The 115,343-nt window shown below is 71.2% G+C and carries 66 protein-coding genes and 1 pseudogene (2 of these 67 running past the window's edge); 52 read left to right on the top strand and 15 right to left on the bottom strand.

The window, feature by feature from the left end:
* From HNR67_RS32030 to HNR67_RS46860, 3 genes and pseudogenes are all read left to right on the top strand, one after another.
* Window positions 1-1,553: the 3' portion of a glycoside hydrolase family 2 TIM barrel-domain containing protein gene (locus tag HNR67_RS32030; RefSeq protein ID WP_185005890.1), read on the top strand. It extends 1,288 nt beyond the left edge of the window; only the last 1,553 of its 2,841 coding nucleotides appear in the window; the start codon falls outside the window, past its left edge; its stop codon occupies window positions 1,551-1,553.
* Between the two features lie 156 nt (window positions 1,554-1,709).
* Window positions 1,710-1,991 (top strand): WXG100-like domain-containing protein, encoded by a 282-nt coding sequence (locus HNR67_RS46865; protein ID WP_456064366.1) that lies wholly within the window; start codon window positions 1,710-1,712, stop codon window positions 1,989-1,991.
* A pseudogene (locus HNR67_RS46860) lies at window positions 1,900-2,091 on the top strand (DUF6188 family protein); the annotation flags it as partial. The gene HNR67_RS46865 and the pseudogene HNR67_RS46860, both read left to right, overlap by 92 nt.
* On the opposite strand, the gene HNR67_RS32020 reads toward HNR67_RS46860, so the two are convergent.
* Window positions 2,088-3,032 carry an extracellular catalytic domain type 1 short-chain-length polyhydroxyalkanoate depolymerase gene (locus tag HNR67_RS32020; RefSeq protein WP_221490131.1) on the bottom strand — a complete coding sequence of 315 codons (945 nt, stop codon included), beginning with the start codon at window positions 3,030-3,032 and terminating at the stop codon, window positions 2,088-2,090. The pseudogene HNR67_RS46860 and the gene HNR67_RS32020 sit on opposite strands and share 4 nt — an antisense overlap.
* A gap of 196 nt (window positions 3,033-3,228) precedes the next feature.
* Between HNR67_RS32020 and HNR67_RS32015 the strand changes: the two genes are divergently transcribed.
* The gene (locus HNR67_RS32015) at window positions 3,229-4,860 is read left to right on the top strand and encodes a tannase/feruloyl esterase family alpha/beta hydrolase (RefSeq protein ID WP_185005887.1); all 1,632 of its coding nucleotides are present in this window, start codon (window positions 3,229-3,231) and stop codon (window positions 4,858-4,860) included.
* Window positions 4,861-4,889: 29 nt separating this feature from the next.
* The gene (locus HNR67_RS32010) at window positions 4,890-5,858 is read left to right on the top strand and encodes a serine hydrolase domain-containing protein (protein WP_312988469.1); all 969 of its coding nucleotides are present in this window, start codon (window positions 4,890-4,892) and stop codon (window positions 5,856-5,858) included.
* Window positions 5,859-6,040: 182 nt separating this feature from the next.
* Here the strand turns inward: HNR67_RS32010 and HNR67_RS32005 are convergent, their stop codons facing one another.
* The 3 genes from HNR67_RS32005 to HNR67_RS31995 form a co-directional block, all read right to left on the bottom strand.
* Entirely contained in the window at window positions 6,041-6,637 is a 597-nt protein-coding gene (locus tag HNR67_RS32005) for a DUF305 domain-containing protein (protein WP_185005886.1), read from the bottom strand.
* 64 nt (window positions 6,638-6,701) lie between these two features.
* On the bottom strand, window positions 6,702-7,433 hold the full coding sequence (locus HNR67_RS32000) for a lytic polysaccharide monooxygenase (protein ID WP_185005885.1): 732 nt from the start codon (window positions 7,431-7,433) through the stop codon (window positions 6,702-6,704).
* A 310-nt stretch (window positions 7,434-7,743) separates the two neighbouring features.
* Window positions 7,744-8,505, bottom strand: a complete 762-nt coding sequence (locus HNR67_RS31995) for an SDR family NAD(P)-dependent oxidoreductase (RefSeq protein WP_185005884.1) — start codon at window positions 8,503-8,505, stop codon at window positions 7,744-7,746.
* A 70-nt stretch (window positions 8,506-8,575) separates the two neighbouring features.
* Here HNR67_RS31995 and HNR67_RS31990 point away from each other — a divergent pair, with 70 nt between their 5' ends.
* The 3 genes from HNR67_RS31990 to HNR67_RS31980 all read left to right on the top strand — a co-directional run bounded on the left by HNR67_RS31990 (window position 8,576) and on the right by HNR67_RS31980 (window position 11,892).
* The gene (locus HNR67_RS31990; protein ID WP_185005883.1) at window positions 8,576-9,457 is read left to right on the top strand and encodes a LysR family transcriptional regulator; all 882 of its coding nucleotides are present in this window, start codon (window positions 8,576-8,578) and stop codon (window positions 9,455-9,457) included.
* A gap of 214 nt (window positions 9,458-9,671) precedes the next feature.
* The gene (locus tag HNR67_RS31985) at window positions 9,672-11,012 is read left to right on the top strand and encodes an erythromycin esterase family protein (RefSeq protein WP_185005882.1); all 1,341 of its coding nucleotides are present in this window, start codon (window positions 9,672-9,674) and stop codon (window positions 11,010-11,012) included.
* Between the two features lie 7 nt (window positions 11,013-11,019).
* Window positions 11,020-11,892 (top strand): GNAT family N-acetyltransferase, encoded by an 873-nt coding sequence (locus HNR67_RS31980; protein WP_185011345.1) that lies wholly within the window; start codon window positions 11,020-11,022, stop codon window positions 11,890-11,892.
* A 4-nt stretch (window positions 11,893-11,896) separates the two neighbouring features.
* Here the strand turns inward: HNR67_RS31980 and HNR67_RS31975 are convergent, their stop codons facing one another.
* The gene (locus HNR67_RS31975) at window positions 11,897-13,759 is read right to left on the bottom strand and encodes an AfsR/SARP family transcriptional regulator (RefSeq protein WP_185005881.1); all 1,863 of its coding nucleotides are present in this window, start codon (window positions 13,757-13,759) and stop codon (window positions 11,897-11,899) included.
* A gap of 216 nt (window positions 13,760-13,975) precedes the next feature.
* Here HNR67_RS31975 and HNR67_RS46785 point away from each other — a divergent pair, with 216 nt between their 5' ends.
* From HNR67_RS46785 to HNR67_RS31935, 9 genes are all read left to right on the top strand, one after another.
* The gene (locus tag HNR67_RS46785) at window positions 13,976-14,155 is read left to right on the top strand and encodes an FDLD family class I lanthipeptide (protein ID WP_221490130.1); all 180 of its coding nucleotides are present in this window, start codon (window positions 13,976-13,978) and stop codon (window positions 14,153-14,155) included.
* Window positions 14,156-14,454: 299 nt separating this feature from the next.
* The gene (locus tag HNR67_RS31970; RefSeq protein WP_312988465.1) at window positions 14,455-15,681 is read left to right on the top strand and encodes a lanthionine synthetase C family protein; all 1,227 of its coding nucleotides are present in this window, start codon (window positions 14,455-14,457) and stop codon (window positions 15,679-15,681) included.
* A gap of 2 nt (window positions 15,682-15,683) precedes the next feature.
* Window positions 15,684-18,830 carry a lantibiotic dehydratase gene (locus tag HNR67_RS31965; RefSeq protein WP_185005879.1) on the top strand — a complete coding sequence of 1,049 codons (3,147 nt, stop codon included), beginning with the start codon at window positions 15,684-15,686 and terminating at the stop codon, window positions 18,828-18,830.
* Window positions 18,827-20,623 (top strand): ABC transporter ATP-binding protein, encoded by a 1,797-nt coding sequence (locus tag HNR67_RS31960; protein ID WP_185005878.1) that lies wholly within the window; start codon window positions 18,827-18,829, stop codon window positions 20,621-20,623. The genes HNR67_RS31965 and HNR67_RS31960 overlap by 4 nt, the downstream gene beginning before the upstream one ends.
* Window positions 20,620-21,615, top strand: coding sequence for an LLM class flavin-dependent oxidoreductase (locus tag HNR67_RS31955; RefSeq protein WP_221490129.1), 996 nt, complete (start codon window positions 20,620-20,622; stop codon window positions 21,613-21,615). Before HNR67_RS31960 ends, HNR67_RS31955 begins: the two co-directional genes overlap by 4 nt.
* A gap of 10 nt (window positions 21,616-21,625) precedes the next feature.
* Window positions 21,626-22,048 carry a nuclear transport factor 2 family protein gene (locus tag HNR67_RS31950; protein WP_185005877.1) on the top strand — a complete coding sequence of 141 codons (423 nt, stop codon included), beginning with the start codon at window positions 21,626-21,628 and terminating at the stop codon, window positions 22,046-22,048.
* A 170-nt stretch (window positions 22,049-22,218) separates the two neighbouring features.
* Window positions 22,219-22,701, top strand: a complete 483-nt coding sequence (locus HNR67_RS31945) for a hypothetical protein (protein ID WP_185005876.1) — start codon at window positions 22,219-22,221, stop codon at window positions 22,699-22,701.
* A gap of 157 nt (window positions 22,702-22,858) precedes the next feature.
* Window positions 22,859-23,323, top strand: coding sequence for a hypothetical protein (locus tag HNR67_RS31940; protein WP_185005875.1), 465 nt, complete (start codon window positions 22,859-22,861; stop codon window positions 23,321-23,323).
* Window positions 23,324-23,389: 66 nt separating this feature from the next.
* On the top strand, window positions 23,390-23,878 hold the full coding sequence (locus HNR67_RS31935; RefSeq protein ID WP_185005874.1) for a glutathione peroxidase: 489 nt from the start codon (window positions 23,390-23,392) through the stop codon (window positions 23,876-23,878).
* A gap of 177 nt (window positions 23,879-24,055) precedes the next feature.
* Here HNR67_RS31935 and HNR67_RS31930 read toward each other — a convergent pair whose 3' ends face one another.
* Window positions 24,056-26,269 carry a discoidin domain-containing protein gene (locus HNR67_RS31930; RefSeq protein WP_185005873.1) on the bottom strand — a complete coding sequence of 738 codons (2,214 nt, stop codon included), beginning with the start codon at window positions 26,267-26,269 and terminating at the stop codon, window positions 24,056-24,058.
* Between the two features lie 154 nt (window positions 26,270-26,423).
* On the opposite strand from HNR67_RS31930, the gene HNR67_RS31925 reads away from it, so the two are divergent.
* The 6 genes from HNR67_RS31925 (at window position 26,424) to HNR67_RS31900 (ending at window position 34,055) form a co-directional block, all read left to right on the top strand.
* Complete coding sequence (locus tag HNR67_RS31925) at window positions 26,424-27,020, top strand: TetR/AcrR family transcriptional regulator (RefSeq protein WP_185005872.1); 597 nt, start codon at window positions 26,424-26,426, stop codon at window positions 27,018-27,020.
* 1 nt (window position 27,021) lies between these two features.
* Window positions 27,022-27,417: a tautomerase family protein gene (locus HNR67_RS31920; protein WP_185005871.1), complete on the top strand. Its 396-nt coding sequence runs from the start codon at window positions 27,022-27,024 to the stop codon at window positions 27,415-27,417.
* Between the two features lie 219 nt (window positions 27,418-27,636).
* On the top strand, window positions 27,637-28,560 hold the full coding sequence (locus tag HNR67_RS31915) for a TauD/TfdA dioxygenase family protein (protein WP_185005870.1): 924 nt from the start codon (window positions 27,637-27,639) through the stop codon (window positions 28,558-28,560).
* A gap of 10 nt (window positions 28,561-28,570) precedes the next feature.
* The gene (locus HNR67_RS45940) at window positions 28,571-31,975 is read left to right on the top strand and encodes a WD40 repeat domain-containing serine/threonine protein kinase (RefSeq protein ID WP_185005869.1); all 3,405 of its coding nucleotides are present in this window, start codon (window positions 28,571-28,573) and stop codon (window positions 31,973-31,975) included.
* A 15-nt stretch (window positions 31,976-31,990) separates the two neighbouring features.
* The gene (locus tag HNR67_RS31905) at window positions 31,991-32,896 is read left to right on the top strand and encodes a tetratricopeptide repeat protein (RefSeq protein ID WP_185005868.1); all 906 of its coding nucleotides are present in this window, start codon (window positions 31,991-31,993) and stop codon (window positions 32,894-32,896) included.
* 1 nt (window position 32,897) lies between these two features.
* Window positions 32,898-34,055, top strand: a complete 1,158-nt coding sequence (locus tag HNR67_RS31900; RefSeq protein WP_185005867.1) for an FHA domain-containing serine/threonine-protein kinase — start codon at window positions 32,898-32,900, stop codon at window positions 34,053-34,055.
* Window positions 34,056-34,058: 3 nt separating this feature from the next.
* On the opposite strand, the gene HNR67_RS31895 is transcribed toward HNR67_RS31900, so the two are convergent.
* Window positions 34,059-35,612, bottom strand: a complete 1,554-nt coding sequence (locus HNR67_RS31895) for a hypothetical protein (protein WP_185005866.1) — start codon at window positions 35,610-35,612, stop codon at window positions 34,059-34,061.
* Window positions 35,588-36,364, bottom strand: coding sequence for an ABC transporter ATP-binding protein (locus HNR67_RS31890; protein ID WP_185005865.1), 777 nt, complete (start codon window positions 36,362-36,364; stop codon window positions 35,588-35,590). Before HNR67_RS31890 ends, HNR67_RS31895 begins: the two co-directional genes overlap by 25 nt.
* A 117-nt stretch (window positions 36,365-36,481) precedes the next feature.
* On the opposite strand from HNR67_RS31890, the gene HNR67_RS31885 reads away from it, so the two are divergent.
* A complete protein-coding gene (locus HNR67_RS31885) occupies window positions 36,482-36,832 on the top strand; it encodes a hypothetical protein (RefSeq protein WP_185005864.1) in 351 nt (116 codons plus the stop codon).
* Window positions 36,833-36,998: 166 nt separating this feature from the next.
* On the top strand, window positions 36,999-37,652 hold the full coding sequence (locus tag HNR67_RS31880; RefSeq protein WP_185005863.1) for a fasciclin domain-containing protein: 654 nt from the start codon (window positions 36,999-37,001) through the stop codon (window positions 37,650-37,652).
* A 10-nt stretch (window positions 37,653-37,662) separates the two neighbouring features.
* Here the strand turns inward: HNR67_RS31880 and HNR67_RS31875 are convergent, their stop codons facing one another.
* Window positions 37,663-38,466 carry an ion transporter gene (locus tag HNR67_RS31875; protein ID WP_185011341.1) on the bottom strand — a complete coding sequence of 268 codons (804 nt, stop codon included), beginning with the start codon at window positions 38,464-38,466 and terminating at the stop codon, window positions 37,663-37,665.
* 161 nt (window positions 38,467-38,627) lie between these two features.
* Here HNR67_RS31875 and HNR67_RS31870 point away from each other — a divergent pair, with 161 nt between their 5' ends.
* From HNR67_RS31870 to HNR67_RS31855, 4 genes are all read left to right on the top strand, one after another.
* Window positions 38,628-41,090, top strand: a complete 2,463-nt coding sequence (locus HNR67_RS31870) for an alpha-L-fucosidase (protein ID WP_185005862.1) — start codon at window positions 38,628-38,630, stop codon at window positions 41,088-41,090.
* 699 nt (window positions 41,091-41,789) lie between these two features.
* Window positions 41,790-42,476 carry a helix-turn-helix transcriptional regulator gene (locus HNR67_RS31865; protein WP_246492640.1) on the top strand — a complete coding sequence of 229 codons (687 nt, stop codon included), beginning with the start codon at window positions 41,790-41,792 and terminating at the stop codon, window positions 42,474-42,476.
* Between the two features lie 207 nt (window positions 42,477-42,683).
* Entirely contained in the window at window positions 42,684-43,376 is a 693-nt protein-coding gene (locus tag HNR67_RS31860) for a thioesterase II family protein (protein ID WP_312988457.1), read from the top strand.
* Between the two features lie 115 nt (window positions 43,377-43,491).
* The gene (locus HNR67_RS31855) at window positions 43,492-43,698 is read left to right on the top strand and encodes a DUF5988 family protein (protein ID WP_185005861.1); all 207 of its coding nucleotides are present in this window, start codon (window positions 43,492-43,494) and stop codon (window positions 43,696-43,698) included.
* A 157-nt stretch (window positions 43,699-43,855) separates the two neighbouring features.
* On the opposite strand, the gene HNR67_RS31850 is transcribed toward HNR67_RS31855, so the two are convergent.
* The gene (locus HNR67_RS31850) at window positions 43,856-44,887 is read right to left on the bottom strand and encodes a GDP-mannose 4,6-dehydratase (protein WP_185005860.1); all 1,032 of its coding nucleotides are present in this window, start codon (window positions 44,885-44,887) and stop codon (window positions 43,856-43,858) included.
* Window positions 44,888-45,465: 578 nt separating this feature from the next.
* Here HNR67_RS31850 and HNR67_RS31845 point away from each other — a divergent pair.
* From HNR67_RS31845 to HNR67_RS31785, 13 genes are all read left to right on the top strand, one after another.
* Complete coding sequence (locus HNR67_RS31845; protein WP_185005859.1) at window positions 45,466-48,009, top strand: AAA family ATPase; 2,544 nt, start codon at window positions 45,466-45,468, stop codon at window positions 48,007-48,009.
* Window positions 48,010-50,847, top strand: coding sequence for an AAA family ATPase (locus HNR67_RS31840; RefSeq protein WP_185005858.1), 2,838 nt, complete (start codon window positions 48,010-48,012; stop codon window positions 50,845-50,847).
* Between the two features lie 310 nt (window positions 50,848-51,157).
* The gene (asnB, locus tag HNR67_RS31835; RefSeq protein WP_185005857.1) at window positions 51,158-53,005 is read left to right on the top strand and encodes an asparagine synthase (glutamine-hydrolyzing); all 1,848 of its coding nucleotides are present in this window, start codon (window positions 51,158-51,160) and stop codon (window positions 53,003-53,005) included.
* 93 nt (window positions 53,006-53,098) lie between these two features.
* Window positions 53,099-54,538 (top strand): NDP-hexose 2,3-dehydratase family protein, encoded by a 1,440-nt coding sequence (locus tag HNR67_RS31830; RefSeq protein WP_185005856.1) that lies wholly within the window; start codon window positions 53,099-53,101, stop codon window positions 54,536-54,538.
* A gap of 777 nt (window positions 54,539-55,315) precedes the next feature.
* Window positions 55,316-56,728 (top strand): glycosyltransferase, encoded by a 1,413-nt coding sequence (locus HNR67_RS31825; protein WP_185005855.1) that lies wholly within the window; start codon window positions 55,316-55,318, stop codon window positions 56,726-56,728.
* 23 nt (window positions 56,729-56,751) lie between these two features.
* Window positions 56,752-57,738, top strand: a complete 987-nt coding sequence (locus HNR67_RS31820) for an aldo/keto reductase (RefSeq protein ID WP_185005854.1) — start codon at window positions 56,752-56,754, stop codon at window positions 57,736-57,738.
* Between the two features lie 24 nt (window positions 57,739-57,762).
* Entirely contained in the window at window positions 57,763-59,043 is a 1,281-nt protein-coding gene (locus HNR67_RS46455) for a nucleotide disphospho-sugar-binding domain-containing protein (RefSeq protein ID WP_185005853.1), read from the top strand.
* Between the two features lie 3 nt (window positions 59,044-59,046).
* Complete coding sequence (locus HNR67_RS31810) at window positions 59,047-59,772, top strand: class I SAM-dependent methyltransferase (RefSeq protein WP_185005852.1); 726 nt, start codon at window positions 59,047-59,049, stop codon at window positions 59,770-59,772.
* A gap of 176 nt (window positions 59,773-59,948) precedes the next feature.
* Entirely contained in the window at window positions 59,949-61,112 is a 1,164-nt protein-coding gene (locus HNR67_RS31805) for a DegT/DnrJ/EryC1/StrS aminotransferase family protein (protein WP_185005851.1), read from the top strand.
* Between the two features lie 198 nt (window positions 61,113-61,310).
* Window positions 61,311-62,489 carry a cytochrome P450 gene (locus HNR67_RS31800; protein ID WP_185005850.1) on the top strand — a complete coding sequence of 393 codons (1,179 nt, stop codon included), beginning with the start codon at window positions 61,311-61,313 and terminating at the stop codon, window positions 62,487-62,489.
* 31 nt (window positions 62,490-62,520) lie between these two features.
* The gene (locus HNR67_RS31795) at window positions 62,521-85,281 is read left to right on the top strand and encodes a type I polyketide synthase (protein ID WP_185005849.1); all 22,761 of its coding nucleotides are present in this window, start codon (window positions 62,521-62,523) and stop codon (window positions 85,279-85,281) included.
* Window positions 85,278-100,427, top strand: coding sequence for an SDR family NAD(P)-dependent oxidoreductase (locus HNR67_RS31790; RefSeq protein ID WP_407645150.1), 15,150 nt, complete (start codon window positions 85,278-85,280; stop codon window positions 100,425-100,427). Before HNR67_RS31795 ends, HNR67_RS31790 begins: the two co-directional genes overlap by 4 nt.
* A 118-nt stretch (window positions 100,428-100,545) precedes the next feature.
* On the top strand, window positions 100,546-100,854 hold the full coding sequence (locus HNR67_RS31785) for a hypothetical protein (RefSeq protein WP_185005848.1): 309 nt from the start codon (window positions 100,546-100,548) through the stop codon (window positions 100,852-100,854).
* Here HNR67_RS31785 and HNR67_RS31780 read toward each other — a convergent pair.
* Entirely contained in the window at window positions 100,847-101,326 is a 480-nt protein-coding gene (locus HNR67_RS31780; RefSeq protein ID WP_185005847.1) for an SRPBCC family protein, read from the bottom strand. The genes HNR67_RS31785 and HNR67_RS31780 overlap by 8 nt on opposite strands.
* Window positions 101,323-101,646: an ArsR/SmtB family transcription factor gene (locus HNR67_RS31775; protein WP_185005846.1), complete on the bottom strand. Its 324-nt coding sequence runs from the start codon at window positions 101,644-101,646 to the stop codon at window positions 101,323-101,325. The genes HNR67_RS31780 and HNR67_RS31775 overlap by 4 nt, the downstream gene beginning before the upstream one ends.
* A gap of 229 nt (window positions 101,647-101,875) precedes the next feature.
* Here HNR67_RS31775 and HNR67_RS31770 point away from each other — a divergent pair, with 229 nt between their 5' ends.
* The 7 genes from HNR67_RS31770 (at window position 101,876) to HNR67_RS31740 (ending at window position 108,809) form a co-directional block, all read left to right on the top strand.
* Window positions 101,876-102,238, top strand: a complete 363-nt coding sequence (locus tag HNR67_RS31770) for a BlaI/MecI/CopY family transcriptional regulator (protein ID WP_185005845.1) — start codon at window positions 101,876-101,878, stop codon at window positions 102,236-102,238.
* On the top strand, window positions 102,235-103,182 hold the full coding sequence (locus HNR67_RS31765) for a M56 family metallopeptidase (protein ID WP_185005844.1): 948 nt from the start codon (window positions 102,235-102,237) through the stop codon (window positions 103,180-103,182). The genes HNR67_RS31770 and HNR67_RS31765 overlap by 4 nt, the downstream gene beginning before the upstream one ends.
* Window positions 103,183-103,239: 57 nt before the next feature.
* On the top strand, window positions 103,240-103,956 hold the full coding sequence (locus tag HNR67_RS31760) for a DsbA family protein (protein ID WP_312988446.1): 717 nt from the start codon (window positions 103,240-103,242) through the stop codon (window positions 103,954-103,956).
* Between the two features lie 71 nt (window positions 103,957-104,027).
* Window positions 104,028-104,732, top strand: a complete 705-nt coding sequence (locus HNR67_RS31755) for a DsbA family protein (RefSeq protein ID WP_185005843.1) — start codon at window positions 104,028-104,030, stop codon at window positions 104,730-104,732.
* The gene (locus HNR67_RS31750; protein WP_185005842.1) at window positions 104,729-105,541 is read left to right on the top strand and encodes a cytochrome c biogenesis CcdA family protein; all 813 of its coding nucleotides are present in this window, start codon (window positions 104,729-104,731) and stop codon (window positions 105,539-105,541) included. Before HNR67_RS31755 ends, HNR67_RS31750 begins: the two co-directional genes overlap by 4 nt.
* 9 nt (window positions 105,542-105,550) lie before the next feature.
* The gene (locus HNR67_RS31745; protein ID WP_185005841.1) at window positions 105,551-107,749 is read left to right on the top strand and encodes an ATP-binding protein; all 2,199 of its coding nucleotides are present in this window, start codon (window positions 105,551-105,553) and stop codon (window positions 107,747-107,749) included.
* 88 nt (window positions 107,750-107,837) lie between these two features.
* Window positions 107,838-108,809: a BTAD domain-containing putative transcriptional regulator gene (locus tag HNR67_RS31740; RefSeq protein ID WP_185005840.1), complete on the top strand. Its 972-nt coding sequence runs from the start codon at window positions 107,838-107,840 to the stop codon at window positions 108,807-108,809.
* 31 nt (window positions 108,810-108,840) lie between these two features.
* On the opposite strand, the gene HNR67_RS31735 is transcribed toward HNR67_RS31740, so the two are convergent.
* Complete coding sequence (locus HNR67_RS31735; protein ID WP_185005839.1) at window positions 108,841-110,013, bottom strand: serine hydrolase domain-containing protein; 1,173 nt, start codon at window positions 110,011-110,013, stop codon at window positions 108,841-108,843.
* A 65-nt stretch (window positions 110,014-110,078) separates the two neighbouring features.
* On the opposite strand from HNR67_RS31735, the gene HNR67_RS31730 reads away from it, so the two are divergent.
* Complete coding sequence (locus tag HNR67_RS31730) at window positions 110,079-110,636, top strand: hypothetical protein (protein ID WP_185005838.1); 558 nt, start codon at window positions 110,079-110,081, stop codon at window positions 110,634-110,636.
* A 21-nt stretch (window positions 110,637-110,657) separates the two neighbouring features.
* Window positions 110,658-111,038 (top strand): tetratricopeptide repeat protein, encoded by a 381-nt coding sequence (locus tag HNR67_RS31725; RefSeq protein ID WP_185005837.1) that lies wholly within the window; start codon window positions 110,658-110,660, stop codon window positions 111,036-111,038.
* Between the two features lie 59 nt (window positions 111,039-111,097).
* On the opposite strand, the gene HNR67_RS31720 is transcribed toward HNR67_RS31725, so the two are convergent.
* A complete protein-coding gene (locus HNR67_RS31720; protein WP_185005836.1) occupies window positions 111,098-112,156 on the bottom strand; it encodes a DegT/DnrJ/EryC1/StrS family aminotransferase in 1,059 nt (352 codons plus the stop codon).
* Window positions 112,153-113,553 carry a glycosyltransferase gene (locus tag HNR67_RS31715; RefSeq protein WP_185005835.1) on the bottom strand — a complete coding sequence of 467 codons (1,401 nt, stop codon included), beginning with the start codon at window positions 113,551-113,553 and terminating at the stop codon, window positions 112,153-112,155. The genes HNR67_RS31720 and HNR67_RS31715 overlap by 4 nt, the downstream gene beginning before the upstream one ends.
* 133 nt (window positions 113,554-113,686) lie before the next feature.
* Here HNR67_RS31715 and HNR67_RS31710 point away from each other — a divergent pair, with 133 nt between their 5' ends.
* Window positions 113,687-115,343, top strand: partial view of a type I polyketide synthase gene (locus tag HNR67_RS31710; protein ID WP_281403263.1) — the 5' end (the start) only. Its footprint extends 4,334 nt past the window's final position; 1,657 of the gene's 5,991 nt are visible here — the first part of the coding sequence; its start codon is at window positions 113,687-113,689; its stop codon lies beyond the right edge, outside the window.

Below are 115,343 nucleotides of genomic sequence, written 5' to 3'. Positions count from 1 at the left end.
GCCCGATCCACTACGAGGGCGACCTCGACTGCGCCTACGTCGACGTGTACAGCCGGATGTACGCCCACACCCAGGAGGTCGACCGGATCGGCCGCGGCGAGGTGGACAACCCACGCCACCGCGAACTCCCGTTCCTGCTCTGCGAATACGCCCACGCCATGGGCAACGGCCCCGGCGGCCTGCTGGAATACCGCGAACTCTTCGAGCGGCACCCACGCTGCCAGGGCGGCTTCATCTGGGAATGGATCGACCACGGCATCCGCCGGCACACCCCCGACGGCCGCGAGTACTTCGCCTACGGCGGCGACTTCGGCGAGACCATCCACGACGGCAACTTCGTCATCGACGGCCTGCTCTTCCCTGACCGCACCCCCTCACCCGGCCTGACCGAACTGGCCAAGATCTACGAACCGGTCCGGATCACCGCCACCACCGACGGCCTCCGCATCGAGAACCACCACGACCACACCACCCTGTCCCACCTGACCTTCCACTGGACCCTGGAAACCGAAGGCACCCAGGTAGCCCAAGGCGAACTCCCCGTCCCCACCCTCCACTCCGGACAGTCCATCGACCTCCCCCTGCCCGAACTCCCCGCCACCCAAGGCGAAACCTGGCTCACCATCCACGCCACCCTCGCCACCGACACCCCCTGGGCCAAGGCAGGCCACCTGATCGCCTGGGGCCAACTCCCCATCACCCCAGCCACTCCGCCCGTCCGCACCGGCGCGGTCCGAATCCTGCACGCGCCAACCGAACTACGCCTCGGCCTGGGCGGCTTCGACCCGCACACCGGCACCCTGACCAGCCTCGGCGGCCACCGGGTCACCGGCCCGCGAGTCGACCTGTGGCGCGCCACCACCGACAACGACCGCGGCGAACACCACCCCGACGCCACCGCCTGGCGCGAGGCCGGACTGCACCGGGTCCAGCACCGCGTCGCCCAGATCCACCCCGGCGACACCGAACTCCTGGTCCGCACCAGGGTCGCCCCACCCGGCCTGGCCTTCGGCCTGCTCGCCGACTACCTCTGGACCGCCGACACCGACTCACTGCGCCTGCGCCTCGACCTGGCCCCCGACGGCGAATGGCCATGCACCCTGCCCCGCCTGGGCCTGCGCCTGGCCATCCCCGGCGCGTTCGACCGGGTGCGCTGGTTCGGCGGCGGCCCTGGCGAGGCATACGCCGACAGCCGCCAGGCCGCCCGCATCGGCCTGCACACCGCCACCGTCGACGAACTCCAGACCCCGTACGTCTTCCCACAGGAGAACGGCAACCGGATCGACGTCCGCTGGGCCGAACTGTCCACAGTAGACGGCCAGGTGCTGCGCATCGAGGGCCTGCCCACCTTCGACCTCACCGCCCGCCGCTGGACCACCGAGGCCCTGGAAGCCGCCCGCCACACCACCGACCTGACCCCCACCGACCAGATCCACCTCAACCTGGACCTGGCCCAGCACGGCCTCGGCACCAATTCCTGCGGCCCCGGCGTGCTCCCGCAGTACCGCCTGCACCCGCGCAAGGCCGCCCTGGAGCTGGTGTTCCGGATCTGACCTCGGCACGAGCAGCGCGGTGCTGCTCGTGGTCACCCTGCTACCGGCCTTCAACGCACCGGCCGATCGCCACCAGCCAGGGCTTCAGCATCCTGACCGCCCACCACGACCAACTGGAACTCCGCCTGCGCGGCACATCCTGCGGACCTTGCCTGCCTGGTTCGAGCACGACGGGGTGCACGGATCGGAGGGCTTACTGCCCTGGCACACCGACTTCCTGAACCCGCCGACGCGCGACCCTGGCCGCCGGTCCGGGCGCCCAGCGGCTGGCCGGAGACCAACGAGGACGCCATGCGCGAGCTGGCCACCGCCTGGCAGGGCGCGGGCGGCAAGTTCACCGACGCTCACCGGAACCGTGGTGCAGGCAGCCGCGGCCAACGAATCCGGCCTGCTGCTCATCGAGTTCGACGACGCCGTACTGCGGGTGGAACCGGATGAGAACTACGAGGCATGGTCCTTCGCCGGACCCGACGGGGACAAGGTGATCTGCCTGCCGGGCGGCGAATTGGCGGTGTGGGCCGCCCAGCCCGGGAGCTAGAGACCCCAGAATCGGGTCAGGTGGTGGGCGGCGCAGATGTTGACGTCCAGCAGGTACGCGCCCGCCGTGCCGCACTGGGCCGGGCCGCTGCCCGGGTCCGCGGGCTGGCCGTGGCCCATGCCGGTGATGGTGAACTGCTCCACGGCATCGCCGTAGACCCGGTGCGGGTAGCCCGCGACGGTGTCGGTGCGGTCCGGGATCTGGTCGGTGCCATTGACATTGGTCCACTGCTCCACCAGCTCGGTGGCGTTGCGCGCGGCCACGGTGAAGTCCGCACTGCCCTGCCAGATGGACACTTTCGGCCGGGGGCGGGTGTGCGGGCTGGCCGCGCGCACCCGGTCGCCCCACTGGGCCGGGGTGAGGTCGCGGCCGGGGTTCATGCAGCCGAAGGCGGTGAGCACCGAAGTGGCGCACTGGTAGGGGATCCCGGCGATGATGCCGCCACCGGCGAACACCTCGGGGTAGGTGGCGAGCAGCACCGCGGTCATCGCGCCACCCGCGGACAGGCCGGTGACGTAGGCGGTGCTGGAACCGTTGTCCTGCTTGGCCTTGTCGACCATCTGCTTGACCGACAGGGCTTCGCCCGCGTCGCGGCGGGTGTCGCCCGGCTCGAACCAGTTGAAGCACAGGTTGAGGTTGTTCGCCGAGCGTTGCTGCGGGAAGACCACGGTGAACCTGCCGCACTCGGCCAGTTGCGGCCAGCCGGTGTTCGCGTAGGCGGCGGCGGTCTGCGTGCAGCCGTGCAGTGCCACCACCACCGGACGTCCCGGCGGCAACCCGGCCGGCACGTAGCGGAACATCTGCAGGTTGCCGGGATTGCTGCCGAACCCGATGACCTCGGGCAGTGCCGCCGCGCTGGCCGGACGGGGCAGGGTGATCAGGAACAGTGCGACGGCGGCCAATGCCGTGAGCACCTGGGTGACGGGACGGCGATTCGGCATGGCACTCCTCCACATTGAGGCGTGCTGTGATGGTAGGGAGGGTGGGGCCGGGTTGTCGCTGGTGTGGCGCGACACTGTTCGCGGGTCGCGGATGTGGGCGCGGCACAGGGTGATCGCGCCGGAAGTGTGTGGTGGCCACATGGCGCGGTGGGCATCGGGTGCTTACCGTGGGTTCTCGCGTTGATGGAGGGTGGCCATGCGAAGGAACCTCGCCGTTGCGGTGCTGACGCTGGCACTGGCCGCGACCTCGCTCCCGATCGCGCAAGCGCGCACCGCCAGTTGCGCCGGACTGGTCGGCGTCACGATCCCGGCGCGGTTGATCGGCCTGCCCAGCTCGGGCGGCGAAGTCACCGCCGCGCAACTGATCCCGCCCGCCGGGCCGCTCGGCGAGTACTGCCGGGTCGAGGCCGCCATCCACCCGGTGGATCCCGCCGCCCCGGACATCCAGTTCCGGCTCGGCCTGCCAACCCGGTGGAACCACAAGGCGATGATGTTCGGCGGCGGCGGATACAACGGCACCATCCCCGACATCGCGGGCAACGTGCCGTTCGGACCCGCCGACCAGCCCGGCCCACTCGCTCGCGGCTACGCGACCTTCGCCGGCGACTCCGGCCACCAGGCCGCACCCGACTTCCAGCCGACCCGGTCCCTGGACGGTTCCTTCGGCCGCAACGACGAAGCCCTGCGCAACTTCGCCGGCGACGCACTCAAGAAGACCCGCGACGCGGCCGGATTCGTTATCGCCCAGCACTATTCCGGCGCGCGTCCGGTGCACAGCTACTTCGCCGGCGGCTCCACCGGCGGCCGCGAGGCCCTGGCCGTCGCCCAGCGCTGGCCCACCGACTTCGACGGCGTCATCTCCGCCTACCCGGCCTGGAACGCCGCCAGCCTGGACCTGTTCTTCGGTTACCAGGCCCAGGTGATGTCCCAACCGGGCGCGTTTCCCGGTCCGGCCAAGCAATCCCTGCTACACCGCGCGGTGCTCAACGCCTGCGACGGCGCGGACGGACTGCGTGACGGCGTGGTGTCGAACGAGGCGGGATGCGAGTTCGACCCACGTGTACTGCGCTGCCCCGACGGCGCTGATCACGGCGAATTCTGCTTGTCCGACAAGCAGATCCAGGCGGTGACCGCGATCTCCGAGCCATTGCGGTGGAACTACCGGATCGCCAGCGGCGAACGGGGTTATCCGGGATTCCCGTTCCTGTCCGGCGCGACCATGTCCACCGCGCTGCTCGGTCTGGGCAGGCAGGCCCCGGCCAACCCGATGCCCAAGACCAGCGGGTACGGCGTCCAGTTCTGGGACCAGTGGGTGCGGCACTTCATCACCAGGGACCCCGCGCACAACCCACTCGCCATCGATCCCCGCCGGCCCGGTCCGTGGCGGCAACGCATCAGCGAGCTGTCGGCCTTGCAGGACATCAACAATCCCGACCTGCGCCCGTTCGCCCGCGCCGGTGGCAAGCTGATCCTGGTGCACGGCACCGCGGACGAACTGGTCAGCCATCGGTCCACAGTGGACTATTTCACTCGCGTGCAGCGAACCATGGGCGAGCACAACGTACGCGGCTTCGCCCGGTTCTACCTGGTGCCGGGAGCCAACCACGCCAACGTCACCCTCGCCTTCGCCGCGGGCTGGGATTCGCTGACCGCCCTGGAGAACTGGGTGGAAGGCCACCGGCCGCCGCGGCATCCGGTGGTCAGCGACAAGAACCCCGCCGCCGCCGGTCGCACCCGCCCGCTGTGCGAATCCCCGTCCTGGCCCCGGTATCGCGGCGGCGACCCCAACGCCGCCCGCAGCTTCGAGTGCGCCCGGCCCGATCGCTAGACTGGGGGCACCTGGGGAGGTCGAGGCGTGTGATCAATGGTGACCGGGAACTGGCACAACGGGCACAGGAGCTGCTGGGCAGGCGGCACCCGGTCTTCGCCGTGGCCACCGTCCGGCCAGGCACGACCAGTGTGGCCTGCGTAGGCGCGGAGCTGACCGCCGACTTCGAGATCGGCTCGATCAGCAAGGGCGTCACCGGCCTGCTCTACGCCGACGCCCTGGACCGCGAGCAGATCGCCTCCGCCACCACCCTCGGTGACCTGCTGCCACTGGGCCAGGCCCCGGCCGCCGCGCTCACCCTGGCCGCGGTCAGCACGCACCACTCCGGCCTGCCCCGGCTGGCCGCCACCGGTTCCACGCTGCGCAAGTCGATCGCGCTGTGGCGACACGGCACCAACCCCTACGGCGAAACGCTCAACGAGCTGCTCGCCTGCCTCGACCGCGTCCAGCCCGGCAAACCCCGCTTCCGCTACTCCAACCTCGGCTACGAACTGCTCGGCCACGCCCTGGCCCGCGCGGCCAGGACCAGCTACCCCGACCTGCTCCGCCGCCGAGTCACCGAACCCCTTGGCCTGGAACGCTTCTACGTGCCCGCCACGCCGTATGAGATCCGCACCGGAGCCGTGGCGGGCCGCAGCAGGTCCGGACGGCCACGCGCGCCGTGGACCGGCGAGGCGGTCGGCCCCGCAGGCGGCATCCGGGCCTCGATCCAGGACATGGCGAAGCTGACCGCCGCACTGCTGGACGGTTCCGCGCCCGGGATGGCCGCGCTGGACCCGGTGACCGACCTGGCCGGTCCCCGGGTCCGCATCGGCGCCGCCTGGTTCACCCAGCTGCACCAGGACCGCGAGGTCACCTGGCACAACGGCGGCACCGGCGGCTTCCGCAGCTGGCTCGGCCTGGACCGAGCCGCGGCCACCGGCGTGGTGCTGCTGTCAGCGACCGCGGCCTCAGTAGACCGCGCCGGACTCTCCTTGCTGTCCAGGCTTTCCAGCTAGAAACCCCCCGGCGTGTTGGCCGTTGTCGTACACAGTGTTGGCCGAACTGGTACACCCATCCGGCCAACACACCGCCCGCAACGGCCAACACACCGTCCATAACGGCCAACACACCGTCCATAACGGCCAACACACCGTCCATAACGGCCAACACACCGTACGAGAACGGCCAACACGCTTGCTTAGGACTGGCCGAGCAGGGTCAGCAGCTGCTGGATCTGTGCGGTGCGGGACTGCACGATCCGGTCCGCCAGCTGCTTGGCCTGCGGGTTGCGCCCGTCCTTGAGTTCGGTGCGGGCCATCTCCACCGCGCCGTGCTGATGCCCGGTCAGCACGTTGACCGCGTCCCGGTCGAAGCTCGGACCGCCCTTGGCCAGTGCGTCGATCACGTCCTTGGAGGTCGCGGGCATGCCGCCGTGGTGGGCGTGCGCGTTCGGATCGCTGTCCGCCTCGGTCGGCTTGCCCCAGGCCCGCAGCCAGGCGGTCATGCTCTCCGCCTCGCTGACCTGGGTCGCCTCCACCGCCGCGGCCAGTTCCCGGATCTCCTTGCGGGTGGCCTTGGTCTTGGCCAGCCGCGCGATCTCCACCGCCTGCCCGTGGTGCGGGATCATCATCTGCAGGAACATCACGTCGGCGTCGTTGTGGTCCGCGCCCGCGGCAGTGGGTGCGGCGACCCGGTTCGACGACGACGGCGGTGCGGTCGGGCCGGGTCCGGGGCTCGCGCACCCGGCGAACACCAACGCGCCCAACAGGATCGGGACGAGCGTGGCACGGTTCACGATGACTGCCTCTCCTGGCGGGCCCGCGCCCCCGGCGGCTGGGGCGCGAGCCGGCGTGCCGTGATCAGACCTGTTGCCACAGGGCGGGGGTGTTGGGCGGTTCCCAGCCGGGCAGCGAGGTGTGCGCCAGCGTGCAGCGGTAGGTCGAGCCGTTGTAGGTGACCTGGCTGCCCACCTGGTAGGCGGTGTTGGCCGCCCAGGTCCCGCCGGGTGGCGGGGTCGTGGTCGTGGTGCGGGTGGTGGTGCTGGTGGTCGGACTGGTGGTGGGCGTGCCACCGCCGCCGATCTGCAGGTCGACACAGGCGTAGAAGGCCATGGGCGTGTCGCCGATGTTCCAGATCGCCAGCAGCTTCTGCCTGCCGGTCGCGCCACCCAGGTTCACCGTGTGCGAGACGGTCGGCGGTGGTTGCACGTTGCCGCCGTCGACCAGCGCGACCCGCTGGCCGTTGAGGTAGTACTCGTAGTCGCGGGTGCGGTGCCGGGCGGTGAAGGTCCAGGTGAAGGTCACCGAGTTGCCGACCGAGGTCGCCCGCCAGCCCTTGCCGTCATCGTCGAGGTCGGCGAAGGGCGCGTTGCCGCCACTGCAACTGCGCAGTCCCTTGGGGCCCTCCACGCTCTGCGGTTCGTACTTGATCGGCCCACAGGGCACGGTGCCCTGCGCGCACTGGGCCTGCCGACTGGGCGGGGAGGAGATGTAGCCGTGCGCGAAGGCCGAACTCGCGGGCAGGACCACGAGCAGGAACGGGGTGATGCCGATGGCGGCCGTGGCCATGGCGAGGAAACGTCTGAGCTTCATTGGATCAGCTCCCAGCGTCGCGGCCCGACCTACAGGGGTGATCAGGCCGCCGGTGCGCACAACGCCGTGTCCCGTCGCGCGCGGTCAACAGGTGCCTGCGCCGGTCGAACCGGCGCCGCGGAACGGGAACGCGGACACACACGCCACTCGCTCCGCTCTCGCGTCCGCGGCGACGGCCAGGGCCGATTACCGGGACACGGACGGCGGCGGCGGGTCCGTGCGTCACTCAGTGTGACGTGGTCTAGACCATAAATGACCTGCGGGTTCACGTCAAGGAACAGCCCGGTCAGCCCGCTGAACGCCGGCGCGCTCACCAGGGGATGGTCTGGTCCAGGGCATCCGGGCCGCGGAAAACACCGGTGGGACCGTCCGCGGGCAGGGTGGCGAGCCCGACCGGGACCACGGCGCCCTCGGCCGGACCGCGCTCGCCGCGGGGGAAGGTCGCGGCGGCGTTGCCGTCGGTCCGCACCAGGCCGGGGCTGGTCGCGTTGACCTTGATGCCGTCCGCGCGCAGGGCGTCGGCGTAGCCCAGGGTCAGCGCGTTGAGCGCGGCCTTGGAGGCGCTGTAGGCGAGCAGTTCCCTGGCGGAGAACGGACTCGCCGGGTCGCTGAGCAGGCCGAGCGAGCCGAGCCCGCTGGACATGTTCACGATCCGCGGATTCCCGGACCGCCGCAGCAGCGGCACACAGGCCGAGGTCAGCGCGACCACGCCGAACACGTTGACCTCGAACACCTCGCGAACCTGCGCCGCCGTGACCTCCTCGGCCCGGACACCCCACTCGACCACGATCCCCGCGTTGTTGACCAGCACATCCAGCCGCCCCACCCGGCTTTCGATTAGGCCAACGGCCGCCCGAACCGAGTCCCCGTCGGTCACATCGAGCCGCACGAACCGGATGTCCCCGCCGGATTCCCCCGGCGACGCCAGCAATTCCGCCACCGCCGCCTGCCCCCGTTCCACATCCCGGGCACCGAGGAAGACGGTGTACCCCTGGAGGGCGAGCTGCCGGACGATCTCCCGACCGATGCCCTTGTTGGCACCGGTCACCAGCGCTACGTCATTCGCCTGCATGCCGTCCACTCCACCGGCCCAGCCGCCACAAGCCCAAGACCAATCCGGTCGCACGCCATACCCTGGCGGTATGCCCGACCCGGAAATCCGCGAACTGCGCTACTTCCGCGCCGTCGCCGAGGACCTCAACATCACCCGTGCGGCGGAACGCCTCGGCATCGCCCAACCCCCGCTGTCCCGGGCCATGCGCCAACTCGAACACCGCCTCGGCCTGGCCCTGTTCGACCGCACCGGCCCCCGCCTGACCCTGACCGAGGCCGGCGAGGTCCTGCTCAAGGAAGCCGCCCTGGTGCTCGGTGCGCTGGAGGCAGCGGTCCGCCGAACCCGCCGCGCGGCCCAGTCCGGCCGAGGTCTCGTGGTCACCGCCTACCCGGGCGTCGCCACCGAGTTGTTGCACCGGCTCAAGACCCGGTTCGCCGCCGACCCGACCGCCCCGCAGATCGAAGTCCTGCTCAGCGAGTTCGGCGCCCAGGCCGACCTGGTCCGAGATGGCAGCGCGGACATCGCCATCGCCTCCTGCGTCAACACCCACAGCCTGGACACCGAACCCCTGCACACCGAACCCCGCGTCGCCGCCCTCCCCGCATCGCACCGCCTGGCCCACCGACCCACCCTGACCACCGCCGACCTGGCCACCGAACCCGCACCCCGCTGGCGCGACCCGGCCACCATCGACCGCGATTACTGGCTGGGCAACCCGGACCGCCCGGCTGATGGCCCGGTGGTGCGGGACAGCGCGCAGTTGCTGGAGGTGGTCGCGCTGGGGGAGGCGGTGGCGTTGGTGCCTGGTTCGCTGGCGGCGCGGAATGTGCGGCCGGATGTGGTTTATCGGCCGGTGTTGGATGCGGCGCCTTATCGGACGTTGGTGCTTTGGCCTGGGGGGAGTCGGTCGCCGTGGGTTGCTCGGTTTGTGCGGATGGCGCTGGAGTTGGCGGGGGAGTGGGAGGTCTGAGCATGGGGGCGGGTTGTTGGCAAGTGATGCTTTGGGGGCGTCTACCGAACGGTCGGTAGACAGGTAGAACCGCTCAAGCACCCGGCCCGGCTCGCGAACGCCGGTCGAGGGCGGGTGACCCGTGCGGTCAGCGGTTGGCTGGCGTTCCGGCTGCCCGGCGGCTGAATCGTCCACTACTGATCTTCGGTACCCTCCGATGTCATGAGGTCACCGAATGTCACCTGAGCCCCAGCCCGACCAGCTCACCACCACCCTGGCCAACCACACCATCCCCTTGCACAGCACCGACCCCGGCCAAGCCCTCGACGATCTGACCCCCCTCGTCACCGCCCTCGACGGCGTCCGGGTCGTCGGGCTCGGCGAGGCCACCCACGGCACCCGCGAGTTCTTCACCCTCAAACACCGCCTGGTCGAATTCCTGGTGACCCAGCTGGGATTCACCGTGTTCGCCATCGAGGCGGGCTGGTCCTCCTGCCGCGCCGTGGACGACTACGTGGTGCACGGCACCGGTTCCGCCGCCGAGGTCCTGGCCAAGCTCGGCTACTGGACCTGGGACACCGAGGAGGTCCTGGCGCTGATCGAATGGCTGCGGGCGCACAACGCGGACCTGCCCCTCGACCAGCGCGTGCGTTTCCGTGGCGTGGACCCGGTGCTGGAACGTGCGGGCACCGAGGCGATCGCCGGGTATCTGGACACAGTGGACAGTGACCGGGCCATCGCGTTCCGGCAGGCGGTCAAGGCGTTGCGGGTGGAGTTCACCAAGCTCAGCGTGGGGCGGATCATCAGCGAGACCTTCCGGCAGCTGTGGCGGAAGATCCCCGGGGTGCGGCCGGGGGCCGCCCAGTCCGAGGTGCTCGCGGCGCGGGCGGTGGTGGCGGAGACGGTGGCTTGGCTGGCCGCGCATCCTGCCGACGATGACGGGTGGCGGGAGGCGGAATGGCATGGCTGGGCGGTGGATCGGGCCGCGGAGATCCGGACCTTGCCGACGCTGGGACAGGCCGGGGGGCACCTGCGGGATCGGACCATGGCCGAGGCGTTGCGGCGGATTCTGGCCGAGCCCGATGCTCGGGCGATGGTGTGGGCGCACAACGGGCATCTGGCCGCGGCCACCCGGTCCAGCAAGGAGGCCGCGCTCGGTGCTGAGCTGCGGGATTGGCTGGGGGATGGTTACTACGCGCTCGCGTTGGTGACCAATGAGGGTGGGTTCCAGGCCATGAAGCTGGGGACCAGTGAGTTGGCCGAGTTCGAGCTGGATCCGGCCGAGGCCGGCACCCTGGAATGGCAGCTCGCGCAGGCTGGGGGTGATCATTTGGTGGATCTGCGGGGCGCGGGGGCCGATCCGGTGGTGCGGGAGTGGCTGGACGGGAAGCAGCGGATGCGGGCCTATGGGTCGGTGATCGGGTTCTGGCCCGCGTTGAAGAAGGAGACCGTGGCCGTGCGGCTGGGTGCGGAGTTCGACGGCATCGCCTACCTGGCCCGCACCACCCGCGCGCGGCCGCGTACCGGCCAGGCCGGCCGGAAATCGGGTGCGGACAGTCGGTCCGGTGGTGTCTGATCGGGGGATGGCGATCGTGCTGGGCAGGCCGGACCTCGACGGGCTGAGCGAGGCCGTGCACGCGTTGCGGGACTGGCAGTACGAGGGCGCGCCGATGCAACTGCACCCCGGCGACCTGGGCTGGTACTGGCGGCTCGGCGCCGAGGCCACGGCCGCGGCGGTGCGGACCTGGCGCCGGGACGGGCACCTGCTCGCCGTCGGACTGTTGGACGGGCCCGAGTTGCTGCGGCTGACCATCGCGCCGACGGCGCAACGGGACGCGGAGCTGGCGCGACAACTCGTCGCCGACCTGACCGACCCGGCGCGCGGTGTGCTGCCAGCGGGCAAGGTCTGCCTCGAAGCACCCACCGCCCCACTGGTCCACGACCTGCTCTCCGCCGGCGGCTGGCAGGCCGACGAGCCGTGGACGCCGTTGCACCGCGACCTCGCCGAGCCGGTGCCGGAGCCGCGGCCGGGCCTGCGGATCGAGGTGATCGGGCCGGAGCGGGCGCACATCCAGGCCGCCGTGCTCCGGTCCGCCTTCGACAGCGCCAGGTTCACCGAGGAGCGCTGGCACGGGATGGCGTCCGGACTGCCCTACGCCGACGCGCGGTGCCTGGTCGCCTGGGACGACCAGGACACCGCGGTGGCGGCGGTGACGGTGTGGGCGGCGGGGCCGGGCAGGCCGGGGGTGCTGGAGCCGATGGGGGTGCACCGGGACCATCGCGGTCGCGGTCACGGCACCGCTATCAGTCTCGCCGCGGCGAGCGCACTGCGTGGACTGGGCTCCAGCAGCGCGATCGTGTGCACCCCGACCGCCAACGCCGGCGCGGTCGCCACCTACACCTCGGCCGGTTTCCGGCCCCTGCCCGAACGTCTGGACCTGTGCCGGGACGCCTAGCGGCTCAGCCGGCGCGCTGGGTCAGGCCGGGACATCGGTGGAACTCGGCCTCCAGGGTCGGGTCCTCCAGCTCGGCCAGGGTGCGCGCGTACTCCTTGACCAGGTCGTGCAGCAGGTACCGGCCGGGCGCGGACTCGGTGAGCAAATGGTTGTCGTACAGCAGTTCCAGCCCGTGCCGGGTCTCCGCCGGGCTCAATCCGGCCAGCACCGAGGTGGTCGGCAGGTCCACCTCGACGCCCGCGGACAGGCCAAGGCAGCGGAACAACCGCCGCGCCTCGGCCGGCAGGCCGCGGTAGGACCGGTCGAAGGCGGCGGTGAGCGTGACGTTCTCCGCGTGCAGCTCGCTGAGCCGGGTCCGCGCCGAGGACAGCAGATCGGCCAGGTAGCGGTCGGTCCAGCGCGGGTGGTGGCGCACCCGCCCGGCCAGCAGGGTGATCGCCAGCGGCAGCCCGCCGCACAACGACACCAGCTGCCGGGTCGCGGCCGGATCGGCCGGTTGCTCGCGCGGACCTGTCAGCTGTTGGAACAGCCGGGCGGCCTGTTCCAGCGGCAGCGGGTTCAGCTCCAGCGACCGCACCCCTTCCAGCGCGCTCAGCCGCCGCCTGCTGGTGATCAGCACCCGGCAGCGGCCAGGGCCCGGCAACAGCGGCCGGACCTGCTCGTGCCCGGCCGCGTCATCCAGCACCAGCAGCATTCGCTTGTCCCGCAACGACTCCCGCCACAGCGCGGACCGCCCGTGCTCGGTGTCCGGCATGGCCGCGGCGGGCAACCCGGCCGCCTCCAGCAGGCCACCCAGCGCGGCGTGCGCGGACAGCGGTTCCTGACCGGCGGCGAAAGCGTTGAGCCGCAGGAAGATCGTGCCGTCCGGGTAGTCGGGCGCGAGCAGCCGGGCGGCGCGCACGGCCAGGGTGGTCTTGCCGATGCCGGGCATCCCGTCCAGCACGTGGATCTCCGCCTCGGCCGCGGAACCGGTGAGCCGCCGCAGTTCGGCGTCCCGGCCGGTGCAGGAGAGCGGATCGGCAGGCAGCTGCTCCACCGCCACCGCCGGGGTGATCACCACCGGCGGGCAGGCCCGGCGCGGTGGCGCGGACAGTTCCGGATCGCGGGTCAGGATGCGCTGGTGCAGGCCGCGCAACGCGGGGCCGGGATCGATGCCGAGCTGGTCGGCCAGTGCGGTGCGGGCCTCCTGGAACACGCCCAGCGCCTCGGCCTGCCTGCCCGAGCGGTACAGCGCGAGCATCAGCAACTCCCGCAACCGTTCCCGCAGCGGGTTGCGGGTCACCAGCGCGGTCAGCTCGGCCACCACCGAGCGGTGCTCACCGCGGTCCAGTGACAGCGCCGCGGACAGTTCCTGGGCGAGCAGGCGGGACTCCCGTAATCGCAGCCGGTGTGCGTGCAGGTATGGGCTGTCCAGGCCGCTGAACGGCTCACCGCGCCAGCGGCCCAGCGCCGAGCTGACCGACTCGGTGGCCGCGGCCAGCCGTCCGGCCCGCTGGTGTTCCTGGGCGGCGTCGAGTTCCTGCTCGAAGACCAGCGCGTCCAGCTGGTCTGGCGCGCCGCGCAGCAGGTAGCCAGCGTCGGTGCGCAGCACCACCGCGTCCCGGTCGTGCGTGGCGCCGGCGGGCCGCAGTGCGCGGCGCAACCGGCTGATGTTGGTCTGCACCGTGTTGCGCGCGCCCTGTGGCGGCGAATCCGCCCACACCGCCTCCACCAGTGCCTCAACGGGCACCGGCTGGTTCATCCGGGTGAGCAGGACCGCGAGCACCGCCTGTTGCCGGGACCAGCCCAGCTCGATGTCCACCGGACCGCGGCGTGCGGCCAGCGCACCGAGTACCTCGCAGTAAAGCCTGTTGTCGCGTTCGGGCACGTCAAACCCCCAATTAGCACAGGATGAGGACACCCTAGCGTGCGGGTACTGGGGAAGGCACTACTCACAGTAAGACGTGGTCAGCGGGTCACCGCAATCCTGTGACAGCGCTGTGTACGCGGCCCCGCCTAGGGTCCGAAGTGAGCGCGAGACATTCGCGCCAGGAATGTCATCCGGTCGACTGACCGGAGAACTGATGGAAAGGTGAAGTATCCAATGGATGCCTTTGATCTGGATGCCAGGGTCAGCACTCCGGCCGCGGCCAATGGCCAGGCCCAGCCGCTGTCGATTACCAGTGTGATCACCCGACTGGCCTGCACCCGGACCCCGCTCTGCTCGAGGTTCACCTGCCAGTGCACCCAGGGCGCCTGCACCGCCGGTTGTCCGAAGCGCTAAATAAGCGCAGCTCAACGGGCTGAAGGCGGGTGCTGCCGGGTGTCGACGACCCGGCAGCACCCGCCGCTCAACCTACCGCATCCTGCCCGTGCGCCGGGCGGTTGGAAAGCCGACGAACAGGGGTTGTTGTGCGCGCAGAATCGGAGCGGGGTTCCGCTCCCAACCTGGTATTGGTGGCCGATGATTCCGTCGCCGCCTGGCATGGAGTTGTTCCGGGCGCGCTTGCGGCCAAAGCCCGGGAAGTCGCCTGCGAGGTTGCGCGGAGAACAGCGGATTCCGCCACGGTCATCGATCATGTAATGCGATTCACCGAGCAGACGAAGCATCCGATGGAATGGTACTTCCCCAGCTTCGGGTATGGGCACGCCGGAATCGCATTACTCCATGTGCACGCTTCGGCGGCCGCCCCCAATGAGGTAGAGAGCGCGCGCTCGCTCAGCGCCGGTTTCGCCTTCATCCGGGAGGCGGTGGCCGGCACCCAGGCCCAGCCGCTGCTCGCGCCGGGGGTGTTCTCGGGCACTGGCGGCCTCGCGCTGTGCGTGGCGGGCTGTGTTGAGGCCGAGCCGCGGTTCGGGCCCAGCCTTGGCAGGCTGCACGACCAGTTCGCCGCCCAGATCGCCGACCTGGACCTGCCCATGGTCGAGCGCGCGGTCAGCGACTCCGACTACGACATGATCAGCGGCGCGGCCGGCACGCTGGCCTACCTGTGCTCGATCGCCGAACCCGACCAGGCCCTGCACGCCGCCGCGGACAAGCTGCTGGACTACCTGATCTGGCTCAGCGCCCCGCCCCGCGACCTCACCCTGACCCGCCGCTGGCTGATCGCCCCCGAACTCTGCGCGCCACTGGGCCGCGACCCGCGGGACTTCCCCGGCGGCTACCTCAACCTCGGCATGGCGCACGGTGTGCCCGGCGCGGTCGCCGCACTGGCCGTGGCCTGGCAGCGCGGACTGCGCAGGCCAGGTCAGGAGGAGGCCATCCGGCGGATGACCGACTGGCTGCTGGCGGTGCGCCGCGCCGATCCGCACGGACCGGTGTGGGCCACCGAGATCCCGGTCGCCGCCACCGGCGAGGAGGTCCGGCCGAGCAACCCGCACGACCAGATCGCCTGGTGCTACGGCACCGCCGGCGTGGCCGTGTCCCTGCTCGCGGTGGCCGACGCCCTGGGCGATGACCAGCTGCGCACCGCCGCGATGGAGGCATTCGAGGGCGTGCTGCGGCGCAGCGAGGCCGAACCGGTGCTCTCGCCGACCTTCTGCCACGGCGTGGCCGGGCTGCTGGCCATCTGCCAGGAGTTCGCCGCCGCGGGCAGCGCACTGGCCCGCGAGCACACGGCACGCCTGCTGACCGAACTGCTCGGGTTCGCCGATCCGGCCAACCCGCTGGTCTTCCGGGACGAGGAGGAGCCGGGTGTGTTCGTGGACAGCCCCGCGCTGCTCACCGGCTCGACCGGGGTGGCGCTGACCCTGCTGGCCGCGGTCAGCCCGGTCCGGCCGTCCTGGCTGACCGCCTTCCTGGTCCGGTGAGCATGGCCGGGCCACGCTACGAACCAGCCGACTTCTTCCTGCTGCGCGCCCCCGCGCTGCCCGCCGGGGTGTTCCAGGACCTGCTCGCCACCAGCACCGAGGACCCGGAACAGGCCCGAGCCGAAGTCCGGCAACGCCTGCACGCCCTGGCCGCCCAGCCCGCGGTGCGCCGGGCGCTGACGATCGCCAGCGGCGATCTGGTGGACGCGCTCGACCGGGCGGGGGAGTCCGCCCCGGCTGGCAAACGCGCCCGGCGGCTGCACTCCCGGCTGCTGCGCTACCTGATCCGGATGACCACCCGGCCCACCCCCTTCGGCGCGTTCTCCGGCGTGGCCGTCGGCGAGTTCGGCCCGGAAACCACCGCCTGCCTTGGCGAGTCGGCTTTGCGGGACAACCGGATCCGCGCCGACATGGCCTGGCTGCTCACCCTGATCAAACAACTGGAGTCCGACGAGCAGCTGCGCCCGCACCTGCGGGTGGTGCTCAACTCCAGCGTGCACCGCAGCGGCGACCGGCTCGTGCTGCCCTATGCCGACATCTACGGCCACAACGACAACCGCGCGGTCCGGGTCCGGGCCACCACCGCGGCGCTGGCGGTGACCAGACTGGCCGCCACCCCGATCCCGCTGGCCCAGCTGCTCGCCGGACTGGCCGAGGAGTTCCCCGGCGTCGACCCGGCCAGGGTGAGCGGCCTGGTCGAGGAGCTGCGCACGCTCAACTTCCTCACCAGCGACCTGCGCCCGCCGCTGACCGTGGCCCAGCCCGAAGCCCAGCTGGCCAAACAACTCGCCGGGATCGAGGCCGCCGGTGAGGCCGCCGAGGCGCTGCGCGAGGTGATCAACCTCGCCCACCGCGCCGCCACCGAACCCGACCCGGCCGCGCTGGCCGAACTGACCGCCGCCCAGCGCGCGCTCACCCCCGAGCACACCGGCCCGACCTACCAGCTCGACGCCACCCTGGACCTGCCGCGGACCCGCCTCTCCGGCGCGGTCGGCGAGGCGGTGGCCGAGGCGGTGGACTGCCTGATGCGGCTGTCCGCCGCGCTGCCGGGGCACAACCACCACCTGGCCCAGTACCGGGACGCCTTCACCGAGCGGTACGGGCTGCTCGCGCTGGTGCCGGTGCTGGAACTGCTCAGCCCCGAACACGGCCTGGACGCGCCGCCGACCTACACCGAGCCGCCGCGTGGATATCCGTTGCCGCACAACGTCCAGGAGCCCTGGCAACAGGACTTCGACAAGGTGCTCACCGAGTTCGCCGTGCAGGCCTGGTGCGCCGGTGACCACGAGATCGAGCTGACCGACGAGTGGCTCAACCGCTTCGCCCCACCGGAGGACGCCCCGCCGCTGGCGCTGTACCCGGCCCTGGACGTCTTCGCACAGATCTCTACCGACCGGTCGGTAGACAGCGGTGAGTGGCGGGCGGTGCTGCGGCAGGAGGGTCTGGCCTTCGGCGGCCGCACCTCCGGCCGGTTCTTCGACCTGCTCGGCGAGGACGCGGTGGACCGGCTGCGCGGCTACGCCCGGCGCGAGGAGGAACTCAGCCCCGAGGTCGTCTACGCCGAACTGTGCTACCTGCCCAACCACGGCCGCGCGGCCAACGTGGCCCTGCGTCCGCTGCTGCGCGGGTACGAGGTGCCGGTGAACACCACGCCCTCGGTGCCGCCGGAGCGGGTGATCGACCTGGCCGACCTGTGCGTCGGCGCCAACGAGGACCGGTTCTTCCTGTGGTCCAGGCGATTGGGCAAGCAGGTCGTGGTCTCCCAGAACCACATGCTCAGCCCGCACGTGGCGCCCAACGTGGCCCGGTTCGTGCTGGAGGTCTCCAACGACGGCTACGCCATGCCCTGCGGATTCCGCTGGGGCCCACTGGAAACCATGCCCTTCCTGCCCAGGGTCACTCGCGGCAAGGTCGTGCTCCGGCCCGCCCAGTGGAACCTGACCTCCCTGCCGGGCAAGGACTTCCCGGCCGAAGTACGGGCCTGGCGGGAGCGCTGGCGGGTGCCGCGGCACGTGTACCTGGTGGAGGCGGACAACCGGCTGCTGCTCGACCTGGACCACCCGATGTGCCTGGACGAGCTGGCCACCGAGCTGAACCGCGGTCCGGAACCGGTGACCGTGCACGAGATGCTGCCCGCCTTCGACCAGCAGTGGCTGCGCGATGCCGAGGGCGCGGCCTACCTGGAGGAGATCGTCGTCCCGTTGATCGCCAGGAACAGCGCGGACACCGCGCGCAGCGAGGTCACCCTGACCGCACCCACCGCGGCCGCCCCCGAGATCATCCGGCAGCACCTGCCCGGCGGGCAGTGGACCTTCCTCAAGCTGTACGCGGGCATCACCCAGCAGGACGAGGTCATCGCCACCCGGCTGCGCGAACTGGTCGCGATGCTGCGTGAGCAGGGGCTGATCGACCGCTGGTTCTACATCCGCTACATGGACCCGCGCCCGCACCTGCGACTGCGCTTCCGTGCGGCCGATCCCGAAGTGGCGCCGCAACTCCTCTGGTACCTGACTGTCTGGAGTGGACAGCTGGCCGAGGAGGGCCTGGCCTTCGACACCGCCATCGCCGGCTACACCCCGGAGATCGAACGCTACGGCGGCCCGCCCGTCTTCGACACCGTCGAACCGCTCTTCGCCGCCAACAGCGATGTCACCGCCGATCTGGTCACCTTGCTGCACAACGACAAGGACGGCATCCGGCCGGAGTTCGCCGCCATCGCCGCGGTGGACACCCTGTACCGGCAATGGGGTCTGACCCCGCGGGAACGGATGGAACTGCTGCCCAACAGCGGTGGCGCGGACGCCGAGGCGGCCCGCACCGAGTTCCAGCAACAGCGGGCCTACCTCACCGAACTGCTCGTGCCCTGGGACTACCGCCCGCACGAACAGGGCCGCGCGCACCACGAGATGATCAACGAGATCCTGGCCCCGCAACAGGAAGCGGTCGCCGCCGCCGCGCACGCGGTGCGCGAGGCCGCGGCCGTGGGCGTGCTGTGGGGCGCCGAGTCCAGCGTGCTGGGCAGCCTGGCGCACATGCAGATCAACCGGCTGCTGCCGATCGACCTGCGCCGGGAATCGCACCTCTACGCCGTGTGGCGGCAGGCTTTGCGCGCCATCGGCGGCCGACCCGCACCGGAGGCCAAGGCATGAACTCCAAGAACCACTGGCTGCGGATCGCCAAGATGCTGTGGGACCTCAGTCCCTTGCGGGTGCTGGCGCTGATCGTGGTCACCGTCGCGGTGTCGGTGGTGCCCGCGGTGCAGTTGCAACTCACCGCCAGCGCGGTGCAGACCGTGGCCGACGCGATCACCGCCGGCGGTGTGGGCGAGCACGGCTCGGCGGTGCTCGCGGTGGGCCTGCTGATCCTGGCCGTGTCCGTGTTCGCGCACCTGCTCGGGGTGTGGCACGGCTATCTGGACTCGGTGCTGCGCCTGCACCTGTCCACCGCGGTCGGCGAGGAGGTGATGCGCAAGGGCACCAGGATGGACCTGCAGGACTACGAGAGTGCTGATTCCTACGACAAGTTGCAGCGGGCCTTCCAGGAGAGCAGCGGATCACGCATCCACCAGCTCTTCACCGACACCCTCGGCTTCGCCCGCGAACTGATCACCATCCTGTCCGTGTCCGCGGTGCTGTTTTCCTGGAACTTCTGGGTCGCGGTGCTCATCCTGCTCTCGCCGATCCCGTCCGCGATCGCGCAGATGTGGTACGGCAAGAAGATGTACGAGATCGAGTACGGCCGGGCCGCCGACCGTCGCCGACTCTTCTACCTGCAGTACCTGACCACCACGGACCACTCCTTCAAGGAGGTCCGGCTCTTCCAGCTCGGCGAGCACCTCATCGGCGCCTACCGGGACCAGGTGCGCCGTTTCCTCAAGGTGGACCGCGACCTGACCCGCCGCCAGTCGGTGTCCCTCGGCGTGTTCGGACTGCTCAGCGTGCTGATCTCGGCCGGTGCCCTGGTGTTCGCGATGCTGTCCACAATGGAGACTGGTCGACTCGGCGAGCTGGCCGGGTACCTCCAGGCGATCGGGATCGTGCAGGCATCCGGGCACAGCCTGCTGGTGGGCGTGGCAAACCTGTTCGAGAACAAGCTGTTCGTGAGCAACCTGTTCGAGCTGTTCGACCTGCCCGAGCGGCAGATCCGCGGCGGCAACCGTGCCTTCCCGGCGAAACTGCGCCAGGGCATCGAGTTCCGGGACGTCAGCTTCACCTACCCCGGCACCGAGGACCAGGTCCTGGACCGGGTCAGCTTCACCCTGCCTGCCGGGAACTGCGTGGCCCTGGTCGGCCAGAACGGCGCGGGCAAGACCACCCTGGTCAAACTGCTCACCCGGCTCTACGAACCCACCGGCGGCCAGATCCTCCTGGAGGGCGTGCCGATCGAGGAATATGACCTGGAGGAGTTGCGCCGCAACCTGGGGGTCATCTTCCAGGACTACATCAAGTACGAACTCCCGGTGCGGGACAACATCGGCTTCGGCCAGATCGAACACCGCGCCGACACCGCACGCGTCCGCCGGGCCGCCGAGGCCAGTGGTGCGGACTCCATTGTGGACACGCTGCCGGACGGCTACGACGCCATGCTGGGCCGCCACTTCGAGAACGGCCACCAGCTCTCCGGCGGCCAGTGGCAGAAGGTCGCCCTGGCTCGGGCGTTCATGCGGGCCGCGCCGATCGTGGTGCTGGACGAACCCACCGCCTCCATCGACGCCGAAGCGGAAACCGAGATCTTCCAACGCTTCCGCAGCATCGCGGACAGCTCCACCAGCCTGCTGGTGGCGCACCGGTTCTCCACCGTCCGGATCGCCGACAAGATCATCGTCATCGAGGGCGGCAAACTGGTCGAACAGGGCACGCACGCCGAACTGATGCGCCTCGGCGGCCACTACGCCTACCTGTTCAACCTGCAGGCCGCCGGATACCAGCCGGAGCACACGTGAAAACCTCGATCTTCGTCCCGGTGATGCCAGCCAGTCCGGCCGACCTCACCCCGTTCGCCCAACTCGTCCACGACACCGCCGCGCACCGGCTGTGGCAGGGCCAGTCCCTCGGCCTGGAAACCCACCAGGGCTTCGCCTACCTGGCCGGCGCGGGCCTGGCCACACCGGTGGGCACCAGCGTCACCCTGACCGCCCTGCGCCACCCCTACGAGGCCGCCCTGCACGCCCGCTCCCTGGCCGCGCTCACCGGCCACAGCCCCGTACTGGGCATCGGCGCGGGCACCCCGGAACTCGTGGAGTCCTTACACGGCAAGCCTTATCCCAGCCCGCTCACCGCCATCGCCGACTACCTCACCATCCTGCGCGGCCTGCTCGCCGGTGAGGTGGTCAACCACCAGGGCGGCGAGTACCGCATGCACGGCGCCCTGCCCCCGCTCGAACACCCGCCGGTCGAACTCGGCCTCGGCGTGCTGCGGCCGGCCGCCGCCCGGCTGGCCGGGGAACTCGCCGACGCCGCGATCACCTGGATGACCCCGCCGGACTACATCCGCACCGTGCTGCGCCCGGAACTCGAGGCCGGCGCGGCCAAAGCCGGGCGCCCCACGCCGAGGATCGTCGCGGTGGTGCACGTCGCGGTCCGCCGCTACGGCCGCGATCCGCACCTGGTCGCCCTGAACGCGACCCGCGAACACCTCTCCGCCCCGCACTACATCGACATGCTCCGCCGGGCCGGGCTGCGCGTGCACCCCGCCCAGCCCGGCCTCAGCGCCCGCGCCCTGGTCGAGGCGGACGTGGTGCTCACCGGCTCGGCCCCGGAGATCGCCACCGGCCTGCGCCGCTATCGGGAGGCCGGGGTCGACGAGGTCGTGCTCAACACCGCCGGGGTCCGGATGACCGAGGACCGCGACGCCGCCCTGCGCGACCTCACCGACATCCTGGCCAGGGTGACCATGCCGGAATCTCGCCAGCCAACCCCCGCCGGACATCCCTAGCCTCGGCGGCATGAGCGCCGACATCATCCAGCAGGCATGGGCGACCTTCAGCACCCGCGACCCGGAGCGGATCGCCGCGGTCTTCACCCCCGACGCGGAATGGCTTGCCCCGGCCGGAAACGCCACCGCCCTCGCCCTGGACATCACCAACCACATGATCGGCCGCGACCAGATCGCGCACTTCCTGGCCGTGGACTTCCCGCGCCTGTTCACCAGCGACGTCCAGGTCACCTTCCGCGGCTTCCACACCGCGGGCGAGACGGTGATCGTCGAGGAGACCATGACCGCCACCCTGGCCGACGGAACCCACTACGCCAACGACTACTGCCTGGTCTTCGAGGTCCACAATGGACTCATCCACCGGGTGCGCGAGTACCTGGACACCGCCCGCGGCGCCCGCCAGCTCCGGCAGACGGTGGCGTTACCGGAGTGACGAGGGACACCGGCGGCGCACATCACGTCCGGCACCCCTTCGTTCCTGGCTGAATACCGTGCCTGGCCAGCACTGATTCCCAATAGGGTGCGCGGATCCGGAGCGGTGGGCGCCGTGATCGCACCGGGGGGATGTGACGCCGGCGCGCACCGACGTAGAACTGAGAGCCCATGATGTCCAACACCCGCCTCGCCCTGGCCGCCCTCACCCTGGGCGGCGCCCTGCTCGCCGCGGGCTGTACCGGCGGCGATGCCCCCGCGGGCCCGGCCCCGACCCTGGGCAACTGTGACCAGCAGCAGTCCGCCCTGACCGCGGCGGAGAAGGCAGTGGCCGCGGTCGACGGCCCGGTCAAGGCCGCCGAGGCCAAGCTCGCCGAGATGGAGAAGGCCAAGGCCGACCTCGACAAGGAGATCGCCAAGGCCGACGAGCACGCCAAGGCATTGCAGGAGAAGGCAAAGAAGGGCGGCGCGGCCCAGGCCGCCGACGCCGCGGAGGCCCTCGCCAAGGCCGCCGACCTGTCGGCCAAGTCGGTCAAGTCGCTGCCGGACTCCATCGACGCCCGGCTCAAGATCGTCCAGGAGAAGCGCAAGATCGAGGGTCCGCTCAAGGCCCTCGAGGAGGCCAAACAGAAGCTGGCCGACTGCCGCAAATGATGTGCACATCACCTCCACAACACCTGCACAACCGCGAAAAATGGTGCCTGGCCCGCGCCACCCCCGGTTAGGGTGCGCAGGTCAGGGGAGGTCGGCGCGCGATTGACCCTGGGGGAGTAGTTCCGGCGCGCACCACAGCAGAAACAGAGTGAACATGATGTCTTCCACCCGTCTTGCCCTGCTCGCGCTCACCCTGGGTGGCGCGTTGCTCGCCGCCGGTTGCACCGGCGGTGCGGCCGGGGGCGCGGCCAACTGCGATCAGCAGCAGACCGCCGTCACCGCCGCGGAGAAGGCGCAGACCGAGGCCGAGGCCCCGGCCAAGACCGCGGAGGGCAAGCTCGCCGAGGTCAACAAGGCCAAGGACACCGCCAACGCCGAGGCCGACAAGGCCAGCGCCAAGGCCAAGGAACTGCACGAGAAGGCGGCCAAGGGCGGTGCGGCGCAGGCCGCCGACTCCGCCGAGGCCGCGGCCAAGTCGGCCGACCTGATGGCCAAGGCCACCGGGCTGATCGTGGAGGCCATGGAGGCCCGCGAGAAGGCCGAGGCGGCCCGCACCAAGGCCAACGAGAGTGCCAAGGCGCTCACCGAGGCCAAGCAGAAGCTGACCGACTGCCGCAAGTGATCCACACCCGGTCCGCCACCACCCCCGAACCGGGTGGTGGCGGACCGGGCGGCTAGCGTGGACCGCGTGACCCTGTACGACATCCCGCTGCAGACCCTCACCGGCGAGCCCACCACCCTTGGCGAGCTGAGCGGCAAGGCCGTGCTGATCGTCAACGTCGCCTCCAAGTGCGGCCTGACTAACCAGTACCTGGGCCTGGAGGCCATCCACGAGCGCTACGCCGAACGCGGGTTCGCCGTGGTCGGCTTCCCGTGCAACCAGTTCGGCGGCCAGGAGCCGGGCAGCGCGGAGGAGATCCAGACCTTCTGCTCGACCAGCTACGGGGTCACCTTCCCGATGATGGCCAAGGTCGAGGTCAACGGGCCGGGCCGACACCCGCTCTACACCGAACTGGTCACCACCGCCGACGCCGCAGGCGAGGCCGGCGACATCCAGTGGAACTTCGAGAAGTTCCTGCTCGACCCCGCAGGCAAGGCGGTCGCACGCTTCCGCCCAACCACCACCCCGGAAGACGCCGCCGTGATCGCCGCCATCGAAGCCGCACTCCCCGCCTAACACCGTGTTGGCCGTTCTCGTACGGCGTGTTGGCCGTTCCGGACGGTGTGTTGGCCGAACTGGACGGTGTGTTGGCCGTTGTGGTCGGTGTGTTGGCCGGATGGCGTACCAGTTCAGCCAAGACTGTGTACGACAACGGCCAACACTGCGTACGAGAACGGCCAACACGCCGGGGGGTTATGGGTATTCGTTTAGGTAGCGGACTTGGGTGGTGGTGTTGGCTGGGCCGCCGACGTTGTTGATGATGTTGCTGATCGTGCCTACCCCGCCCAGGGACACCGCGGCCAGGTTGTGCATGCGCACGCCCGGTTTTCGCGGTACCTCGAAGGAGTTCGCGGTGACCACACTCGGGTTGACGTTGTTGAAGCAGTAGCTGCCCAGGCCCCAGCCCTCGTGCCGGTTCACCGAATCGGCCACCTTGTACGCCGCCCAGCCCTGGGTCCCGCCGTTCATCCAGGACGCCTGGTCCGGCGGATCGTAGGGCAGTTCGTTCTGGAACATGTAGGTGCGGCCGTTCTCGCCGTTCCACAGCACGTTGTACTGCTGGTAGTGCTCGGCGAAGAGGCCATAGGCGGTGACGTCGGCGCCGTTGACCACCACCCCGTTCGCGCCGGTGTTCACCGTCCAGCCCACGCCGTCGCCGTGATCACCGCGCCAGGCCCAGACGTGGTCGATGATCGTGTCGTGGCTGTTGACCCGCAGGCTCACCGTCGCCTTCCCCGGTCCCGCGCCACCCACCCGCAGGAACAGGTCGTGCACGGACACCGGATTGGCCGCGTGGTCCCGGCTGGACCCCGCCTCACCGAGTTCGACCAGCACCGGCGAGTTCACCGGGCCCGCGTCCACCAGCAGCCCCGCCAGCTTCACACCGTCCACATCGGACACCGCGATGGCCGCCTTGCCGGTGGTGGGGATGACGGTGGCCAGTCCCAGCCCGAGCAGCACGGTGTTGGGGCGGGTGACCCGGATGGTGTCGTCGATCCGGTGCACGCCGGGGGTGAACAGCAGGTGCCTGCCCTGGCTGAGCGCGGCGTTGATGGTGGCCGCCGGGGTGCCCGGCTTGACCAGGTAGAACTGGCTCAGCGAGATCGAGGATCCGGCGGTGGTGCCACTGGCCCAGCTGGTGCCGGAAGCGTTGTGCCGCAAGGAAGGCACGAACACGCCGTAGTTGCCCGCGGCGTCCACGTGCAGGAACGGCTTCTCCCGGATCACCGGGGTGGTGGGCAGCACGGTGTGCGAGGGGTTGGGGAAGTTCGGCGGTGGCGTGCCGGTGGAACCGACGAAGACCATGTTCCACACCGACCCGGCCCAGCCGTCCACGAGTTGGGTGTTGCGGGTCATGAACTGTTGCTGGGACCCGGAGACCACCACGCCGTCGATCTTGCTGTCCGAGATCCAGCCGCCGCTGGCCCAGCCGTCGTGCCCGTTCCACAGGTGCAGCTGTCCGCGCACGTGCATCCGCCGGTATGGCGCGGCCTGTGCCACCGCCCAGCGCTCGATGGTGTTTGGCGGCAACGTCACCGACATGTTCTCCGCGGACCGCCAGAAGTTCTGGGTGGCGTTGCCCAGGTTGTTCGGGTCCTCGCCCTGCTGCAACCAGTCCGCCTCCACCCGCACGTGCCCGTTGATGTTCACGTCGTCGGGGTGCAGGCCGAGTCCGGCCACCTGGGTGTAGAAGCGGAGATCCACATCGGCGTTGTAGTTGCCCGGCTTGAACAACACCGCGTGCCGCTGCGGCCCGAACTGGTTGGTCCGCTGTTCCCTGGCGATGGCGTTCAACCGGTTCTGGGTGTCCACAGTGGACGATCGTGGGTCGACGACGAGCACGTTCGGACCGAAGTCCGGGTTGCGCGGATCGGTCGGCGGCAGCACCGGGTCACTGCCGTCGGTGACCGCGTACGCGCCGACCTCCCACAGCGAATAGCCGTACCCGGTGGCCCGCTGGGTGCCGTGCACCCGCAGGTACCGCCCGGTCCCGGCCACGTCGAGCTGCTGCACGCCGCCCGCGCTGTCGGTGGCGGTGTGCAAGTCGCGCCAGTCGGCCGCGTCGTCGGAGACCTGGACCTGGAATGCCTTGGCATGCGCGGTTTCCCAGTTCAGCGTGACCCGGCAGAGCTGTTTCGGGCCGCCCAGGTCGATCCGCAGCCACTGCGGATCGCTGAACGCGCTGGACCAGCGGGTGCCGGGATCGCCGTCCACCGCCGCGGCCGGCAGGGTGCCGCCGTTCTCGGTGGAGGAGCTGCTCGCCGGGCGGTTGAGCGCGAGGTTCTCGGTGCCGCAGGCGGCCGCGCTGGCGGCCGGGGCGGCGATCGGACTGAGCAGGGGGGCCAGGCCGAGGGCCGCGGCGAGCACGGCGATTCGGCGCAGCCGGAGAGCTGACGCAGGGCTCATCGATCCACCTGAGGTCGGGGGACGCAGACGGTGAGAGAGCGCTCTCTTCGAGCGTAAAGCGCAAGTTTCCGGCAAGTCAACGCCAGTGACCCGGCTGCCCGAGAGCGCTCTCCAGCAACTTGTGCCTGTACCTACTAGTATGTATGGTCAGTGGGTGGACACCAGGGAGAAGCTCATCGAGAGCACGCGCGAGCTGCTGTGGGAGCGCGGGTACGTCGGCACCAGCCCGAAGGCCATCCAGGAGCGCTCCGGCGCCGGCCAGGGCAGCATGTACCACCACTTCTCCGGCAAACCCGAGCTGGCCCTGGCCGCGATCACCCGCAGCGCCGAGGATATGCGCGAGCGTGCCAACGCCGAGTTCACCGCGCGCGGCACCGTGCTCGCCCGCATCACCGCGTACCTGCGCCGCGAACGCGAGGTGCTCAAGGGCTGCCCGGTCGGCCGCCTCACCCAGGACCCGGAGGTGATGGCCGACCCGGCCCTGCGCCGCCCGGTGGAGGAGACGTTCGCCTGGGTCACCACCCGCCTGTCCAGCCTGCTCGCCGAGGGCGTGCGGACCGGCGAACTCACCATCCCGGACCCGGCCGCCACCGCCACCGCGCTGGTCGCCGTGGTGCAGGGCGGTTATGTGCTGGCCCGCGCCGAGGGCTCCGCGCAGGTGCACGCCCGCGCCATGGACGGCATCCTCGCCCTGCTCGCCGCCGCCAAGAACCCGGCGGCGGCCACCACCGACCCGGAAGGAAAGTCCTGACATGCCCTTCGTTCGCATCGACGCCCTGCACGCCGACCAGTCCCGCCTGGAAGCCCTCGGCAACGCCGTGCAGGACGCCCTGGTCGAGACCATCGGTGTCCCACCGGATGACCGGTTCCAGGTGCTGGTGAGCCACGACGGGGTCAGCAGCACGCTGCGGTACGACAATTTCCTTGGTATGCAGAAGGATGACGGGATCGTGTTCATCGCCATCACGTTGCGGGCGGGGCGGTCGGCGGAGTTGAAGCAGGCGCTGTACCGGCGGATCGCCGAGCTGGCCCAGGAGTACGCGGGCACGGAACCGCGGAACGTGCTGGTGAACCTGACCGAGAACGAGCTGCTGGACTGGTCCTTCGGCAACGGGGTGGCGCAGTACGCCGCCGGCATTGACAGGTAGCCCGGGGGCTCCCGGATGCTGGGAGCCCTTGCCCAATCCGTGACCAGGCCGGATCATCAGGGCATGGCAGTCGAGCGGAACGCGGGCGCGCCCTGTGCGTGGTCCCGCTGGTGTGGCGTCCGGACCGCCGCGCTGCTGGTTCGCCGTGGCCGGCTGGGATCGCCGCCCGCGTAACGCGTCAGTTCGCGTCCGCAGCCGCTCGATCCCAAGGACTCTGTCATGACCACGCATGTGCCGATGTTGCGCGCCGCCAGCACCCCCGCCGACGGCATCCTCGAAGGCCCCCGGCAACTCCGCCGTCTGCCCGACGGCGTCGAGGAACGACCCTACGAACTCTTCGCCCTGCGGCCGCTGGGCCGGGTGATCGGCGCCGAGATCCAGGGCGTTGACCTGGCTGTGCCGTTGACTCCGGCGTTGCGGGAGGAACTGAACCGGGCGTTGCTGGAGTGGAAGGTGCTGTTCTTCCGCGAGCAGCGGATCACCCCTGGGCAGCAGCGGGACTTCGCCGCGCACTGGGGTGAGCTGGAGACCAACCCGTTCATCCCGCAGGGCGACACCGCCGAGGTGACCCGGTTCGCGCGCGGCGCCGGCATGCCGGGGCTGGAGAACATCTGGCACACCGACGTCACCTTCCGGCCGAATCCGGCGCTGGGCTCGGTATTGCGGCTGATCACCGTGCCGCCGATCGGCGGGGACACGATGTGGGCGGACATGGCCGCCGCCTACGACAACCTGCCGGTGGCGGTCCAGGAACGGATCGAGGGACTGCGGGCCGAGCACGACTACCTGCCCGGCTTCGCCCGCTTCACCGACCCCGAACTCCTTGCCCGCCACCAGGAGCAGTTCCCGCCGGTGACGCACCCCGTGGTCCGCAGGCACCCGGAAACGGGCCGCCGCACGCTGTTCGTCAACCAGGCGTTCACCACCCACATCGTCGGTCTGCCCCGCCAGGAGAGCGACCGCCTGCTGCGTTACCTGTTCACCCAGGCGCACGTGCCCGAGTGCCAGGTCCGCTTCCGCTGGCAGCCGGATTCGGTGGCGTTCTGGGACAACCGGGCCACCCAGCACTACGCGGTCAACGACTACCACCCGCACGCCAGGGTGGCCGAGCGGGTGGCCATCGCGGGGGACCGCCCGGTGTAGCGTCCCCGGCATGGGGGATGAGCGGTGGCGGCCGGGGCAGGTTGTCCTTGACCTGTATGAGGTTCTGTCGGTGATCCGGACCGGCGGCATGGGCCTGGTGTACCGGGTTCGGCACCTCGGCTGGCAGATCGATCTGGCGGTGAAGGCGCCGCGGCGGGAGTTGCTGGCCGCGGCGTCGGGGGTGCGCGGGTTCGAGGCGGAGGCCGAGTCCTGGGTGGGGCTCGGCGCGCATCCGAACACCGTTGGCTGTGTGTACGTGCGGCGGCTGGGCGGGGTGCCCAGGGTGTTCGCGGAGTGGGTGGACGGCGGCGATCTGGCCACCGCGGTGCGGAATCGGGTGATCTACCGGGACGGGCTGGGGCGGTTGCTGGACGTCGCGATCCAGGCGGCCTGGGGGTTGGCGCACGCGCACGAGTCCGGGCTGGTGCATCAGGATGTCAAGCCCGCCAACGTGTTGCTGGGACTGGACGGCACGGTCAAGGTCACGGATTTCGGGTTGGCCAAGGCCAGGGCGGCGGCGGGGGAGGGGGCCGCGACCGGCGGGAGTGGGCTGGTGAGTTGCGGTGGGTTGACGCCCGCCTACTGCTCGCCGGAGCAGGCGCGGGCGGCGGCGGGTGCGGAGCTGCGCCTGACCGGGGCGACGGATGTGTGGTCCTGGGCGGTGACCGTGCTGGAACTGTTCACCGGTCGGCCGCCGACTCGCTTCGGGCAGGCGGCGGGGGAGGCGTTCGAGGCTTACCTGGCTGGTGGGGCTGGGGATTTGCCGGTCATGCCAACGGGTTTGGTGCGGTTGCTGCGGCGGTGCTTCCGGGTGGAGCCGGGCGGCCGGCCGGATCGGATGGCCGAGATCGCGGCGGAACTTGTTGGGGTGTATGGGGATGAGGTCGGGGTCTATCCGCGGGTGACGCCGAGCGCGGCGACCCTGCTGGCCGATGGGTTGTCCAATCAGGCACTGTCCATGGTGGACCTTGGGCGGGGTGAGCGGGCGGAAGGGTTGTGGGAGCAGGCTTTGCGGGCTGATCCGCGGCATCCGCACGCGGTGTACAACCGGGGGTTGTACCGGTGGCGGGCGGGGCGGGTGACCGATGACGGGGTGCTGGCTGAGGTGGCGGCCAGTGACCGGGCGGGGCGGGAGTACTTGCTGGGGCTGGTGCATCTGGAGCGGGGGGATGCCGGGCGGGCGCGGGAGCTGTTGGGGGAGGCGGTGCGGCGGGAGCCGGGGGCGGCTGAGGTGGTGGCCGCGCTGGGGCGGGCCGGGGAGTTGGCTGCGCCAGGAGAGCCGCTGATACTGGGTGGGCAGGACGATGACGTCAGTGCCGTCGCGTTGAGCGCCGACGGGCTGGTGCTGGCTTCCGGTGGGCGGGAATGGAATCAGGTATCGGTGGCCGACGGTGGTTCGGTGCGGGTGTGGGACGCGCGCACCGGTGCGGTGCGGCATCGGCTGGCCGGGCTCGCGCGGGGTGTCGCGTCGATCGGGTTGAGCGCGGACGGTGCGGTGCTGGCTGCCGGTGGTGTTGACGGGTCGGTGCTGGTCTGGGACCTGCGGGGGCAGTCCTGGCGGTGGGTGGCGCATTCCGGGCGGGTGAGTGGGATCGCGGTGAGTCCGGATGGCCTGCGGGTGGTCACCACGGGCATGGACGGTGCGGTGCTGCTGTGGTCCGCGGCGGGGGAACTGCTGCACGTGCTGGAGCAGGCCAGTCCGGGCGAGCACCACGGCGTGGCGGTGGTGATCAGCCTGGACGGGCTGGTGGTGCGGTGGCATCAGCGGACCCGGCGGATCCGGTTGTGGGAGTTGGACAGCGGGCTGTTGACCCGGTCGTTCGGGGTGGGCGGCGGGCAGGTGTCCTTCAGCGTGGACGGGCGGATCGCGCTGGTGGCCGGGGCCGGTGAGGTGTCGGTGTGGCGGACGGGCAATGGGGAGCGGGTGCGCACGCTGGTTCGGGGGGACGGGTGGGCCGGGACGGCCGCGGTCAGCGCGGACGGGGCGCGGGCGGTGGTGACGGACTCCGTCGGGTTGCGGGTGTTCGACCTGGTGGCTGGACGCTGTGTGCGGACCTGGGGCGATGCGGGGTGGACCTCGGCGCTGGCGCTGAGCGCGGACGGGCGGGTGGCCTACTCCGGGGGTAACGGGCGGCTGGTGCGGCGGTGGGAACTGCCGCCGGGTGGACCGTTGGCGCCGTGGAGTTATCCGCGGCCGTTGCCCGCGGTGGCGTTGACCGATGGGGCGGACGCGGTCGCCTCGGCGGTGGCGCTGGCGGATCGACTGGTGGCGGAACAGCGGTGGGCGGCGGCGGCCGTGGAGTTGCGGGCGGCGCTGGATGTGCCTGGCTACCAACGGAATCCGGAGTTGTTGACGCGGTGGGCGCGGCTGGGTCGGCAGGGGCGGGCCAGTGGGTTGCTGGGGGCGCGGCAGGTGCGGGAGTTCGCGGGGGAACGGAGTGTGTTGCGGGCCGATGGGGGGCTGGTGGTGTTCGTCGACTCGCTCGCGGTCGAGGTGTGGGAGCCGGCTGGTGGGGAGCGGGTGCACCGGCTGGCGGGGCATGGGGAGACGGTGACGGGGCTGGCGCTGGATCCGGCCGGACGGTTGGCGGTCACCGGGTCCGGGGACGGGAAGGTCCGGGTGTGGGATCTCGTTACCGGGGAACGGATCCGGGAGTTCAGCGGGCATCGGGGTGGGGTGCGCGCGGTGGCGGTTGACGCGGACGGGCGGGTGGTGTCGGCTGGGCAGGATCGGACCCTGCGGGTGTGGGAACCGGGGCGGTGGCGGCGCGGGCGGGTGCTGGGGCGGCCGTCCCAGCAGATCCTGCGGGTGAGCTTCGGTCCGGACGGTCGTCGGGTCTTCGCCCAGGACGATGCGGGGATGCTGTGGGTCTGGGACCCGGCAGCGCGGCGGCTGGTGAAGGTGGTCGGGGGTGCGATCGGGCGGAGCAGTGCGTTCGCGGTGAGCGGGGATGGGCGGATCGGGTTGGTGAGCGGGCCCACCCGGACCGCGTTCGTGTGGGAGCCGCCGACCGGGGAGTACCTGGGGATGCTGGCGGCGCACAACGCGCGGGTGAGCGCGTTGGCGATCAGTGCGGACGGGCTGACCGGGTACTCCGGGGCCGAGGACGGGTCGCTGTGGGTGTGGGAGGTGGGCGCACAGCGGGGGATCCGGTCCCTGGAGGGGCACACGGGGGCGATCACCGCATTGGCCGCGCACGGGCGATTCCTGTTCTCCGCCTCGGCCGATCACAGTGTGCGGGTGTGGGATCCGGCGACGGGGCGCTGCCTGTGGGTGCTGGCGGGGCATCCCGAACCGGTGGCATCGGTGCAGGTGAGCGCGGACGGGCGGACCGTGATCGTCTCGGGTGGGCGCAAAACGCTGCGGGTGTGGGAGCTGGACTGGGATTATGACTTCGCCGCCGCCGGGGGCTGAGCGAAGGGACTGCCTGTGCTGCTGGTCTGTTTCGGCTGGGGCTGCCAGCGGATGATCTCGGTGTCCAAGGCGCCCGGCGGCAACCCGGTGGCCCGCGCCGACCCCGAGCACTTCGCGATCAGCTTCCGGATCTGCCAGGACTGCCATCAGAACTACTGCGATCGCTGCCTGGCCGGGCGGGGCGGGCTGTTACGCGGACCGCGCTGTGCCGAGTGCGGGGGCAAGCTCGCCGACGGCGCGCGGCGGCCGGAGGTCTGGAGCAGGCCCAAGGCCGCCGTGGCCGAACTGCACGAACAGGGTCTGGCGCTGGTCGAGGCTGGGCAGTACGCCGAGGCGCTGGCCGTGTTCGACCAGGTGCTCGGACAGCATTCCGGTCACCCCGGCGCGCGACACCAGCGCGGGCTCATGTTGCGGGAGCTGGGGCGGTACGGCGACGCGGTGGCCGCGCTGGAGCAGGCGGTCCGGCTCGACCCGCACAACGCGCGGGCACTGCACGACCAGGGCGGGGTGTACCGGCTGTCCAACCAGCCCGAACGGGCCGTGCGTAGTTACGATCGCGCGCTGCGGGTCCAGCCGCGTTTCCTGGGCGCACTGATCGACAAGGCGGGCACGCTGATCGATCTGGACCAGGCCGAGACCGCGCTGGCCTGCGCCGAAGGGGCCATCCGGCTGGACGCGGCCGGGCAGGCCGCCGGCCGCACCGAGCACCTGCGCGCGCAGGCCCACGGCGTGCTCGGCGCGGCACTGATCCGGCTCGGGCGGCACGCCGAGGCGCTGGCCGCGATCGAGATCGCGCTCAGCGACGGGCCGGATGTGCCGGAGAACTACTACAACCGGGCGCACGCGCTCAAGGAACTGGGGCGCGCCGAGGAGGCCGCCTTGGCCTACCGGGTGTACGAGGACGTCCGGGACCGCGGCTGACATGCGCAGCACCGTCACCCTCTCCGCGGACGACCTGGTGCGGGACAAGGTCTTCCGCGAACCAGCCAGCTGCGTCATCGGCCGTTCGCTTGACTGCGACCTGCGCCTGGGCAACGGCGACAAGCGGGTCTCCCGCAGGCACTGCGTGCTGGAGATCGACCCGCCAGAGGCGCGACTGCGGGATCTGGGCAGCCGCAACGGAACCAGGGTCAACGGCGAGCCGGTCACCGGGGAGGTGCGGCTGCTGCACGGCGATGAGATCAGCGTCGGCGCCACCGTGCTGCGGTTCTCGGTCGGGCTCAGCGGCTACGAGCTGGTACGCAAGCTCGGTCAGGGCAGCCAGGGCGTGGTGCACCTGGCCAGGGACCTGGCCGACGGCGACCTGGTCGCGATCAAGACCCTGTGGGGCGAGGACGCGGTGGATCCCAAGGCGCGCAACGCCTTCCTGCGCGAGATCGAGAACACCCGGGCGCTGGACCACCCCAACGTGCTGGAGTTCCGCGGCGCCGGTGCGGGCGGTTCGGCCTTCGTGCTGGCCACCGGCTACTGCGCGGGCGGCAGTGTGGCCGACCTGGTGGCCCGGCGCGGCCCGCTCCCGGTCGCGGAGGCCGTCTCGATCACCCTGCAGGTGCTGGAGGCGCTGACCTATGCCCATCAGGCGCCCATCCCGTGGGTCGGGCTCGCCGACGGGGGCAGTGCGCCGGGGGTGGGGCTGGTGCACCGGGATGTCAAGCCGCACAACATCTTCCTCACCGGACCGGACGACGACCCGATCGCCAAACTCGCCGATTTCGGCCTGGCCAAAGCCTTTGACCGGGCCGGGCTGTCCGGTCACACCCGTACCGGCGCCCTCGGTGGCAGTGTCGCGTTCCTGCCCCGCCCGCAGATCGTCGACTACAAGTACGCCAAACCCGAGGTCGACGTGTGGGCCGCCGCGGCCTCCCTGTACTGGATGCTGACCGGCGCCTCCCCGCGCACCTTCCCACCGGGGGAGGACCCGGTGCTGGTGGTGCTGACCGATCCGGTGGTGCCCATCCGCGAGCGGGACGCCACCATCCCGGCGGCGCTGGCGGCGGTGATCGACGCGGCCCTGGTGGACACGCCGCGGATCGCGGTGACCAGGGCCGAGGACCTCGCCGCCGCGCTGTGGGCGCTCTGAGGCTCACCGGCCGGGGGTGACCGCCAGCAGGATCTCCGGGCCACACCGATCCACCCGCCGGGCACCCAGGAGCACCCCGGACTCGGCCGCCACCGCCGCCCACCCCAGTCCCAGCGGCAGTGCCAGCCAGGCGCCCGCGGGGACCAGGAGGGCCACGGCGAGCACCGGTGCGCCCAGGGCCAGGCCGCCCAGCAGTCCGCCGTAGGCGACCAGCGCGGGCTTGACCTGGCCGCCGGGCGGGGAGGCGAACGGCTTGTCCGGGGGCGCGGGCACGAAGGGGGTGGTGGCGGCCAGGAGCGCGCACAGCCCGGCGGCGCAACCGTAGGCGGCGACCCCGGCGCCCAGCGCGGGCAGGATGGCCGTGTTGTCCGCGCGGAACAGGCCGAGGGCCACCGCGGTCACCGCCACCAGCGGCACGCCGACCATGGCGTTGGCCGCCAGCCGGGCCCGCAGGTCGACCCTGGCGGGCACGGCGGCGAGCAGGTGCGTTGCGTAGGCGGGCCCGTCGTAACCGAAGGTGCTGACCAGGCTCAGTGCCGCCGCGCTGCCCGCGATCGCGGTGATCAGCTCGACCGGGGCGGACCGCCAGGCGAAGGCCAGGGCGAACGGCAGGACCAGGCTGCTGATCAGCGCGAAGCGGAACCTGTTGTCGCGCAACCACATCCGCAGCAGCCTGGCCAGTACGGCGCCGCCAGGGCCACTCGGGATCAGCCAGCGTGGGATCAGCTCACCCGGCACGGCCCGGAGCCTGGACGGATCCGAGGCGCGGGCCGCGGTCATGGTGGAGGTCAGCAGCCGCCCCCAGCACCAGGCCAGCAGCAGCACGGTGCCCAGGCCGACGCCCAGTTTCGCCAGTGCCGCGAGGACTTCGCCGTTGGCCGCCGCCTGCCAGGCGGAGTACGGGGCCGCGAGGGGGGTCCAGGCCAGCACCTGGGCGCCGGGCAGCCAGCCCGCCCAGGTACCGGTGAACAGCCTGCCGGACAGGGTGGTCCAGGCCAGCCAGGCGCCGACGCCGAGCAGGAACACCACCGCGGTGGCCAGGTCGCGGGCCCGGCGGTTGCCGAGCAGGCGGGCGAAGGCGGCGCTGAGCACCCGGCTGCCGATCAGGCAGACGGCCAGGCCGAGCAGCAAGCCGAGCACCGCCACCAGTGCCGGGAAGCTCCCGTGCGCGCCTGCCGCGACGATCGTGCCGCTGGTGGCCACCAGCGTGGCCAGCGCGGGCACGCTGACCAGCGCGGCGATCAGGAAGCCGGTGGTCAGCTGGCGGCGGGTCAGCGGCAGCAGGGCGAACCTGGCCGGTTGCAGGGTGTCGTCGGTGCCGTGGAGCAGCGGACCGAGCAGCCACAGCGCGGTGATCACGGTCCCGATCAGCGCGGTGCGCGACAGCGCGTCCTCGGCGGTCCCGTCACCCGCGTTGGCGAGCAGCACAAACCCTTGTCCGCCAAGGAAAAGGCCGAAGACCACGCCGAGGACCAGCGCGAGGACCCGTCCGCCGGAGCCCGCGGCGCAGGTGTTGCGCAGCACCCGCCACCTCAGCGCGAGGAATCGCCAAGCCACGACAGCGCCTCCGTTCCACCCCGGGGGCCGCCGACCAGGTTGACGAACACCTCGTGCAGCGGCCGTCCGCCGCGGACCTGGTCCAGGGTGCCGTTGGCCAGCACCCGGCCGCGGCCGATGATGGTGACCCGGTCGCAGAGCTGCTCGGCGACCTCCATCACGTGGGTGGAGAAGATCACCGTGCCGCCGCCGTCGAGGTAGCGGCGCAGCAGTTCGCGGATGGTCCCGGCGGAGACCGGGTCGACCGCCTCGAAGGGTTCGTCCAGCACGAGCAGGGTCGGGGTGTGCAGCAGCGCGCAGGCCAGGCCGATCTTCTTCTTCATGCCGGTGGAGTAGTCCACGACCAGCTTGCGCCCGGCCTCGCCAAGGCCGAGCACCTCGATCAACTGGGCGGAGCGGGCCCGGACCAGGTCCGGGGCCAGGCCGCGCAACACACCGTTGTAGGTCAACAGTTCCGGCCCGGTGAGCCGGTCGAACAGGTGGGTGGACTCGGGCAGCATGCCGATCCGCCGCTTCGCCGCCACCGGGTCCCGCCAGACGTCCACCCCGCCGACGGTGGCGGTGCCCGCGCTCGGCCGCAGCAGGCCGACGGCCATGGACAGGGTGGTGGTCTTGCCCGCGCCGTTGGGACCGACCAGGCCGTGGAAGGTGCCGGTGGCCACGGCCAGGTCGATCCCGGCCACCGCGACCGAGTCGCCGAACTGCTTGACCAGTCCGCGCAGGGCCAGGGCGGGTGGGTTGTCGTACCTCATGGTTTCCATGGGTAGCCGACGGCGGATCCGGCGGAGGGCTCGTGGCGGCCCGGCGAGGCGAAGTGGTGTGAAAAAACTCGGCGGCCGACCCCGTGGGGGGACAACTAGGGTGGCCGGGTGCCGCTTGTGGAAGTCACTTACGCGCCGGAGATCGGCGAACCGGTGTTGCGTGAACTCGGCTCGGTGCTGCCGCACCTGGTGTCGCTGGCCGTGGCCTGCCCGGAGGAGCCCTACGACGGGGATCTGCAGCCGGGGGATGTGGACATCCGGTTCCGGGCCTTCGGACCCCTCGACCGCGGTGGGCTGGACGTGGTGATCGAGGTGCGGTCCAAGTGGTTCGAGAGCCGGGCCGCCGATCGCCAGGACCGGGTGGACCGGCTGCACGCCGACCTCGCGGCGGCCACCGGACTTGAGGACTTCGGGGTGTACCTGTCGCTGCCGGTGGCGGCCTGGGCGCAGGGTGACTGAGCAGTACGGAATGTAACGAAGTGGTCACAGGCTCTCGGTTGGTCGATCCGAGGGCGAACCGCGGACGAACAAGAGGCGTTCGAGTCCGGAGAGTCCACTCTGGACACACCGCGTGGATGAAGCCCTTGCCGGGGCAGGCATCCGAGACCACAGGAGTCAGCCAGTCATGAACCGCGGCATCCGCCACACCGCCATCGCCCTGGGCGTCGCCTCCCTGGCCCTGTCCGCCGCTGCCTGTGGCTCCGGTGACCAGGCGGCCAGTTCCGGCACCACCTCGGCCGCGGCCACCTCCAGCGCCGCCCCCACCTCGGCCGCGATGGCCGATCCGGCCCGTGACCTGGTCGGCTCCGGCTGTGCCGGTTACGCCCAGCAGGTTCCGCAGGGTCCCGGCTCGGTGGCAGGCATGTCCGCCGACCCGGTCGCGGTGGCCGCCAGCAACAACCCGCTGCTCAAGACGCTGGTCGCGGCGGTCTCCGGCAAGCTGAACCCGAAGGTCAACCTGGTCTCGACGTTGAACGGCAGTGAGTTCACCGTGTTCGCGCCGGTCGACTCCGCCTTCGCCAAGATCGACGCGGCCACCATCGAGAAGCTCAAGACCGATGACGCGCTGCTGACCAAGATCCTGACCTACCACGTGGTGCCGGGCCAGATCGCGCCGGACAAGATCGCGGGCGACCAGAAGACCGTGCAGACCGGCATGGTCAAGGTCACCGGCTCCGGCAACGCGCTGAAGGTCAATGACGCCAACGTGATCTGCGGTGGCGTGCACACCGCCAACGCCACCGTCTACCTGATCGACTCGGTCCTGCTGCCCAAGTAAGGACCGGTTCTCACCGCGACCGGTCGCCGGAGTCCACTGTGGACACCGGCGGCCGGTTCGCGCTGTCCGGGTCGCGCAGGGCACGGACCTCGGCGCGGAGTTCGCGGAGTTCGGCGAGCACCGCGGCGGTGTCGGAGACCTTCTCCTGCTCCTCTTTCTCTGACGGCTGGGCCTCCATCGCGCTGACCGCGACCGCGATGAACAGGTTCAGCACGGTGAAGGAGGTGATCACGATGTAGCTGACGAAGAAGATCCAGGCCAGTGGACGTTCCCGCATCACCCCGCGGGCCACCTCCGACCATGCCTCGCCGGTCATCACCTGGAACAGGGTGAACAGCGAGTCGCCGAGGTCGGCGAAGTACTCGGGGGAGACCTCGCGGAAGAGCTTGGTGGCCATCACCGCCGAGACGTAGAGCACCAGTGCGATCAGCGCGCCGATGGAGGCCATCCCGGGCAGGGCGCTGAGCAGCGCGGAGACCACCCGGCGCATGCTGGGCACCACCGAGATCAGGCGCAGGGCACGCAGGATGCGCAGCGCCCGCAGCACCGAGAAGGCGCCGGAGGTGGGCAGCAGCGCGATCACGATGATGATGCTGTCGAACCAGTTCCACGGATCGCGGAAGAACGCCGGGCCGTGTGCCCAGAGCCGGGCGGACAGCTCCAGCACGAAGATGGCCAGCACCGCGCGGTCGATCAGGTGTAACCACTCGCCGTACTCGGCGACCAAGGTCGGCGAGGTCTCGCAGCCGAGCACGATGGCGTTCACCAGGATCACGGCGGTGATCACCTTCTGGAACCTCGCGGATTCGACCATCGACCGCACTCGCGCCCGCACCGGCACTGCCTGCCCCCTACTGCTTGCCAACACAACTTGATCAACCTATCGAGTGACGGCTGGGGTCTTTCCTGGTAGTCCCGACAGGTGATCACTTCGGCTTTGGCGACGTCGCGCCGGTGCTCAACGAGGAGAACCCGATGATGCGGAGATCGTGCTGCCTGCTGCTCGCCCTGTTACTGGGCCTGAGCCTGACCGGGGCGGCAGGTGCGGCGGAACAACAGAGGCCGGTGCGCGGCATCCCCGGCGTGGTGGAACTGAGCCCCGACCCGGAACTGGCGGCCTGGCAGCGGCTGCAGTTCGGGCTGTTCATCCACTGGGGGGTCTACTCCGAACTCGGCGGGGTCTGGCGCGGGCAGCCGGTGACCAGCGGCTACAGCGAGCAGATCCAGATGTGGGCGAACATCTCCGAGCCCGAGTACCGCGAGGTGGCCGCCCGCTTCCAGCCGGCCAGGTTCGACCCGGCGGGGATCTGCGCGCTGGCCAAGCAGGCGGGCATGAAGTACGTGGTGATCACCAGCAAGCACCACGACGGCTTCGCCATGTTCGGCACCGCCACCACCGGTTACAACGTGGTCGACGCGACCCCATATAAGAAGGACCCGCTCAAACTGCTCGGCGAGGCATGCCGGGCCCAGGGACTCGGCTTCGGCGTGTACTTCTCGCTGGTCGACTGGCACCAGGGGCACAGCTTCGACGGCGGCAACAACAACCCGATCCCGGCCGCGATGGAGCCGGTGATCGAGGCCCAGCTGCGCGAGCTGATGACCGACTACGGCGAGATCGCCGAGGTCTGGTTCGACATGTCCGCGCCGACCGTGGCGCAGAGCAGGCGATTCGCCGGGATCGTGCGTGAACTGCGGCCGCGGGCGGTGATCAACAGCCGGATCTGGAACAACACCGGCGACTTCCGCACGCTCGGGGACAACGAGATCCCGACTGTGCCACTGGACGGCACCTGGCAGACCCCGGCCTCGATCTACCACGAGACCTGGGGTTACCGGAGCTGGCAGCGGCGGGAGGACCTGCCCGGCAAGATCCGCGACCTGGTGGTCGGGCTGACCAGCGTGCGGGCCAGGGGCGGGAACTACCTGCTCAACATCGGTCCGCGCGGGGACGGTTCGGTGGTGGAGTTCGAGGCGGACGTGCTGCGTGGCATCGGGTCCTGGCTGGGCAGCCACCCCGGCGCGGTGCTGGGCGCCTCGGCGACCCGGTTCGGCGGGCAGCCCTGGGGCGAGGTCACGGCGAAGGGGAACGACCTGTTCCTGCACGTCACGCAGTGGCCGAGTACCGGTGAGCTGCGGCTGCCCGGCCTGGCCACCCGGGTGCGCCGGGTCAGCGAGGACGGCGCGGGCAGGCTGGACTGGCGGCAGGACGGCGAGGACCTGGTGGTGCGGTTGCCCGCCGCGCCCAAGGACAAGGTGCTGCCGGTGCTCAGGGTGGAGCTGGCCGGGGAGCTGCGGATCATCCCGGCGAACACGGTGCGGGCCGGCCGGGACGGCGCCTGGGTGCTGGGCGAGGACGATTTCGAGCGCGGCAACAGCTATGCCGACCAGGGCAGTTACCCCAGCACCCGGCAGACCGGCGTGCGGCAGACCGCGCACCTGAGCGGCGAGCGGTCCGGCTCTGTTTCCTTGACGTTGCGGGGGACCGCCGAACCGGACAGCCGGTACCGGGTCAGCGTGGGGGAGCAGAGCCGGGTGCTGACCGGGGCAGAGTTGCTCGGTGGCGCGATCGGGCCGTTCACCGTGCGGGGGCGGCAGGTCACGCCGGTGACCATCGCGCGGGCCGAACCCGCGCACCAGGGCCAGGAGCTGGGCGCACGACTGAGCGGGCTGGTGGCGCCTACCGACCGGGTGGTCGGCTGGGCCGAACCGCCCACGCAGGTGGAGACCGGCAGCCGGATCGAGGTCCCGGTGCGGGTGACCAACCTGCGGTCCAGGGCGGTCAGCGGCACGGTCGGATTACGCGCCCCTACCGAATGGTCGGTCGGCGCGGCCGTGCCCTTCACCGGGCTGGCGCCGGGGCAGACCCGCACCGTGCTGGTGCCGGTGACCGTGCCCGCCGAGGCCACACCTGCAATACAAGAGGTGACGGCGGTGGTGACCGGGGTGGCCAGGGAGCTGGAGCTGGCCGGTCAGGTGCGGGTGGTGCTGCCGAACCAGGCCAGGGGCAAGGCCGCCAGTCAGGTCAGCCTGGCCTGGGGCGGGGTGCCGGAGCGGGCGGTGGACGGCAACACCGCGGGTGACTACCTCCGGGACAACTCCACCTCGCACACCGCCGAACCCGCGAACCAGGCGTGGTGGCAGGTGGACCTCGGCAGGCCGGTGGCCATCGAGACCATCGAGATCTGGAACCGCACTGATTGCTGTGCGCGACGACTTTCCGACTACTGGGTGTTGGTCTCGGACACGCCGATCACCGCGGACGCACTGCGTGACGCCCTGGCCACTCCGGGGGTCACCGCGGTGCACCAGCCGGGAATGGCCGGGCGGCCGACCGCGATCGGCATGGCTGGCAAGGCCGGGCGGCACGTGCGGGTGCAGCTCGCCTCGGCCACCGATCCGTTGTCGCTGGCCGAAGTGGTGGTGCGGGGACGCTGAGCCGGCCCGGACCTCGGCCGCCGCGACAGGTTCCGGTCGCGGCGGCCGAGCTGTGTCCTGGCCCGGTCCCGGCCGCGGTGTAGTCCTCCCGGAGGACAGCCGTTGTGGCCCGGCGGAGGACACCTGCCTGGTGGGCGCGCTGGACGGCGCCCGGCGTGTGGTTCCGCGGGTCCATGGCCACTCCTCGGGCGCAGTCGGGAAATCGCCATCGAACCTACCCACGAAGTTCGGCAGGCAACCGTTGAATCGAGAGGCTCGATGTCATGGCACCAGTCAGGGATTTACCCGGATCGGAGTACGCCATGCTTCGTCTACACGTGTTGATGGCGTGACTCTCGGGCTGGATGACAAGAAATGTAGTTCTCCGTATAACAATGGCCGTCATCTGCCAAACTTGAGATTGATTTGAGGGTGACTCCCGGTAATCGCCAATTGCCTACGGTGACAGTTTCGCCTGAATGGGGCGGGTGCGGGTGTCTGGGTGCGGCCACCGCACCGCATTTCCGCCGGTCAGCGCGGGGGTCCGCACGGTCCGAACCTGTAGGTGCGGAGGACCACAGTCTTAAGACAGGCTGTTGGTCTCGCGTTGACAGGTCTTGGGCCATACCCAGACGATCAATTCCGTTGAGGAACCCAACTGGGTGAACGTGCCTTGGGGGGGCTCGATCACAATCTCTAAACGGGAGGACTGGTCATCCGATGAGTGTGGACGTGGCAGCGGCGGCAATGCATGATTCGGTTAGCGCGGTACGGAAGGTGGACGACGCACAGGAACTGGTTCGATCTCTCTTCGACCAGTCGGGCATCTGTGTGGCGACACTGGATTCGTCACTGCGAGTGACTGAGGCAAATTCGAGGCTTCTTAGGCTCTTCGGCAGGTCTGCTGCCGATGCCTGCGGGCGAACGTTCGCGGAACTGCTCCACCCCAGCGTGCGCGAGAGCGTCGTGCAGGGACTGGGTCGGCTCCTGGACGGACAGAAGGGGCGCTTTTCCAGCCAAATCGCTGGTCTGCGCAGTGGCGAGCCGGACTTCAGCGGTGAGCTGACCGGCGTGGCCGTGGTCGGTGAGGGCGGCAAGGTCCAGCGCATCATGGTCATCGTGCGGCCGGAGCAGACCGACCGCACCGGTCACATGCTGTCATCGGGACGCAAGCTCCTGACCGACATGGACGCCCGGATTCTGGAGGGTGTCGCGGCGGGTGTTTCCACCGTGCAGCTGGCTTCGATGCTGCACCTGAGCCGCGGCGGAGTTGAATACCACGTTACGACGCTGTTGCGCCGGTTGAAGGCGAAGAACCGTCCGGCGCTGGTTTCGAAAGCGTATTCAATGGGACTCTTCGGCGTCGGCTCGTGGCCGCCCCGGGTGCTCCCCGCCTATGTCAAGTAAAACTCAAGTCACTCCGAGTGTGCGTGACATTAACAGCTCTGCGTAGTTCAGCAATGAATGCGTGCGATGATGACACGGCGGGCAGCCGGGCCGTCATCGTCATGGTGGGGTCTGAGGAAGGGAACTACGCCCGTGGCGATAGCCGACACCGAGACAACGCAGTGGATTAGGCGCTTCCATCCCTCGGCGGCCAGCACCACCCGGCTGGTGTGCTTGCCGCACGCCGGCGGATCGGCCAGCTTCTACTACCCGGTTTCGCGAAACCTCGCGCCGGCGGTGGATGTGGTCGCGATTCAGTACCCCGGCAGGCAGGATCGGCTCCGTGATCCGGGAATCGCCGATATCGAGAAGCTCGCCGAACACATCGCGGCCGAACTGGCCGCGCTCACCCCGAAGCCGACCGTGCTGTTCGGGCACAGCATGGGCGCCACCATCGGCTTCGAACTCGCCTGGCGGCTTGAGCAGGACGGCGGGCGACCCCCGCTCGAACTGATCGCCTCCGGGCGCCGGGCGCCCTCCTCGGTTCGCGAGGAGAGCACCCACCGGCGCGGTGACGACGCGATCATCGCCGAGATGGCCACCCTGAACGGCACTGACGGAGCCGTGCTCGCCGATGAGGAGATCCTCCGGATGAGCCTGCCCGCGCTGCGCAACGACTACCGCGCCATCGAGACCTACCGGGCACAACCCGGGCGCAAGCTGAACTGCCCGATCACCGTCCTCACCGGGGACAACGATCCCAAGACCACGATTCCCGAGGCCGAGGCCTGGCGCGGGCACACCGACGGCGAATGCCGGATCAAGGTGTATCCGGGCGGGCACTTCTTCCTCACCGAGCACCAGGCCGCGGTGCAGGCGGAGATCAGCCGCGCACTCGGCGCCACCCGCAGCACGGTCTGACTCCGGCAGGTCGGACCGCGGCGGAATGTCGCCACGGAGCCTGGCTCTGGATCCTTCAACGGTTTTCCTGGTGATTTAGGTCGCATAGTTGAGCCAGCCCAGAGGAGGAAACGAGATGAGCACCCGAATCTTCTTGTCCGGTGGACCGGCCGAACTGTCCCTCATCGAACCGGTCCGCAATGTGGACCGGCTCGATCAGAAAATCAAGGTCGCCTTCGGCGCCGGCTACGAGCACTTCGCCTATCACGGGCAGAACCAGAGCGTTGGCGAGGAAAACCTCCCCGTCTACAACTGGTGCGGACGGACGAAGATCGCCGAGTGACCCTCGCGCTTCCCCAGGCCGGTACGACCTCCCGTCGTACCGGCCTTTTCGTGCGCCCAGCTGGTTGAGCGCCGAGCTGGTTGGGCCGGGCCGCTCCGGACATGGGAACGCGCCGGCCGCGGGATCGCGGACCGGCGCGTTGCCGTCTGGGTAGCGCCTACCAGCCGCCCGCGGGCAGCAGTTCCTCGATCTGGTTGGTGCGGGTGACCTCGCGCAGGTCCGACTCCACCATCATGTTCATCAGCTCGGTGAAGTCCACGTTCGGCGTCCAGCCCAGCTCCAGCTTGGCCCGGCTCGCGTCCGCGCAGAGCGTCTCGACCTCGGCCGGGCGCACCAGCTCGGGGTCGATCACCACGTAGTCCCGCCAGTCCAGGTCCACGGCCTCGAAGGCGATCCGCACGGCGTCGCGCACCGAGTGCATCCGGCCGGTGCCGATGACGTAGTCGGTGGGCTCCTCCTGCTGCAGCATCAGGTGCATGGCCCGCACGTAGTCCCCGGCGAAGCCCCAGTCGCGGACCGCGTCCAGGTTGCCGAGGCGCAGCTCCTTCTGCAGGCCCAGCTTGATCTGGGCGACCGCGAGGGAGATCTTGCGGGTCACGAACTCGGCGCCACGGCGCGGGGACTCGTGGTTGAACAGGATGCCGGAGACCCCGTACATGCCGAAGGACTCGCGGTAGTTCTTGGTGATGAAGTGGCCGTAGGTCTTGGCCACGCCGTACGGGCTGCGGGGGTGGAAGATGGTGGTCTCCCGCTGCGGGGTCTCGGCCACCATGCCGAACATCTCCGAGGAGGATGCCTGGTAGAAGCGGATGGTGTCGTTGCCGCCAGCCCTGGACTTGTCCAGGCCGCAGACCAGCCGGATGGCCTCCAGCATGCGCAGCACGCCCATGCCGTTGACCTCGGTGGTCAGTTCCGCCTGCTGCCAGGACAGCGGCACGAAGGAGATCGCGCCCAGGTTGTAGACCTCGTCCGGCTGGACCATGTCCACCGCCGAGATCAGGCTGCCCTGATCCAGCAGGTCTCCGTCCACAAAGGACAGATCCTTGACCAGCCTGCTCACCCGCGACTTGCGTGGGTTGGCCTGCCCGCGGATGAGCCCCCAGACCTGGTACCCCTGCTCGAGGAGGTGTTCGGCCAGGTAGGAGCCATCCTGTCCCGTGATTCCAGTGATCAGCGCTCGCCTACGCACATGGTCTCCTTGATGCCGGTGCAAGTGCGGTGTCGCGAGTGGACCAACTACAGGATGACTCACCCGCTCTTCGCCCCAGTGAAACCGCACCAGCACAAGGAAACGTCTAGATGATGGGCCCTTGTCGATCTTGAACGGGCTGGTCCGGGCGGGGCGACGCACGGCGCGGTGTCGGGTTGTCACCGGGCCGTGCGTCGCGTGGGAAGGTGGTCACGGATGGCGAGAACTCGTCAGTAACTCACCCGTTGAGTGGGTAACGTGGCGATGGCCACCATGAAACGACCAGACACCCAGGATCAAGTTAAGCTCAAATTTTGTGGAGAACCCCAGGAACGCCTTCAACATACTTGATATGGGGCTTTTCCGGGGCTGGGCGGTCATGGAGAGTGCGAACTCCAAACCGTAGTAAGGGCAGCGGGTTCAAGGGATGCGGATGTGTCGGCCGCCGGTCACGAATAGTGGCTGGAGCTGGGTGGGGCTTGCCTTCTGTCGGTTGGAGAACCCGGATAGGGGTCGTCATGAGCCTTGTCCACCTCGTCGTCGGGGACGAGTCAGCACGTGACACGTCGGTAGTTGGTGTGCTGGATGAACTGGTCGAGGGGTTGGGTGAGGGTCAGTCCCAGATCGTGGGTGTCAGCGGCCCGATAGGTTCGGGCCGGTCGTTCGTGTTGCGGCACACCGTGTCGCGGGCGCAGTCACTGGGCGTTGGCGTGTCCTTCGCGCCCTGTGCCCCCTCCGAATCGGCCATTCCGTATTCGGTGGTGACCCGGCTGCTCTCTGATCTGCTCCCCCCGGGGCGGATCGCGGACCTGGCTGTCTCCTGCGAGCAGGCGCCCAATCCGACCGACCTCAACGCGTTGCTGTGCCGGGAGTTCACCGCGCTGGCGGCCCGGCGGCCACTGCTGATCGCCGTGGACGACCTGCACTGGGCCGACCGCTGGTCGTTGCGCTGGTTCGCCGAGATGGCCCAGCAGGTGCGGGACTACCCGATCATGCTGCTGGGCTCCGCGCACGGCCCGCTGGTGCGGGTGGTGGGCGCGGACTGCTCGGCCACCCCCGCCGGTGTGCCCACCCAGCTCAGGCTGCGTGCGCTGGCCGTGCCGGAGGCCAGGGAACTGCTGGCCGGGCTGACCGGCAAACCGGTGGAGGAGGAGGTGGCCAGGGCGGCCACCCAGGCCTCGATGGGCAGGCCCGCGGTACTCGCCGCGGTGGCCGCTCACTTCAACGCCGCTGATCTGCCCTTGATCCCGGCCCGGCTGACCGAGGTGTACGAGGTCGCGCGGGCGGACTGGACCGGACGGGTCGCCAGGGTGGTGCGCACCCTGCCGCTGGAGGCGGCCGCGTTGCTGCGCACCATGGCCGCCGGTGGCGGGCGGTTCGGCCTGGCCATGGTCACCGCGCTGGAACGGGCGGGCGCGCTGGACGCGCTCGGCGCGCTGAGCGGGGCCGGACTGGTGGTCGGCACCACCGCGCCCCGGCTGGCCTGCCCCGGCTTCGCGGTGGACGCCTTCGCCGGCCGGGACGCCGCGGACCGGGCCGCCCTGAGCATGCGGGCGGCCGAACTCGGGCGGGTTCTCGAAATGGGAGCGCTCACAGTCGCCGAGTTGCTCGGTGGTGTGCCGGTGGCCGGGCAGCAGTGGGCAGGCGAGGTCTTCGCGGCCGCGGCCACCTGTCTGCTGCGCGAGGGCAAGCGGGACGCGGCGATCACCGCGTTGCGCCGGGCGCTGCGCGAGCCGATGACCGATCCGGTGCGCTCCCGGCTGCTGATCCGGCTGGCCTGCCTGGAAGTGGTGGACCAGCCAGAGGCCAGCGACGGCAGGCTGCGCGAGGTCCTGGTGCTGCACAACGGCGCGGGCTCCTGGGACTCGGTGGTCGAGGCCGCCGACCTGCTGCTCTCCCGCGGCGACGCGGAAACCACCCGGCGCCTGGTCTCCGATGCCTACCGCGAGTCCGCGGGCACCCGCACCGCCACCGAACTCTCCCCGCTGGGCGCGCTGGGCTGGCTGGCCCAGGACGAGGCCGGACCCGACCTGGAGACCCCGGCCACCGTGCTGCCCTCGCCCGCGCGCACCCCGGTGGACGCGGCCGAGGCCGCGGTGCTGGCCTGGCAGCTGGCCACCAGGGCCGAGGACCGGCCGCGTGTGCTGGAACTGGCCAGGCTGGTGCTGGCCGAGGGCGACGGCGCGCCGCTGATGTGCCGCTTCGCCGCCGCGCGGGCGCTGCTGTGCGCGGACGCGGTGGAGGAGTCCGCGGCCGGGTACGAGACGCTCGCCCACGACGCCCGCAGGCGGGGCGCGCGGGCGGCGGCGGCCCAGGCCATGCTCGGCCAGTCCGGGATCATCCTGCGCCGCGGCGACCCCGAACAGGCCCTCGCGGTGATCGAGGCGGCCAAACGCGAACTGCCGCTGACCTCCTGGCATCCGGCGCTGGCCTCCAGGGTCACCTCGGCCGAGATCATGGCGCTGATCCGCAGCGGCCAGGTCGACGCCGCGCGGAAACTGGCCGGGCGGCCGGACGCGCAACTGGCCGACCGGGGCGTTGGCTGGAGCCTGCTGCTCTACGCCCGCGCCGAGGTCCGCCTGGTCGCCGGGCAGCCCGAACGGGCGCTGGTGCTCTTCGAGGAATGCGGGCGGGTGCTGCTCAGCCGCGGCTGGCGCAACCCGGTGCTGCTGCCCTGGCGCTTCGGCGCCTCCCTGGCCCACCAGCTGCTCGGCGACACCGACCGCGCGATGGCGTTGCGGGCCGAGGAGAACGCGGTGCTGGAGCGCTGGGGCTGCGGGGAGGCGCTGGACATCCCGGAGGAGCGTTCGCTGGCCGGGTTCCGGGCCATCGGCGTGGACATCCCCGACCTGCCGGACCAGCCACCGCCGCCCCGGCCCGAACCGGTGGCCGCACCCGTGCCCGCCGGACTGCCGCTGGACGTGCTCGCCGCGCTGACCCCGGTGGAACTCGAGGTGGTGCGCCTGGTGGTCGGCGGGCTGGCCAACGGCGAGGCCGCGGCGCGCCTTGGCGTCACCAGGCGAACGATCGAGCTGCGGCTGACCAAGGTCTATCGCAAGCTGGGCGTGCGCGGGCGGGACGAGTTGCTCGGCAGGGTGGGACCGACCACGGGCGGGTGCTGAATGACGTTGCGGGAGCGCGGTTCCGAACTCCGGCAGATGCGCGAGGCGGTGCGCGAGGTGGCCTCCGGGCGCGGCGCGCTGCTGCACATCGGCGGCCCGGCAGGCGCCGGGCGCACCGCACTGGCCAGGGCACTGGTCGAGCTGGCCGCGGCCGAGGGCGCGCTGGTGCTGCGGGCCAGCGGCGCGGAGTCCGAACGGGACCTGCCCATCGGCGTGGTCCGCCAGCTGGTCACCCCGCTGGTCTACGGCGGGGTCGAGGCCGAGGACACCCCGCGCGGCATGCTGGCCGCCATCCTGGAGGGTGGTGGCCTGGACCAGACCAGCGAGTTCGGTCCCGGCTCACTCGGCTGCTTCGTGCACGGCCTGCACGCCACCCTCAAACGGCTCAGCGCCACCCAGACCGTGGTGGTCGTCATCGACGACCTGCACTGGGTGGACGAGGCATCGCTGCGCGCGCTGGCCTTCCTGGCCTCCCGGCTGCACGGCGCCCGGCTGCTGGTCGCGGTGACCACCCCGGACGCGGTGAGCGAACGCGCGCTGCTGATCCAGGAGATCCTCGACGTCACCGGCTACCGCCTGGAAGCGCGGGCCTTCACCGCGGACACCACCGCCGCCCTGGTGGCCCAGCGGTTCGGCCCGGACTGCGATCCGGCCTTCGCCGAGGTGTGCCACGAGGTCACCGGTGGTTCGCCCAAGGCGCTGCTGGCCCTGCTGGACCGGGCCGTGCACCAACGTTTGCGCGGGCAGTTCACCGAGGTGCCCAGGGTGCGCGAGCTGTCAGGGGCGTTGCGGCGGGAGCAGTTGCGCGCGTTGCTGCGCCGGGACCGGGTGGTCTCCGCCTTCGCCATCGCCACCGTGATCCTGGCCGAGCAGGCCACCGAACTGCTGCTGGCCCGGCTCAGCGAGCTGACCCCGACCGAATGCCGCACCGCCAAGAGCGTGCTGCGCCGGGTCGGCGGCGCGCTGGATGAGATCGACGGCCGGGTGGTGCCCACCGCGGCGCTGACCAAGGTGGTCTCGGAGTTCATCGGCTCCGCGGAGAGTTCCCGGCTGCACCGCGCGGCAGCCGACCACCTGGCCGAATGCGGGGCCGGACCCGAGGAGGTCGCCGCCCAGCTGGTGCAGGTCGACGGCATGCACGACCGGCGCGGCCTGGATCTGCTCAAGGCCGCCGCGGTCTCCGCCCGCAGGCGCGGCGCCCCGGAGATCGCGGTGCGCTACTTCCGGCGCGCGCTGCTGGACTCCCCGCCGGAGGACGGCCGCCGGGCCGAACTGCTGGTGGAGCTGGCCGCCACCGAACTCGACGCCTGGCCCGCCGCGGCCAAACAGCACCTGGTGCAGGCCGCCCGGCTGCTGCCGGATCACCGCAGCCGGGCCGAGGCGCTGTCCTGGATGCCGCTGCGCGTCTCCGGCTACGACCCGCAGCTGGCCGCGCTGCTCAAGGACGTCCGGGACAAGATCGGCCCCACCGACGGGCTCAGCGGGCACGACCTCGACGTCGCACTGCGGCTGGAAGCCCGCTGGCGGCAGGCAGGCATGCCGGACCGGAAACTGGTGGCCACCGCGGGGGAGCGGTTGCGCGAACTGGGTTTCGACGCGGGCCGCGCCTGCCCGGCCGAGCAGGAACTGCGGGTGGTGCTGCTGGAGGCGGTCACGCTGACCGGGGAGGTGCCCAGCACCGAGGTGGCCAGGATGGCCCGCCAGATCGTGGCCAGGGTGCCTGCCAACTCGGTGCAGATCGGCTCCTTCATGCAGATCCTGCCCGCGGTGCTGCTGGCCGCCGATCAGGGCGATGCCGCCGGCTCCTGGCTGGACGCGGTGCTCGCACACGCCCGCCAGCCCTCCCCGGCCGCCTTCCAGTCCCTGGTGCAGGCCCAGTGCAGCCTGGCCCTGCTCGGCCGCGGCCAGGTGGCCAGGGCCAAGGAGGCCGCGCTGCACGCGGTGGACCTGGTCGGCGGGGACACCCAGGAGATGATCGTCTCCTCCGCGGTGGCCCTTGGCGCGGTGGCCATGGTGACCCGCGATGTGGACCTGGCCCGGCGCGCGCTGGAGATCACCGGCTCCGAGACCGACCTGCGGATGTACGCGCTGCGCCGCACCATGCGCGCCATGCTGGCCGAATCCGCGGGCGACCACGAGGCCGCGCTGGCCCAGATCCTCGACGGCGGCAACCTGCTCGACCGGGCGGGCTGGCGCAACCAGGCCGTGCTGCCCTGGCAGTGCATGGCCGCCGCCCTGCACCACCGGGTCGGCCAGCACGCCGAGGCCATGGCGCTGGCCGAGGAACACCAGCGGCGCGCGCTGGCCTGGGGATCGCCCAACGGAATCGCCCGCGGCAGCCATCTGCTCGGCATTCTCACCCCCGGCGCGCGCGGCGTCGAACATCTCCGCCAGGCCGCCGAACTGTTCCGGCAGGCCGGTAACAAGACCGAATTGGCCTGGACGCTGAAACGGTTGGGAAAGCGCATTCAGAAAACCTCGCCCGCCGAGGGAGAGCGGGTGCTGGCCCAGGCGGGGCAGCTCGCCGAGCAGTTGATGGAGGGCCGCGGCGGGGCCGAGGAGGGCATGATGGCGAGTACCAGCCAGAGCGCCGTTTCCCTTGACAGCCCGGTGGTTCCGGCCCCGGCCACCCGGTTGACCCCCACCGAGGCCACCGTGGCCGAGCTGGCCGCGCGAGGTCTGGGCAACCACGAGATCGCCAGTCGGCTGGAGATCAGCAGGCGGGCCGTGGAGAAGCATTTGACCAGCTCGTACCGCAAACTGGGCATCGAGCGCCGGGTCCAGCTGGCCGAAGCGCTGCGGGCCCCGGCGGGCACCGGCGGCAGTCGATCAACCTGACCCACGCATCCCTACCGACCGAACGGTCGGTCGGGATGCCTTGCGCGGCACGCACTTCCTCCGGTCGGCACCGCCGCGCCAACACTGGTGAAGTCCCTACCTCGGTCCGGGTAACAACGCAGCTGATGCAGCCGCCGGCATCCGGTCGGTGGTGTGCGCTGTGAGCGCTCTCTGAGCTGCCGGAACGCCGACCGGCGGCGCAGCGAGCGGTGTTCTGCCGGTTCGGGCCCGCCGTCCTTGCCGGAATCACCGCCGATTCCATTCGACCGAATGGTTTGACTCTGTTTCCGAGCGTGGTGGAGGCCCCCGCATGTGCGGAATTACCGGTTGGCTCGCGTTCAACCGTGACCTGAACCAGGACCGGGCGGTCCTGGACGCCATGACCGACACGATGTGGTGCCGCGGACCCGACGACGGCGGCGTGTGGGTGCGCGAGCACGTCGCGCTCGGCCACCGCCGGCTGGCGATCATCGACCTGGCCGGTGGCGTGCAGCCGATGACGCTGGAGACCCCCGAGGGTGAGATCGCGCTGACCTACAGCGGCGAGGTCTACAACTTCGCCGTGCTGCGCGAGGAGTTACGCGCGCTCGGCCACGAGTTCGGCACCACCAGCGACACCGAGGTGGTGCTGCGCGGCTACCTCGAGTGGGGCACCGACTTCGCCGAGAAGCTGCATGGCATGTACGCCTTCGCGATCTGGGACGGCCGGGTGGACAAGCTGGTCCTCATCCGCGACCGGCTGGGCATCAAGCCGCTGTACTTCTACCCGACCCAGGACGGGGTGCTCTTCGGCTCCGAGCCCAGGGCGATCCTGGCGCACCCCGACGCCGAGGCGGTGCTGAACCTGGTGGGCCTGCGCGAGATGTTCGGCGCCTGCAAGACGCCGGGACACGGTGTGTGGACCGGGATGCACGAGGTCCGGCCGGGCGGTCTGGTCGAGTTCGACCGGGACGGGCAGCGCGAGCGGATCTACTGGCGGCTCACCCCGCGCGAGCACACCGCGGATCTCGAGACCACCATCGCCGAGATCCACGACCTGATCAGCGAGATCACCCGCGACCAGCTGGTGGCCGACGTGCCGCGGTGCGTGCTGCTCTCCGGCGGGCTGGACTCCAGCTCGCTGACCGCGGTGGCCGCGCGCGAACTGGCCGGGCAGGGCGAGCGGGCCCGCAGCTTCACCGTGGACTTCACCGGGCTGACCGAGAACTTCCAGGCCGACACCATGCGCGGCACCCCGGACGCGCCCTACGCCCAGGCCGTGGCCGAGCACGTCAACTCCGAGCACCAGGCCATCGTGCTGTCCCCGGACGCCATGCTGGATGCGGAGACCCGCTCCTCGGTGGTGGCCGCCCGCGGTTTCCCGATCGGCATCGCCGATGTGGACGTCTCGCTGTACCTGCTGTTCAAGGCGATCAAGGAACGCTCCACCGTCGCGCTCTCCGGTGAGGGCGCGGACGAGGTCTTCGCCGGCTACCCGTGGTTCCACGTGCCGGCCATCCGCGAGGCCGAGATCTTCCCGTGGATGGTGCCGCTGGTGGAGATGCTGGAGGAGGCCGAGGTCGACGAGGTCCTCAACGACGACCTGTCCGCGGCGCTGGACATGGAGACCTACATCCAGGACCAGTACCAGGTCGCCATCGCCGAGGTGGACCGGCTCGAGGGCGAGTCCGACGAGGAGCACGCCACCCGGGTGCTCAAGTACCTGCACCTGACCCGGTTCCTGCCGTTGCTGCTGGACCGCAAGGACCGGATCAGCATGGCGGTGGGCCTGGAGGTGCGGGTGCCCTTCTGCGACCACCGGCTGGTCGAGTACGTCTACAACGTGCCGTGGGAGATGATGACCTTCGACGGCCGGGAGAAGAGCCTGCTGCGCGCGGCCACCGGCCCGCTGCTGCCCGCCAGCGTGGCCGAGCGGGTCAAGAGCCCGTACCCGGCCACCCAGGATCCGCGCTACGCCGCGGAGTTGCAGCGGATGGCCAAGGAGTTCCTCGCCGCCGACAACCACCCGGTGTTCTCGATCATGAACCGGAAGTGGATGGAGGAGACGGTGGCGATGGATCCGGTCGGCATGCCGGAGGTGGTGCGGGAGAACCTGGACCGCGCCATCGACGTGGCCACCTGGCTCGACATCTACCGCCCAAGGCTTGATCTGGGCTGATCACCGGGCCCGTGCGGGGAACTCTGGGGAAGTCCCTACACCCGCACGTGTACCAACGGCAGTAGGAAGCAGCCGATGGCGCGAGGAGCCGTTATGAGCAGTGGAACCGGGACCCCGGCACTCCGCAAGCCAGACCAGATCCTGCGCCATCGGCTGGCGCGCTCGGCCGGTGAGGTGGCGGGTACCGCTTCCTCGCCGACCGATGTGCGTGACTGGGTGTACGAACGCGGTCTGGTGCAGACCCATGAGGTCGAACTGATCGCCTTCGACGAGATGGACCGCTGGGCGTTCAACCCCGACAGTGGCGACCTCGGCCATGACACCGGCCGGTTCTTCAGCGTGTGCGGATTGAAGGTGGAGACCAACTCCGGCCCGATCCCGACCTGGACCCAGCCGATCATCAACCAGCCCGAGATCGGCATCCTGGGCATCCTGGTCAAGGAGATCGACGGGGTGCTGCACTGCCTGATGCAGGCGAAAGCCGAGCCGGGCAACGTCAATGGCGTGCAGCTGTCCCCGACCGTGCAGGCCACCAGGAGCAACTACACCAAGGCACACGGCGGCGCGTCAGTGCCGTATCTCGACTACTTCCGCGACTTCGCCCGCCACCGCGTGCTGGCCGATGTCCTGCAGTCCGAGCAGGGATCCTGGTTCTACCGCAAGCGGAACCGGAACATGATCGTGGAGGTGGACGAGGAGGTCGAGGTCCTCGACGACTTCGCCTGGGTGACCCTCGGCCAGCTCAACCAGCTGCTGGCCGAGGACGACTTCGTGAACATGGACGCGCGGACTGTGTTGTCCTGCATGCCTTCCGGCTTCGAGGGCGGCAACGACAGGGTCGGCGACGGCCTGGCCTCCGCGATCGCCCGCTCGTGTGATCCCTTTGCAGGCAGCATGTTCTCGCCCGCGGAGGTGCTGAGCTGGATCACGTCCCGGCATTCCGAGACGCAGCTGAGCACTGAGCTGATTCCGTTGCACGCGGTGGAACACTGGCGGCGGACGAGTCATGAGATCCAGCACGAGAGCGGCGCGTACTTCAGCGTGGTGGCGGTGCGGGTCAAGACGAACAGCCGTGAGGTGTCGGGGTGGACGCAGCCGTTGATCCAGCCGCATGGGCTGGGGATGGTGGCGTTGCTGGTGAAGAACGTGGACGGGGTGCTGCACGCGCTGGTGAACGCCCGGGTTGAGCCGGGGTATCTGGATGTGGTGGAGCTGGCTTCCACTGTGCAGTGCAGTCCGGATACTTATACGAAGCTGGGGATGGAGCATGCTCAGCCGCCGTTTTTGGATTATGTGCTGAAGGCCGATCCTCGGCGGGTGCTATTTGACACGGTGCTGTCGGAGGAGGGTGGGCGGTTCTATCATGCGCGGAATCGGTATGTGATCGTGGAGGTGCCGGAGGATTTTGGGGGGGAGGGGCTGCCGGATTATCGGTGGTTGACCTTGCACCAGATCAATGGGTTGTTGCAGCACAGTCGGTATGTGAACGTTGAGGCTCGGAGTCTGTTCGCCTGTCTTCGCGGCTTGCGCTGAGGTTCTTTGGTTGGCGGGTTGGGTGTTGTGGGGCACGAGCGGAAGATCAAGATCAAGGGCGTCCTCGCCGGACGGGCAGGAATCAAAGGATGGGGGGAGGTTCAAAGTCAAGGGCAGAGAGCAGTGCTCGTGTGCGGTTCCCCATCCCCGTCAGCCTTCCGATACCAAACCACATCCCGGGCGCACAGACCGTTGCGGTTGAGAGGCTAGGGCTGCGGCGGGTTGCGGTCTGCGCACCCGGGATGCGGTGTGTCCTCTCCAGGCTGACGGGGATGGGGAACCGCTCGGGAGATGTTTGAAAAGCCACCCCGTCTGTTGGTGTTCGGGCTTCGCCCGGTCGCGGCTTGTGGGAACCGCCTAGCCGCAGCGTTCCCGGGCTTCGCCCGCTTGCCCCCAACGCTCACCGCTCCGGGCTCCGCCCGCCCACAACGGCCAACAACCCGTACAACAACGGCCAACACACCGTACGACAACGGCCAACACGCCGGTGGGGTGAACCCCTCGTCGGTGTGTTGGCCGTTGTGGACGGTGTGTTGGCCGGAATGGGACGGTGTGTTGGCCGTTCTTGTACGCCGTGTTGGCCGTTGTCGCACGTGGGTCGCCTGGAGCTGCCTGGGTGTCCGCCTCTGGGCTTCGCCTGGCTCCCCGCCTGGCCACAACCGCCCACGTGGCGTCCCGAGCTGGCAAACACTCGGGTCAGGGGGGTGGTTACTGGGGAAAACCGGGTGCGGGGTGTGTGAGAAAGGTACCTGTGTTGTCTTCCGGAAGGTGCTGGGGATGAGTGCGGACGACCGGCGGCCGATCCTGTTCGTGAGCAGGCCGGAGAGTGGGTTGCTCAACCCGATGCTGGTGCTGGCCGGTGAGTTGGTCGACCGGGGGGTGCCGGAGGTCTGGTACGCGACTGATGAGACTCGGCGGGAGCAGATCGAGGGGCGGGGGCTGAAGTTCGTCTCGTTGGGGGCTGGGCCGCCGGAGTTGTCGCTGTCGACTATGGATGATGCGGCTTACTCGCGGTTCGCGAGTCGGTCCAAGTTTGTTTCGCATCGGGAATCTTTGCAGATGGTCATGCAGCCTAAGTTGATGGCTGAGGAGTATCGGCGGCTTACGGCCGCGGTGGATGAGCTGAAGCCGGCGTTGATGGTGATCGAGAGCGCCAGTGGGTTCGCGCATGCTCTCGCCATCGCGCGGAAGATTCCGTTTGTGGCCACGTTGCCGTTCCTGCCCAGTCACTCGTACGCGTCGTGGGTGCCGTTGATGGCCAAGTCGCACCTGCCGAAGCACTTCCCTCGGCCCAACACGGGGTTGCCGTTCCCGATGAACCCGCTGCAGAAGTTGCAGAACTTGTTCTTCGGGTTGCGGACGTTGGCCATGTACATGGGCAAGAAGATGCGGCCGCACCTGACGGAGTACGTGAAACTCCAGCAGGAGGCGGGGATCCGGCGGGAGGACACCCGGGCGGACGGACAGGTCACCGAGTCCAAGTTCGTGATGGCGTTCTCGGTGGCGGAGGTGGACTTTCCGTTTCCTCGGCCGGAGGGGTTGCGGTTGACGGGGGCCATGGTGCCGCCGTTGCCGGAGGCGCCGGGGGCGAATCCGGTGAGTGAGTGGCTGGATGCGCACGATTCGGTGGTGTACATCGGGTTGGGGACGTTGCAGCGGCTCAGCCGGGATGAGGTTGCCGGGATTGTGGAGGTGGCGAGGAAGCTGAACGGTCGCCACCATGTGTTGTGGAACTTGCCCAAGGAGCGGCATGAGTTGTTGCCGCCCGCTGCGGAGTTGCCGCCCAACTTGCGGGTGGAGTCCTGGTTGCCTTCGCAGTTTGATGTGTTGGCGCACCCTAGTGTGAAGGTGTTCTTCACGCATGCGGGTAGCAATGGGTTCCACGAGAGTCTGTACTTCGGCAAGCCGATGGTGACCCGGCCGATGTTCGCCGACTGCCATGACATCGCGCGGCGCGGGGAGTCCTTCGGGCTGAGCCTGACGGTCAACCGGCCGCACCTGATCGAACCCGAGGACATCGCCGCGAAGCTGACCAGGGTGCTCACCGAGCCCTCCTTCCGGCAGGCCGCGGAGCGCATTGCCGCGGTCCAGCAGGCCGCCGGTGGGCGGGAGCGTGGCGCCGACCTGATCATGGAACTGGTCAACGGCGAACTGGAACCGGCGCCGCAGGCCCTGCGGTCCCCCCACTGATCGCCCGGCCGAGGAGACCAGCGATGGAGTACACCACCCTGGGGCGGACCGCGTTGCGGGTCAGCCCGATCTGCTTCGGCACGCTCAACCTCGGCGTGCGCACCACCGAGCAGGAAGCGGTGGAGCTGCTCGACCTGGCGCTGGAGCGCGGGGTCAACTTCCTCGACACCGCCAACCTCTACGGCTGGCAGAAGCACAAGGGCTACACCGAGGAGCTGCTCGGCGACTACTTCGCGCTCGGCGGGCTGCGCCGGGAGAAGGTGGTGCTCTCCACCAAGGTCGGCAACCCGATGACCGACCTGCCCAACGACTCCGGGCTGTCCGCGCGCAACATCATCGCCTCCTGCGAAGCCTCCCTCAAGCGGCTGCGCACCGACTGGATCGACGTGCTGTTCATGCACCACATCGACCGGTCCGCGCCATGGGAGGAGGTGTGGCAGGCGATGGAACACCTGGTGGCGCAAGGGAAAATCCGCTACGTCGGGTCGTCCAACTTCGCCGGGTGGCACCTGGTGGAGGCGCAGGCCAGTGCCAGGGAACGGAATTTCCTCGGTCTGGTCGCGGAAAGCTGTGTGTACAACCTGGTCACCAGGGCGGTGGAGCTGGAGCTGATCCCGGCCGCGCAGAAGTACGGACTGGCCGTGCTGCCCTGGTCGCCACTGCACGGCGGGCTGCTCTCCGGCGCGCTGCGCAAGATGGCCGAGGGCTCGGCGGTCAAGACCGCGCAGGGCCGGGCGCAGGTGGCCATGCCCAAGCACGGGGACGCCATCGCCCGCTACGAGAAGCTGTGCGAGAGCCACGGGCTGGACCCGGCCGAGGTCGGCATGGCCTGGGTGATGAACCAGCCGGGGGTGACCGCCCCGGTGATCGGACCGCGCACCGCCGAGCAGTTGATCGGCGCGCTCAACGCGATGGAGCTGGAACTGCCAGCGCCATTGCTGGAAGAGCTGGAACTGATCTTCCCGCCCGTCGGCAACGGCGGACCGGGGCCCGAGGCATGGGCCTGGTAAGTCTACTTAGGACGGAGTTCGGCTGTGCGGGTACTTTTCGTCAGCTTCCCGGCTGCGGCGCACGTCTACCCGATGGTGCCGCTGGCCTGGTCGTTGCAGGCCCAGTGCCACGAGGTGCGGGTGGCGGTGCACCCGTCGATGGCGCACGAGGTCGGCCAGAGCGGCCTGCCCGCGATCGCCTTCGGCTCCTGCGACAACGAGCGCATGCAGGCCATGCTGGAGTTCAACGCCAACCTGCACGACCTGGAGGACCTGGACAACGACCTGGCCATCCGCGGCGAGGAGGACGAGCCGTGGCACAAGGCGTGGCTGACCCTGGTCGGCGCGTTGTCCTTGCACACGCCCGATCTGCCTGAGCTGGTGGCGCTGTGCCGGGACTGGAAGCCGGACTTGGTGCTGTGGGACCCGCTCTGTATCCAGGCCGCGGTGGCCGCCGAGGCCACCGGCATCCCGCACGCCCGGCTGCTGTGGGGCCAGGACAACGTGGGCTGGCTGTGGGAGCGTTACTCCCGCCGCGAGCCCACCGACGACATGATCATCGAGGGCTCGCTGGACTGGATGATGGCCCCGATGCTGGAGCCCTACGGCCTGGAGTTCAGCGAGACCCAGATCCTCGGCCAGTCCAGCATCGACCAGCGGCCGGCCGGCTGGCGGATCCCCACCGACATCGACTACCTGCCGATGCGCTGGGCCCCCTACAACGGTGGCGCGGTCACCCAGGAATGGGCGACCACCCCGCCGCCGCGGCCGCGGGTGGTGATGACCTTCGGCACCTCCGGGCGTGGCCGGTTGTTGTTCCACGTCAGCGGATCCAGCTTCGAGGACACCGTGCGCACGCTGTGCGAGCTGGACATCGAGCTGGTGGTCACGCTGGACAAGACCAAGCCGATCGAGAACCCGCCGGAGAACCTGCGGATCATCGACTACGTGCCGCTGAGTCAGATCCTGCCCACCTGCGCGGTGATCATCAACCACGCCGGCGAGGGATCGGTGATGACCGCGGGCGTGCACGAGGTGCCGCAGCTGCTCTGCCCGGTGCCCAACTGGGGTGAGCACAACGTGGCGCGCGGGGTGGCCGCCACCGGCAACGGGCTGGTGCTCGCCGCCGAGGACTTCACCCCGGAGAAGGCCAAGGCGGCCTTGTCCCGGCTGCTCACCGAACCGGGGTTCCGCGAGGGCGCGGCCCGCTTCCGGCAGGAGCTGGACACCCTGCCTTACCCCGCTGAACTGATCCCACTGCTGACCGAGCGCGTTCGCGCGCACCAGGGCGGCGGGGCGCCCGGACGAGCTGACACGGAGAGATGACCTATGGGCACCGAGTACGGACACCGCCAGGCAGCGATCTACGACGTGGTCTACGGCACCCGCAACGGCAAGGACTGGGGCGCCGAGGCCGAGATGCTGGCGACCAGGATCAAGACGTTGAAGCCGGGCGCCAGCTCGGTGCTGGACGTGGCCTGTGGCACCGGCAACCACCTGGTCACCATGGCCCAGCACTTCGAGGTGGCCGACGGCGTCGAGCTGTCCGCCGGCATGTGCGAGGTGGCCAGGACCAAGCTGCCCGCGGCGGACATCGTCGAGGCGGACATGCGCGAGTTCGACCTCGGCAAGCGCTACGACGCGATCACCTGCATGTGTTACAGCATCGCCTATCCGACCTCGGTTGGTGAGCTGAAGACGGTGCTGAGCCGGATGGCCGCGCACCTCAACCCCGGCGGCGTGGTCATCGTCGAGCCGTGGTGGACGCCGGAGACCTTCCTGCCCGGCTACTTCGCCGCCTCGGCCTACCAGGACAGCGAGCAGGCCATCACCCGCGTCTCGCACACCGTCAAGGACGGCAACACCAGCCGGATGACCATCCACTACACGGTGGCCGACCACACCGGCGTGGAGAGCTTCACCGAGCTGGACGTGCTGTCGCTGTTCCACATCAGCGAGTACACCGACGCCTTCGAGTCCGCGGGCCTGAACGTCCAGTACCACCCAGGCCCCCCGACCGGCCGGGGCCTGTTCGTCGCGACCGCGCCGAACTGACCCCACCCCACCGGCGTGTTGGCCGTTGTCGTACACAGTGTTGGCCGTTCTGGTACGCCCCGGTCCAGCGCAGGCGTACCAGAACGGCCAAAACGGCGTACAAGTTCGGCCAACGTGGCGTACGAGAACGGCCAACACTCGGTGGGTGGGGACCGTCTAGGTAGGGAGGGGATTTGATGGCCAAGATCAATGTGTTCCAGCCTTCGCTTGGGGCGGAGGAGGCCGCGGCGGTCGCGGAGGTGTTCGAGAGCAACTGGCTCGGGTATGGGGCGCGGGCGGCGGCCTTCGAGGCCGCGTTCGCCGCGCACCTCGACGTGCCTGCCGAGCAGGTCTTCCACATCAACAGCGCCACCTCCGGGCTGTTCCTGGCCATCGAACTGCTCGGGCTGGGGCCCGGTGACGACGTGGTGCTGCCCTCGGCCCACTTCGTCGCCGCGGGCAACGCGGTCGCCGCTTCCGGCGCCCGGCCGGTGTTCTGCGATGTGGACCCGCACACGATGAACCCCAGCGCCGAGCACATCGCCGCGGCGCTGACCCCGGCCACCAAGGCGGTGCTCACCCTGCACTTCGGCGGCCAGCCCGGCGATATCGAGGCGGTCGCCAAGCTGTGCCGGGAGCGCGACATCACGCTGATCGAGGACGCCGCCTGCGCGGTGGCCTCCACTGTGGACGGTCGGGCCTGCGGGACCTTCGGCGACATCGCGGTGTGGAGCTTCGACGCGATGAAGATCCTGGTCACCGGCGACGGTGGCATGTTCTACGCCCGTGACCCCGAGGTGGCGGCCAGGGCCAAGCGGCTGGCCTACTTCGGGCTGGGCAAGTCGGCCAGCGGGTTCGTCAAGTCCAAGGCCCGCGCCCAGCGCTGGTGGGACCTGGAGATCGAGGAGTTCGGCCGCCGGATCATGGGCAACGACATCACCGGTGCGCTGGGCAGCGTGCAGCTGGCCAAGCTGCCCGGGTTCGTCGAGCGCAGGCTGGAGATCGCCGCCGCCTACGACCGGCTGCTGGCCGACGTGCCGGGCGTGCGCACCCCGCCGCCGCTGCCCGCCGGACACCGCAGTTCCGGCTACTTCTACTGGATCCAGTGCGAGACCGCGCTGCGCGACCGCATCGCCGCCGACCTCCTCGCGGCCGGCGTGTACACCACCTTCCGCTACCCGCCACTGCACCGGGTGCCGATCTACGGCGCGGTGGACGCCGACCTGCCCGGCACCGAACTGGCCGCGGAGACCACCATCCTGCTGCCACTGCACCAGTCCATCTCCGATGACGACGTGGCCGTGGTGGTGGACTCGGTCAAGGCCAGCGTGGCCGCGCTCGCGCCGGTGACCACCTCCTGAAAGACCCGCCAGGTTCTCGCCCGGACCTGGCTCATCCGGCACACCGCCGGGGCGGCGCCCTACCCTGCCCCGGCGGTGTGCCGTGTACCCCGAACGAACCAACTTTCCCCCCTGGACACTAAGGATTTCCCCTTCGCAGCTACGTGAGACTCGGTGTACCGGTCCCAGAGCAACCGCCCCGGGAAGAAAGGTTTCACCTTGTCAAAGCAGCCAGTTGACCTGGAATCCCTCCGTGTCCCCGCACTGACCGACAACCCGGTCATGCTCGCCATGCTGGCGGAGAAGCCGCTGTGGCGGGTTCGCACGTCCACCGGCGACGATGCCTGGTTGGTGCTGGGGTTCGAGGAAATCCGTGCGCTGCTCGTGGACAGAAGGATTGGCCGCACGCACCCGGATCCGCGCAACGCGCCCCGGGTTTATGACAACTCCATGCTGGAAATGGCCGCGACCGAAGTCGGTGACATGGACCCGAGGGAGGTCCACGCCGAGGTCCGCGGGCTGGTGGCGCCCTACTTCTCGCGCAAGCGAATGGTGACGCTGCGGCCCCGGGTGCAGGCCGTGGTCGACGAGGCGATCGATCGGATGCTCAGCGCGGGTCACCCGGTAGACCTCCGTGCCGAGTTCGCCATGCCGGTGCCAGGACTGGTGCTGTTCGAGCTGATCGGCGTGCCCGTTGACGCCAGGGCCAAACTGCTCGAACTGCTTGATGTCATGCACCGCATGGACGCCACCGAGGAAGAACGGATGGCGGCGTTGTCCTTCCTGGCCGAGCTGGCCGCGGAGAAACGCCGAAATCCCGGCGATGACTTCCTCTCGGCGCTGTCCGACCGGGTGGATGACTGGAACCTCGCCTCGCTGGCGATCATGCTGATCTTCGCCGGACACGGCAGCACCTCGGCCGCCGTGGTGAACGGAACACTGCGCCTGCTCACTCGTCCGGACCTCCGCGAGGAACTGATGAGCAAGCCGGAGCTGATGGCCACCGCCATCGAGGAACTGCTGCGCACCAACAACGTCGGCGGTCTGTGGCTGCCGCACTACGCGCAGGAGGACATCGAGATCGCCGGGGAGACCATTCGCGGCGGCGACCTCGTGTTGCCGGACTTCGGTGTCGGCAACTTCGACCCCAGCGCGTTCCCGGACGCCGAGCGGATCGACCTCCGGCGAAATCCCAATCAGCACCTGACGTTCGCGCACGGGGCGTGGCACTGCGTCGGGGCTCCGCTGGTGCGGATGGAGCTGGACGTCATCTTCACCACCTTGTTCACCCGGATTCCGACCTTGCGACTCGACGCGGAGCTACAAGAGGTGCTGGGCGTGGGCGCGGACGACGATCGGTTCGCCGTGAGCGTCGATTCGCTGCCCGTGGCCTGGTAGCTCACCGAGTCCCCGACAACACCAGGTGCCGATGGACAACGAACAGAAACTCCGCGACTACCTCAAGCGTGCCAGCGCCGACCTGCAACGGACCCGGCGGCGCCTGCACGAGCTTGAGGCGGCCTCCCACGAACCGATCGCCATCATCGGGATGGCGTGTCGCTACCCCGGCGACATCACCTCTCCCGAGGATCTGTGGCGACTGGTCGAGTCAGCGTCCGACGGGGTCGGCAGCCTCCCGGCCGATCGCGGCTGGTACCTGGACGAGGGCGGTTCCGCCTCGCCCATCTCCGGCGGCTTCCTCTACGACGCACCGATGTTCGATCCGGAGTTCTTCGGCATCTCCCCGCGTGAGGCGCTGGCCATGGACCCCCAGCAGCGGTTGCTGCTGGAGGTGTCCTGGGAAGCGATGGAACGCTCCGGGCTGGATCCGCTCACCCTCAAGGGATCCAGCACCGGGGTGTTCGTCGGCGCCATCCCGCAGGACTACCGGCTCGGCCCGCGCGACAACGTCGGCGGGTACGCGCTCACCGGCACCACCTCCAGTGTCCTGAGTGGACGGCTGGCCTATGTCTTCGGACTGGTCGGCCCGACGCTGACCGTGGACACCGCGTGTTCGACCTCCCTGGTCACGCTGCACCTGGCGGCCAGGGCACTGCGCGCGGGGGAGTGCTCGCTGGCGCTGGCCGGCGGTGTGACGGTGATGTCCAGTCCCGGCACCATCACCGAGTTCAACAAGCAGGGCGGGCTGGCCGCCGACGGCTACTGCCGGTCCTTCTCCGACGACGCCGACGGCACCGGCTGGTCCGAGGGCGTCGGCGTGCTCATGCTGGAACGCCTTTCCGACGCCCGCCGCAACGGCCACCGGATCCTCGCGGTGGTCAGCGGTTCGGCGGTGAACTCCGACGGCGCGTCCAACGGACTGACCGCCCCGAACGGTCCGTCCCAGCAACGCGTCATCGAGGCCGCGCTGCAGGACGCGCGGCTGGCCCCGCGCCAGGTCGACGTGGTGGAGGCGCACGGCACCGGCACCCCACTGGGCGACCCGGTGGAGGCCGAGGCGCTGCTGGCCGTCTACGGCCGGGACCGCGACCGTCCGCTGCTGCTGGGGTCGATCAAGTCCAACCTCGGCCACACCCAGTCCGCCGCCGGCGTGGCCGGTGTGATCAAGATGGTGCAGGCCATGCGGCACGGCCTGGCCCCGCAGACGTTGCACGTGCGCAGGCCCACCGACCAGGTGGACTGGACCGTCGGCCGGGTGGAGCTGCTCACCGAGGCCACCCCGTGGCCGGAGACCGGGGAACCGCGCCGCGCGGGCGTGTCCTCCTTCGGGCTCAGCGGCACCAACGCGCACGTGATCCTGGAGCTGGAGCCGGAGGAGGAGCAGGCCACCGAGCCCGCGCCGGAACCCAAGCCCGATCCCAAGACCTGGCCGGTGCCACTGCTGGTGGCCGGTCGCACCGCGGACGCGCTGCGTGCGCAGGCCGCGAACCTGGTGGCCCGCCTGGATTCCGAACCCGGGCTGAGCACCACCGACCTGGCCTACTCCCTGGCGGTGTCGCGTTCGCCGTTCGAGCACCGCGCCGCACTGGTGGTGGCGGACATCGAGGCCGCCCGCGCCGGACTGGCCGAGCTGGCCGAGGGCGCCGCGGTCGGCAGTGTCGTGCACGAGCGGCCGAAGCTGGCCGTGCTCTTCGCCGGGCAGGGCTCGCAGCGACTGGCCATGGGCCGGGAACTGCACAGCCGCTTCCCCGTGTTCGCCGAGACTTTTGACGCGGTGCTGGCCGAATTCGACCCGCTGCTGGACACCCCGCTGCGCGAGATCGTCTGGGGTGAGGACGCGGAACTGCTGTCCCGCACCGGATTCGCCCAGCCCGCGATCTTCGCGGTCGAGGTGGCCCTGTTCCGGCTCCTGGAGTCCTGGGGCGTCAGCCCGGACTTCCTGGCCGGGCACTCCGTCGGCGAGATCGCCGCTGCCCACGTGGCCGGGGTGTTCTCGCTGACCGAGGCCGCCACCCTGGTCGCCGCCCGCGCGCGGCTGATGCAGGCGCTGCCCGCCGGGGGCGCGATGGTCGCGGTGGACGCCACCGAGGCCGAGGTCCGCCCGCTGCTGGCCGGACGCGAAGCGCAGCTGACCCTGGCCGCGGTGAACGGGCCGCGGCACGTGGTGCTCTCCGGCGACGAGGACGCGGTCACCGAGATCGCCGCCACCTTCGCCGAACAGGGCAGGCGCACCCGCCGCCTGCACGTCTCGCACGCCTTCCACTCCCCGCACATGGACCCCGCCGTGGCGGAGTTCCAGCGCGTGGTCGAGGGCCTTTCCCCGCAGCCGCCCCGAATCCCGGTGGTCTCCACGGTCACCGGCGCGCAGGCCACCGTGGCCGAACTGACCAGTGCCGAGTACTGGGCCGGGCAGATCCGGGCCACCGTGCGCTTCGCCGACGCGGTGTCCTGGCTGCACGAGCACGGCGTCCGCGCCTTCCTGGACCTGGGCCCGGACACCACCATCGGCACCCTCACCGAGAGCAGCCTGGCCACCGCCGACCCCGCGCCCGCGATCACCTCGGTGCTGCGGCCGGACCGCGGCGAGGTCGAGGCGATCACCACCGCGCTCACCGTGCTGCACAGCAGCGGCGTGGCCCTGCGCTGGGCCGCCTACTTCGACGGCATCAACGCCACCGAGGTGGACCTGCCGACCTATCCGTTCCAGCGCAGGCGGTTCTGGCCGCGCGACGGCTACCGCGCCGATGTCGGCAGCGTGCGTTCGGCCGGGCTCAGCGCGGCCCGGCACCCGCTGCTGGCCGCCACCGTCTCGCTGGCCGGGTCCGAGGGCACGCTGCTCACCGGGCGGCTGGCCGTACGCGATCACCCCTGGCTGGCCGGACATCGGGTCGGCGCCGACGTGGTGCTGCCCGGCGCGGCCCTGATCGAACTGGTCACCCGCGCGGCCGACGAGGTCGGCTGCGACAACATCCGCGAACTGACCACCACCACGGCCCTGCGCCTGCCCGGCGACGGCGGCGTGCAGCTCCAGCTGCAGATCGGCCCGGACGAGGACGGGCGGCGCGAGGTCGCCGTCTACTCCCGCCCGGACGACCAGGACGACCTGCCCTGGACCAAACACGCCACCGCCATCCTGGAACGCGGTGGCCTGGACGGGCTCGCGGGCGAGACCGAGTGGCCGCCCGCGGGCGCGGAACCCGTTGACGTGTCCGGGTTGTACGCGGGCATGGGCGAGGGCGGCGTCAACTACGGGCCATCCTTCCAGGGCCTGCGGGCCGCCTGGAAGCTGGGCACCGAGGTCTTCGCCGAGGTCGAACTGCCCGCCGAGGTGGCGGGTGACGCGGCCGAGTTCGGGCTGCACCCGGTGCTGCTGGACTCCGCACTGCACGCCGCGCACCTGGCCGAACTCGACGCCAGTGTGCAGGGCGGTCTGCCGTTCCACTGGGAAGATGTACGCCTGCACGCGGCGGGTGCTCCGGCCGCGCGAGTGCGGCTGACGCCCGCCGGTGACCGGATCTCGCTGACCATCTCCGACCACACCGGCGCGCTGATCGCCGCGGTCGGCGCGGTGGTACTGCGCACGCCGAGTGGCAGCGCGCCGGTGGCCACCGGCAACCTGTACCGCCTGGACTGGACCGAAACCGGCGAACAGCCCACCACCCCGGCCCGGATCGGCCTGCTCGGCCCGGACCACTTCGACCTGGCCGCACTCCTTGACCTGCCCCTCGCCGCCGACCTGGACAGCCTGGCCGAGGGCGAGATGCCCACGGTGGTGCTGCACCAGGCCTGGACCGAGGAATCGCCGCGACCCGGTGCGCACGAGCTGACCGCGTCCGCGCTGGCCCGGCTGCGGGATTGGCTGGAGGACAGCCGATTCCCCGGCGCTGAGCTGATCGTGGTCACCCGGGGCGCGACCGGCGCGGTCACCGACCCGGCCGCCGCCGCGGTGTGGGGCCTGGTGCGCACCGCGCAGGCCGAGCACCCCGGCCGGTTCCGGCTGCTCGACCTCGACCCCGGCGCCACCGATTCCGCCGAACTGGTGCGCACCGCACTGGCCGGTACCGAACCGCAGCTCGCCTTGCGGGACAACAAGATCCTGGCCGCCCGACTGGCACGGGCGATCCCGGCCGAGGACGCCCCGGCGGCCTGGGACGAGAACGGCACCGTGGTCATCACCGGTGGCCTCAGCGGCCTCGGCGCGGTGCTCGCCCGCCACCTGGTCACCAGCCGCGGCACGCGGTCCCTGCTGCTGCTCAGCCGCAGCGGACTCGCCACCGCAGGTGCCGAGAACCTCGTCGCCGAGCTGACCGAACTCGGCGCACTGGTCACCGTGGCCGCCTGCGATGTCGCCGACCGCGACTCGCTTTTCGCTGCGCTGCAACAGGTTCCGGCCGAGCACCCGATCACCGCCGTCTGCCACTCCGCGGGCGTGCTCGCCGACGGCGTGATCTCCACCCTCACCGCCGAGCAGCTCACCGCCGCGCTGCGGCCCAAGGTCGACGGCGCCTGGCACCTGCACGACCTCATCGGCGACACCGCCACCCTGGTGCTGTTCTCCTCCCTGGCCGGCCTGCTCGGCGCGCCGGGACAGGGCAACTACGCCGCGGGCAACGCCTTCCTGGACGCGCTCACCGCGCACCGCCGCACCCTCGGCCTGCCCGGCGTCTCCCTGGCCTGGGGACCGTGGGCGGAGACCGCGGGCATGACAGCCGAACTCGGTGGCGCACAGGTCCAGCGCCTGCGCAGGCTCGGCACCCCGCCGCTGGCCGAGTCCGACGGCCTTGCCCTGTTCGACCTCGCCGTCACCGCCGGGGAACCGGTGCTCGCGCCGGTGCGCCTCGATTTCGGCGTGCTGCGCTCGGCCCCCGAGGTGCCCTCGGTGCTGCGCGGCCTGCTCGGCCAGACCCGCCGCCGGGTCACCGCCGGACCGCTCGGCGGCCAGCGGCCCAAACAGCGCGCCGTGCTCGGCAAGCGCGAGGCCACCGACCTGGTGTCCCAGCAGATCGCCGCCGTCCTCGGCCACACCGACGGCACCACCATCGACCCCGGCCGCCCACTGGCCGAACTCGGCTTCGACTCGCTCACCGCGGTCGAACTGCGCAACCGGCTCAGCGCCGCCACCGGCCTGCGCCTGTCCCCGACCCTGGTGTTCGACCACCCCAACCTGGGCGAACTCGTCGAACACATCCTCCGCGAAAGCGGCTCGGTCGCCGGACCGGTCGCCGTCTCGGCCGTGCCCTACGGCGCGGTCAGCGACGACCCGATCGTCATCGTCGGCATGGGCTGCCGCTACCCCGGCGGCGTCAGCTCCCCCGATGACCTGTGGGGCCTGCTCGCCGAGGGCCGGGACGCCATCACCGGCTTCCCGGACAACCGCGGCTGGGACCTGGCCACCCTCTACCACCCGGACCCCGACCACCCCGGCACCGCCTACACCCGCTCCGGCGGCTTCCTGCGCGACGCGGGCCAGTTCGACCCGGCCTTCTTCGGCATGGGGCCTCGTGAGGCATTGGCCACCGACGCCCAGCAGCGCCTGCTGCTGGAGGTCTCCTGGGAGGCCATCGAACGCGCGGGCATCGACCCTCGGCGGTTGCGCGGCAGCCGGACCGGCGTGTTCGCCGGTGTGATGTACGGCGACTACGGCGCACTGCTCGCCGGTGCGGACTTCGAGGGGCACGCGGGCACCGGCACCTCCGGCAGCATCGTCTCCGGCCGGGTGTCCTACGCACTCGGCCTGGAAGGCCCCGCGGTCACCGTGGACACGGCCTGCTCCTCCTCGCTGGTCGCCATGCACTGGGCCATGCAGGCCCTGCGCTCCGGTGAGTGCACCCTGGCGCTGGCCGGTGGCGTCACCGTGATGGCCACGCCGGGTGCGTTCATCGAGTTCTCCCGGCAGCGCGGGCTGGCCAAGGACGGGCGCTGCAAGGCGTATTCCGACTCCGCCGACGGCGTGAGCTGGGCCGAGGGCGTCGGCGTCGTGGTGCTGGAACGCCAGTCCGACGCCATCCGCAACGGGCACCAGATCCTGGCCGTGGTGCGCGGCAGCGCGGTCAACTCCGACGGCTCCTCCAACGGCCTCACCGCCCCCAACGGCGGTGCGCAGCAACGGGTCATCCGCGATGCGCTCGCCGGGGCCGGACTGTCCACTTCGGACGTCGACGTGATCGAGGGCCACGGCACCGGCACCGCACTCGGCGACCCGGTGGAGGCCCGCGCCCTGCTGGCCACCTACGGCCAGGACCGCACCGAACCGGTGCTGCTCGGCTCAGTGAAGTCCAACATCGGGCACACCCAGGCCGCCGCCGGCGTCGCCGGGATCATCAAGATGGTCCTCGCGATGCGGCACGGCCAGGTGCCCAAGACCCTGCACGTGGACACCCCGTCCTCGCACGTGGACTGGGCCGAGGGCGCACTGTCCCTGCTGGCCGAACCCACGGTGTGGCCGGAAGCCGATCGCCCACGGCGGGCAGCGGTGTCCTCCTTCGGGTTCAGCGGCACCAACGCGCACGTGATCCTGGAGGCCCCGCCCGCACCCGTCGCCCGGGAGATCGAGGCCGAACCGGAGATCATCGCGCCGGTGCTGCTGTCCGCACGCAGTGCCACCGCGTTGCGCCGTCAGGCATCCCGGCTCACTTCGCGAGTCACCGAGACCACCCGGCTCACCGACCTCGCGTACTCCCTGGCGGCCACCCGGTCCCGGTTCGAGCACCGCGCGGTGCTCACCGCCGCCGACCCGGCCGCCCTGCGCAAGGCGCTGACCGCGCTCGCCGACGGCGGTCCCAGCCCGGCCGTGGCCACCGGCGAGGCCAGCCCGAGCCTGCGCCTGGCCGCGTTGTTCACCGGCCAGGGCAGCCAGCGTCCCGGCATGGGAGCCGAACTGCGCCAACGGTTCCCGGTCTTCGCCACCGCGCTGGACGAGGTCTTCGCCGCGGTCGATCCGCACCTGGACCGGCCGCTGGCCGAGGTGATGTTCGCCGCGGACTCCGAGCTGCTGGACCGCACCGAGTGGACCCAGCCCGCCGTGTTCGCACTGGAAGTCGCGCTGCACCGGCTGCTGGAATCCTGGGGTGTGCGGCCGGACTTCCTGATCGGCCACTCCATCGGCGAACTCGCCGCCGCGCACGTCGCCGGGGTGTTCTCCCTGGCCGACGCCGCCAAGCTGGTGGTCGCCCGGGGCAGACTGATGCAGGCCCTGCGCCAGGACGGCGCCATGGTCGCGGTGCAGGCCACCGAGGAGGAGGTCCGCCCGCAGCTCACCGACGGCGTGGTGATCAGCGCCGTCAACGGGCCCCGCTCCGTGGTGCTTGGCGGCGACGAGGCAGCCACCCTCGCGGTGGCCGCGCACTTCGACGAACAGGGCAGGCGGACCCGGCGGCTCAACACCAGCCACGCCTTCCACACCCCGCACATGGACGGCATGCTCACCGAATTCCTTGCCATCGCAGGGGAAGTGGACTACCAGCCGCCGACCATCCCGATCGTCTCCACGGTGACCGGCCACCTCGTTGAGGACACCGAACTGTGCGCGCCGGAGTACTGGGCCGGACAGGTCAGGGCCACCGTGCGCTTCGCCGACGCCGTCCGCACCGCCGCCCGCCTCGGCGTGGCCGCGTACGTGGAGATCGGCCCGGACAGCGTGCTCTGCGCCATGGCCGCGGAAACCCTGGGCGAGAGCACCGACATCGAACCGGTGCCCGCCCTGCGCGCCAAGCGCGAAGAAGAACGCACCCTGGTCGAAGCCCTGGGACGCCTGCACATCCAGGGCGTGGACGTGGACTGGGACGCCTTCTTCGGTCCCGGCCGCACCGTGCTCGACCTGCCCACCTACGCCTTCGACCACCAGCTCTTCTGGCCGCGCGCCAGCACTCCCGTCGCCCGCCCGGCGGAACTGCGCTACCGGGCGGACTGGGCTTCCCTCGGATCCGTTGCGGTGCCTCAGCTTTCCGGGCTGTGGCTGCTGGTGGACGTGGCGGACGAGATCGCCGCGACCCTGGAAAGCCATGGCGCGCAGGTGCGTCAGCTCACCCTGGACGCCGCGCTGCCGACCCGGCTGGCCGAACTGGACCAGGACGTCGCCGGGGTACTCTCCGGCCTGCCGCTGATCGGCACGCACAACCTGTTGCGCGCCTTGGTGGCGGCCGGAGTCGAAGCTCCACTGTGGACTGTGACTCGGCAGGCCGTGTCCACTGGGACCGAAGACCTGCCGCCAAACCCCGACCAGGCAACGGTCTGGGGCTACGGCCGCGCTGCCGCGCTGGAGTTCCCGGCCGGCTGGGGCGGTCTGATCGACCTGGCCGCCGACGCCGACCCGGATGACCTGGTCCGGGCGCTGGGCGCCGGATGGCCGGGGGAGGACCAGCTCGCACTGCGTGCCGCCGGTGCCTTCGGCCGCCGACTCGTCCGGCACGAAGGCACTGAGCCGACCGCGGAACTGCCCACCAACGGGACCGTGCTGGTCACCGGCGGCACCGGCGGTCTTGGCGGCGAGGTCGCCCGCTGGCTGGCCACCGCAGGCGTCCGGCACCTGGTGCTCACCAGCCGCAAGGGCCCGGACGCCCCCGGCGCCCGCGCGCTCGAAGCCGAACTGGCCGAACTTGGTGCCACCGTTGACTTCCGGGCCTGCGACGCCGCCGACCGGAACGCACTGGCCGCCGTCCTGGACGCGGTCCCCGCCGAGTACCCGCTGATCGGTGTGGTGCACGCGGCCGGGGTCAGTGAACTGCGCCCGATCGTCGAAACCGACCCGGCCGAACTCGCCGCCTCAATGGCCGCCAAGGTGCTCGGCGCGGCCAACCTGGACGCCCTGCTCGCCGAGACCGACCTGGACCTGTTCGTGCTCTTCGGCTCCATCGCCGGAGTCGTGGGCAGCGGCGGCCAGGCCGCCTACAGCGCGGCCAACGCCTACCTGGACACGCTCGCCGAACACCGGCGCTCGCGTGGCCTCCACGCCACCAGTCTCGGCTGGGGACCGTGGGCCGAGGCCGGACTGGCCGCCGACGACACCGCCCGCGAACGCCTGGCCCGGCACGGCATGCGCCCGCTGCTCACCGGCCCCGCACTGGCCGAACTGCGCCGCGCCCTCGCCGGTGACCAGCCCGCGGTGATGGTCGCCGACATCGACTGGGTCACCTACCTCCAGGTCTTCACCTCCCGCCGCCCCAGCGCCCTGCTGGCCGGACTGGTCGAGACCGCCGCCGACGCACCCGCGTCCGGCACCGAGACCGAACTCACCGCCCGCCTCGCTCGACTGTCCGAAGTGGACCAGCTGCGGGTGCTGATCGACGTGGTCCGCGCCGAGGCCGCCGCGGTCCTCGGCCACGACAGCCCGGCTGAGCTGAACGAGCGCCGCGCCTTCCGCGACCTCGGCTTCGACTCCCTCGGTGCGATCGAACTGCGCAGGCGACTCGGCAAACTCACCGGCCGCCCGCTGTCCAACACCATGGTCTTCGACCACCCCACCCCCGAGGCGCTCGCCAAGTACGTGCGCGCCGAGATCTCCGGGGCGAGGGACGGCGTGACCGGCCCGGTGGCCAGCATCGCCGCCGACGAGCCGATCGCCATCGTCGGCCTCAGCTGCCGCTACCCCGGTGGCATCGCCGACCCGGAACAGCTGTGGCGCTTGGTCGCCGACGGCGTGGACGCCATCTCCGGCTTCCCGCCCGAGCGAGGCTGGCCCGAGGCCGCCATCTACGACCCGGACCCGGACAACCCGACCACCACCTACACCACCCAGGGCGGCTTCCTCACCGACCCGGACGCCTTCGACCCGGCCTTCTTCGGCATCTCCCCGCGCGAAGCCCTGGGCATGGACCCGCAGCAGCGCCTGCTCCTGGAGGTCACCTGGGAGGCGTTCGAGCGGGCCGGACTCGACCCGCAGACGTTGCGCGGCACGCTCACCGGCACCTACGTCGGCTCCAGCTACACCGAATACGGAGCAGGCCAAGAGGTCGACGGCCAGGTGGTCACCGGCACCATCCCGAGCATCCTCTCCGGCCGGGTCGCCTACGTGCTCGGCCTGGAAGGCCCCGCGGTCACCGTGGACACCGCGTGCTCCTCCTCGCTGGTCGCCATTCACCTTGCCGCACAGGCACTCCGCAACGGTGAGACCACCCTCGCCGTCGCCGGTGGCGTCACCGTGATGCCCAACCCTGGCCCGTGGATCGCCTTCAGCCGCCAGCGCGCGCTCGCCGCCGACGGCCGGTCCAAGGCCTTCTCCGACGAGGCCGACGGCATGGTGCTCGCCGAGGGCATCGGCATGCTTGTGCTGCAACGACTTTCCGACGCCCGCCGTGAAGGCCGCCCGGTGCTCGCGGTGATCAAGGGCTCGGCGATCAACTCCGACGGCGCCTCCAACGGCCTCACCGCCCCCAACGGCCCGTCCCAGGAACGCGTCATCCGGCAGGCCCTGGCCAACGCCCGACTGACCGCCAACGACGTGGACGTGGTCGAGGCGCACGGCACCGGCACCGCACTCGGTGACCCGATCGAAGCCCAGGCCCTGCAACGGACCTACGGCCTGGAGCGCTCGCCAGAGCAGCCGCTCTGGCTGGGTTCGATCAAGTCCAACATCGGGCACAGCCAGTCCGCGGCCGGTGTCGCCGGCGTGATCAAGATGATCATGGCGATGCGGTATGGGCAGCTGCCCAGGACCCTGCACGTGGACACGCTGTCCACGCACGTGGACTGGAGTGCCAGCGCGGTCACCCCGCTGGCCGAACCGGTCGAGTGGACGCGCGGGGACCGGCCGCGCCGGGCCGCGGTGTCCTCCTTCGGCATCAGCGGCACCAACGCGCACGTCATCCTGGAACAGGACGACACCCCGCCCACACCCGCCACCGTGCCGGTGACCCCACCGGCCGCCGTGCCGCTGGTGCTGGCGGCCAAGAGCGAGAACGCGTTGCGCGGCCAGGCCGAACAACTGTCCACAGTGGACGAATCCGCGCTTGACCTCGGCTACTCGCTGGTGACCAGCCGCTCCACCTTCGACCACCGCGCGGTGCTGATCACCGGCGCGGACGGGCACGAGGACCTGGTGCGTGCGCTGGCCGACGGCGAGTCCGCGCCAGGCGTGGTCAGCGGGGTGGCCGACATTGACGGCCGCACCCTGTTCGTCTTCCCCGGCCAGGGCGCGCAGTGGCTCGGCATGGGCGCGAAACTGCTGGACGAGTCGCCGGTCTTCGCCGCCCGGATGGCCGAATGCGCGGCCGCGCTCGACCCGTTCATCGACTTCTCCCTGCTGGACCTGGTCCGCGGCGCGGCGGACGCGCCCAGCCTGGAACTCGTGGACGTGGTGCAACCCGCCTCGTTCGCGGTGATGGTCTCCCTGGCCGCGCTGTGGCAGTCCTACGGTGTGCGACCGGACGCGGTGCTCGGCCACTCCCAGGGCGAGATCGCCGCCGCGGTGGTCTCCGGTGCGCTCTCACTCCAGGACGGCGCTCGCGTGGTTGCCTTGCGCAGCCAGGCGATCCGGCGGCGGATGGGTGGCTCCGGCGGCATGATGTCGGTGGCCCTGTCCGCCGAGGAGGTGCTGCCGCGACTGGGTGAGCACCTGCACCTGGCCGCGCTGAACAGCCCGCGCTCGGTGGTGGTCTGCGGTGTGCCCGAGGCCCTGGACGCACTCGGCGAACAGCTGGCCGCCGAGGAGATCCGGTTCCGCCGGGTCGCGGTGGACTACGCCTCGCACTCCCCGCACGTGGCCAACCTGAGCGCCGACCTGCTCACCGACCTCGCGCCGATCCAGCCCCGCGAATCCGAGATTCCCTTCTACTCCACGGTGACCGGCGACTGGCTGGACACCACCGGCATGGACGCCGAGTACTGGTACACCAACCTGCGCGAGCAGGTCGGCTTCGCCCCGGCGGTGCGCGCACTGGTCGAGGCCGGGTACCGGCGGTTCATCGAGGCCAGCAGCCACCCGGTGCTGACCATGGCCGTGCAGGAAACCGCCGACGAACTCGGCAAGCCCATCGTGGTCACCGGCACCCTGCGCCGCGAGGACGGCGGCCTGGACCGGGCACTCACCTCGGTGGCCGAGGCGTTCGTGCGCGGCGTGGACGTGGACTGGACCGCGGCCTTCGCCGGGACCGGTGCGCGGCGGGTCGACCTGCCCACCTACGCCTTCCAGCACGACAGCTTCTGGCTCGCCCCGATCATGCCCAGCACCGAGGCAGGTGCCTCCGACGACGCGGCCTGGGCCGCGCTGGAAGCCGCCGACCCGGCCGAACTGGCCGCGGACTTCGGCGTGGACCCGGCCTCGCTGGCCAGCGTGCTCCCCGCGCTGACCGACTGGCGGCGGCGACGCGGCCAGGCGGCCACGGTGGACTCCTGGCGCTACCGGGCCCGCTGGGTGCCGCAGAAGATCGGCCGCAAGGCCCAGCTGAGCGGAACCTGGCTGCTGATCACCACCGGCGCCGAGGATCCGCTCGCCGCCCAGATCGCCGAAGTCCTTGCCGCCCAGGGCGTTGAGGTCCGGCGACTGGACAGCCCCGGCACCAACCGCGACGAGATCGCGGCCCGCCTGGGCACCGAACCCGTCGCTGGTGTGCTCTCCACTCTGGCCCTCGACGAAACTCTGGTCCCCGAGCTTTCCGCTCTGCCGCAGGGCTTGTCCGCCACCCTGGCGCTCACCCAGGCCCTCGGCGCGGCGGGTGTCGAAGCCCCGCTCTGGCTGCTCACCCGTGGTGCACTCGCCATCGGCGGCTCGGACCAGGTTTCCAGGCCGGTGCAGGCCATGGTCAGCGGCTTCGGCTGGACCGCGGCCCTGGAACACAGCGACCGCTTTGGCGGCGTGCTCGACCTGCCCGCCGAACTCGCCAGCACCGACCACAACGCCATCGTGGCCGCGCTGTCCGGCGAACTCGACGAGGACCAGCTCGCCGTGCGCGGTGGCAGCCTGTACGCCCGCCGGGTCGTACCCGCGGCACCCGCGAACGGTCAGCACCGCTGGCAGCCGCGCGGCACCGCGTTGATCACCGGTGGTTCCGGCACGCTGGCCCCGCACGTGGCCCGCTGGGCCGTCGAGCAGGGCCTGGAGCACCTGGTGCTGCTCAGCCGCGGCGGTGCGGAACACCCGCGCTCGATCGCACTGCTCGGCGAACTCGCCGAACTGGGCATCGAGGCCGAGGCCGCCGCCTGCGACGTCACCGACAAGGCCGCGCTCATCGCCCTGCGCGACCGCCTGGTCAGCCAGGGCCGCGACATCCGCACCGTGATCCACGCGGCCGCGATCATCGAACTGGCCTCCATCGAGGAGACCAACCCGGCCGACTTCGACCGGGTGCTGGCCGCCAAGGTCACCGGCGCGGCCAACCTGGACGAGGTCTTCGCCGAGACCGACCTGGACCGGTTCGTGCTGTTCTCCTCGGTGGCCGGGCTGTGGGGCACCGGCAGGCACGCGGCCTACGTCGCGGGCAACGCCTACCTGCACGCCCTCGCCGAACGCCGCCGCGCCCAGGGCCTGGCCGCCACCGCGGTGTTCTGGGGCATCTGGGCCGATGACAAGGAACTGGGCCGGGTCGACCCGAGCCAGATCGTGCGCAGCGGCCTGACCTTCATGGAACCCGCGCTCGCCCTGACCGGACTGCGCGCGGCGCTGGACGCCGATGAGACCGCGGTCGCGGTGGCCGATGTGGACTGGGCCACCTACTACCCGGTCTACACCGCCGCCAGAGCCACCACGCTCTTCGACGAGATCCCCGCGATCCAGCAGCCTCAGGTGGACACGGCCGTGGCCGGTCCCGCCGCCGGTGGCGAACTCGCCACCACGCTGCTTGCGCTGGCCCCGTCCCAACGGGAGCAGAAGCTCCTCGAACTGGTGCGGGCCGAGGCCGCGACCGTGCTGGGCCACAAGTCCGGCGACGCGCTGCCCGACCACCGGGCCTTCCGCGAGGCCGGGTTCGACTCGGTGATGGCGGTCGACCTGCGCAACCGCCTCGCCAGGGCCACCGGGCTCACCCTGCCGGCCACCCTGGTCTTCGAGCACGCCAACCCGACCGCGCTGGTCGCCTTCCTGCTCGGCGAACTGCTCGGCAACGCCCCGGCAACCCCGTCCGCCGCAACGACTTCGGTCGCGGTGGACGACGAGCCGATCGCGATCGTCGGCATGGCCTGCCGCTACCCCGGCGGCGCCAACACCCCCGAGGGCCTGTGGCAGCTGGCCGTGGACGGCGTGGACGCCATCTCCGGCCTGCCCACCGACCGCGGCTGGATCACCGACGGTTTCGCCGACGCGCAGGGCGGATTCCTGCACGAGGCCGCCGACTTCGACCCCGGCTTCTTCGGCGTCTCGCCGCGGGAAGCCCTGGCCATGGACCCGCAGCAGCGCCTGCTGCTGGAAACCGCCTGGGAGGCATTCGAGCGTTCCGGCCTTGACCCGCACGGCCTCCGTGGCAGCCGCACCGGCACCTTCATCGGGGCCAGCTACACCGACTACAACGTGGCCGCGGCCGCCGCGGTGCAGAGCGAGTCCGACGCCGCCGACGTGGCCGGACACCTGGTCACCGGTGCGCTGCCGAGCATCATCTCCGGCCGGATCAACTACCTGTTCGGCTTCGAGGGTCCCTCGCTGACCCTGGACACCGCCTGCTCCTCCTCGCTGATGGCCATCCACCTGGCGGCCCGCTCGCTCAAGACCGGCGAGAGCAGCCTGGCCCTGGCCGGCGGCGTGGCGATCATGTCCACGCCCAACTCGTTCATCGGCTTCAGCCGCCAGCAGGTCCTCGCGCACGACGGGCGCTGCAAGGCCTACGCCGACAGCGCCGACGGCATGACCCTGGCCGAGGGCGTTGGCCTGGTGCTGCTGGAACGGCTCTCCGACGCCCAGCGCAACGGGCACAAGGTGCTCGCCGTGCTGCGTGGTTCGGCGGCCAACTCCGACGGCGCCTCCAACGGCCTCACCGCCCCCAGCGGCGCGGCCCAGCAGCAGGTCATCGTGGACGCACTCGCCGCCGCCCAGGTCAGTCCGGCCGAGGTGGACGCGGTGGAGGGCCACGGCACCGGCACCGCGCTCGGCGACCCGATCGAGGCCCGCGCGCTGCTGGCCACCTACGGGCAGGACCGGGAGCGGCCGCTGCTGCTCGGCTCGGTCAAGTCCAACATCGGGCACACCCAGATGGCCTCCGGCGTGGCCAGCGTCATCAAGATGGTCCAGGCCCTGCAACTCGGTGTGCTGCCCAGGACGCTACACGCGGACACCCCGTCCACGCACGTGGACTGGACCGCCGGGTCGATCGACCTGCTGCACGAGCAGACCGACTGGCCCGAGACCGGCCGCCCGCGACGGGCAGGCGTGTCCTCCTTCGGGCTCAGCGGCACCAACGTGCACATGGTCCTGGAACAGGCCCCCACTCAGCCCGAGGAAGCCGCCGCCGAACAGCTCGACGGTCCGCTGCCCGTGCTGGTCTCGGCGCGCAACCCGCGGGCACTCCAGGCCCAGGCCGCCCGACTGCTGTCCACTGTGGATGGTGACCCGGCGCTGACGGTGACCGACCTGGCCGCCGCCACCGCCACCGGCCGCGCGGTGTTCGAGCACCGGGCCGCCCTGGTCGCCGCCGAACTGGACGAGCTGCGACAGGGCCTGATCGAACTGAGCGAGGGCCGACCGGCCCCCGGACTGGTCACCGGCCGCGCGCGGCGGGACCGCACCGCGTTCCTGTTCACCGGACAGGGCAGCCAGCGCGCCGGGATGGGCGCCGAGCTGTACCAGCGGTTCGAGGTCTTCGCCGAGGCCCTCGACGAGGTCGCCGCGCACCTGGACACCGAACTGGACCGCCCGCTGCGCGAGGTGCTCTTCGCCGCACCGGACAGCCCCGAGGCGGAGTTGTTGCACCGCACCGGGTTCGCCCAGCCCGCGCTGTTCGCGGTCGAGGTGGCGCTGTTCCGGCTGCTCACCTCCTGGGGCATCACCCCGGACTACGTCACCGGCCACTCCATCGGCGAACTGGTCGCCGCACATGTGGCCGAGGTGCTCTCGCTCGCCGACGCCTGCACCCTGGTCGCGGCCCGCGCCCGGCTGATGGACGCACTGCCGGATGGCGGCGCGATGACCGCGGTGGAAGCCACCGAGGAAGAATTCCTTGCGCTGGAACGGGATCGGGTCTCCATTGCCTCGATCAACGGCCCGCGCTCGCTGGTCGTCTCCGGCGACGCGGACGCGGTGGACGAGGTCGCCGAGCACTTCAAGGGCATTGGCCGCCGGACCTCGCGGCTGAAGGTGAGTCACGCGTTCCACTCGCCGCACCTGGACCCGATGCTGGCCGAGTTCGCCGCGGTCGCCCGGACGCTGACCTACCGGGCCCCGCGCCTGGCCGTGGTGTCCAACCTGACCGGCACCCTGGCCACCGCCGAACAGCTGTGCTCGCCCGAGTACTGGGTGCAGCACGCCCGGCAGGCGGTCAGGTTCGCCGACGGCATCGCGTACCTGGCCGAGCAGGGCGTGGCCAACTTCGTCGAACTGGGCCCGGACGGCGTGCTGTCCGGCCTGGCCGAGGGCTGCCTGCCCGAGGACTTCGAGGCGCTGCGGATCCCGTTGCTGCGCAAGGGACGACCGGAGGTCCCGGCCACCCTGAGCGCGGTGTCGGCCCTGCACGTGCACGGGGTTTCCGTGGACTGGGCCGCGTTCTTCACCGGCTCCGGCGCCCGCCGGGTCGAACTGCCCACCTACGCGTTCCAGCGCGAGCGGTACTGGCCGAGCGCGCCCGCGGTCACCCGCCAGTCCACTGTGGACGATCTGCGCTACCGGGTGGACTGGCGCAAGCTGGCCGAGGTCACCGCACCCGCGCCGGAAGGCCGCTGGCTGGTGCTGACCGGCGAGGGCGAGCCGGACTGGCTGCTCGGCCTGCTGGAACTGGTCGCCGAATCGTCTGAGCGGGTCACCGTGTCGGACCGGGCCGACCTGGCCGGACTGGCGGACAACCCGGTGCGTGGCGTGCTGCTGCTCACCGCGCCGTCGCTGCCGCTGACCACGCTTTCCTTGCAGGCACTGACCAACGCGGGCATCACCGCGCCGGTGTGGTGCCTGACCAGTGACGCGGACACCAACCCGGAACAGGCCGCGGTCTGGGGCTTCGGCCGGGTCGCCGCACTCGAATACCCCGACACCTGGGGTGGTCTGGCCGACCTGCCCACCGAGGTCGACGCGGAAGCGCTGGCCCGGCTGGCCGCCGTGGTCACCGGCGGGTTTGGCGCCGAGGACCAGGTCAGGGTGCGCCCCGAGGGCGTGCTCGGCCGCAGGCTGGTCCGCGCCGCCAACGCCGCCGAGGGCGAGTACCAGCCCAGCGGCACCGTGCTGGTCACCGGCGCGACCGGCGGCATTGGCGGGCACCTGGCCCGCTGGCTGGCCCGCGAGGGCGCGGCGCACCTGGTGCTCGCCAGCCGCCGTGGCGGCGAAGCCCCCGGCGCGCAGGAACTGGTCGCCGAGCTGACCGAGCTGGGTGTCCAGGTCACCGTGGCCGCCTGCGATGTGGCCGACCGGGACGCCCTGGCCGGACTGCTGGCCGAACACCCGCCGAACGCGGTCTTCCACGCCGCCGGTGTGGTCGAGGACGGGGTGATCGACAGCCTCGGCCCGGACGCCTTCGACCGGGTGCTGGCCGCGAAGGCGTTGTCCGCCAAGCACCTGCACGAACTCACCACCGACCTCGACGCGTTCGTCCTGTTCACCTCCACCGCCGGGGTCATCGGCGGCGCTGGCCAGGCCAACTACGCCGCCGCCAACGCCTACCTGGACGCACTGGCCCAGACCCGCCGCGCCACCGGACTCCCGGCGACTGCGGTCGCTTGGGGACCGTGGGCTGGCGCAGGGATGGCGGCCGAAGCGGGCACCGAGCGGATGCGCCGGGCGGGGCTGTTCCCGCTGGCCGCGAGCCGGGGGATCGGCGCGCTGGCCAAGGCGATCGGCGGCGAGGCCACCCTCACCGTGGCCGATGTGGACTGGTCCCGGTTCGCCCCGGCCCTGGCCGCCGCCCGCCCGATGCCGCTACTGGCCGACCTCCACGTGGCCCCGGTTGCCGCGGCCGAACCCGAGGCCCAGCACGGATCCAAGCTGCGCACCGAGCTGCAGGGCCTGTCCGGCCCGGCCCGGGTGCGGCGGATGGCCGAACTGGTCCGCGGTCAGGTCGCGATGGTGCTGGGGCACAGCGGGATCGACACCGTGGACGTGGAACTCCCGTTCCGCGACCTCGGCTTCGACTCGCTGACCACCCTGGAACTGCGCAACGGCCTGGCCACCGCCACCGGCCTCAAACTCACCGCCTCCCTGGTCTACGACCACCCGACCCCGCGCGAGCTGGCCGCCTTCCTGATCAGCGAACTGCTCGGGGCCGAGGACACCGCCGCGCCGGTCCAGGTGGCCGCGCGCACCGACGAACCGATCGCGGTGGTCGGCATCGGCTGCCGCTTCCCCGGCGGCATCAGCTCGCCGGAGGAACTCTGGGACCTGCTGGTGCAGGGCAGGGACGGCATCGTGGACTTCCCGGCCGACCGCGGCTGGGACCTGGAGTTGCTGGCCGCGGCCGGATCCGCCACCACCCGCGGTGGCTTCCTGCCCGGCGTGGCCGACTTCGACGCCCCGTTCTTCGGCATCTCCCCGCGCGAGGCCATGGCCATGGACCCCCAGCAGCGCCTGCTGCTGGAAACCTCCTGGGAGGCCCTGGAACGCGCCGGGGTCGACCCGAACTCCTTGCGCGGCACCGACGCGGGCGTGTTCGTGGGTACGAATGGCCAGGACTACCTGACCCTGCTCGGCCAGGCCGCGGACATGGAGCGGCTCGGCGGGCACGTGGCCACCGGCAACACCGCCAGCGTCATGTCCGGCCGCCTCGCCTACACCTTCGGCCTCGAAGGCCCGGCCATCACCATCGACACCGCCTGCTCCGCCTCCCTGGTCGCCCTGCACTGGGCGAGCCGCGCGCTGCGGGACGGCGAATGCTCACTGGCCCTGGTCGGTGGCGTGTCGGTGATGTCGACGCCGGGCTCGTTCATCGAGTTCAGCAAGGCGGGCGGACTCGCCGCCGACGGCCGCTGCAAGGCATTCGGCGCGGGCGCCGACGGCACCAGCTGGTCCGAAGGCGCGGGCATGCTCGTGCTGGAACGGCTTTCGGACGCCAAGCGCAACGGCCGCCAGATCCTGGCCGTGATCAAGGGCTCGGCGATCAACTCCGACGGCGCGTCCAACGGCCTCACCGCCCCCAACGGACCGGCCCAGCAACGCGTCATCCGGGCCGCCCTGGCCGACGCCGGCCTGCGACCGTCCGAAGTGGACGCCGTCGAGGCACACGGCACCGGCACCACGCTCGGCGACCCGATCGAGGCGCAGGCCCTGCTCGCCGCCTATGGCCAGGACCGGCCCGAACCACTGCTGCTCGGCTCGGTCAAGTCCAACCTGGGCCACACCCAGGGCGCGGCCGGTGTCGCGGGCGTGATCAAGATGGTGCTCGCGGTGCGCAACGGGGTGCTGCCCAAGACCCTCGGCGCGGACGAACCCTCACCGCACGTGGACTGGTCGGCCGGTTCCCTCGCCCTCAACACCGAGAACACCGAGTGGCCTGCCATCGACCGGCCGCGCCGCGGTGGCGTGTCCGCCTTCGGCATCAGCGGCACCAACGCGCACGTGATCATCGAAGGCGTCCCGGCGGAAGCGGAAGTCCCGCGGCAGCCCGAACCCACCGTGGTGCCCTGGCTGGTCGCCGCGGGCTCGGCCGCCGCGATCACCGCCCAGATCGACCGGATCACCGCCTATGCCAACGGAAACCCCGAACTCTCCCGCGCGGACATCGGACGCGCCCTCGCCACCCAGCGGGCCGCGCTGCGGCACCGCGCGGTGCTGCTCAGCACCCCCGACGGCCTGATCGAGGTCGCCAGGGACACCGCCGCGGCACCGGGTGAGACCGCGTTCCTGTTCACCGGTCAGGGATCCCAGCGTCTCGGCATGGGCCAGACCCTGCACCAGCGCTACCCGGTCTTCGCCGCCGCACTGGACGAGGTGCTCGCCGAGTTCGACACCGTGCTGGACCAGCCACTGCGCGAAGTGTTGTGGGGCACCGATCCCGCCGCACTCACCAGCACCGACATGGCCCAGCCCGCGCTGTTCGCCATCGAGGTCGCGCTGTTCCGGCTGCTCGAATCCTGGGGCGTCAGCCCGGCCTTCGTCACCGGCCACTCCATCGGCGAACTGGCCGCCGCACACGTCGCCGGGGTCTTCTCCCTGCCCGACGCCTGCGCACTGGTCGCCGCCCGCGGTCGCCTGATGGCCGCACTGCCCACCGGTGGCGCGATGGTCGCGGTGGAGGCCGCCGAGGACGAGGTCACCGACCTGGTCAACGGCCGGGTGTCCGTCGCCGCGGTGAACAGCCCCGGTTCGGTGGTGCTCTCCGGTGAGGCGGACGCGGTGCACAACGTCGCCGCCAAACTCGCCGGCATGGGCCGCCGCACCACCACCATGCAGGTCAGCCACGCCTTCCACTCCGCGCTGATGGACCCCATGCTCGACGACCTGCGCGCGGTCGCGGCCAAGGTGACCTACCAGGAGCCCTCGATCCCGATCGTCTCCGGACTTACCGGCCAGGTCGCCACGACCGAACAGCTGTGCTCGCCGGACTACTGGGTCCGGCAGGCCCGCGAGGCGGTCCGGTTCGCCGACGCCGTGCGCACCCTGCACGAGCTGGGCGCACGCACCTTCGTCGAGGTCGGCCCGCACGGCGTGCTGACCCCGATGGCCGAACAGTCCCTGCCGCAGCGTGCCGCCCTGGTCACCCCGGTGCTGCGCGGCGACCGGGACGAGCAGCAGACCCTGCTGACCGCCCTCGGCCGCCTGCACGCCCACGGCGCCACCGTGGACTGGCCCGCGTTCTTCGGCCCGCGCACCAGCACGATCAACCTGCCCACCTACGCCTTCCAGCACGAGCGCTACTGGCCCGAGCTGGCCGCGCCCGCCCCGGCCGCGCAGTCCCAGGCCGACGGCGAGTTCTGGTCCGCGGTGGAACAGGGCGACCTCGCCTCGCTGGCCAGTTCGCTGGAACTGGACGAGCAGGCCCTGGCCGCGGTGCTGCCCGCGCTGTCCACCTGGCGGCGCAAGCAACGCGAACAGCAGGCCGCGAAGTCCTGGACCTACCAGATCGGCTGGACCCCGCTGCCCGCTGCCGCAGGCGTTGCCCTGCAAGGCAAATGGGCCGCACTGGTGCCAGCCGACTGGGGCCAGGACGAGTGGACCACCGCGGTGATCACCGCGCTCGGCGAGGCCGTCACGCCGGTGGAGTACACCGGACCGGACAGCCTGCCCGCCGGGGTCTCCGGCATCGTGTCCCTGCTCACCGAGCAGTGGCCCGAGGCCGTGGCCGCCGAGGTCCAGGCCCCGCTCTGGTGGCTCACCCGCCAGGCGGTCACCGTCACCCCGAACGACCCGGAACCCGTTGCGGCCCAGGCAGCCCGCTGGGGTGCGGGCCGAGTCGCCGCACTGGAACAGCCAGAGCACTGGGGCGGTCTGATCGACCTGCCCGAGCCGTTCACCCCGAACCTGGCCGAGGCCCTCCTGGCCGCCCTCACCGGCAGCGAGGACCAGATCGCCATCCGGGCCACCGGCGCCCACGCCCGGCGACTCAACCGGGCCCAGCTCGGCGACGCGCTGTGGACACCCAGCGGCACCGTGCTGGTGGTCGACGCGCACGGCTCCGCACTGGCCCGGCAACTCGCCGAGGCCGGGGCTGGGCACGTGGTGCTGGTCGGCGCGGAGATCGACGCCCAACTCTCCGCCGACCTGGCTGAGCGCGGCGTCGGCCTGACCCAGCTCGCGGGCAACCCGGGTAACCGGGAAACCCTTGAGGTGGCACTGGAATCCGTGCCCGCGGACCAGCCGCTCACCGCCGCCGTCGTCTCGGTCGCGGCCATCGCGTCCACTGTGGACGATGCAATCGCCCCGGCCACCGCGCTCGATGAACTGTTGCGGGACAAGGAACTCGACGCACTCGTGTTCTCCGCCCCCATCTCGGCCACCTGGGGCGCCGCCGGACGCGCGGTGGAAGCCGCCGCCGGCGCACACCTGGAGGCACTGGCCGCCCGCCGCCGCCACCGTGGACTCGCTGCCACCGCGGTCACCTGGGGCGCCTGGCGCGGCGGCGAGGACAGCGACCTGCTGCGCCACCTGGAAGCCAACGGCCTGCTCGCCGTCGACCCACTGGCCGCGGTGACCGCCCTGCGCGGACTCGTCGCCGCGGACCGGCCATCGGTGGTCGTGGCCGAGGTCGACTGGAGCAGGTTCGCCCCGGCCTTCACCGCCAAGCGCGCCAGCCGGTTGCTGACCGGCGTGCCCGAGGCCCGCACCGCACTGGCCGAGGCCGAACGGGAAAGCCGGGACACCGCCTCCGCGGCCGCCGAACTGCGCGTCCGCCTGGCCGAACTGCCCGCCGAGGAACGCCTCGCGGTACTGGTCGAACTGGTCCGGGAACGGGCCGCGAACGTGCTCGGCCTGGCCGGGGCACACCTGGTCGAGGCGGACCGGGCCTTCCGCGAACTCGGCTTCGAGTCGCTGACCGCGGTCGACCTGCGCAACCAGCTCGGCGCGGCCACCGGCCTGGAACTGCCGGTCACCCTGGCCTTCGACCACCCCACCCCGGTGGAACTGGCCGAACACCTGCTGGCCGAACTGCTCGGCGATCCGGATGAGGATCCGGACGAGTACCCACCGCCCGCCGAAGCAGGCGAGCACCACGAGGCCGGGGAGATCGACGGGTTGGACGTCGACGATCTGGTGCGGCTGGCGCTGGGCGCTAGCGCGGACGAAGAGGGGCCGAGGGCGTGAACGACATGGCTGCCCAGAACAACAAGGTCGTCGACGCGCTGCGCGCGGCGCTCAAGCAGGCCGAAACGCTGCGCCAGCAGAACGCGAAGCTGGAATCCGCGGCGGTGGAGCCGATCGCCATCCTCGGCATGGCCTGCCGCTATCCCGGCGGCATCGCCTCGCCGGAGGACCTGTGGCAGCTCGCCGAGAACGGCGTGGACGCCATCGGCGACATGCCCACCGACCGCGGCTGGGACTTCGCGGCCCTGGACGCGCTGCCCGGCCAGGGCGGGCCCGAGGTGCCCCGGTTCGGCGGATTCGTCGAGGACGTGGCCGGGTTCGACCCGACCTTCTTCCGTATCTCCCCGCGTGAGGCGCTGATCCTGGACCCGCAGCAGCGACTGCTGCTCGAGGTCGGCTGGGAAGCCCTGGAACGGGCGGGCATCGACCCGGTCGGCCTGCGCGGCGGCGACACCGGCGTGTTCGTCGGCGGCGGCACCGGCGACTACCGGGTGCCGATGGGCGCCATCGAATGGCAGACCGCCCAGTCCAGCAGCCTGCTCTCCGGCCGGGTCTCCTACATCTTCGGCTTCCGCGGCCCCACCCTCACCGTGGACACCGGCTGCTCCTCCTCGCTGGTCGCGCTGCACCTGGCGGCCAGGGCACTGCGTGCGGGGGAGTGCTCGATCGCACTCGTCGGCGGCGTGAGCGTGCTCTCCAGCACCGCCGGATTCGTGGAGTTCGCCGCTCAGGGCGCGCTGTCTTCTGACGGCCGCTGCAAGGCTTTCGCCGAGGCCGCCGACGGCACCGGCTGGGCCGAGGGCGCCGGAGTCCTGGTGCTGCAACGGCTTTCCGAGGCGCAGGCGCAGAACCGGCGCATCCTGGCGGTCATCCGCGGCACCGCGATGAACTCCGACGGCGCCTCCAACGGCATGACCGCGCCCAGCGGACCTGCTCAGCGCCGGGTCATCCGGGCCGCGCTGCGCAACGCCCGGCTCACCCCGGCCGAGGTCGACATCGTCGAGGCGCACGGCACCGGCACCAAACTGGGCGACCCGATCGAGGCCCAGGCGCTGCTGGCCACCTACGGCAAGGACCGGGAAACCCCGCTGCTGCTGGGTTCCATCAAGTCCAACATCGGGCACACCCAGGCCGCCGCCGGCGTCGCGGGCATCATCAAGGTGGTGCAGGCGATCCGGCACGGCTCGGTGCCCAAGACCCTGCACGTGGACCGCCCCAGCTCGCACATCGACTGGACCGCCGGCGCCATCGACCTGGTCACCGAGACCACCGCCTGGCCCGAGGTGGACCGGCCGCGCCGCGCGGGCGTGTCCTCCTTCGGCGCCAGCGGCACCAACACGCACGTCATCGTCGAACAGGCCCCCGAGGCCGTCAAAACCCCCGCGGTGGCACACCCGCCCGCGGTGGTGCCCTGGGTGCTCTCCGGCCGCACCGACGCAGCCCTGCGCGCCCAGGCCGCTGCCCTGCTGTCCACTGTGGACACTGCGCGGCCGGTCGATCTCGGTTTCTCCCTGGCCACCACCCGATCCATCTTCACCAGCCGCGCCGTCGTACTGGATCCCGCCGGACTTGCCGCGCTGGCAACGGGTTCGCGCGACTCTGGTGTGATCGAGGGCTCGCCAGTGGCGGGCAAGACCGCCTTCCTGTTCCCGGGTCAGGGCGCGCAGCGACTGGGCATGGGACAGGCGCTGTACGCGCGTTTCCCGGCTTTCGCCACGGCTTTCGACCAGATCGCGGACGCCTTCGAGGGTCACCTCGGCGGCTCCCTGCGCGAGGTGCTCTGGGGCGCGGATGCCAAGCGCCTGGAGAACACCGGCTGGACGCAGCCCGCGTTGTTCGCCATCGAGGTCGCGTTGTTCCGCCTGCTCGAATCCTGGGGCGTGCGACCGGATCTGCTGATGGGCCACTCGGTCGGCGAGATCGCCGCCGCACACGTGTCCGGCGTGTACTCGGCTGCTGACGCCTGCACCCTGGTCGCGGCCCGCTCGCGGCTGATGAGCGCGCTGCCCGCCGGTGGCTCGATGGTCGCGGTGGACGCCACCGAAGACGAGGTCACCCCGCTGCTCGCCGAGTACCCCGAGGTGGCCATCGCCGCCGTCAACGGGCCGCGCTCGGTGGTGCTCTCCGGAGTCTCGGCCGCCGTCGGCGAGCTGGCCGAGATCCTGGGCAACCGCGGCCACCGCACCAAGACCCTGCCGGTCAGCCACGCCTTCCACTCCCAGTTGATGGAACCAATGCTGGCCGAGTTCCGCACCGCGGTCGCCGCGCTCACCCCCGAGCGCGCCCGCATCCCGATCTGCTCCACGGTGACCGGCGAACTGGTCCAGGGCGAACAGCTCGACGCCGACTACTGGGTCGCGCAGGTCCACCGCACGGTCCGCTTCGCCGACGGCGTGCGCACCCTGGCCGCCGCCGCGGTGGCCCGGTTCGTCGAGGTCGGACCCGGTGGCGCGCTGTCCTCGATGGTGCACGAGACCCTGGCCGAGACCGAGGGCGAGCGCGCGGTCATCGCGCTGCTGCGGGACGACCGCGAGGAACGCGACGACAGCGCCGAGGAGATCGTGCTGCTGCGCGGCCTGTCCCGGCTGCACGTGGCCGGTGGCACCGTGGACTGGGCCGAGTTCTTCCGCGACTCCGGCGCCGCCGTGGTCGACCTGCCCACCTACGCCTTCCAGCGCGAGCGCTACTGGCCGGTCGGCGAACAGCGCACCAACAACGCCGCCGGGCTGGGCCTGATCCCGATCTTCCACCCGATGCTCGGCGCGGTCACCGCCTCCGCAGAGGACGGCAGCCTGCTGGTCAGCGGCCGACTCTCCGTCGGCGATCAGCCCTGGCTGGCCGACCACCTGGTCGGCGGCGAGGTGTGGTTCCCCGACGCCGGACTGATGGAACTCGTGCTCACCGCGGCCGACCAGGTCGGCTGTGACCGGATCGGCGAACTCCGGGTGTCCCGCCCGCTGATCGTCAACGAGCAGCTCGCACTCCAGGTCCGGGTCGGCCCGGCCGACGACCTGGGCCGCCGCCCGGTCAGCGTGCACTCCCGCCCGGCCCGCAGCGACCGCGAGTGGACCGAACACGGCACCGCCACCCTCACCCCCGGCGACCTCGCCCCGGCCGAGGCCCTGCCGTGGCCGCCGCCCGGCGCGGAACCGGTCAGCCTGGACAACCACCACGAACTGCTCGACCGCGGCCCGATGTTCCACGGCCTGCGCGAGGTCTGGCGCCTGGGCGAGGAAATCCACGCCGAGGTCGCCCTGCCGGAAAGCCTGAACAGCCGCAGCCAGGAAGCCGCCGCCTTCGCCCTGCACCCGGCCCTGCTGGATGCCGCCCTGCAGGCCAGCGCCTTCCTGCCCGGCCGCAGCGCACTCGCCCCCGGGACGATCGGCGAATGGCAGGGCGTCACCCTGCACGCGGCCGGTGCCGCGGTGCTGCGGGTGCGCTGGACCGAAGGCCCGGACGGACTTGAGCTGTCCGCGATGGATCCCGCTGGTGGCCCGGTGTTCTCGGTGGACGCCCTGCGCACCCGGGATGCCGAACAGGTCGCCCGCCCCGGCGTGACCGACTCGCTGTTCGGGGTCGACTGGGTTGCCCTGCAAGCGAATGGCCCCGCACCGACCTGGGCGATGCTGGACGCGCTCGGCGACGGCCCGGTGCCCGAGGTCGTGTTCGCACCCCTGCACAGCGACGGCCCGGAACACGCGGGCGAACTGGCCGGACAGGCCCTCGAACTCGTACAGCGCTGGCTCACCGAGGACCGCTTCGCCACCGCGCGCCTGGTCGTGGTGACCAGCGGCGCGGTTGAGACCGTCACCGACCTCGGCGCGTCCGCCGTGTGGGGCCTGGTGCGCTCGGCCGCCTCCGAACACCCCGGCCGCTTCGTCCTGCTCGACGTCGACACGCTCGACGCCCTCGAACTCGCCCTGCCCGGCCTGACCGGCGACGAACCCCAGCTGCTGCTCCGCGACGGCGTCCTGCGTGCCGCCCGCCTGACCCGCCTGCCCGCCCAGTCCGAACCCACCGCCTGGGACCCGGACAAGGCCGTCCTCATTACCGGCGGCAGCGGCGAACTCGCTGGCGTCCTCGCCCGTCACCTCATCGAACGCGGCCAGCAGCGAATCGTGCTGGCCAGCCGCCGCGGCGCGGACGCCCCCGGCGTGGCCGACCTGCGCGAGGCCCTCGGCGACCGGGTCGAGTTCGCGGCCTGCGATGTCACCGATCCCGTTGCGGTGCAAGAGCTTGTCACCCGGATCAGCCCGCTCACCGCCGTGGTGCACACCGCCGCGGTCATCGACGACGGCGTGGTCGAATCCCTGACCGCCGACCGCCTGTCCAGGGTGTTGCGCCCCAAGGCCGAGGCCGCGTGGCACCTGCACCAGGCCACCCTCGGCCAGGAGCTGGCCGCGTTCGTCCTGTACTCCTCGGCCGCCGGTGTACTCGGCAGCCCCGGCCAGGGCAGCTACGCCGCGGCCAACAGCTTCCTCGACTCCCTCTCGGCCCATCGCCGCGACCTCGGCCTGCCCGGCAGCTCGATCGCCTGGGGCCCTTGGGAAGCCGGGCTGACCACCGGACTGGGCACCGAGCACAGTCGCCGCCTGGCCGCCAAGGGCCTGGCGCTGATCGACGCGGCCCGCGGCAACGCCATGTTCGACGTGGCCTCCTCCGCCGACCGGGCCATCGTGGTCGCCGCCACCGCTGTCGGCGGCGGCACCGCGACCGGCCCCGTCCCGGCCATCCTGCGCAACCTGGTCCGCACCGGCCGCCGCAATGCCGCCGCCACCGGCAGCACCCCCGGCACCAGCACGCTCAGCACCCGGCTCGCCGCACTGCGGCCTACCGATCGGTCGGATTTCCTCACCGAGATCGTGCGCACCGAGGTGGCCGCCGTGCTCGGCCACCCCTCGATCAAACTGGTCGGCCCGAAGCAGGAGTTCCGCGAGCAGGGCTTCGACTCGCTGTCCGCGGTCGAACTGCGCAACCGCCTGTCCGCGGTCACCGGCCTGAACCTGCCGGCCACCCTGGTCTTCGACTACCCGACCTCGGTCCAGGTCGCCGCCTTCCTACTCACCCGCCTGGAGGGAGCGGCAGAGGACACCAACACCCCGGCCACCCGGACCGGCGCGGCCCACGACGACCCGATCGTCATCGTCGGCATGAGCTGCCGTTACGCCGAGGGCATCGCCTCGCCAGAGGACCTGTGGCAGCTGGTGCTCGACGGCGGCGACGCCATCGGCGGCTGCCCGCCCGACCGCGGCTGGGACGTCGAAGGCGCCGAGTCGCTGCGCGGCGGGTTCCTGACCGACGCGGCCGGATTCGACGCCGGGTTCTTCGGCATCTCCCCGCGTGAGGCCATCGCGATGGACCCGCAGCAGCGGGTGCTCCTCGAAGTCTCCTGGGAGGCACTGGAACGCGCGGGCATCGACCCGACCAGCCTGTCCGGCAGCCCGACCGGCGTCTACGTCGGCGCGGGCGACGCCAACTACGTCTCGCTGCTGGTCAGCGAGGGCAGCTCGGTCGCCGGATTCATCATGACCGGCACCACCTCCAGCGTGCTCTCCGGCCGGGTCTCCTACGTGCTCGGCCTGGAAGGCCCCACGCTCACCGTGGACACCGCCTGCTCCTCCTCGCTGGTGGCCATCCACCTGGCGGCGCGGGCACTCCAGTCCGGCGAGTGCACCCTTGCCCTGGCCGGTGGCGTGGCGATCCTGTCCACGCCCGGTCCGTTCGCCGAATTCGCCAAGCAGGGCGGGCTTTCTTCCGACGGCCGCTGCCGCTCCTACTCCGATGACGCCGCCGGGACCGGCTGGGCCGAGGGCGCCGGTGTCCTTGTGCTGGAACGGCTTTCCGACGCCCAGCGCAACGGCCACCAGATCCTGGCCGTGGTCAAGGGTTCCGCGGTCAACTCCGACGGTGCCTCCAACGGCCTGACCGCACCGAACGGCCCGTCCCAGCAACGCGTCATCCGCGCCGCGCTGGCCGACGCCGGACTGTCCACTGTGGACGTCGACGTGGTCGAGGGGCACGGCACCGGCACCCGGCTGGGCGACCCGATCGAGGTGCAGGCCCTGCTGGCCACCTACGGCCAGGACCGCGAACAGCCGCTGCTGCTGGGCTCGATCAAGTCCAACCTGGGCCACACCCAGGCCGCCGCGGGTGTGGCGAGCATCATCAAGATGGTGCAGGCCATCCGGCACGGCGTGGTGCCGCGCACCCTGCACGTGGGCACGCCGTCCACGCACATCGACTGGACCGCCGGGGACATCCAGCTCGCCATCGACCAGACCGACTGGCCCACGGTGGACCGGCCGCGTCGGGCGGCGGTGTCCGCGTTCGGCGTCAGCGGCACCAACGCACACCTGATCATCGAGCAGCCCCCGGCCGCAGCCCCCGTCGCCGCCACCGCGGTTCGCGCGGGATCGTCGGTCCCGCTGCTGGTCTCGGCCCGCTCGGCCGCCGCCCTGGACGCCCAGATCGAGCGCGTGCAAGCGGTTCTGGACAGCACACCGTCCCTTGTGGACCTCGCCTACTCGCTGGCGACCACCCGCGCCACCCTCGACCACCGCGCCGTCCTGGTCAACGGCGTGCCCCTCGCCAGGGGCGTGGTGGCCGAGGGCCGGACCGCGTTCCTGTTCTCCGGTCAGGGATCCCAGCGCCTCGGCATGGGTGCGCAGCTGCACCGGCGGTTCCCGGTGTTCGCCGAGGCCCTGGACGCGGTGCTCGCCGAGTTCCCGGACGGCCTGCGCGAGGTCATGTGGGGCGAGGACGCCACACAGCTCGCCCAGACCGGCTGGGCCCAGCCCGCGTTGTTCGCCATCGAGGTGGCACTGTTCCGGCTGATCGACTCCTGGGGCGTGCGCCCCGACTACCTGGTCGGCCACTCCATCGGCGAGGTCGCTGCGGCCCACGTGGCCGGAGTGCTCACGCTCACCGACGCTTGCGCGCTGGTCTCGGCCCGCGCCCGGCTCATGCAGGCCCTGCCTGCTGGTGGCGCGATGATCGCGGTCCGGGCCACCGCCGCCGAGGTCGAACCCCTGCTCTCGGGCCAGTCCGAGGTGTCCATCGCCGCGGTCAACGGCCCCACCAGCGTGGTGCTGTCCGGTGCCGAGGACGCGGTCACCGCGCTCGCCCAGACCCTCGCCGATCGCGGTCACAAGACCAAGCGGCTCACCGTCAGCCACGCCTTCCACTCGCCGCTGATGGACCCGATGCTGGCCGAGTTCGCCGAGGCGCTGGCCGGAATCTCCTTTGCTGAGGCCACCATCCCGGTGGTCTCCACGCTGACCGGCAAGCTCGCCACCGAGGACGAGCTGCGCACCCCGGAGTACTGGGTCAACCAGGTCCGCGGCAGCGTGCTCTTCGCCGACGCGCTCACCGAACTGGCCACCCAGGACGTCACCGCGGTGATCGAGATCGGCCCGGACGGCCTGCTCGCCGCCGCCGCGACCGAGGTCCTGCCCGCCGAGGCGATCTCCACCAGCCTGCTCCGCGCCGACCAGGCCGATGAGGAAACCGCGCTGCTCCGCGGCCTGGCCGCGGCGCACGTGGCCGGGGTCGGCGTGCACTGGCCGGACCTGATCGACGGCGGCACGGTCATCGACCTGCCCACCTACGCCTTCCAGCACCAGCGCTACTGGCCCGGCGCCGCGGCCCGCCCCGGCGACCCGGCCGGACTCGGCCAGTCCGCGACCGGCCACCCGCTGCTCGGCGCCTCCGTGCCGATGGCCGACGACTCCGGCGTCACCCTGACGGGCAGGATTTCCCTTGCCGCGCAACCCTGGCTGGCCGATCAGGCGCAGACCGCACTGCTGGAGATGGCCATCCGCGCCGCCGACCAGGTCGGCTGCGGGGGAGTGCGGCGGCTGACCACCGAGGTCCCGCTGCAGCTGCCCGCCCGCGGCGGTCTCCAGGTCCAGGTGCGGGTGGACGCCGCGCACACCATCACCCTCTACTCCCGCCCGGACGGTGATCCGGAGGCAACGTGGGTGCGCCACGCTTCCGGTGAACTCAACCCGGGCGGGTACCAGCCGGTCGCCGCCGCGGACACCGAACCGTTCGTCGAGGTCGAGCTGCCGGAGACGGTGCGCGATGGCGGCGAGTACGGCCTGCACCCGGTGCTGCTCGGCGCGGTGCTCTCGGCCGCCTGGCCGGACGAGCGCGTCCCGGTGGACTGGGACAGCGTGACCCTGCACGCCTTCGGCGCCTCAGCCCTGCGCGTCCGACTGACCCAGCTGGACGACGACCGGGTGGCGATCGAGGCGACCGACGGCGCTGGTCTGCCGGTGCTCTCGGTGGCCGTGGTGCGCGGTCAGGAGATCGCGGATCAGTCCACTGTGGACGGTCAAACCCTGTTCGGGGTGGACTGGGTCGCGGCTCCTGAGGTGCCCGCGGCACAGGTCGAGGTGGCCGAGCTGGACGCGCTGGGCGAGGAGATCCCCGGCCTGGTGCTGGCCCGGATCAACGCCGACGCCGACATGGCCACGCTCACCACCCGGGTGCTCGGCCTGGTGCAGAACTGGATCGCCGAGGACCGCTACGCCCACGCCCGCCTGGTGTTCGTGACCCACGGCGCGGTCGGCGAGATCACCGAGGACTCCGGCCTGGCCGCCGCCGCTCTGTGGGGCCTGGTGCGCTCGGCCCAGACCGAACACCCCGGCCGCTTCGGCCTGCTCGACGTCGAGACCGACGCCGATGTGCGGATTGCCCTGCCAGTGCTGGCTTCCGGCGAACCGCAGGTCGCGGTGCGTGGGGGAGCGGCACTGGTCGCCCGCCTGCGCAAGATCGTCACGCAGGACGCGGACAGCACCTGGAACCGCGAGGGTTCCGTGCTGCTGACCGGTGGTACCGGCGCGCTGGGGCTCACCCTGGCCCGCCACCTGATCTCCGCGCACGGCCAGCGGCACCTGGTGCTGGCCAGCCGACGCGGCCCGGATGCCCCCGGCGCGGGGGACATCCTGGCCGAGTTCGGCGACCGGGTTTCGCTGGTGGCCAGCGATCTCACCAACCCCGAGGCCGTGCGCGGACTCGTCGACGGCATCCCGGACCTCACCGCGATCGTGCACCTCGCGGGCGTGCTGGACGACGGCATCGTCGACCGCCTCACCCCCGAACGACTCGCTGCGGTGCTGGCTCCCAAGGCCGAGGCCGCCTGGCAACTGCACCAGGCCACCAAGGACCGCGAGCTGGCCGGGTTCGTGCTCTACTCCTCCTCCGCTGGCGTGATGGGCTCGCCTGGCCAGGCCAACTACGCCGCCGCCAACACCTACCTGGACGCCCTCGCCGAATACCGCCGCCAGCACGGCCTGGCCGCCACCTCACTCGCCTGGGGCGCCTGGGAATCCGGCATGGCGGGCGACCTCGCCGAAGAGGACCTGCGCCGGGTCAACGCGACCGGCGCCCGCCGGATCTCCGCCGCCCAGGGCATGGCGTTGTTCGACGCGGCCCTGGCCACCGACCGCGCGCTGATCGTCCCGTTGCTGCTCGGCGGCAGCGCCGCACCCGGCGGAGCCGAGGTGCCGCACCTGCTGCGCGAGCTGGTCAAGACCGGCCGGCGCAAGGCCGTTGGCGCACAACAGCAACCGGGCTCCGGGCTGGCCGCCAAGCTGGCCGGGCTGGCCGCGGACGAACGTCTGGACCACCTGACCGAACTGGTCCGGGTGCAGGCCGCCGCGGTGCTCGGGCACGCCGGGGCCGACGAGGTGGACGCCCGCCTGGACTTCCGCCAGCAGGGCTTCAGCTCGCTGACCGCGGTCGAACTGCGCAACCGCCTCACCGAGGCCACCGGACTGCGCCTGCCAGCCACCCTGGCCTTCGACTACCCGAACCCGGACCAGGTCGCCGCCTACCTGCTCGAAGCCATCGAGGGCACCGCCGCCGCGGCCACCCCGACCATCGCCAGGACCATCGCCACCGACGACGACCCGATCGTCATCGTCGGCGCCGGCTGCCGCTACCCGGGCGGGGTCACCTCGCCAGAGGACCTGTGGCAGCTGGTGCTCAACGGCACCGACGCGGTGGCCGACATGCCCGCCGCCCGCGCCGGTGACCTCGGCCTGCCAGCAGGAGCACAGCCGCCCAGCGGCGGATTCCTGGACGACGTCGCCGGATTCGACGCGGCCTTCTTCGGCATCTCGCCGCGGGAAGCCACCGCGATGGACCCGCAGCAGCGCCTGGTACTGGAAACCGCCTGGGAGGCCGTGGAACACGCCGGTATCGCCGCCGACCGACTGGCCGGTAGCGCCACCGGGGTCTACCTCGGCTCCTCCGACCCGGCCTACGCCAGCATCGTCGCCCGCGACCCGCGCCTGGAAGGCTTCGCCATGACCGGCGCGGTCTCCAGCGTGATCTCCGGCCGGGTCTCCTACACCCTCGGCCTGGAAGGCCCCTCGGTCACCGTCGACACCGCCTGCTCCTCTTCGCTGGTCGCGGTGCACCTCGCGGTCCGCGCCCTGCGCTCCGGCGAGGTCTCCCTCGCCCTGGCCGGTGGCGTGACCGTGCTGTCCTCGCTGTCGCCGTTCTCCGAATTCGACAAGCAGGGCGGCCTGGCCTCCGACGGCCGCTGCCGCTCCTACTCCGACGACGCCGACGGCACCGGCTGGTCCGAAGGCGCCGGAGTCCTTGTCCTGGAACGCCTTTCCGACGCCCAGCGCAACGGCCACCAGGTCCTCGCGGTGGTCAAGGGCACCGCGGTCAACTCCGACGGCGCCTCCAACGGCCTCACCGCCCCCAACGGCCCGTCCCAGCAACGCGTCATCCGCTCCGCGCTGGCCGACGCCGGACTGTCCACTTCGGACGTTGACCTGGTGGAAGGCCACGGCACCGGTACCCGCCTCGGCGACCCGATCGAGGTCCAGGCCCTGCTCGCCACCTACGGCCAGGACCGGGAACAGCCGCTGCTGCTCGGCTCGGTCAAGTCCAACTTCGGCCACTCCCAGGCCGCCGCGGGCGCCGCGGGCATCATCAAGATGATTTACGCGCTGCGCAACGGGATCGCGCCCCGCACCCTGCACGCGGAGAACCCGAGCGGGCACGTGGACTGGACCGAGGGCGCGGTGGAACTGCTGCCGCAGCGCCGCGACTGGCCCGAGGTCAATCGCCCGCGCCGCGCCGGAATCTCCTCCTTCGGCATCAGCGGCACCAACGCGCACGTCATCCTCGAACAGCCCCCGGTGACCGCGCCTGTGCAGGCATCGGTCGCCCCGGAAACCCCGCTGCCCCTGGTGGTCTCCGGCAAGTCCGACGCCGCACTGCTCGCCCGGATCGACCAGGTCAACACGCTGCGCGAGACCGTCCCGGCGGTGGAACTGGCGCACGCGCTGGCCACCACCCGGGTCGCCTTCGACCACCGGGCCGTACTGCGTGACGGCGCGGTGATCGCCAAGGGCCGGGTCACCGAGGGCCGCACCGCGTTCGTCTTCTCCGGCCAGGGCTCCCAGCGCCTGGGCATGGGCCGCGAGCTGCACGAGCGCTTCCCGGTCTTCGCCCAGGCATTCGACGCCGTGCTCGCCGAGTTCGACCCGGACCTGCGCGCGGTGATCTGGGGCGCCGACGCCGAGGCGCTCAACCAGACCGGCCACGCCCAGCCCGCACTGTTCGCCCTGGAAGTGGCCCTGTTCCGGCTGCTGGAGTCCTGGGGTGCGCGACCGGACTTCCTGGTCGGCCACTCCATCGGCGAGGTGGCCGCGGCGCACGTGGCCGGGGTGTTCACGCTGACCGACGCCTGCGCGCTGGTCACCGCGCGGGCCCGGCTGATGCAGGCCCTGCCCACCGGCGGCGCGATGGTGGCCGTGCAGGCCAACGAAGCCCAGGTCGAACCACTGCTCACCGCGGGTGTGGCGATCGCGGCGATCAACTCGCCGGAGGGCGTGGTCATCTCCGGCGCCGAGGCCCCGGTGCTCGCCCTCGCCGAGGTGCTCAACGGCACCGGCCACAAGACCAAGCGGCTCGCGGTCAGCCACGCCTTCCACTCACCGCTGATGGACCCGATGCTGGCCGAGTTCACCGCCGCCATCGCCGGGATCACCTTCGCCGAACCGGCCATCCCGGTGGTGTCCACCCGCACCGGCCGCCGCGCAGGCGGCGAGGACCTGCGCACCCCCGAGTACTGGGCGGCGCAGGTGCGCGACACCGTCCGCTTCGCCGACGCGATCACCGTGCTGTCCGCGGCCAAGGTCAGCCGATTCCTGGAACTAGGCCCCGACGGATCCCTTTGCGCCGCAGTGCAAAGCTCCCTGGAAACCGGTGTGATCACCGCACCCACCCTGCGCAAGGAGGTCGCCGAGGACGAGGCCCTGCTGCGCGGCCTCGGCACGCTCTACGTGGCCGGTGGCAAGGTCGACTGGACCGCGCTGTGGACCACACCCGGCAACCCGGCCCCGCCCGCCTCGCCGCTGCCCACCTACCCGTTCCAGCACCAGCGGTTCTGGCCGACCATCACCACCAGGATGGCCGACGCCGCCGGACTCGGCCTGGCCGACACCGCGCACCCGCTGCTCGGCGCCGCGGTCGCGCTGGCCGACGGCGGTGGCGTGGTGCTCACCGGGCGGCTCTCGCCCACCGACCACCCGTGGCTGCGCGAGCACCGCGACGGCGAGACCATCGTGCTGCCCGCCGCCGCCCTGCTCGAACTCGTGGTGCGCGCCGGTGACGAGGTCGGCTGCCCGCTGGTCAAGCGCCTCGCCGTGTTGTCGCCGCTGGTGATCCCCGCCGACGGCAGCGTGCAGGTGCAGGTGCGGGTCGACCCGGGCAGCAGCGGCTGCCGCCGGGTCACCGTGCACTCCCGCCGGGAGAACACCGGTTCCTGGACCCAGCACGCACTCGGCAAACTCGGCGAGGACCAGCCAGATCCGGCGATGGAATTCGCCGCGACCTGGCCGCCCGCACAGGCCGAACAGGTCGACCTGACCGCCTGCTACGAACAGTTCGCCGACTCCGGCTTCGAGTACGGGCCCGCCTTCCAGGGCCTGGAAGCGGTGTGGGTGCGTGGCGAGGAGGTCTTCGCCGAGGTCAGCCTGCCCGAGGGAGCCGACGGCGCGGAGGCGTTCGGCCTACACCCGGCCCTGCTCACCGCCGCGATGCTGGCCCTGCCACTCACCAGCTGGGCGGGCCAGACCTGGCGCGAACCCGTTGCCTGGGAAGGGGTTTCGCTGCTCGCCGGCGGCGCGACCACCCTCCGGGTCCGGTTCAACGCCATCGGCGAGGACGGCCTCACCGTCGAGGCCGCCGACCCGGCCGGGCGACCGGTGCTCAACGTGGATGTGTTGCGGCACCGCGAAATCGAGGGCCGCGCGCACAACCGCGCCACCCGCGAGTCCAGCCCCGGCTCCCTGCTCGTGGTCGACTGGCCGCAGAGCCAGGACACCGACCAGACCCCGGTCAGCACCGCCGTGCTCGGCGGCGGCCTGGACCTCGCCCACCTCCGCCAGGCCGACAGCCTGGACGAACTGGCCGCCGGGCCGGTGCCGGAGCGGGTCCTGGTCCGGGTGCCCGCCGGTGGCGGCGAACCCGAAGAAGTCCGCCGCGCCACCGTGTGGGCCCTGGACCTGGTGCAGCGCTGGATCGCCGACGAGCGCTTCGCCACCTCGAAACTGGTGCTGGTCACCAGCGGCGCGGTGGCCTGCGCCGGCGAGGACGTGACCGACCTGGCCGGTGCCGCGGTGTGGGGCCTGACCCGCTCCGCCAGCGCCGAACACCCCGGCCGGTTCGCCCTGCTCGACGTCGAATCCACCCAGGAAATCGAACTGGCCACCGCCGCCCTCGCCGACGAACCCCAGGTCGCGGTGCGGGCGGGCGTCGCCAGGGTGGCCCGCCTGGCCGCCCCCACCGACCACAGCAGCACCGACCGCCCGTGGAACCCCGAGGGCACCGTACTGATCACCGGCGGCACCGGCGGCCTGGGCGCCATCCTGGCCCGCCACCTGGTCACCGCCTCCGGCCAGCGCAACCTCGTGCTGACCAGCCGCCGCGGCCCGGACGCCCCCGGCGCCCCCGAACTGACCACCGAACTGACCGAGCTGGGCGCGACCGTCTCGATCGTCGCCTGCGACGTCGCCGACGCCGCGTCCGTCCGGGACCTGGTGGCCGGCATCCCCGACCTCACCGCGATCGTGCACGCCGCCGGTGTGCTCGACGACGGCGTGGTGGAAAGCCTTACCCCGCAACGACTCGCCGCCGTCCTGGCCGCCAAGTCCGAAGCCGCCTGGCACCTCCACCAGGCCAGCAGGGACCGCGACCTGGCCGGATTCGTCCTGTACTCCTCACAGGCAGGCATCATGGGTTCCCCCGGCCAGGCCAACTACGCCGCCGCCAACGCCTACCTGGACGCCCTGGCCGCCCACCGCCGCCACCACGGCCAGGCGGCACTGTCCCTGGCCTGGGGCCCCTGGACGGTCGGCATGGCCGCCGCCGAACAGGACACCGGCGGCCGCCGGGCAGCCGCACTGGGCGCCACCAGGATGACCGCCGAACTGGGCATGACCCTCTTCGACCAGTCCCTGACCAGCCCAGCCGCCCTGCTCGTCCCCCTGGTCACCACCGGCGCGGGCGCCGTAGTCACCACCGAGGTCCCACACCTGCTGCGCGGCCTGATCCGCACCCGCCGCCGCGCCGCCGTCCGCACCAACAGCGCGGGCACCGCGGACACCCTGCGCGGCCTCAACCCACAGGAACGCCTGCGCGCCGTCACCACCATGGTCGTAACCGAACTGGCGGCGGTACTCGGCCACCAGTCCAGCGAAGCCATCGAACCCGAACAGAAGTTCGCCGAACTCGGCCTGGACTCCCTGACCGCCGTCGAACTCCGCAACCGCCTCTCCGCCCTCACCGGCCTGCGCATGCCGGCCGCCCTGGCCTTCGACTACGCCACCCCCGCCCGCCTCGCCGAACACCTGACCGAACAACTGGATTCCAACGCCGCAGCCGAATCCGGCCCCACCGTGCTGAACGAACTGGACCGCCTGGAGGCCGCGATGGCGGCAGCCGAAGCGGACGAGGTCACCAAGGCCGGCGTCACCTCCCGACTGCGCCAGCTGCTCAACCGCTGGTCCGGCCCGGCCGAGGAACAGCCACAGGTCGCCGACCGGATCTCCTCGGCCAACACCGACGACCTGCTCGCCTTCATCGACAACGAACTGGGCCGCCGAGACCGCTCCTGAACCCTCCCGGACCGCGTTCGCCGACCGGCCCGGGAGTTCCACGCCAAGGCGCCCGCACACCGCGAGGTGGCGGGCGCCTTCGGCGTCGGATGTCGGTGCCGCGCACTAGGATTCCGCCGTGCAGCAGACCCAGGGCCGGTGGGCCGCGATGGTGGAACAGAGCCAGTACGGCCAGGAGGCATACGTCTGGGCGCTGGGTCCCTTCCAGCCCGCCGACAGCCGGGAACACGCCAGGGCCATCGCGGCCGAGCTGGCCCGCGACTACCGCCCGACCCACCCGCGGCGACTGCGGCGGCGGACGGTGCTGCGGCAGAACGAGGACGTCCTGTTCGTGGTGCTGGAAGGCATGACCAGCAAGTACCACCTGCGGATCAGTGTGGTCGAGCTGATCGCCGATCTGGACGCCGACGGCAGGCCGTTCAGCTGACCTCCGCGCACAGGGCGGCGAAGCGGTCCAGGTACAGCGGCCAGCCCGCGTCGCCCGCGACGCCATCGGTGAGCGACTCCCAGCCGGGGCCGTGCCGATCGATGTCGCGGTGCTCCAGCTCGACCCGGGTGCGCTGCGGAGTCTCGGCGATGAACCGGACCTCCACCTCGCTGGTGTTCGCCTGCTCGGTCTCGACCTGCCACCGCGGCCCGATGTCCCAGCTGAACACCACCCGGTCCGGCGGCTCATAGGTCAGCACCCGCGCCCAGCGGCACTCGCTGCCGTCCACGCCGCGATCGTAGATGTGCCCGCCAACCCGCGGCTCGAAGACGGTCTCGGCGATCTCCACCCCGAGCAGGTTGTGCTCAGCGGGCTTGAAATCCCCGAACCGCCGGGTGAACACGTCGAAGGCCCGCTCCACCGGCGCCTCGACCACGATCTGTTTGCGCACCACCGCGGTTACCCGGGTCATGAATCCTCCTCAGTCGGTTGTTCGACCACGTCCGCGTAGCCGGTCAGCGCTCGGTTCCAGAAGGTGTCGAGCTGATCGCGCAACGCGGCCACCCCGGCCGGGTTGAGCCGGTAGATCCGGCGGGTGCCCGCCATCCGATCGGTGACCAGACCGGCGTCCTTCAGCACTTTGAGGTGCTGGGACACCGCCGGTCTGCTGACCGGCAGCACGTCGGCCAGCTCGCCGACCGCCCGTGGCCGCTCGGCCAGGCATTCGACAATGGCCCGTCTGGTGCGATCGCCCAGCGCGTCCCAGCCATCCCCAACTTGGTAAGTGCCCACGAACGGTAAGTATTGACTTACGGTTGTGTTCGAGTCAAGACGGTCGAAGCCACTCGCCGAGCGCGGCGTAGTCGGCGTCGGTGACCTCGTCATCAACCCGGAGGAACGCACGCCCCGTCGCTACAGCCGTGGCTCGCCGCCGACGGGAATGAGCGGTCCGTCGACGTCGAGGAAGAGCAGTGGACGCACCCCCCCCATATACTAAGCCGATTAGTACTTCGGAGGTGTGATGCGCGGCCTGGGCGAGCTGGAGAGCAAGGTCATGGACGTCCTCTGGGACGCCGCCGAACCCCTGCGCGTCCGCCAGGTCCTCGACCGCCTCGCCGACCCCCGCCCACTCGCCTACACCACCATCATGACCATCCTGGACAACCTGCACGGCAAGGGACTCGTCCGCCGCGAACGCGCGGGCCGGGCCTACGAGTACCTCCCCGCGGAAACCCGGGCCGAGGTCGGCGCCCGGCTGTTGCGGGACGTCCTCGACTCCAGTGGCCACGCCGAAAGCGTCCTGCTGCACTTCGCCCGCTCCGCCTCACCCGCCGAGACCGACATCCTGCGCCGGGCACTGCGCAAGCGGCGGGACCCGTCATGACCCTGGCGCTCGGGCTGCTGCTGGCAGCGGTGCTGGTCGCCGCGGCCGGGCCGGTGTACCTGCTGGGCGCGGTGCGGCCGAGTGTGCGGCCGGGGCTGGCGCTGGCCGGGTGGGTCAGTTCGCTGTTGCTGGTGCCGTTGTGCGCGCTGACCTCGGCGACCCTGCTCCTGCTGCCCTGGGGTAGCGAGGTGGACGGGGCGATCGGGATGGCGGACAGCTGCCTCAACCTGGTCCGGGCCGAGGGTGCGGTGGAGTGGCTGGATCTGGTCCGGCTGGGTGCCGCGCTGGTGTTGTTCGGGCTGCTGGGCTGGGTGGGGCTGGTCGCGGTGCGGATGACGCGGGCGCAACGACGGTGGCGGGACGAGCACGTGTCGCTGCTGCGGTCGGTCTGCCGGGCCGGGCGGGATCGGGTGCTGTGGCTGGAGGAGGACCAGCCGGTGGCCTACAGCGTTGGCGGCCGGTCGGGTTGTGTGGTCGCCACCCGTGGGGTGGCCGCGTTGAGTGCGCCGCAGCGGGACGCGGTGCTGGCACACGAGTACGCGCACCTGCACGGGCGGCATCACCTGCTGGTGCTGCTGGCCGGGATCATGGGCACCGCGTTGCCGTTCATCCCGTTGTGCCGCAAGGGTGCCGGCGCGGTGCCGGTGCTGGTGGAGCTGGCCGCGGACGCCGTGGCGGCCAGGGAACACGGGCATGGGCCGCTGCGGGCCGCGTTGCTGGCGGTGCGGGAGTACGGCACGCCGGCGGGGGCGCTGGCCATGTCCAGGGACGCTGTGGACGCCCGGTTGTGCTGGCTGGATCAGCACCGCGGCGGGTCGCACTGGTTGCCGGTGCGCTGGGACTACCCGGTGGCCGTGCTGTTCGCGCTGGCCCCGACCGTGGCCGCGGCCGCACTGGTCGCCTTCGCCGTGCTGGTCTACTGCTTCGGGGTCGGCGGCTACTGACCGTGCAGGTACTACTAATCTACTAAGTAGTTTAGTAGTAAGTGTCGCGGAAGGACGGTGCGGGCGATCATGTGGCGGAACCCGTTGGGGCGGGATGGCTGGCTGGCCGTGAAGATCACCTTGGCCATGATCGGCCTGGTGGTGTACCCCGTGGTGCGGCAGGTGGCGGAGCACTCCGGTCCGGCCGGGACGCCCACGGCACGTCAGGCCGTGGCCGGTCCGTACGCGGATCTCGCGCGCCGGATCCCGGGTGATCCGCTCGCGCTGGGGGTCCTCGGTGCGCCGGTGGTGCTGGTCGTCTACTCCGGCTACCGCTGCCGGTCCTGCGCGAGGTTCAGCCGGGAGCACGAGTACGCGCTGCTCAAGCGGTATGTCCAGCACGGGACGCTGCGGGTGGAATGGCGGGACCTGCCGATCCTGGGCGAGTCCTCGATGCTGGCGGCCAGAGCCGGGCGGGCGGCCGCGGCGCAGGGCAGGTTCTGGCAGTTCAACCACGCGCTGTTCGCCGAGGCGCCGGCCAGGGGGCATGCCGACCTGACCCCTGAGGTGCTGCGGGAGTTCGCGCGCAAGGCGGGCGTGCCCGATCTGGGCCGGTTCACCGCCGACCTGGGTGGCACCGCCTTCGACGAGCAGATTCACCGGGACCAGGCCGAGGCCGAGTTCCTCGGGTTCTCCAGCACACCCGGGTTCGTGATCAACGGCCGTCCGATCGTCGACGCCCAGCCCCTGCGGCGGTTCCGGGAGATCATCGAAGCGGTGCGGCCGCGGGTGTGATCGACATCGGGTACTACTAAGCTACTAAGTAGGTTAGTAGCGTGTGTCCTGGAAGGACGGTGTGGACGATCATGCGGCGGAACCCGGTAGGACGGGATGGTTGGCTGGCCATCGTGGTCGCGGTGGCCGCGATCGGCCTGGTGGGGTACCTCATCGTGCGCCCGGCGGGGGAGTCGGCCAGTCCGGCCACGACCTCCTCGGCGAGTCAGAACTCGGCCGGTCCGCTGGCCAAGCTCGCCCGCCGGACCGCGGGTGATCCACTCGCCCAGGGCGTGGTCGGCGCGCCGGTGGTGCTGGTCATCTACTCCGACTACCGCTGCCCGTTCTGCGCGAAGTTCAGCCGCGAGCACGAGCCCGCGCTGGTCAAGCAGTACGTCGGGGACGGGACGCTGCGCATCGAGTGGCGGGACCTGCCGATCTTCGGCGAGCCGTCCATGCTGGCGGCCAGGGCCGGGCGGGCGGCCGCGGCACAGGGGAAGTTCTGGGAGTTCAACCACGCGGTCTACGCCGAGGCCCCGGCCAAGGGCCATCCCGACCTGACCCCTGAGGTGCTGCGGGAGTTCGCGCGCAAGGCCGGTGTGCCCGATCTGGGCCGGTTCGCCGCGGACCTGGGTGGCACCGCCTTCGACGAGCAGATCGGCCGGGACGCCGCCGAGGCCCAGTCCCTCGGGTTCACCGGCACGCCCGCGTTCATGATCAATGGCCGTCCGATCGTCGGCGCCCAGCCGGTGCAGGTGTTCCAGGAGATCATCGAATCGGCGAAGTCCCGGTCGTGACCGACATCGGTCTGCTCGGCGCACTGTTCGGCGGGGTGTTGTCGCTGGTCAGCCCCTGTTCGGCACTGCTGCTGCCGTCGTTTTTCGCCTACGCCTTCGATCGCACCGCAGCCCTGCTCGGCCGCACCGCGGTGTTCTACGCGGGGCTCGCGCTGGTGCTGGTGCCGCTGGGCGCCGGGGTCGGCGCGATCGGCTCGCTGGTCACCCGGTACCGCGACACCGTCACGCTGGTCGGCGGGGTCGTGCTGGTGTTGTTGGGTGTGATCACCTTGCTGGGCAAGGGGTTCGCCGTTGGCGCGGCGCAGCGGGCGGCGGCCCGGATCCGGATCTCCTCCACCGCCTCGGTGTTCGCGCTCGGCGCGGTGTACGGGCTGGCCGGGTTCTGCGCCGGACCGCTGCTCGGCGCGGTGCTCACGGTGTCCGCGGCCGGTGGTGACCCGGTCTACGGCGGCCTGTTGATGGCCGTCTACGCCTTCGGCATGGCCGCGCCGCTGTTCCTGCTCGCGCTGCTGTGGGACAGGTTCGACCTGGGCAACCGCGGCTGGTTGCGCGGCAGGCAGCTCACCATCGGGCGCTGGTCCACGCACAGCACCAGCCTGCTCTCCGGGCTGCTGTTCATCGGCATCGGCGTGCTGTTCCTGCTCACCGACGGCACCGCCAACCTGGGCGGGCTCGCCGACGTGGACAGCCAGTTCTCGCTGCAGGTCTGGCTCAGCGGGATCAGTGCCAGGGTGCCCGACCTGCTGCTGGTCCTGCCGGTGGCGGTCCTGGTGCTGGCGGTGCTGTGGCGGCGGACCCGGGCGCGCTAACCTCGACCGGTGATCGGTCGGTTCGGCTTGGCGTTGCGGCAGGCCAGGACGCTGGCCGGGCTGACCCAGGAGCAGTTGGCTGATCGCTCCGGGGTCGGCGTGCGGACCATCGGCGGCCTGGAGACCGGCTCCCGCGGCGACCCACGCCCGTCCACCGCCCGCCGACTGGCCGACGCGCTGGGTCTGGATCCGCAGGCCCGGGGCAGGTTGCTGGCCGCCGCGGTGGACGATCCGGTGTCACTGGCCGGTCGCGACGACCTGCCCGGCGACCTGGCCGATTTCACCGGCCGGAGCGCGGAAATCGACCGGCTGCTGGCCGTGGGTGACGGCCGGGCGGTGGTGATCGAGGCCATCGACGGCATGGCGGGCGTGGGCAAGACCACCCTGGCCGTGCACCTCGCGCACCGGCTGGCCGACCGCTATCCCGACGGCCGGTTGTTCCTGGACCTGCACGGCCACGCCAGCGCCGAGCAGGCCACCGATCCCGCAGTGGCACTGGAGGTGCTGCTACGCGCGCTGGGCGTGCCGGGGGACCGGATTCCGGCCGGGCTCGCCGAGCGGTCCGCGCTGTGGCGGGCCGAGCTGGCCGAGCGGAAAGTGCTGGTGCTGCTGGACAACGCCGCCAGTGCGACCCAGATCCGCCCACTGCTGCCCGGTTCGCCGGACTGTCTGGCCCTGGTGACCAGCCGCGGCAGCCTGGCCGACCTGGACGGCGCACAGGTGCTCTCCCTGGACGTGCTGCCGGAGGCGGAGGCCATCGCCCTGTTCGCCGGTATCGCCGGTGCGGAACGTGTTGCCGGACAACGGGAATCCGTGGCCGAGCTGGTCCGGCTGTGCGGCTTGCTGCCGCTGGCGATCCGGATCGCCGCGGCCAGGTTGCGCAGCCGTCCAGTGTGGACAGTGGCCCACCTGGCCGGGCGACTACGGGACGGCCTGACCGAACTGAGCACCGGCGATCGCGGCGTGGCCGCGGCGTTTTCCCTGTCCTACCAACACCTCACCCCCGAACAACAACGCTTGTTCCGCCTGCTCGGCCTGCACCCCGGACCCGACATCGACCCGCACGCCGCCGCCGCACTCGCCTGCCGCGCCTCGCACGCCACCGAACGGCTGCTGGAAGACCTGGTCGACGCACACCTGTTGCAGCAGCACGTGTCCGGCCGCTACCGCTTCCACGACCTGGTCCGCAGCTACGCCGCGACCGCCGCGGCCACCGACCCGGACCGGGCGGCCGCGCTGACCCGCCTGGTCGAGCACTACCTGCACACCGCGCACGCCGCCGACCGCCTGCTCGAACCCCACCGCGAACCGTTCCCCCTCGAACCCGCCACCACCGGCAGGCCGCCCACCGACCCCGCCGCCTGGTTCGACGCCGAACAGGCCAACCTGGCCGCGATCCACCACCTCGCCAGCGCTCAGGGCAGGCACACCCAGGTGTGGCAACTGGCCTGCGCCCTGGACGTCTTCCACCGCCGGCGCGGCCGGCTGCACGGCGCCCTCACGGTGTGGGAAGCGGGCCTGACCGCAGCCGAAGCCCTCGACGAACCCGCCGCGCGGTCCCGTGCGCACCGGCTGCTCGGCCACGCGCACGCCCGCCTTGGCCGGCACGAGCAGGCCGTCCGGCACCTCCACCAGGCCCTGGAACTCGCCGAGCACACCGGCGACCTGCTCGCCCAGGCGCACACCCAGCACACCCTCGCCTGGGCCAGCGAACGCCAAGGGAACAACCAGCTCGCACTCGACCACGCCACCGAAGCCCTGCACCTGTACCAGAAACTGGCCCTCACCCGGCGGGAAGCCCAGGCGCTCAACGCGGTCGGCTGGTACCACGCCCTGCTCGGCGAGTACGAACAGGCCCGCGCGCACTGCGAGACCGCGCTGACCCTGCACCGCGGCCACCAGGACGGCGCCGCGACCCTGGACGCCCTGGGCTACACCCTGGACAGCCTCGGCTACATCGCCCACCACACCGGCAGGCACACCGACGCCCGCGACTACTACCAGCAGGCGCTCACTGTCTTCCGCGACCTGGGCAACACCTACGAGGAAGCCAACACCCTGGCCAAATTGGCCGCCGCCCAGCACTCCCTCGGCGCACCCGAGCAGGCAGGCGACTGCTGGCGGCAGGCGCTGCGCCTGTACCGGCAACAGGGCCGCCGCCCCGATGCCGACCGCATCCGCCACCACCTGGCCGCCCTGGCCAAGTAACCGGCCACAAATGGCCGATGGCTGGCCTGGTCCGCCGCTCGCCCCGGCCAGCACGCTCAGCGGGTCCACCCGGAACCGAGGAGCCGCCGTGTCAGTCACCACAAAAGCCCAGCTCACCGGCACCGAACACCGGGTGCTGCACGCGGTCGCCCGCGGCCGCACCAACGCCGAGATCAGCACCGCCCTGTCCCTCCCCGAGGCCGCGGTGGCCGGCCAGATCCACCGCCTCCAAACCAAACTCCGCCTCCGCGACCGAGCCGCGCTCATCGTCTACGCCTTCGACCACGGCATCACCGTCCCCCAGCCCCACCCGGCCCCCGAACCCCGCCTCCGGATCTCCGTCCTCGGCCCCCTGCGCGCCTGGCACGGCGCCGAACCCCTTGACCTGGGCCCGATCCGTCAGCAAAGCCTGCTCGCCGCCCTGCTCCTGCGCCCCGGCACCACCGTCAGCCAGTCCGAGTTGCGCGACCGGGTGTGGGGCCTGGAACCACCACTGGCCAACGTGATTCAGGTGTACGTCTACAAACTCCGCAAAGCCCTGCGCCACAACACAAACCCGGTCATCGAACACACCGGCCGCGGCTACCGCCTGCCCAGCGCCGCACTGAACCTCGACCTGACCACCCTCACCGAACTGACCACCCAGGCCGAATCCACCGAACGCGCAGGCGACCTGCCCGCCGCGGCCCGCGCCTACCACCGAGCCCTGAACCTGTTCCACGGCAACCCATTGCCCGGCCTGCCCGGCCCCTTCGCCGAAACCGAACGCCTCCGCCTCACCGACCGCCGCCTGGCCCTGTCCCTGGCCAAAGCCCGCTGCCAACTCCAGCTCGGCCACGAGGTACTCGACGACCTGTGGTCCCTGACCGCACAACACCCCCACCACGAACCCCTGGCCGCCCTGCTCATGCGAGCCCTCGCCGCCAGTGGCCGCCCGGCCGACGCCCTGGCCGTGTACGACCGGGTCCGCACCCGCCTCGCCACCGACCTGGACACCCGGCCCGGCCGGGAGCTGCACCGGATGAGGCTGGCCGTGCGCCGCGGCGAGGTGGCGGGGTAGCGCGCGAGAGACCCCGCCACCACCGGCGGCGTTACCTGCTGCCGCAGAGGGCGGACTCGATCACGTCCACCGGCGTGGGCTTGATCGAGGTGAACTCCCACGCGTTGGTCATCATCGAGGCGTACCGCCCGTCCTCGGTCGCCGCGGTGATCGAGGTGTAGCCGGAGAAGCCGTACCCGTTGTGGAACCAGGCCTGTCCACCACAGGACAACGAGATCAGCTGCAACCCGAGTCCAACCCCCAGCCAGCGCGGATCAGCGGGGTTGGCGATGGTCGCGATCTTGCGCATCTCGGTGAGCGCGGCGGGCGAGACGACCTGCCCGGCCAGCAACGCCCGGTAGAACTTGGCCATGTCCGCCAGGCTCGACACCATCGCGCCCGCGGCACTGGACAGCGAAGGCTCGGCGCCGACCGGCATCGTGGTCGTCTCGGTCCAGAACTGCACCGGCCCGAACCGGACACCGCGGTAGCCGGGGATGAACGGGGCGGGCAACGTCCGGTCGCCCGCGGCCGAGTAGGCGGTCCTGGTCAGCCCGAGCCGGTTGATGATCCGGCTGGTGACGGCCTCCCGCATGGAAACCCCGGTCACCTGCTCGACCAGCAACCCGTTCACCATGTACCCCAGATTGCTGTAGAGCACCTGGACCCCTGGCGCGGACGCGGGCGGGTAGGTCTGCAACGCCAGCTTGACCAGGCTGCGCGGATCCACACTGCCATCCGGCTTGAGCAGCCCCGCCGCCTTGGGCGCGAAGTCCAGCACGTTGAGGTCGGGAATGCCCGAGGTGTGCTGGAGAACCTGCCGGACAGTGATCCGATTGCCGTCATAACCGTTGCCCTGCAACACACCCGGCAGGTACCGCTCGACTGGCGCGTCCAGCTCGACCCGGCCCTCGTCAACGAGCTGCAACACCACGGCGGCGGTGAAGGTCTTGGTCTGACTGGCGATCCGGAAGTGCTCATCGGACTTGATCGGCCGCGCCGCGCTGATCGAGGCACTGCCCGCGGTCAGGTGCCAGGAACCGTTGGCATTTCCCGCGTACACCGCCGCCCCCGGCCCGGCGTGCGACTGGTAGCCGTTGAGCGCTGCCTGGGTGTCGGCGTGCTCGCCCGCCGCCTGGGCGGTGCCGCCCGTGGCGAGCAGTCCGGCGGCGAGGGTCGCGGTGAGGGCGACGGCCCCCAGCCGGCGACCGCTGATTGTGATCACGAAGTACTCCTCCTCCGTAGCCTTCGTCCTACCGGCGGAGCGTGGCAGCGGGGGGTGAAATCCGGGTGAGAGCGCTGGTGGGGCGGGTGCGGTCCGGCCTGGGGTTGGCCAGGCACATCGATGCCGTCCACCTGTCCTCGCCGCCTCGGGTGGGTCGGCCGTGGATGTTCGGCGGCCTGCCACCGCGGGCCGGGGCGTTCCAGCCGCGAGCGGTGGCCCAGGAGCTGGCCGAGGCGAGCACGACCGTCGTGTCCGGACTGGGCGGGGTGGGCAAGACCCAGCTGGCCGCCGAGCACGCCCGCACCCGCTGGCAGGCCGGTGAACTCGACGTGCTGATCTGGGTCACCGCGGCCTCGCGGGAGGCGATCATCTCCGCCTATGCCGGCGACCACGCGGCCGCTGCCGCCGCCAACGAGCAGCTCCTCACGGATCAGCTCCGGATCCTCGGTCCCGATCACCCCGACACACTGGACAGCCAGGCCACGCTGGCCTCCTGGCGGGGGTACGCGGGCGACCCCGCGGGAGCGGTCGCCGCCTGTCGGCTGCTGGTCGCTCAGATGGTGCGGGTGCTGGGGCCGGATGCTCCCGCCACCCTTGCCCGTCGTGCTGACCTTGCCTTCTGACAGGCGGCGGTAGGGGACTTCGTGGGGGCGATCGCGGGAGCCGAACAACTGCTCACCGATCAGCTCCGACTCCTGGGGGCCGATCATTCCGACACGCTCATCAATCGTGGCAATCTTGCCGCCTGGCGGGGCGATTCAGGTGATCCCGCGGGTGCGGTGGCTGCCTGCGAACAGCTGCTGGCCGACCAGCTTCGCATCCTGGGACCGGACCATCCCGACACGCTGAAAGTCCGCGCCAACCTCGCTATGTCGCGAGGTCAGGTGGGTGACCCAGCAGGAGCAGTGGCCGCGTTCGAACAGCTTCTTGTTGACCGGGGCCGCATTCTGGGGCCTGAGCACCCCAGCACTGCTCTCACTCGCAAGCACCTCGCCCACTGGCAACGTCGCGTCCCGCCCAGGTAAAAACCCGGGCGACACCCCAGTGCCGTGGGATGCCGCCCGGGTTCCGGGAACCGATCAGCTCACCGGCCGCGGTAGAAGTCCCGCACCTTGGCCACGATGTAGTCCTGATCCTCCGCCGTCAACCCGACATACGTCGGCAGATAGAACCCGGAAGCCGCGTACTTGGCCGCGTTCAGACTCGTCCACGAAGCGTCGAAGTACCCCGGCTGCTGGCTCATCGGCTTGAAGAACCGCCGGGTCTCGATCCCCTCGGTCTTCAGGTGCGCCCGCAGCGCCTCGCGGTCCTCGGCCAGCACGTCGTACATCCACAGCACATCGCGCGGCGGCATCACCGTGACGCCCTTGATGTCGGCCAGGCCCTCGTCGTAGCGGCGCTCGATCTCCTTGCGGGCGGCCAGGAACTCGTCCAACTGCTCGGTCTGGGCGAGGGCGACCGCGGCCTGCATGTCGGTCATCCGGAAGTTGTAGCCGAGCTTGCGGTGCAGGAAGCTGTGGTCGGGGGAGAAGGCCATGCCGCGCAGGTGGCGCATCTGGGCGTCCAGGACGGGGTCGTTGGTGACGCAGACGCCGCCCTCGCCGGAGGTGATGATTTTGTTGGCGTACAGGGAGAACGCGGCGATGTGGGCGACCGGGCGGACGCCGTGGGACTCGGCTGAGTCCTCGACCACCTTGAGGTTGTACTCGTGCGCCAGCTCCATGATGGGGTCCATGTCGCAGCGGCGGCCGTAGATGTGCACCGGCATGATCGCCTTGGTGCGCGGGGTGATCTTCTCCTCGATCTTGCTGACGTCGATGTTGAGGTCGTCGCCGCAGTCGACGAAGACCGGGGTGGCGCCGGTGTAGGTGACCGACCAGGCCGAGGCGATCATGGTGAACTCGGGGACGATCACCTCGTCGCCGGGGCCGACGCCGATGGCGCGCATGGCCAGGGTCAGTGCCGCGGTGCCGGAGGAACAGGCCACGCCGTGCGACATCTGGTTGTAGTTGGCGAAAGCCTCCTCGAACTTGCGCACGTGCGGGCCGAGCGAGGAGATCCAGCCCTGCTGGATACCGGCCGTGACGTACTCGAGTTCGCGACCTGCCAGGGTCGGCATGGAGACGGGGTACCGGTAGCTCATGAGTTGCTCGTCTCGGTGAGTTGCGGGAGGGACAGGAGCAGATCCGCGGCGGCGGTGCGCCCGCCGGCCTTGGTCATCGCAGCGGCGAATCGCTGGGAGGCTTCGGCGTAGGTCTTCTGGCCCAGCACCGGGAGCAGCTTGCCGGTCAGGTCGTCGGCGTTGATCGCGGCGGGGCGGTCCACGGTCAGGCCGAGGCCCATGCTCTGCACCCGGACCGCCTGGTCGTAGCAGTCCACCCACAGCGGCCGGACCACCTGCGGCTTGCCGAAGTAGACGCTCTCGTGGAAGGCGTTGCCGCCGCCATGGTTGACGAAGACCCGCACACTCGGGTGCGCCAGCACGTCCAGCTGCGAGGGCACCCAGCCCTCGACGCGCAGGTTGGCGGGTAGGTCGGCGGGTAGCAGTGGCTGTTGGGACTTCGGTAGCGACCACAGGACGTGGGCCTTGCCCTCGACCCGGCGGGCGACCTCGACCAGGGCGGCCACGTCACTCTTGGTGAGCCGGGTGATGGTGCCGAAGCCCATGTAGACGACGTTCTGGTGGCCGTCCAACCAGTCGGTCAGTTCGTCCGCGGGGGCCTGGGGCAGCGGCGGCACCATGGCGCCGACGAAGCTGAACTTCGCCGGCACGTCGAAGGGGTAGTCCAGGTCGGGCAGGGAGTAGCAGAGCACCTTCTCCGCCCGCTCGAACCCGGCCAGTGGCTTGCGGGCCTCCGGGGAAACGCCCAGCTCCTGGCCGATCTTGGCCGCGGCCTGCACCCGTTTGCCCATGGCGGGGGTGAGGAACAGGGCCAGGGTGCGCAGCTGGAAGAGCTTGTTGCGCAGCTTCTGTCCGGCCGACATGGGGTACGGCAGTGCCGACCGAGGGGTCGGGAAGTCATCGGGGGTGTAGGACTTGCCGAACGGGGTGGTCCGGCTGACGATGTTGCTGGCCACGAACGGGCAGCTCAGCACGTACGGGATGCCCTTGGTGATGGCCACGTCCAGCGCGAACCGGCACATCACGTCGATCACCATCAGCGCGGGCTGGTGCTCCTCCACCGCGGCTTCCAGCAGCTTGTGCTTGTCCACGGTGATCTCGGGCTTGAAGTTGTGCCGCATCAGCGCGCGGAAGGCGCCGAACCGCGAGCGTTGAGTGACCGCTTGGTAGGTGGGCTCGTCCCACGTGGTGGGAGAAAGTTCCGGGACCTGCTCGCCGAGCGAGACGAACTCGATCTTGCTGGCCGCGGTCAGCGCCTCGACGTCGGCCCGCCGGACCTCGTCGCTGGCGAAGATCACGTCCTGCACACCGCGCCGGGCCAGCTCGCCTGCCAGCACCAGCATCGGGTTGGCCAGGCCCGCCGCCGGCAGGCTGACCAGCATGATGGGCTTACGCGTTCGGTCAGCGACCTCTGCCATGCGAACAGGGTGAAGCCCGCGCATCCCGGAAACTGCTAGAGATTGCGCCCGCCCGTGTCTGGGGGAATCCGCAGTTGGCCGTTTGTAACGTCGCTCCGGGAATCCCCTGGGAAACGGCGGCAAGGTGGTCGGGATGCGAAGTGAGGCCGATACATGCTTGGCACACGTGCGCGCTGCCGCGGCCACGCGGCTAGGGATGGCCGTGGAGGCCGTTCCTGCCGAGGTGGCACTGCGTGAGCTGGGACTGGACTCGGCCGGTCTGACCGGCCTGACCGAGGAGCTGTCCCGCCTGCTGGGGCGGCCGGTGCCCGCCTGGGCGCCCTACCGGCACCCCACGGTGGCCGCGCTGACCGCCTTCCTGGACGGGGCCCCGGCCCCAGCGGCGGTGCAGGCAACTCCCACGATTCGGGATGAGCCGATCGCGATCGTCGGACTCGGCTGCCGCCTGCCCGGCGGCATCGGCTCGCCCGGCCAGCTCTGGGACGCGCTGCTCGGCGAGGTGGACGCGATCGGGCCGGTCCCGGCCGACCGCTGGAACGCCGACGCCTGGTTCGACCAGGACGTGGCCCAGCCCGGCAAGATGACCACCCGCCGCGGCGGGTTCCTGGACGACATCGCCGGGTTCGACGCGGCCTTCTTCCGCATGTCACCCGCGGAAGCCGAGCACACCGACCCGCAGCAGCGGATCACCCTGGAGGTGGCCTGGTCCGCGCTGGAGGACGCGCGGATCGTGCCGGCCGGCCTGACCGGCACCCGGACCGGGGTGTTCCTGGGCACCATGTGGCAGGAGTACCAGCTCGCCACCGGCGCCGACCCGAACGCGACCGCCTCGCACTCCGCGGTCGGCTGGGACACCTCGATCGTGCCTGCCAGGGTCGCCTACGCCCTCGGCCTGCAGGGCCCCGCGCTCTCCGTCGGCTCCGCGTGCAGCTCCTCCCTCGCGGCGGTGCACCTGGCCGCGCACAGCCTGCGCCGCGGCGAGTCCGACCTGGCCCTGGCCGGTGGCGTCAACCTGATGCTCACCCCGCACACCACGGTCGCGATGACCAAGTTCGGCGGGGTCAACCCGGACGCCCAGTGCCGGGCCTTCGACGCCGGCGCCAACGGCTACGTGCGCAGCGAGGGCTGCGGGATCGTGGTGCTGCGCAGGCTTTCCGACGCACTGCGCGAGGGCGACCGGATCTACGCGGTGCTGCTGGGCAGCGCGATGAACAACGACGGCGCCTCCAACGGCCTGACCGCGCCCAACCCCGAGGCACAGACCGACGTGCTGCGCTCGGCCTGGCAGTCCGCGGGCATCGCGCCCGCCCAGGTGTCCTATGTGGAGGCTCACGGCACCGGCACCAAGCTCGGCGACGTGATCGAGGCATCCGCGCTCGGCGAGGTCTTCGCCCCGGACCGGGTGGAGCCACTGCGGATCGGCTCGGCCAAGACCAACTTCGGCCACCTCGAACCGGCCGCCGGGGTGCTCGGCCTGCTCAAGACCGCGCTCTCGCTGCACCACGGCGAACTTCCCGCGAGCCTGCACTTCGAGGCCCCCAACCCGGCCATCGACTTCGCCGCCGAACGCCTCCAGGTGGTCACCGACCGCAGTGCCTGGCCCGAGGGCCCGCGCTACGCCGGGGTTTCCGGCTTCGGCTTCGGCGGCACCAACGTGCACCTCGCCCTGGCCCAGCCGCCCGCCCGCCGCCGGAACCTGGTCGCGCTGGCCTCGGACTCCGCCGAACAGCTGTGGCGGGACATCGCCGACACCGCCCGCGGCGCGGCGACTTCGGTGCTGCACAACGGAT

It is taken from the genome of Crossiella cryophila, assembly GCF_014204915.1.
GTDB lineage: Bacteria > Actinomycetota > Actinomycetes > Mycobacteriales > Pseudonocardiaceae > Crossiella > Crossiella cryophila.
This window is presented reverse-complemented; position numbering and strand designations above follow the sequence as displayed.

Bases quoted from the DNA above. Each gene is read 5' to 3' on its own strand.
- HNR67_RS32020 (WP_221490131.1), bottom strand. From the start codon at position 3,032: ATGCCGAATCGCCGTCCCGTCACCCAGGTGCTCACGGCATTGGCCGCC.
- HNR67_RS32015 (WP_185005887.1), top strand. From the start codon at position 3,229: ATGCGAAGGAACCTCGCCGTTGCGGTGCTGACGCTGGCACTGGCCGCG.
- HNR67_RS32000 (WP_185005885.1), bottom strand. From the start codon at position 7,433: ATGAAGCTCAGACGTTTCCTCGCCATGGCCACGGCCGCCATCGGCATC.
- HNR67_RS31995 (WP_185005884.1), bottom strand. From the start codon at position 8,505: ATGCAGGCGAATGACGTAGCGCTGGTGACCGGTGCCAACAAGGGCATC.
- HNR67_RS31990 (WP_185005883.1), top strand. From the start codon at position 8,576: ATGCCCGACCCGGAAATCCGCGAACTGCGCTACTTCCGCGCCGTCGCC.
- HNR67_RS31985 (WP_185005882.1), top strand. From the start codon at position 9,672: ATGTCACCTGAGCCCCAGCCCGACCAGCTCACCACCACCCTGGCCAAC.
- HNR67_RS31980 (WP_185011345.1), top strand. From the start codon at position 11,020: ATGGCGATCGTGCTGGGCAGGCCGGACCTCGACGGGCTGAGCGAGGCC.
- HNR67_RS46785 (WP_221490130.1), top strand. From the start codon at position 13,976: ATGGATGCCTTTGATCTGGATGCCAGGGTCAGCACTCCGGCCGCGGCC.
- HNR67_RS31970 (WP_312988465.1), top strand. From the start codon at position 14,455: ATGCGATTCACCGAGCAGACGAAGCATCCGATGGAATGGTACTTCCCC.
- HNR67_RS31965 (WP_185005879.1), top strand. From the start codon at position 15,684: ATGGCCGGGCCACGCTACGAACCAGCCGACTTCTTCCTGCTGCGCGCC.
- HNR67_RS31960 (WP_185005878.1), top strand. From the start codon at position 18,827: ATGAACTCCAAGAACCACTGGCTGCGGATCGCCAAGATGCTGTGGGAC.
- HNR67_RS31950 (WP_185005877.1), top strand. From the start codon at position 21,626: ATGAGCGCCGACATCATCCAGCAGGCATGGGCGACCTTCAGCACCCGC.
- HNR67_RS31945 (WP_185005876.1), top strand. From the start codon at position 22,219: ATGATGTCCAACACCCGCCTCGCCCTGGCCGCCCTCACCCTGGGCGGC.
- HNR67_RS31940 (WP_185005875.1), top strand. From the start codon at position 22,859: ATGTCTTCCACCCGTCTTGCCCTGCTCGCGCTCACCCTGGGTGGCGCG.
- HNR67_RS31930 (WP_185005873.1), bottom strand. From the start codon at position 26,269: ATGAGCCCTGCGTCAGCTCTCCGGCTGCGCCGAATCGCCGTGCTCGCC.
- HNR67_RS31920 (WP_185005871.1), top strand. From the start codon at position 27,022: ATGCCCTTCGTTCGCATCGACGCCCTGCACGCCGACCAGTCCCGCCTG.
- HNR67_RS31915 (WP_185005870.1), top strand. From the start codon at position 27,637: ATGACCACGCATGTGCCGATGTTGCGCGCCGCCAGCACCCCCGCCGAC.
- HNR67_RS45940 (WP_185005869.1), top strand. From the start codon at position 28,571: ATGGGGGATGAGCGGTGGCGGCCGGGGCAGGTTGTCCTTGACCTGTAT.
- HNR67_RS31900 (WP_185005867.1), top strand. From the start codon at position 32,898: ATGCGCAGCACCGTCACCCTCTCCGCGGACGACCTGGTGCGGGACAAG.
- HNR67_RS31890 (WP_185005865.1), bottom strand. From the start codon at position 36,364: ATGAGGTACGACAACCCACCCGCCCTGGCCCTGCGCGGACTGGTCAAG.
- HNR67_RS31880 (WP_185005863.1), top strand. From the start codon at position 36,999: ATGAACCGCGGCATCCGCCACACCGCCATCGCCCTGGGCGTCGCCTCC.
- HNR67_RS31875 (WP_185011341.1), bottom strand. From the start codon at position 38,466: ATGGTCGAATCCGCGAGGTTCCAGAAGGTGATCACCGCCGTGATCCTG.
- HNR67_RS31870 (WP_185005862.1), top strand. From the start codon at position 38,628: ATGATGCGGAGATCGTGCTGCCTGCTGCTCGCCCTGTTACTGGGCCTG.
- HNR67_RS31865 (WP_246492640.1), top strand. From the start codon at position 41,790: ATGAGTGTGGACGTGGCAGCGGCGGCAATGCATGATTCGGTTAGCGCG.
- HNR67_RS31855 (WP_185005861.1), top strand. From the start codon at position 43,492: ATGAGCACCCGAATCTTCTTGTCCGGTGGACCGGCCGAACTGTCCCTC.
- HNR67_RS31840 (WP_185005858.1), top strand. From the start codon at position 48,010: ATGACGTTGCGGGAGCGCGGTTCCGAACTCCGGCAGATGCGCGAGGCG.
- asnB (WP_185005857.1), top strand. From the start codon at position 51,158: ATGTGCGGAATTACCGGTTGGCTCGCGTTCAACCGTGACCTGAACCAG.
- HNR67_RS31830 (WP_185005856.1), top strand. From the start codon at position 53,099: ATGAGCAGTGGAACCGGGACCCCGGCACTCCGCAAGCCAGACCAGATC.
- HNR67_RS31825 (WP_185005855.1), top strand. From the start codon at position 55,316: ATGAGTGCGGACGACCGGCGGCCGATCCTGTTCGTGAGCAGGCCGGAG.
- HNR67_RS31820 (WP_185005854.1), top strand. From the start codon at position 56,752: ATGGAGTACACCACCCTGGGGCGGACCGCGTTGCGGGTCAGCCCGATC.
- HNR67_RS31810 (WP_185005852.1), top strand. From the start codon at position 59,047: ATGGGCACCGAGTACGGACACCGCCAGGCAGCGATCTACGACGTGGTC.
- HNR67_RS31805 (WP_185005851.1), top strand. From the start codon at position 59,949: ATGGCCAAGATCAATGTGTTCCAGCCTTCGCTTGGGGCGGAGGAGGCC.
- HNR67_RS31795 (WP_185005849.1), top strand. From the start codon at position 62,521: ATGGACAACGAACAGAAACTCCGCGACTACCTCAAGCGTGCCAGCGCC.
- HNR67_RS31780 (WP_185005847.1), bottom strand. From the start codon at position 101,326: ATGACCCGGGTAACCGCGGTGGTGCGCAAACAGATCGTGGTCGAGGCG.
- HNR67_RS31770 (WP_185005845.1), top strand. From the start codon at position 101,876: ATGCGCGGCCTGGGCGAGCTGGAGAGCAAGGTCATGGACGTCCTCTGG.
- HNR67_RS31765 (WP_185005844.1), top strand. From the start codon at position 102,235: ATGACCCTGGCGCTCGGGCTGCTGCTGGCAGCGGTGCTGGTCGCCGCG.
- HNR67_RS31755 (WP_185005843.1), top strand. From the start codon at position 104,028: ATGCGGCGGAACCCGGTAGGACGGGATGGTTGGCTGGCCATCGTGGTC.
- HNR67_RS31720 (WP_185005836.1), bottom strand. From the start codon at position 112,156: ATGAGCTACCGGTACCCCGTCTCCATGCCGACCCTGGCAGGTCGCGAA.
- HNR67_RS31715 (WP_185005835.1), bottom strand. From the start codon at position 113,553: ATGGCAGAGGTCGCTGACCGAACGCGTAAGCCCATCATGCTGGTCAGC.